The organism is Sorangium sp. So ce1504 (assembly GCF_051521635.1).
Lineage (GTDB): Bacteria > Myxococcota_A > Polyangia > Polyangiales > Polyangiaceae > Sorangium > Sorangium cellulosum_B.
Genome location: NZ_CP150365.1, coordinates 5,020,755 through 5,136,097, shown reverse-complemented (window position 1 = coordinate 5,136,097; position 115,343 = coordinate 5,020,755). Strand labels below are relative to the sequence as shown.

Here is a 115,343-nt window from a genome sequence, read left to right as displayed (position 1 = left end):
AATAGCGACCGGGCGTCAGCTGCCGCGAGCGTTGCTTGCGGCTCTCGCGCGCCGCCGTGGCCAGCAGCGCCCCGAGATCGTCTTCCACCATCGCCTCGTCGACCCGCACGAGCGTGCTGACCACGTCGCGCGCGATCTCCTCGAACGCCTCGGGAGCGAGCGCGTAAGTCGACGACGTGACCACGATGACCACCGGCCGACGCTCTTCCGCGAGCGCGGCGGCCATCGATACCGGGCACGCCTTGACGATGATCCCCACATCCATCGCCGCCGTCTGGCAGCGCTGGAGCAACGCCTGATCGCCGCCGATGAGAAGGGCCGTCGGGATCTGGGCGCGAAGCGTGGCGTCAGAGATTCGCGGCATCGGTCCCAGGATCCTAACCCCGCTACTGCACGCAGAGGTCAGGAAAATCCTGTCATCGGACATTCCACGTCATGTCTGGACAACGAGCTCAGCCGATGTGGGGTATTGCGCGCCGCCGGATCACATCACGGATGCGTAGGTGCCGTGGGCAACTCGGTGAGATGGCAGGCGGCCCAGTGCCCAGGGCGACGCTCCTCCAGCGGAGGGGCCTCGGCGCTGCACCGGTCCATCGTATAGGGACAGCGTGTGTGAAAATGGCACCCTGACGGCGGGTTCAGCGGACTCGGCACTTCGCCGACGAGGGGCAGGCGGCGGCGCGTGCGCTCGACATCGGGATCCGGGATCGGGATCGCCGACAGCAGGGTCTGCGTGTACGGATGTTGCGGTGAACGGAAGAGCTCGTCCGGGCGAGCGCGCTCCACGATCCGGCCGAGGTACATCACCGCGATCTCGCTTGACAGGTGGCGGACCACGGCGAGGTCGTGCGCGACGAACACGTACGTGAGCGAGAGCTCGCGCTGGAGCGACGCGAGCAGGTTGACGATCTGGGCCTGGATGCTCACGTCGAGCGCGCTGACCGGCTCGTCCGCGATCACGAGCTTCGGCTTCAGGGCGAGCGCGCGGGCGATGCCGATCCTCTGCCGCTGGCCGCCGGAGAACTCGTGCGGATAGCGCCGCATGTACGAGGGCGAGAGCCCGACGAGCTCCATGAGGCGCGCCACCTCGCGCAGCGCCTCGTCGCGCGACGAGACGAGGCCGTGGGTGGAGAGCGGCTCGGCGATGAGGTCGTGGACCGTCATGCGCGGGTTCAGGCTCGCGTACGGGTCCTGGAAGATCATCTGCATCTCGCGGCGCGCCTTCCGCAGCGCGCGCGGCTCGAGCGTCAGGATCTCCCGGCCGTCGATCTTCACGCTCCCCGACGTGGGCGGGACGAGGCGGAGGATGCCCCGGCCCGTCGTCGACTTGCCGCATCCGGACTCGCCGACGAGACCCAGCGTCGCGCCGCGGTCGACGTCGAACGAGACGCCGTCGACCGCGCGCACCGTGCCGACCTGCCGCTGAAGCAGGCCGCGACGCACCGGGAAGTGGACCTTGAGATCGCGTACCGAGAGCAGCGGCGGAGGGGTTGCGGCGGTGGTCATGGCGCTCGTCCTGCGACGTCCTCGACGTGGCACCGCACGACGTGCAGCGCCTTCCTGTTGCCCTCGCCCGAGACGACGCGCGGCGGCGGCGCCTCCTCCCGGCACGCCGCGATCGCGTGCGCGCAGCGCGGGTGGAACGGGCAGCCCGGCGGCAGGCGCGCGAGCGAGGGCGGCATCCCGGGGATGGGCACCAGGTCCCCGCCGCGCGCGTCGTCGAGCCGCGGGATCGAGCGCGACAGGCCGATGGTGTACGGGTGCCGGGCGGCGTGGAAGATGGCGCCGACGGGGCCCTCCTCGACGATGCGCCCGGCGTACATGACCGCGACGCGATCGGCCATCTTCGCCACGACGCCGAGGTCGTGCGTGATGAGGAGGACGGCCGCGCCGAGCGCCTCCTTCCGCTCCCCGATCAGGTCCAGGATCTGCGCCTGGATCGTGACGTCGAGCGCCGTCGTCGGCTCGTCGGCGATCAGCAGATCGGGGTCGCACAGGAGCGCCATCGCGATCATCACCCGTTGCCGCATCCCGCCCGAGAGCTGGTGCGGGTAGTCGTCGATCCGCGACGCCGCCGCGGGGATCCCGACCGCCTGCAGCATCTCGACGCTGCGCCGGCGCGCCTCGGCGCGGCCCATCCGGCGGTGGAGCTCCAGCACCTCGATGAGCTGCTCGCTCACCCGGAGGTAAGGGTTCAGCGACGTCATCGGGTCCTGGAAGATCATCGCGATCCGGTCGCCGCGGACGCGCTCCATCCGCGCCTCGCTCGCCTCCACGAGGTCCTCGACGACGCCGCCCTCGGACTCGAGCAGGATCTGGCCGCCGACGATCCTGCCCGGCGGGTCGGGGATCAGCCGCAGGAGGGAGAGGCTCGTCACGCTCTTGCCCGAGCCGGACTCGCCGACGATGCCGAGGACCTCGCCGCGATCGAGGCTGAAGGAGATGCCATCGACCGCGCGGACCACCCCCTCCTCTGTGAAGAAGTGGGTCTTCAGGTTCTTGACCTCGAGCAGCATGGTCCGTGCGGGCGCGCGCGTCCCGGAGATGGAGCGCGGCGCCCTTCAGTCCTTTCGGATGCGAGGATCCAGGGCGTCGCGGAGCCCGTCGCCGAGGAAGTTGAAGCAGATCAGCGTGAGCGCGAGCATCAGCGCCGGGAAGACGAGCTGCCAGGGGAAGAGGTCCATCGCGTCGGCGCCGGTGGACGCGAGCAGGCCCCAGCTCGACAGCGGCTCCTGCGTGCCGAGGCCGAGGAAGCTCAGGAACGCCTCGGTCATCATCACCTCGGGGATGGTGAGCGTCGTGTAGACGATGATCGGGCCCACCGCGTTCGGCACGAGGTGCCGGAAGATCAGCGCGGCGTGCCCGACGCCGATCGAGCGCGCCGACTCGATGAACGGCTGGCCGCGCAGCGCGATGACCTGGCCGCGGACGATGCGGGCCATGGTGAGCCAGGAGATGCCGCCGAGGGCCGCGAAGACGACGACGATCTGGAAGATGGGGAAGTAGCTCGGGTCCGACGGCTCCTTGACGAAGAGGCCGAGCGCGACCTTCCAGGCGCGGTAGAGGACCGTCTGGTCGTTCGCGAAGAAGACCATCAGCAGGATGACGAGGATGAGGAACGGGAACGTGTAGAGCACGTCCACGATGCGCATCATGATCGCGTCGACCTTGCCGCCGAAGTAGCCGGCTACCCCGCCCCAGCTCACGCCGATGACGAAGCTCACGAGCGTCGCGACGATGCCGACGGCGAACGAGATGCGCCCGCCGAAGAAGACGCGGGCCATCAGATCGCGGCCGAAGTAGTCGGTGCCCATCCAGTGGGCGAGCGACGGGGGCTGCGCGCCGAGCTTGAGATCCGCCTTGTCGTACCGGTAGCTCGACAGCTCCGGGACGAGGATGCAGGCGAGGATCATCGCGATGAGCACGACGCCGCAGGCGACCGCGGCGCGGTTCTTTCGGAGCCGCCGCCACGCGTCGCGGCCGAGGCTCGATCCCTGCTCCAGCGCGTCGAGCCGCAGCGGGCCGGCCGGGCTTGGTGCCGCGCCGCCCGCGCCGCCAGGGGCGGCGGGCGGATCGCCGGGGGCGGCGGGCTGCGGGAGGGCGGCGTGGAGCATGGTCAGCGCAGCTCCACCCGCGGGTCGATGAAGGCGTACGCCACGTCGACGATCGCGTTGAAGAGCATGAGCAGGAAGCCGTAGACGAGCATGACCCCCATCACGAGGTTGTAGTCGCGGTTCGTGGCCGCCTCGACGAAGTAACGGCCCATGCCGGGGATGTTGAAGATCTTCTCGACGACGAGGGAGCCGACGAGCAGGCCGCTGAAGCCGGGGCCGAGGAAGCTCACGACCGGGAGCAGCCCGCCCCGGAGCGCGTGCTTCAGGACGACCTTGCGCTCCGAGAGCCCCTTGGCGCGGGCGGTGCGGATGAAATCCGAGCGGATCACCTCGAGCATCCCGCCGCGCGTCAGCCGGGCGATGTAGGCCGCGACAGGGAGCCCGGCGCAGATGACCGGCAGCACCATGTGCCGCCACGTCTCCCAGCGCGCCACCGGGAACCAGTAGAGCTTGAGCGAGAAGACGAGCATGAGCAGCGGGGCGAGCACGTACCGCGGCACGCTGAGGCCGACCATGGCGACCCCCATGGCCGCCGTGTCCTTCCAGGTGTTCTGGCGGATCGCGCCGATGATGCCGAGCGGGATGCCCGTCGCGAGGGCGAAGAGCATCGCCCAGCACCCGAGCTGCATCGACACGGGCAGGCTGAGCGCGATGATCTCGTTGACGGTGCGGTTCGGGTACTTGAACGTCGGGCCCAGGTCGCCTCGGGTGACGAGCGCAAGGAGCCAGTCGCCATACTGCTTCAGCACCGGATCGTTCAGGTGGTACTTGGCGTCGAGCTGCCGCTGGACCTCGACGGGCACCGCCCGCTCCTGGTCGAACGGGCCGCCCGGCACGATGCGCACCAGGACGAACACCAGGGTGGCGACGAGGAAGAGCGTGGGGATGATGGAGAGCAGCCGCTTGATGGCGTAGGAGCTCACGGCGCGCCGCCTCCCGGCCGCCGGGCCGCGCCGCTCGCCCCGTCATCCCGCCGCCTTCCGTGGATCCCGAGCGATGTCACGAGGTGCCTCCGTGCTGCCGTCTTCAGCGCGGCGACCGCCGCGAGGGCGCGCCGCGACCTCCCGCATATCACGGAACCGCCGGTCGACCGCGGCGTTTCGCGCGGCACGTCGCGCCGCGCGAAGCGCCGCGGCCGAGGCGGCCTGCGCGCTGTGCCCGGCGTTCATGCGCGCATGTTCACGGCTAGCCCTTGAGCTTGCCCTGATCGCGGAGCTTCACGAGCTCCGCGTAGCCGCCTTCGAGGACCCCGCCGACGAACACCATCGGGAACGTCGGAAAGCCGGCCCAGAGCTTGATGGCGAGCCGCTCCTTCCACCTGGAGAGGTAACTCCCGTACTCCAGGTAGGTATATTTCACGCCCTCTCCGTCGAGCAGCTGGCGCGCCTTCTTCACGAAGGGATTCTGGGCCATCCCGACGAGGACCACCCGATCGCGGCTCACCGCCGCCGCGACCTCGTCGACGATGGACCGATGAAATCCGGCGATCTGCGACTTCACCGTGTCCGAGATCTTCTCGGGAGCAAGCGTGGGACGTTCGGCCATGGAATGAGCACCTCCGCGCCGGGAGCGTACCGGCCCGAAGACGACACGGTCAACGGCCGGATTGGCCGGAGGCTGCTCGCGTACAGCGCACGTCTGCACGCCTGAGAGAACCAGAGAGACAAGGAGCTCCCGCAGCAGGGCCGAACTCCCCAGATCCTCCGCGCCTCGAATCGCGCCTCCGCGCGACGATTCCGTCCGTTACGGGATGAGCAGCACCTTCCCCGTCGTCGCCCGCCCGGCGAGCGCGCGGTGCGCCTCCGCCGCCTCGGCGAGGGGGTACGTGGCGCCGATCGAGATCGTGAGCTCGCCGCGCGCGATCGCGCCGAGCACGTCGGCGGCGCGCTCGAGCAGCTCCTCGCGCGTCGCGGTGTAGTGGCCGAGGCTCGGCCGCGTGAGGTAGAGCGACCCCTTCTGGTTCAGGATCTGCGGGTCGAACGACGGCACCGGCCCGCTCGACTGGCCGAAGAGCACCATCGTGCCGCGCAGGCGGAGCGCGCCCAGGCCCTTCACGAACGTGTCGCTCCCGACGCCGTCGTAGACGACGTGGACGCCGGCGCCGCCCGTGAGCCGGCGCGCCTCGGCCTCGAAATCGGCCTTCGTGTACAGGATCACCTCGTCGGCGCCGGCGCCTCGCGCGAGGCCCGCCTTCTCCTCGGTCGAGACGGTGCCGATCACGCGCGCGCCGAGCCGCTTCGCCATCTGGCACAGGAGCAGGCCGACCCCGCCCGCGGCCGCGTGGATGAGGCACGTGTGGCCGGGGCCGAGCGGGAACGTGGAGCGCACGAGGTACTGCGCCGTGATGCCCTGGAGCATCGCGGCCGCGGCGCGCTTCGCGCCGACGCCCGCGGGCACGGGGACGAGCTTCGCGGCCGGGATCCGGACGTGCGTCGCGTACGAGCCGGGGCCGCCGGTCCACGCGACCTCGTCCCCTTCCCTCACCTCGGTGACGGACGGCCCCACCGCCTCGACGCGCCCCGCGCCCTCGAGGCCGAGCGGGATGGGCGGCTCGAGCTTGTACTGGCCGCTCCGCTGGTAGATGTCGATGAAGTTCACGCCGGCGGCCTCGACGCGGACCACGGCTTCCCCCGGGCCCGGCGCGGGCGTGGGGAGCTCCTCCAGCGTCATCACCTCGGGGCCGCCTGCGGCTTTCGGTCGGATCGCGAGCATGCCGCCCATGTTGTCGAGCCGCGCTGGGCCGTCAAGCGACCGGCGCGATCATCGACCCGCGTCGACCCGCATCGACGCGCATCGAACCCATTGCTGTCCCGCGCACGCCGTGGATGATGCCTCCATGGCTCTCCATCCTTCCGAGTCGCTCTCCGCGAGCAACGCCTCTCCCTCCTCCGCGCCCCCGCCTGTGACCGCCGCCTCGGCCGGCGCAGGCCGAGCAAACGCGACGGCCGCGCCGTTTCCCGCGGACTTCCTGTGGGGCACGGCCACCGCGGCCTACCAGATCGAGGGCGCCGCCAGCGAGGATGGCCGGACGCCCTCCGTGTGGGACGTCTTCTCGAAGACCCCTGGGAAGGTCTTCGAAGGGCACACCGGAGACGTCGCCTGCGACCACTACCACCGTTACAAGGAAGATGTCGGGCTGCTCGCCGAGCTCGGGGTCAAGAGCTACCGCTTCAGCGTCTCGTGGACGCGGGTCCTCCCGGACGGCACGGGCAAGGTCAACCCGAAGGGGCTCGACTTCTACGATCGCCTCGTCGACGAGCTCCTCCGCGCCGGCATCGTGCCCATGTGCACGCTCTTCCACTGGGACTTCCCCCAGGCGCTCCAGGATCGCGGCGGGTTCCTCCAGCGCGACGTCGCCGACTGGTTCGCGGACTACACGACCGTCGTCGCCCGGCGGCTCGGCGATCGCGTGCCCTGGTGGGTGACGCAGAACGAGCCGCAGGCGTTCATCGGCAACGCGCTCCTCAACGGGGTCTTCGCCCCCGGGCTCAAGCTCCCCTACCGGGAGTACCTGACCGCCGCCCACAACCAGATGCGGGCGCACGGCAAGCAGGTGGACGCCCTGCGCGCCGCGGCCACGGCGGCGAAGATCGGCTACGTGCTCGCCACCCAGGTGCAGCGCCCGGCGACCGAGGATCCGGCGGACATCGAGGCGGCGCGCGAGGCGATCTTCTCGGTCTATGACAAGAACCCCTGGAACAACGCCTGGTGGATCTGTCCGGTGCTCGAGGGGCGGTATCCGGAGAGCGGCCTCCGGCTCTTCGGCGACGACATGCCCGAGTTCCCCGCCAGCGACTTCGACCAGATAAAGCGGCCGATCGACTACCTCGGGCTCAACATGTACTCGGCGGGCACGTGGCGGCAGGGCAAGGACGGCAGGCCGGAGCGCGTCGTCTCCCCGCCGGGCTACCCGCGCGGGACGCTCGACTGGCTGCAGATCGTCCCCAGCACGCTCTACTGGGGATCGAGGTACTTCTGGGAGCGGTACAGGCTGCCCATCGGGATCACCGAGCACGGCCTGGCGACGCGGGACCAGGTCTTCCTCGACGGCAAGGTGCACGACCCGAAGCGCATCGACGTCATGCACCGGTACCTGCTCGGCCTGGCGCGGGCGGTCCAGGAGGGCGTCCCGGTCGTCGGGTACTGGGCCTGGTCGCTCCTCGACAACTTCGAGTGGGCCGAGGGCTACAAGGATCGCTTCGGGCTGGTCTACGTCGATTACGCGACGCAGCGACGGATCCCGAAGGACTCGTTCTCCTGGTACCGAGAGGTCATCGCGACCGGCGGGCGCTCGCTCCTCGGGCCGACCGCCGTCGCGTGGGACAACGTGACCGGCTGATCCCGGCGGCCCGCGGCCCGGGCCGCGCTGCATTCCATGGTCAGCGGGGTTTACGGCCGATCGCGATGTTCGCCGTCACCGGGACACGCACGGCCCCGCCTGGCTCGGCGAAGGACTCGATGGCGGCGCGCAGCGGTCCGCGTAGCCGAGCGCGCCCGTCGCCGTCCAGCGCGGCGTAGAGGTGCATGACGGGCAGGATCTCGTCGAGATCCGTCATGACGCGGTCCACCGAAGATCCGCCCCATGCGCCGTCGACCGCGTGCACGGCGACCTCGCCGCACCCGGCCCCGAGCATCTCGGCCTTCAGGCCCTCCAGCGAGCACAGCGCCGTCATGCCCTGGGGCGGCGGATGGATCGGCGCCTCCGGGAAGGTGCGGCGATAGGCCTGCAGGAAGAGCGGCCCCGGGCCTGCCCCCTCCGGGCTCGACCAGGTCGCCACGATGACCCGGCCCCCGGGCCGGGTCGCGCGGACGAGCTCGGCCATGCCGCGGCGCCAGTCGGGGAACATCATGACGCCGAACACGGAGCAGCTCACATCGAAGGTCGCGTCCTCCACGTCCAGCGCCTGCCCGTCCATCACCCGCGCCTCGCTCCCGGCGAAGGGCTGCAGTCGCTCGCGCAGGCGCGCCGCCATGCCGCGCGAGATGTCGGTCGCGAGCACGCGCGCGCCTGCCTCGGCCGCGGCCAGCGCCAGGGCGCCCGTCCCTGCGGCGACGTCGAGCAGGCGCTCGCCCTGCCTGAGCCCGCCCGCCAGCGACAGCGCCGCGCGCGCGAAGCCCGCCGTCAACGGCTCGGCCCAGCGCTCGTAGCTGGCCGCCACGGCGGTCCAGTGCGCTTCGTCGCTGAAGTTGAGTGGTTCAGCGCTGTTCGTCATCGGTCAATCCTCTTGTCATCGATCATGGGAGAGGAGCCTGGCACCGCCCGAGGAGCGCGTCATTGGCCGGGCTTTCGGTGGCTCTGGCCTCCTTTTCGATCGCCGCACATCTCCCGCGGCCACGGCGAGGGCGGCGCGCTCCGCGGGATTGTCGCTGGAGCCCTTTCGTGCTCCCCTGGTGATCGCGGAGGAGCCCCGTGGCATCGGTCGCTCCCTCGCCGGTGCGACGCGCAGCTCGGGGTCCTCCCCTACGCTCCGCCGACCGCCGGCCCCTCAACGCAGTCGTGTGGAGGCTCCCATGTCGATCGCCGGTCCCCTCTTAGGAATCGTGATCACCCTCGTCGTGCTGGGCGTCATGGCCGTGGTGTTCGTCACCGTCTTTCTGCCCATGATGAAGAACGCGAACAAGATGCTCGCGGGCGCGAACGAGATGATCCAGGCCCAGACGGCGGCGGCCAACCTCCGCATGACGGGCCTGCCCGCGCAGGCCCGCGTGCTCGTCGTCCAGCCCACCGGCACGATGATCAACTACCAGCCGCAGTGCCGGGTCGACCTCGAGGTGTATCGCCCGAACGCGCCGCCCTACCGCGCGGCCATCCTCGCGGTCATCCATCAGATGGCGATCCCCCGCGTGCAGCCGGGCCTCGTCGTGCCGGTCAAGATCGACGCCGCCAACCCCAACAACATCGCTCTCGACGTGTGACGGCGATCCTCGACGCCCGCACGCTCTCGGGGATGTCCGGCGGTTGGGGATGCCGGGCTCAGGCCTGCGAGAGGGCGCGGCGCGAGCCCGGGGGCGTCACAGCGGGATGTCGACGGGCACGAAGCAGGAGATGTTGGTCTCGATGCGGAAGTTCGACCCGTCGGTGTGGCGCTCCGCGTGGAAGATGTCCATCGAGTAGCTGTTGCCCGGCGAGATGCCGAGGTCCCGGGCCTGGGCATCGAAGTCGATGACGCTCTCCGCGGGCCCGTGCATGCTGCCCAGGTCGAGCGCGAGCTTGCCGTTGATGAAGATCCAGATGTCGTCGTCGCCCCGGAAGGTGAACTTCTGACGGGCGACGTAGCCGAACATCAGGTGGATCTCGGTGGTGAAGAGGAAGTTCTGTCTCTTGCCGTTGTTGGGCGGGGTGACCCCGAACCCCTCCTCCGGCGCCAGCGGGAAGAAATCCGCGCTGTCGAACACGTACTGCCCCGATCCGGGCGGCGACTCGTCGAGCGCGAGCTCCTTGGTGAAGGTCATGTTCACGCCCGGCACGTCCCGGTACCACTGGTTGAAGCTTTCCTCGCTCGTGATGGTCTTCTGGTTGCCGACCCCGTCCCTGCAGCCGAGCGGGGCCGGCAGCTGCGCGAAGCAGCCGATGGAATCGAGGAACACCGGCTTCCGATCGCCGTCGAGCGTCGGCTCGATGAGCTGGCGACGGGGTTCGTCGCCCCTGAAGCTGGCCATCTCGAAGTCGGGGTGCGTCTCCTTGAAGTCGCGATAGGTGACATCGAGGACGCTCTTGCAATCGCTGCCGCCTGCGCCGCCTGCGCCGGCGCTCGCGTTGCCCCCCGTGATGGTCCCGAAATCGTCGCCGGTCGAGCTGCTAACGCCGCTCGTCGGCGTCCCGCTGCTGCTCGCGGGCGTCCCGCTGCTGCCGCCGGACCCGGAGGTCGGGCCGCTGCTCTCGTCGGGCGTCGAAGAGCACGCCAGGGCTACCGCTGCGAAGGTCAGAAGAAAGAAAGAACGAGGGTACATGGTGCACTCCTAGAGAGCAGTAGCACAACCATACTTCGCGGCTTTTGTCAACCGCGTCTCATGGCGATCGCGCGGTGAAGTGTTGTGGCAAGCGTTGCGGCAAGCTCGGGGAACATGCCTTGTTCGATGGGCCAGGCGGCGGCTGCGGCGCGCCTCCCTCGCTTCCCGCGGTTTTCTTGCTTCCCTCGCTTGCCGTCCCTGGTTTCGCGTTCCGCACCTATCGAATCCGGCCACCTCCCTGGGCGGGCTCAGGCTCTCAGACGAGGCGGTGTCCCCCGTCGACGCGCAGCACCTCGCCCGTGGTGAACCCGTTCCCCATGAGGAAGAGCGCGGCGTGGGCGATGTCCGCGGGCGCGCCGACGCGCCCGACCGGGAGGCGGCGCGCGTGCTGCGCGAAGCGCTCCTGCTTGGCGCCGCCCGCGAGCGAGTCCCAGACCGGCGTGTCGACCCAGCCCGGCGACAGCGCGTTCACGCGCACCGGCGCGAGCTCCACGGCCAGGGCGCGCGCGAGCGCCATGAGCGCCCCGTTCACCGCGGCCACGACCGCCCCGCTGGGCCCCGGCCGCTCCGCCGCGATCCCCGCCGTGAACGTGAGCGAGCCGCCCGGCTCGATCCGCGCGTGCTTGGCGACGTGGAGGGCCGCCACGAGCTTCGAGTCGATCACGCGCCGCGCCGCGGCGATGTCCAGCGCGCGAATCGGCTGGTAATGGCCCTCCACCGCCGTCACCACCACATGCCGCGCCGGCGGATGCTCGTTGAACAGACTCCGCACCTCGGCCTCCTGCGTCGCGTCGGCCGCGAAGGTGCGCACCCGGCGCGGCTCCCCGAGCTCGGCCGCGGCGCGCGCGAGGCGCTCGCGCGAGCGGCTCACGACGGTCAGAGACGCGCCGCGCTCGAGGCAGGCCCTGGCCACGCCGAGGCCGATGCCCGACGAGCCGCCGATGACGACGACATGCTGATCTTCAAGGTGCATGAGCGAGGCGTAGCGCGCGCGCCTCGGGCAAACCATGGGATGCTGTGGCATGCTCCGTCCCATGAGCGGGATGATCTCCCTCGAGGACGTGCGGCTCTTCGCGGCCGTCGCTCACCACCTGAGCTTCGTGGAGGCGGCGCGGCGCACGGGGGTGCCCACGAGCACCGTGAGCCGCCGGGTGGCGCAGCTGGAGGAGGCGCTGGGGGTGCGGCTGCTCCAGCGCACCTCACGCCGCGTCGGCCTCACCGGCGAGGGCGCGCGGCTGATCGAGCGCGCCGGGCCGCTGCTCGACGAGCTCGGCTCGGTCCTCGACCGGGCCGCGGATCGGGAGGACGAGCCCGCGGGCAGGCTCCGGGTGACGGCGCCCGTAATGACGGGCGCGCAGCGGATCGCGCCGGCGCTGTTCTCCTTCGCCGCCCGGCACCCGCGCCTGTCGCTGGAGCTCACGCTCACGAACGCGGTCGTCCCCCTGGTCGAGGAGGGCGTCGATCTCGCCTTCCGCGCTGGGCCCGTTCAGGACGCCGACCTCGTGGCGCGGCGGATGTGGTCGCTCCCGTACGCGCTGGCCGCGTCGCCGCGCCTCGTGCAGGACGCGCTCGAGGGCCGCTCGCGGCTCGCGCGCGCGTCGCTCGGGTCCGTGCCCGCGGTCCTGAGCCACCCGGGCGCCGCATGGCGCCTTCGCCGGCGGGACGGCTCCATCGAGGAGGTCCGGCCGCGCGCGCAGTTTTGCGTGAACGACCCGCGGGTGGCGATCGCCGCCGCCGCGCAGGGGCTCGGCGTGGTCTGCGCTCCCCGCGAGGTGATCGAGCAGCAGGGCGAGGCGCTCGTCGAGCTCACGATCACGGGGCGCACGGTCGAGCCCCGCCAGCTCTTCGCGGTGTACCCGTCACGGCGGCTGCTCTCCACGCGGGTGCGGCTGGCGATCGACTGGGTGACGAAGCACCGCTGATCGGGGTCCTGGCGGCAGCCGTGTAGGTAGCCGAAGCCGTCACGGAAGCTCGGTCGGCTCGGAGCGCGGCTGGCCGTTCATCTCGTGCCGCAGCTTCGACACCGCTTCGTAGGCCGCCCGCCGGGCGCGGTTCATCGAGCCGAGCGGCCGGTGCTCCGGCAGCGCATGCCAGGGCGTGAACGACAGAAGTTCGGCGAGCGCGAGGTCCTTGAAGTCCGCCGGGTTCTGCTTCGGGATCCGCAGGATGGCGACGCGCCGGAACGACGAGAGCTCCTCGCTCCAGATAATCGTCGAGTTTTCGATGGGCATCTTCACCGGGTCCGTCTGCTGCTGCACCATGAAGTCGAAATAGACGTCCTCGCGCTTGAGCTGCTCGAGCAGCACCTCGCGCAGGAAATCCGGTCCCGGATTCTCGGGCCTCGGATCGCCTGTTCGCGAGACCGGCTTGGCCGAAAACTTGATCGCGCCCGGTCCGAGCTTGTAGGGGACCTCGCTCCAGTACTGCGACTGAAGCGGATTGTTGAGGACCTGGGATGCCATGAGCGCACTCAGCCTGTCGATCTCCGGGTGCGCTCGCATGTACGCGGCGCGCGCTTCAGGGCCCTCCGCGACGGCCCGGAACAGCTCCAGGTAGTCCTTGAGGTTGCTCACGGCGAATCCCGGGAAGTTGATCATGATGAAGTCCTGGGTCTTCTCGTGCTTCTCCGCGGGAAGGAGCTTCTCCCCTTCGACCCCCAGGAGTTTGATGGCCATGCCCCGCGGCTCCGGCTCCGTGTCCGGCTTCACCTTGGTTCCTCCCGCGGAAAAGCGAACGAGCGCATCGAACTTGCGGGGCGCCTTGAAAACGCCGTACCGGAGCTCCTTCGGCAGGTCGTCGAGCACGATGAGCTCCGCCTTCACGACGGCGAACGTCTTCGGGTGGGCGTCCCGGCGGACCGGGCGCACGCCCGGCGGATACTGCTTGCGGATGATCCGGAGCGTCTCTTCCTTGATCGCCTCGATCAGCGCAGCCTCGTTCGGCTCGAGCGTCTCCTCCGCGATCCCGAGCGACGGAATGCTGGCCGTGCGGGTGACGCGCCCCGGACAGGAGAGAAACAACCCGATCGCCACGGCGCTCCTCCAGAACGACGTCTTCATTCGGTACCTGCCGGCCCTGCCTGGTAACCCCCAGGGTGTTTGACGTGGTAAAAAGTCGGATCCTTCCAGGCGGCGATCGGGTCTTTCGGTCCGCCGAAAGGCGTGATCTGGCGTGGCTCCTCGGGGAGGATCTTCAGGTACTCGATGATCGCCCAGCGTTCCTCGTCCGAGAGCCGCCTTCCGATGACTCCGTCGCCGATGGGGCCGTCCTCGAACGAGTGGCCGGCGTTCGAGTTGCCGACCAGCGTCGTGTCGAAGAGAAACTTGCCGGAGGCTCCCGACGTGTCCACGCCCACCTTGACGGGATCGAACTCGCGCCCGAGGTAGAAGCGCTTCGAGCGGTCCTTCGCGGGGATGAGGAGCTCATAGAGGTTGGGGACCGAGCCGTTGTGCAGGTAGGGAGCGATTGCCCACATCCCTTCGCTGGGCGCCGCCTTGTACAGGCCGTTCGGCGGCATCGGCTCGGTCTCGTTCCGGTAGCCGGTCACGTTCTCGGTCTGCTCAGCGCTCAGGCCGAGCTTCGCGAGGGCTTTTTCGGTCACGCCCGAGACCGCGGTCACGAGAACGACGAGCGCGGGCGCGATGCTCTGCCCTTTGTGGGGAGGGGGAAGAAACGGAGCGAGGGCGCCCGAGAAAACGGTCGGGTTCAGGCCGTAGGTGAGATTCTGCACCTGGGTCGGGTCGGTGCCGATGGTCTTCGCCGGAATCAATGCGTTCTCGATGAAGCGCATGCCCTTCCGCTTCGGCTCGCCCCACCGATGGGGCCACTGCGAATGGCACTGGGCGCATTCCTGCCGGAAGAGCGCCTTTCCGGCCGCCGCTTTCACGCGGTCTATCTTTCCCAGGACCTCTTCGGGCCAGCGTGGCGGCGCGAGACGCCGCAGGAGACCCTCCATCGCGATCTGGCCGTTCATGTCGGCGGTCGTGTCGAACAGGCCTTCCTCGGGAGTCTTCGCCGTCAGGTTGGCTTTCACCCACAGCCCCATCGACTCGCCGATGTTGCGGGACAGGGGGAATTGCTGGGTGCCACGCCAGCCGATCCACGCCGACTGCGGCGCATTCCAGAGAAAGGGCCACTTCACCGGAGCGTTCAACGCCATCCAGTTCTCGGGATACCCTAGAGAGTTCGCCACCACCTGATTGTGGACGAGATTGAGCGCGTCCATCCGGCCCGGCCCGACCCGGGTCGAGGTGCGGAGGTACCGGCTGCGGATCGCGTGGACCTCGGCGGCGTTGGCCGCCAGGCGCTCGCGCAGGTTGCTCGCGGGGATGCGCCGCTGGAGACGGGCGAACTTCCCCGCGTCCTTGTTCGCCGCTTGTAAGGCGTCGTCGAGCCCTTCGAGAAAGGCGAAGAGATCGAGCGTGTGGTTGAAGCCGCCGTCGATCCGGATGCTCGTTCCGCGGTACTCGAGCTGGCCGTTGTGGCAGGCCGCGCAGGAGATCCCCGCCCAGTCGCCTTTCCACCGGCCTTCCTTGACCACCGTTCTCGTCCATCCGATCGGAAGTCCGTCCGGGTTGCGCCGACGATCGGCCGGCTGAGGAACGAGGCCGTACCTCGCCATGTTCTGGTCGGCACGGAATGATCGCTCGCTTCCGGCTTCCTCGAGGTGCAGGAAGATGTCGTACGACATCAGCGCCGAGCCCTGCGAAGTCCGGTAGTAGGTCTGCCGCTCGTCCTCGGTCCAGCCCTGATCGAGCAGCACGACGTTGGCAGCGGCGAGTGTCGGTGTCGCCAGGACGACGAAAGCCGAAGTGGCGAGGTGCCTCAGTCCCATCATTTCATCTCCCGTTCAGGCGCAGCAGGCGATGCAATCGGCGGACCGGCCGCGCGCGGGCACGGGCATGCGGCGCGGTGGCACCTCTCTAAACGCAGCAACAGCCGCTACGCTCGCGGGGCTCCCTGCGTGCCGTAGCCTGGAAATAAATGAGGGTCCTCCGGCAAATCTGTGGGTCCAGAAGCGGACCCGAGGGCCGTGGACTTGTGGCGCCAGGCCCCTGGATCGCGTGGAGAAGGGGGCATTCGCAGGCCTGGCCCCACAGGGTCCACAGCCCCGACGACGACGTTGAAGGCGGGGATTTGTCGGAAGGCGGCGACGATTTATCATTGATCTACAAGGGGAGCGAGGAGTCGTCCGTGAAGAAGTCTTTTTATTACCACCTTCACCAGTTCACGCCGGGAGCGTAGGAAACGGTAGGCCCTGTGCTCGGGTCAAGCTCGGATAAAATAGACTATCTAACCCGTCGAGCGACTCGTCGAGCTGCCATGCTCGGTGCGGGGTGCAGAGAGCGCTTGCCCAAGGCACACCTCTGCAGCCACGGCCGCTGCGAGCGCTGGTGATGCAGGCACTGCAACAGCAGCGTGCTTACGGCGCCGCCGCGATCAGGACACCTTGAGCTCGATCCGCCGCCAGTCGGCCGCGACCTCGATCTCGACGCCCCCGTCGATCGCGCGGTGCGACCTGGCCCCGACCACGGAGCGCGGCGCCGGCACGCCGTGGACGCGGATCGTCTCCACCTCGCGCGCGAGCGGCAGATCGCCCGTCGCGCTGCGCTCGAGCGAGAACGTGGCGCTGTCGAGGCCGCCCTCGATCCGGGTGGCGCGCGACGCGCCGTGGCCGTCGCCCTCGTCCTCGACCAGGCGGCCGCTCACGCGCTCCGCCGCGTGGACGTGCCACGTGATCTCCTCCCAGCTCGCGCTCGTCGTGTGCATCCGAGGCGCGGTGAGCGCCACCGCGCCTCCGGCGCGCAGCCACACGGGGACCACCCCGAGCGGCGCATCGGCGATCACGTGGCGCCCGCCCTGATCCACGCTCCCCGCGCGCTCCAGGTTCGCGAAGTCCATCCATGCGCCGGCGGGCAGGTACACCAGCCGCTTCGACTGCCCTGGCCGCACCACCGGCGCCACGAGCAGATCGCCGCCGAACAGGAGCTGATCGAAGGCGTGGAGCGCCTCGGGGTCGTCCGGCGCCGCGAAGGACAGCGGCCGCAGGACGGGTATCCCCGTCTCCGCCGCCTCGTGCATGAGCGTGTACAGGGTCGGCAGGAGCCGGTAGCGCCGCTCGAGCGCCGCGCGCGCGAGGCCGAGGTACGGCTCGCCGAAGCGCCAGGGCTCCTGCGCCGGCCTGCCCCTCGCCGCGTGGTTGCGCATCAGCGGATAGAACAGCCCCGCCTGCATCCAGCGCACGAGCAGCTCGCCGTTCGCGCGCCCCGTGAAGCCCGGGATGTCCGCGCCCACGAACGGCACGCCCGAGAGGCCGAGGCCGATCAGCATCGGGATGGACGCCTCCAGGTGCGTGAAATTGCTGGCGAAGTCGCCCGTCCACACCGCGGCGTAGCGCTGGATGCCGGCGAAGGCGGCGCGCGTCAGCACGAAGGGGCGCCGCTCCGGCGCGTGGCGCGCGAGGCCCTCGTGGGCGGCCCGCGACATGCCGAGTCCATAGACGTTGTGGACCTCGAGGTGGCGCCGGGCGCCGTGGCGCGCGTCGTCGGGGAGCGTGCTGCCCTCGATGGCACCGAGGCCCGCGGCGCGCCCGCCGCTCGGCGCCGGCAGGCCCCTGTCGGGGCGGACGGAGAAGCACGCCGGCTCGTTCATGTCGTTCCAGATGCCGGCGATGCCCGCGTCGATGAAGGGCTTTTGCAGATCACCCCACCAGCGCTGCACCTCCTCGCGCGTGAGATCCGGGAAGACCGCCGGGTCGGGCCAGACCTCTCCCACCAGGGGGCCGCCGCGAGGCAGCCGGACGAGGTAGTCTCGCTCTCTCGCCTCCTCGTAGACGGCATATCCCTCGTCGGCCTTGATCCCCGGGTCGACGATCGTCACCAGCTTGACGCCCTCGGCCGCGAGCTCGCGCGCGAGCCGCGCCGGGTCGGGGAAGCGCGAGCGGTCCCATGTCCAGACCCGATAAGCATCCATGTAATCGATATCGAGGTGGACCACGTCGAGGGGGAGGCCGCGCGATCGGTAGCCGCGGACGACGCCGCGCACGTCGTCCTCGGTCTCGTAGCCCCAGCGCGACTGGTGCGCCCCGAGGCTCCAGAGGGGCGGCATGGCCGGGCGCCCGGTGAGCGCGGCGTAGCGCCGGAGGACGTCGGCCGGGTGCGGGCCGGCCAGGAGGTAGACGTCGAGCTCGGGGCCCCGCGACTCCCATTCGATCCGGGTCGGGTCGTTGAGGGCGATATCGACCTCCGAGCGCCACGGCTCGTCGAGGAAGAGGCCCCAGGCCACCCCGCCGCGGAGGGCGATGAAGAAAGGAATCGAGGCGTAGAGCGGGTCGGACTCCACGTGCGGCGGGAAAGCGTCGGTGTTCCAGAACGTGAATCGCAGGCCGCGCTTGTCGAGCGGGCCGACCTTCTCGCCGAACCCGAGGTAGGCCTCGCCCGGCGGCGCCGCGAGCGAGAGCCTGGAGCGGAGCTCGTCCACGGGGAACGCCGGCCGGACCTGCCCCGAGACGGCCTCGCTGCGCGCGAGGGCGCGGCCCGCGGCGTCGCTGAAGATCCATGTGCCCGAGGCGAGCGAGACCTCGAGAGAGGCGCCCTCGGCGCTCACGTGGAGCGCGTCGCCCTCGCGGCGCGCGGAGAGCGGCAGCGCGCCGTCTGCCACCACGGCGAAGGAGTGTTTGGGCGGCAGCTCGGGGTGCGTGAAGCTGGTCACCGCGGACGAGGGGGCGTGCCGCACGCGCAGCACGCCGGGGCCTGGACAGCGGATCTCGACCGCGGCGCGGGCGCCCCAGAGGAGCACGTGCGTCGCGCCGATCGAGGCGTCGGTGAGGAGGCTGCGCGCGCCCGTCATGGCCCCCCGAGCCGCCCCGGCGGCGGCAGCTCCAGCACGGGCGGCGGCTCCCCGGCCGGCCGCTTCTGCCAGTCCGGGTCGATCCAGAGCCATTTGATGAGCTGCGTGTTCCGCGCGTTGGGGATGAACCCCCTCACCCACGGCTTCACCAGGGTCGGCTTCTCCTCGAAGTAGAGCGGTATCCTGCACATCCCGTCGAGCGCCCGCCGCTCGGCCGCCCGGAAGCGCCGGATGCTGTCCCTGGGATCGGCCGTCGCGGCCGCCTCGCCGACCGCCTTGTCGAACTCCGCGTCTGCCCAGCCGGTCCGGTTCTGGGGGCTCTGCGACAGGAACGTCCCGAGCCACGTCTGCGGATGGTTGTAGTCGGCCAGCCAGCCGAGCCGGATCACCTGGAAGTTGCCGTCGCGGAGGTCCTTGAGCATCACCCGCCACTCCTCGCTCCGCAGCGTCGCGGAGACCCCGAGGTGGCGCTTCCACATGTCCTGGATGGCCACGGCGACCTGCGCGTGCCCCTCCCCCGTGTTGTAGAGGATCTCGAGCGGCGGAAACCCCTTCGCCCGCAGCTCGTCTCCCGCGCGGGCGACCTCGTACCCGGCCTCGGCGAGCAGCGCGCGGGCGCGCGCCGGGTCGTGGCCGACCTCGGGGCTCGAGAACGGATCCACGCCGCGCGCCCTGTCCTCCGCCGCCTGCTCGGCATAGCCGGATCCGGTGATGTCGGGCACGTAGTGGGTCGCCGGCTTCCCGAGCCGCGTGATCTTCTCGACGAGCTCCCGCTTGTCGATCGCGAGGTTCAGCGCCCACCGGACGCGCGGATCGTCGACCGGCGGCTTCCTCGTGTTGAGCTCGTAATACACCGTGGAGAGGAACTCGCTGCGCCGGAGATCCTTCTTCCCGGACAGCCAGCTGCGGTGGTCGTACGGGAGCTCGCAGTTGTCTCCCAGGTAATCGATGTCCCCCGCCTTGTAGAGCTGCAGGGTGGCGTTGTACTGGGCGATCTCCATCCAGACGATCCGGTGGATCCTGAGCGCGTCGTGGCCCCAGTACGCCGGGTTCCGGTTCATCGTGATCTCGTACCGGAACTTCCACTCGTCGAGCCGATACGGCCCGTTGACCACCATGTTCTCGGGGCGAAACCAGAGCTCCGGCTCGCCGCGCGCCTCGAACGGCTCGACGACGTCGCGGCGCACCGGGAACAGGGTGACGAAGCTCGTGAGATCGGTGAAGTACGGCGTCGGCTGCTCGAGCTCGACGTCGAGGGTCAGGTCGTCGCGGGCCCGCACGCCCACGGCGGCGTCGTCCTCCGCGAGCGAAGACGTGGCGACGAACCCGGTCGCCCCTCCGGAGCCGGAAGGCGGCGCGGCGCGAGCGCCTGTGGCCGCGGCGGGGTCGTACGTCGGGAGGCTCGCGTGAGGCGCGACCAGCGCGTACGCGGCGGCCTCGATGGGCGCGAGCAGGCAGCCGGGGAGGAAGCCGCGGCCCGCTGGCCCCTCGATCTCGAACCAGCGATCGGCCGCGCCATTGCAGGCGACCGGCGGTCCGGCCGCGAGGAGCGCGACCTCGGCGCCCCGCCACCCGCCGCCCGGGGTGGCGTCGCGCGGCGCGGGCGGCGGGGTCGCGCCGGCCGCGCCGAACGAGAGCCGCTCGCCGGCGCCGGTCGCCTCGTCAGGCTCGCCGTACGTCACCGAGGTCACCCCGGTGGGCGGCGCCGGCAGGGGCGCCACCGCCGACGTCACCCGGGCGGGCGACTGGCCGAGCACGACCACGAACGCCCCCTTGGGCAGCTCGAGCGCGGGCGGCGCGTCGGGACGAGGCGCGCGGCGCAGCGTCGCGCCCTCGCGCAGCGCCTTGAGCTTGCCCAGGTTGAAGAGCTCGCCGTTCTTGAGGACGTGCAGGTTCGTCGCGGCGAGCGAGGCCGTCGACGGGCGCAGCACGCGCTTCCACGCGTACTCGAAGTCGTGCGCCGTCACCGGCTTGCCGTCCGACCAGCGCGCCTCCGGCCGCAGGTGGAACCGGAAGAACCGGTTGTCGTCGCTCCGGTCCCAGCGCGCCGCGACCCCCTGCGCCGCGTGGAGATCGCCGGGCGCGTAGCTGGTCAGCCCCTCGAACATCTGGTGGAGCAGCGTGATGCTCACGGAGTCCACGGCCTTGCCGGGATCGAGGTACTCCGGCTCGTCGCCGTTGTTGACGTAGAAGGTCGTGACGTCCTTGCCGACGCGCGACGTCGTCCCGACGTAACCCTCGGTCTCGCTCGCGCAGGCCGCGAGCGGGCACGAGAGGGCCGCGAGCAGGAGCGCTCTATCGCGCCTCAGATCCGCGGCCCTAATCGGCGAACCCCTTCGGGTTCTGCTCTTGCCAGCGCCAGCTGTCGCGGCACATGGTCTCGAGATCGCGCTCCGCGCGCCAGCCGAGGAGCTCGACCGCGCGCGCGGGATCCGCGTACACCGAGGCGACGTCCCCGGGGCGGCGCGCCACGATCTCGTGGGCGACGCGCCTCCCGCTGACCTTCTCGAACGCGGCCACCATCTCCAGCACCGAGTGTCCCCGCCCGGTGCCGAGGTTGACGGTGAAGCTGTCGCCGACGGTGAAGATGCGGTTCAGCGCGGCGAGGTGCCCGAGCGCGAGGTCGACCACGTGAATGTAGTCGCGCACGCCGGTGCCGTCCGGCGTCGGCCAGTCGCCCCCGAACACCCGGAGCTTGTCGCGCCGCCCCACCAGGACCTGCGTGATGAACGGCGTCAGGTTGTTCGGGATCCCGTTCGGATCCTCCCCGATGAGCCCGCTCTCGTGGGCGCCCACGGGGTTGAAGTAGCGCAGCGACCCGAGCGACCAGCCCCCGGTGGCCGCCACGTCGCGCAGGATCTGCTCCACCATGAACTTGGACTGCCCGTAGGGGTTGGTCGGCCCGAGCCGGCTCCCCTCGTCGAGCGGCACGCGCTCGGGATCGCCGTACACGGTGGCGGACGAGCTGAACACCAGCTTCCGCGCGCCCCGCGCCTCGAGCGCCTTGAGCAGGCACACGGTCCCCGCGACGTTGTTCTCGTAGTACGAGAGCGGCTTCTCGACCGACTCGCCGACGGCCTTCAGCCCCGCGAAGTGGATGGTCGCGTCGATCGGTTGCTCGGCGAGCAGCCGATCCAGGAGCGCCGCGTCGCGGATGTCGCCCTGGATGAACGTCACCTGCTTCCCGGCGATCCGCTCCACCCGCTCCACCGCCGCCTTGCGGCTGTTGCAGAGGTTGTCGAGGATCACCACCCGGTAGCCCGCGTGGAGGAGCTCCACACAGGTGTGCGAGCCGATGTAGCCCGCGCCTCCGGTGACCAGGATCGTCTTGCTCATGTCGTTCTCCCGAGAGGGTCTATGCCGCGCTCTCGTCGATGAGGCCACGGCACAGGCCGGCGCGTCAACGGGGACCTAGCCGGCCCAGCGGCGCCGTCAGGGCGCGTCAGGGCACGCCTAGCCGCCCCGGCGCCGGGAACTCGAGCTCCGGAAACGCGGTCTCGTTCGACGGGTTGTCGCGCCAGCTCGGGTCGTTCCACAGCCACTTCACGAGCTGCACGCCGCGCGAGTTGCCCTTGAACCCCTTGACCCACGGCTTCACCAGCGTCGACTTCGTGTAGAAGTAGAGCGGCAGCTTGGGCATGCGGTCGAGGGCCCGCTTCTCCGCCTTGCGGAACGCCCGGATGCTCTCCTTCGGATCGGCCGTCGCCGCGGCGGCGCGCATCAGATCATCGAACTCCTGGTCGGCCCATCCGGTCCGGTTCTGCGGGCTGTACGAGAGCAGCGTGCCGAGCCACGTCGCCGGGTGGTTGTACTCGCCGATCCAGCCGAACCGCACGACCTGGTAGTGACCGTCGCGCACGTTCTTGAGCATCACCTTCCACTCCTCGTTCCGCAGCGTGACCGAGACGCCGAGGTGGCGCTTCCACATGTCCTGGACCGCGACCGCGATCTGCTTGTGGCCCTCGCTCGTGTTGTAGAGGAGCTCGAGCGCCGGGAAGTTCTTCGCCCGGTACCCGTCGCCCTCCCGGACGACCTCGTACCCTGCCTCGGCGAGCATCGCGCGGGCGCGCTCCGGGTTGAACGCGACCTCCGGCGACGAGAACGGATCGACCCCGAGCTTCCTGTCCTCGGCGACCGCCTCGTCGTAGCCCGATCCGGTGTAGTCCGGGACGTAGTGCGTGGCCGGCGTCTGCCCCGCCCGCGTGACCTTCTCGACGATCTGCCGCTTGTCGACCGCGAGGTTGAGCGCCCAGCGGACGCGGGCGTCGTCGACCGGCGGCTTCTTCGTGTTGAACTCGAACCAGTAGATGGAGAGGTACGGGTACCGCTGGAAATCCCGCTTGGTCGACAGCCAGTCCATGTGCTCGGCGGGGAGCGAGGTGTTGTCGCCCAGGTAGTCGAGATCCCCCGCCTTGTAGATGTTCATCGTGGCATTGTAGAGCTCGACCTCCAGCCACACGACGCGGTGGATCTTCAGCTTGTCGTGGTTCCAGTACATCGGATTCCGCTTCATCGTGATCTCGTAACGGAACTTCCACTCATCAAGCGTGTAAGGGCCGTTGACCACGATGTTCTCGGGGCGGAACCAGAGCTCGGGCTCGCCGCGCTTCTCGAACGCCTCGATCACGTCCTTGCGCACGGGGAAGAGCGTCACGTAGCTCGTGAGATCGGTGAAGTAGGGCGTGGGCTGTTCCAGCTGCACGTCGAGCGTATGGTCGTCCCTTGCCCGGACGCCGACAGCGCCGTCGTCCTCCACGAGGAGCGCGTCGGGCACGAAGCCCACGGGGGGCTCGCCCTGCGCGGCGCTGCCGGAGGGCGGCGCCGCGGCGTCGTACGTGGGGAGGCTCGTGTGCGGCGTGACGACGGCGTACGCCTCCGACCGGGGCGCGGCGCCCGCGCTCTCCTTGCCCGGGTTGCCGGCGTTGCCCGCGGGGGGGACGAGCGCGCAGCCCGGGAGGAAGCCGCGCGCGCCGCCCCGCTCGATCTCGAACCACCGGTCGGCGGCGCCGTTGCATTTGCACGGCGGGCCCACGCGGACGATGTCGACGACGGCGCCCTGCCAGCCGCCGCCGGGCGCCGAGCCGAGCGGCGCCGCGCCGCCAGCGGCCGCGTCGCCCCCTGCCGCGCCGCCTCCTGCCGCGCCGCCTCCTGCCGCGCCGAACGAGAGCCGATCGCTTGCGCCGCCCTTCCCGTCGCCCTTCGCGAACGTCACGGCGGCGGATCCCTCCGGCAGCGCCGCGAGGGGCGCGATCGCCGTGTCCACCTGGATCGGCGAGCGCGCCAGCACCACGACGAACGCCCCCTTCGGCAGATCGAGCGCGGATGGCGCGTCGGGCCGGGGGGCCGCGCGGAGCGGCGCGGCCTCGCGCAGCGCCTTGAGCTTGCCGAGGCTGAACAGCTCGCCGTTCTTGAGGACGTAGAGGTTCGTCGCGGCGAGCGAGGCCGTGGAGGGGCGCAGCACCCGCTTCCACGCGTACTCGAAGTCGTGCGCCGTGACCGGCTTGCCGTCGGACCAGCGCGCCTCCGGCCGCAGGTGAAACCGGAAGAGCCGGTTGTCGTCGCTCTGCTCCCAGTGGGTCGCGACCCCCTGCACCGGGCGGAGGTCGCCGGCGCCGTAGGTCGTCAGCCCCTCGAACATCTGCTGCACCAGCGTGGAGCTCGCCGAGTCGTTGGACTTTCCTGGATCCAGGTACTCGGGCTCGCTGCCGTTGTTGATGTAGATCGTCTCTGTGTCCTTGCCGACGCGCGCGGTCGTCCCGGCATACCCGCCTTCGCCCTCGCTGCACGCCGAGAGCGCGAGGATCGCGAGCCCGAGCGCCGCGGAGGCGCCGCGCGCCCCGCAACCGGCGCTCCCGCCGCCCCCCGCGCCGCCGGCACCTCGTCGCTCCGAAGCCCGTCGCATAGCGCGCGCGTAGCACGGCGCTCCGGAGGCAGGAAGACAGGGGCTACCCGGTCCGGACGCCGCACCGGACGTAAGGCTCCGCGGCACCTGTCCCCGACGGCACGATCGATCGACGACAGCGAGGAGAATCGACGACCGCTGCGCGATCACCGGCGCCAGAGCGCCTGCAAATCGAACGAGAGCTGGCGATGGTGCTTGATGGCCAGCAGATGGATCCGCTCACCGCTGAGCGCGTAGAGCAACAGGTACTCACCAGCGATGTACTCCCGCAGCGACGCGTCGGAGCCGAGGCGGCGCTTCAGCGCCAGGATCCGCGCCTCGACCTCTGTGGAGTGTGGCGCTCGCGCAAGGAAGTCGAATCCGATCAGGGGGCGAGACTTCCAGGCTCGGGATCACGTCGTCGAAGACGAGATCCAGAAGATCGCCGAAAGCGGAAGAGAGCCCCGTCTCCTCGAGAAACCGCCGGATCTCGTCCAGGTTCCGCTCGAAGTTCTCGGTGACCCGAACGGTGGCGCGGCGACTCATCGGCCGTGCTTGGCGCGGAGCTCCTCCACGCTCATCGTCCGCCCGGCCTCCATATCGTCGAGTCCCCGATCCGCCTCCTCCAGGAGCGTGAGGTGAATGTGCTCGCGTTCGAGGCGGTGATAGTGGTCTAGCCTGCGCGCGTCGACGAGGGCGATGTAACCCTCCCCGTTCCGCGTGAGGATCTTCTCGTGACCCGCGCGAACCTCGTCTGCGAGCTCCGTGAGCCGGGCCTCCGCCTGGCTCAGCGGAACGATGTCCTCGGGAGAAATCGCCATGCGGTGCCCCTGTCGCGTCGAGGTGCAACGATCTGGTAACGGATCCTCGGGGACATCGCAACCTGGCGGGGTGCGGGGCGGCCGACCTCCTCCGTCCGCGAGACGATCGCGGCCATGCCGCGGTCTTCGTGTAAGGTCGCGCGCGCGCCATGCTGCACGATCGCGTGTCCTCCTCGCCGCGCGCTCTCCCGCTCTGCTCCGCGCTGCTCCTCGCGCTGCTCGCCGCAGGCTGCGGCGGCGCGGCCTCCCCGGGCGCCACGCCCCCGAAGGCCGCCCAGTGCGATCCTGCGCACCTCGACGCGTGCGAGCGCGCCCTCGCCGCGGCGCTCGCGGAGGGCCGGCCGCCGCGCGAGCTCGCCCTCGGCTACGTCGCGGCCCGCGCCGCCCGGGACGCCGACGACCCGTGGGCGCTCGTGCTCCGCGACCTCGACCGGCGCGGCGGGACCGGGCCGCGGGCCGCGGTCGTCGTCGAGGCCGGCGCGGAGGCCACGGCCGCGGCGCGAGCGCCTGCGGCCGCGGCGGAGGCGAGATGGATCCGCGCCGCGCCGCTGCCGCCCCCTGGGGCCCTCGCCGCCGACGCGCTGCTCCTCGCGCTCGGCGAGGCCCTCGGGTACGAGCACCTCGTCCACGCGCGCGCCCGCCACGGCGTCGTCCAGCTCTTTCCGGCCGATCCGCTCGCGCCGTTCATGGCCGGCCTCGCGCCGATCGCGCGCGGCGACGCGTCGCTCTCGCGGGTCGCGGACGACATCGCGCTCGCCGCGCTCGTCCGCCGCGCCTTCGGCGCCGCCGGCCGCTTCCGCTACGTCGAGGCCGCGGCCGCGGCCGACGCCCTCGCGGCCGCGGTGAAGGGGCGCGACCCGAACGACGAGCCGGTCCTGCGCGGCCGCTACGCGCTGCAGCTGCTCGCGACCGCCGGGGTCGCGCTCGAGGAGGCCGAGGACGACGCTCCCTTCGCGCCCTCGGCCCCCCGGCTGGACCCGCCGCCCGCGCCGGGCGACACGCCTTACGGCGACCTCCTCCGCGTGCGCACGGCCCGGGACGGCCGCGCCGTGTGGCGCGCCCGCGGCGCGGCCCTGCTGCGGGCCGTCCCCGCGGACCGGCGCGCCGCGCTCGACGACCTGCTCGGCAAGGCCCCCGGCTGCGGCCGGGACGTCGCGCCCCCCATGGAAGGCCCGCGCGACCTCGTGTTCGCCGCGGCGCTCGCCGGCGCCCTCGCCCCGGGCGACCCTTCCGCCGCGCCCGCGAGCACCGCGGCGGCGCCGGGACGGCGCCTCCCGCTCGACGCGTGGCTGCCGCGCTACGAGGCGCTCGTCCGCGCCGTCGAGCAAACGAGCACCGCGTGGGCCCACGCGCCCGCCCTGCTCCACGAGCGCAGCCCCACGCCCGCCGCGAGCCAGGCAGGCAGCGCGGGCAGCGCCGTCCACCGCCGCGCCACCGAGCTCGGCCTCGCGCACCTCGCCGCGCTGCGCGCCCTCGCGGAGGCCGAGCCGCGCCGCTACCGCGCGCTCGCGCTGATCCCCCTCGCCTACAGCCCCGGGGTGCTCGCCGACGAGCCCCTCCGCGACGCCATCGTCGACCTCACGCAGATCGCCGTGCAGCGCCGCATGGCCGAGGCGCACGACCCGGAGGCCGTCCTCGGCGCGGCGCTCGCCGGCGTCTTCGCGGGCATGGCGTACCCGCCCGAGGTGCAGCCCCCGCACTTCCTCGCCCTGCAGGGCGCGCTCACCGCCAAGCTCCGCGGCGAGCTCACCGAGCAGGCTGGATGGGGCGTCGCCGGCCTCTACGCCGCCGACGCGCTGTACCGGCTCGCCTCCGGTCAGGCGCCGGATCTCGCGTTCTCGTCCGCGCAGATCGAGCGCGCGCTCGCGCCCGCCTCGGCGCTGCCCTACCCCGGCCTCGCGGCGCTCGCCGCGAGCCTCTCCCGCTACGCCGCGCTCGGCGCCGCCGGCGCGCTGGATCCGCAGGCGACCGGCGCAGCCAGGCTCCCCCCGGAGCGCCGGCAGGCGCGCGACGCGCTCCGGCGCGCCGTCGCGGGGCTCGCGGCGCGCGATGCCGAGGCCGGCGCCGGCGCGGCCAACGCCGCGGAGGCGCCCCCTCCCGAGCTCGTCGAGGACGTCACCGCGCTGGCCGACGGCGTCCTCGCCGTGCTGCTCACCGAGCGCTCGCGCAAGCCGCCGCCGGCCGGGGCCGCCTGCGCCGCCGGGCGCGGGCCGAGCCCCGAGGCCCGCCGCGCCCTCGCGCGGCTCGGCGACGTCCGCCGGCGGATCCTGCTCGCGCCGCGGTACAGGCAGGGCGACGGCCCGTGGGCGCGCCGGGCGCGGCTCCTCGTGACGCTCCTCTCCGACGCCATCGATCTCCTCTCGGCGCCGCCGCGCGCCGCCGGCGCGCCGGCGCGCGCCGCTCCGCCACGCTTCACCCTGCCGGCCGCGGACGCCGAGGCCGCCGTCGCCGCGGGCCTCTCCGGCTGGGTCGACCATGACCTCGCCGACGCGCTCACCGGCGGCCACGCGCTCGCCCGCGCGCTCCTCGAGTCGTCCACCGCGGAGCGCTTCGCCGAGCGGAGCGGCGCCCCGCTCGGCCGGGTGCTCCGCGGGCTCTCCGCGGCGTTCCGCGACGATCCGGCGCGGAGTGGCGGCGTCGGACGAGGCCCCGCCGGCGGCGCACTGCTCGACGCGCTCGCGTCGCTCCCCGCCGCGCGCGACGGCGGCGGCGATCTGCGGGGCCTGTTCGTCGGCTACGCCCGCGCGTTCTCGGCCCTCGGGCTGCGCGACCAGGCCGACCTCGCGCTGCTCGCCTCGCTCCTCGGCGCCGCCGTGCTGGGCGGGCCGCCGTCGCCCGACGCCATCGCGCTCGCGAACGACAGCGGCAGCCGGGTCGCCTGGGCGCTCTCGTACCTCGGCGAGATCGCGAAGGCCCGGGCCGGCATTGCCCCGGATCCGTCGGCGTACGCTGCCGCCATGAGCAAGGCGTCGGACGACGCCTGCCAGGCGGCCGACACCGGCGACGTGCTCGCCCTCGTCGGCGCCGTGCGCGACTTCGCCGGCGGCCGGCGCGCCGAGGCGCGCGACGCCCTCGACCGCGTCCTCGCCGCCGCCGACGCCCGCGGCCTGCGCGTGCCGCGCATGACCTACCGCTACGAGGAGAAGACCGCGACCCGCGTCTTCTCGCTCAGCTTCGACGTCTCGTACGGCGCCGGGCTCCTCGAAGGGGCGAACGGCTTCCAGCTCGGCCTCGGCCTCCGCACCCGCGGCGAGCCCGAGGGCTCCCTCGCCGCGGCGCTCGCGCCCGAGGGCTCGCCGCGGAGCGACGAGGACGCGGCGCGCGCGTACGTCAGCGCCGCGGCGCTCGCGGCCGCCTACCACTTCCTCGAGGGCGACGCCGAGCGCGGCACCGCCGCGGCGCGCCGGGCCATCGCCGCGCTCTCGTTCGGCCTCCGGCTCGGGCGGCGGGCGCTGCGCCCGGACCAGCCGCTCGCCTGGGGCCGGGACGCCCGCGCGCTGCTGGCGATCGACGCCCAGCTCGCGGCCGAGGCCGGTCACCCCTTCCTCGCCGGCGACCTCTGGACGCTCGTCCGCGGCCTCCTGCCGCCGGACGCAGACGACGCCGCGGTCGCGGCGCTCCTCGATCCGCTCCCGGCCGGCCTCGCCGCGGTCCAGGGGCTCGACCCGCTCGTCGCGAGGACCGCGCGCTCGCTCGCCGCGGTCGCCAGGCCGCTCGCGTGCACCGAGGCCAGGGTCGAGCTCGGCGGCTACGAGGAGCCCGCCTGCGACGCCTACCCGCTCGCGCTCTCGCTGCGCATCGCCGACGTCCTCGGCAAGCTGCCGCACCTCCAACGACGGGCGCGCGCGGGCAGCGCGGCCGCGTGCCCTGCCCTGCGCAGCCTCGACGGCTTCCTCACGGCGGCGGAGCGGGGGACGTACGATCCCGACGCGTTCACGGCCGCCGTGGAGGCGCTGCGGCAGAGCGGCCGGCTCTACGACGCCGGCGTGATGCTGGCGCGGCAGCGCCGCGAGGGGCACTGCGGCCCGGTCGTGCTCGCCGCCGCGCGCGCGCTCGGCCGAGCTCCCTCGCTCGGCCCAGCCCTGCGCGCGGATCTGCTCAGCGTCGCGGTGCGCTGCGCGGCCGCGGCGCTCGACGCGAGCGTCGTCGACGACCTGATGGCGCTCGACGGCGAGACGCGCTCCCTCCCCGACCTCGGCCGCAACCTGAAGGTCGTGCTCTTCGCGACGGAGCTCGCCGTGCGCGAGCAGCGCTGGGACGTCCTCTCGCGGCTCTCGAAGCAGCCCGACTTCGTGGGTCGATTCCGGGGCGAGGACGAAGGCGCGGCGGCGACCGCGCGCCTCATCGAGGCCGCTGCGGCCGTGCTCGCCGGCGAGCCTGCGCCGCGCGACGCCCCCGGAGACGGCGCGCGCGACGCGCCGTGCGGCGCGCCTCTCGCCGGCGATCGCGCCGCGCTGTGCGCCGAGATCCAGCGCCTGCGCCCGGGCGTGCTGCCCGAGCCGCAGCGCCGGCAGGCCGCGCGCGAGGCGCTCGCGAGCCTGCTCGCGGCCGCGCGCGGACAGGCTCGCTAGCCTGCCCGCTCGCGCGGCGACGAGCGCCTACTTCACGCTGGCGGGCTTCGTCTCGGCCGGCTTCGTGTCCGCGGGCTTCGCCGCGGCCGGCTTCGTGTCCGCGGGCTTCGCCGCGGCGGGCGCGGCGGGGGCAGGCGCGGCGGCGGCGGGCTGCGCTGCAGCCGGCGGCGCGGCGGCGGGCGCCGGTGCGGCAGGCGCAGCGGCGGGCTTCGCGTCCGCGGGCTTGGCGGCGGCCTTCGGGTCCACCGGCTTCGCGTCGGAGGCCTTCGCGGCGCCCTTCGGCGCGGTCGCGGGCACGCCGGCCGGCTTGAGGCCCTTGGTGGCGACCGCGGCGCAGGCGAGCTCGACGCCGGTGTCCTTGCCGTCGAGCCGCATGATCTTGATCTCGACGCGGCGGTTCTTCTCCTTCGCCTCCTCGGTCTCGCCCGGATCGGTCGCGCAGTGCGCCCCGTAGCCGGCGGCCCGCACGCGGTTCTTCTCGACCCCGAGCGCGGTGAGCGCCTTCACCACCGCCTCGGCGCGCTTCTTCGTGAGCGTCACGGTGGCGGCGTCGTTGGCGAGCTTCTCGGAGTAGGCCGCGACCTCGACGAACTGGATCTCCGGATGGTCCTTGAGGACCTGCGCGATGTTCGCGAGGAGCTCCTGCGACGCGGGCTCGATATCGGGCTTGCCGGCGGCAAAGGCGATCTTCTCGTTGAGCTTCACCTCGTTGCCGAGCAGCGCGACCCGCGGGACGTCCGGACAACCGTCGTCGTCCTTGTAGTTGTTCTTGACCTCGGCCTCGGTCGGGCACTTGTCGGCATCGGCCACGAGGCCGTCTCCGTCCGGGTCGGTCGACTTGCAGCCGTCCTTGGCGTCGGGCGGCAGGCCGTCCTCTTTCTCGGCGACGCACTTGTCAGCGCCGTCGTCGAGCACCCCGTCCGCGTCCGCGTCAGGGGGCGGCGCAGGCGGCGCAGGCGGCGGCGGCGCGGGCGGCGGTGCCGGCGCCTTCGCGGTCTGCTGCTGGGGCTCAACCGCGCAGCCGGCGCTCGCCGCGAGCAGGGACACTGCGAATGCCATTCCAAGCCATCTCGTCGTTCGCATCTCCTGGGCTCCTCTCCTTGGCGTCGTTGATGGCGCCGAGCGCCAGCGTGTTTAGACGACTACGCCGGAAACTGCGAGATGGATTCGTACGGCGGCGCGCGCCGCTCCCCCTCGGCATCGCGTCGGCCCCCCGCTCCGGAGGCGACGGCGAGCCGTCGAGTTCGGCTCGATCTCGGCGCGTCGTTCGCCCCTTGGCGCGAGCAGCTAGAGTTTCCCCGACGGGAAATCCATCTCGTCGGCCTTCGATTTCGGCGCTGCTTTCCTCGACTTGAGCATCTGTTCCTTGAGCATCTGCTCCGCTGGCACCGACGAGGTGGGCTTCTGTGCGGGCGGCGGCGCCACCTTCGGGCGAGGCTTCGGCGCGGGGCGAGAGTTGCTCTCGTCCTTCTTGTCGAGCTTCTCGTTGACGGGCGCCGGGGTCTTCTCCGTCGGCGCGCGGAGCGCCTCGAGCGCGCGCTCGCGCGCCGCGGCGACCTCGGGCGCGTCGCGGCCCGCCGGGTCGAGCCGATCCGCCTCGTCGAGCTGGTCCAGGCACCGGCGGAAGGCCGCCTCGTCGCAGGCGCGCAGCGCCTCGGCCCGCAGCGACCGCGCGCGCTCCAGCGCGTCGAGCGGCGAGGGCGGCGCGATGGGCGGCGAAGGCCCGTCGGGCGGCGCGCTCGGCTGCGGCTCGGGCAGGGGCGCGATCAACGGCGCGTCGCTCGTCGACCGCAGGAGCCGGGCGACGATGATCGCGAGGATGGCCAGCGCCGCGACCGCGGCGAGCTCGGCCATCCAGCGCTCCCGCATCCATCGCCGCATCCGCGACACGCGCTGCCGCACCCGGGCGGCGGGCACCTGCTCCTCGGCGGCGATGCTCTCGAGCTTCTCGCCTTCCCCTTCCCTGGCCATCCACGACAGCGTCTGCCGGGCGTCGCGGCTCGCGGAGGCCTGCTCTTCCGCCCAGCGCGCCAGCTCGCGCGCCTCGACGGGCGGCGGTCCGACCGGCAGGTCGGGCAGCTCCGTCGCGGCCTCCCGCGCCGAGCGCCGGTGGTGGTCGGCCACCTTGTGGCGCGCGATCCCGAGGAGCCAGCGCCGGAGCTCCGTCGGGTCGGCCGGGCGCCCCGGCGACGCGAGCGCGTCGCAGAGGACCGTCTGCACCACGTCGTCGACCTCGCCGCTCGGGACGCGCCGCCGCACGAAATCCTCGAGGGCTCGGCGGAGCCCCGGCTCTGCCAGGGGGTTCGTCGCGGGGCTGCGGTCCTCGGTGGTCATCGGCGTGCTCATCGACCCTGCATCGCGCCGCGGCCGCGGAGTGTGACGCGCCCGATCGAGAATACTGCAGGCCTCGACCGGGCGTCACACTCTCCAGCCCGGCGCCGACGGTCGGGCATGCTCCTCAGGCCCCCTCTTGTCCTCGCCGCGGCGTTGCTCGCCGCTTCCCTCACCCACACGGTCCCCTCCCTGACCGCCGCCCAGGGCGGTGCCCCGCCGGTCACCGAGATCCGGATCGACAAGAGCGAGCACACGCTCGATCTCGTCGCGGGCGGCAAGATCGTCCGGTCCTACCGGGTCGCCCTCGGGCCGGGCGGGCCGGGGCCGAAGCGCTACGAGGGCGACAGGCGCACCCCCGTCGGCACGTACCGCGTCGCGGGCCGCATCAACGGCCTGTTCCATCGGTTCCTGATCGTCAGCTACCCGAACGAGGAAGATCGCGCGCGCTTCGCCGAGCTCAAGCGGCGCGGCGAGGTCCCGCCGGGCCGCGGCGTCGGGCACAGCATCGGCATCCACGGCGTAGGGAGCGGCGGTGGGCGACAGCTCGCGGGCGTGCACAAGGAGAGCGACTGGACGCTCGGCTGCATCGCCCTCGACGACGACGAGATTGACGAGATCGCGCGGCGAACGCCGGACGGCGCCAAGATCGTGATCACCGACTGAACGGGCGGTGCTAGGGTAGCCGGTCAAATCGACGGGCTGTCCGTCGAGGATGAGAGCGCGACGGCGAGGCCGGCGCCGCCCTCGCGCCTGCCCTGGAGATCGTGCATGTCTCGCCGTTACTGGCTGATGAAGAGCGAGCCGCAGAAATATTCGTTCGCGCAGCTCGTGCGCGACGGCCAGACGATGTGGGACGGCGTCCGGAACTTCGAGGCCCGCAACAACATGCGGGCCATGAAGCAGGGGGATCTCGTGCTCTTCTATCACTCGAGCGAGGGCAAGGCGGTCGCGGGCGTCGCGCGCGTCAAGCGCGAAGCGTACCCGGATCCGACGGCCGACGCCGACGAGGACTGGAGCGTGGTGGACATCGAGCCGGTCGCGCCGCTCAAGGTGCAGGTGAGCCTCGACACGATCCGCGGCGACGAGTCGCTGGCCGAGATCTCGCTCTTGAAGCGGTCGCGGCTCAGCGTGGTGCCCGTCTCGAAGGAGCACTTCGATCGGGTGCTGAAGCTGGGCAAGACCAAGATCGCTTGACGCGCGGACCCGGGGAAACGACTAATCCCGTCGTGAACCTCCGCCCCGGAGCCCGACCCCTCGCCGTCTTCTTCCTCGGCAGCTTCCTCGCCAGCGCCGCGTGCGGCGGCCCGCCCGTGCCGTCCCCGATCGACGGGGAGCCGATCTGCCCCGATTTCGAGATCGGCGCGACGCGCGCGCACATGCGCGGTAGCCTTCGCTTCCCGGTCACGCTGACGGTGCGCGAGGGCAAGGAGCCGATCACCCGGACGACGCTCACCGGGCGCCGGTCCAAGGACGATCCGCCGAGCCGGATCCTCCTCTCCGACGAGGACGCCGAGTACGAGATCGAGTGGGCCCAGTGCGAGAACCAGCGCGCGCCCCGGACGCGCGTGGTGGCGCGCGAGTCGAAGGACGCCGCGGAGTACGCGTGCGGCAACGCGACCGTGTACAAGACCGACAAGCTCGTCACCCGGAAGGGCGACGCCGCGTCGCGCGCGGTCCACTTCGCGGCGCCCCCGAAGCCGGAGTGCTGGGAGAGCGAGCTCCCGCCCGCGCCCCCGCCGCCCGCGCCCCCCGCGGCACCCGACCAGCCGCCGCCGGACGCGGGCGCCGAGGCCGACGCGGGCGCCGCGCCGGTGGACGCGGGCGCGCCCCGAGACGCGGGCGCCGCGCCGGTGGACGCGGGCGCGCCCCGAGACGCGGGCTCAGGCGGCGCTGCGAAGCCTCGCCGCGCGGGGGCCGCGGACGCCGGCACGACCCCGCCGGGCCCCTAGTTCCGCCCGCCAGAGGTCCGGCCCGGGATCCGGAGAGAGTTTTCAACGCAAAGACGCAAAAAAACGATTTTTGTATTTTCGCGTCTTTGCGCTCTTCGCGTCTTTGCGTCGAATCTCTCTTCGTTTGCGAGGCAGATCCCTGGCGGGATTTGTGGCACGCGGAACCAGGGCCTGTTCGTATACCTCATGAGGTGATCGATCGGCGGGCCTGGCCGCCGGCGACACCCTAGCTGCCTTGGCCCTTGCGCGACGCGAGCAAGGCTTCACAGGCCCCCTCCGATCGCGCGAGGCCCGCGGGAGAGGCGTCGTAGGGGAGCGGACTCGACACGGGAGGCACGCCGGGCGCCCATCCCTGGAGGCAATGACGTCGAGAGCCGGCCACGAGCTCCCTGTAGTGCCGCTTTTTCGCCCCGCGAGGCGGGCGATCTCGTGACCGATCAGGCGGCGCACGAGATCGTCGTTGCGCATCCCGAACACCGCATCATGGTCAGCGGGGCCGTGGGAGCGCCCCCGGGCCCGGCGCGCCTCCGCGGCCACCTGGACCTCGGCGGCGCGCCGTCGCCGCGCCGCACACGACCGCTGTTCTCCGGGGCGCCCGTTCCCTAGAACGTGGTCCACCGGCGCTTTCACCCCGGCGCTTCCACCGTCCTTCCAACGTCCCTTTCCGCCCCGGAACCACACACCGTCTCATGTCCGCTCCGCCCATGCCACCGCCTCCGGCGCCCCGCCCGTTTCCTTCCCCTGATTCCCCTGATTCACACGAAAGCTCCGGTGAAGCTCCCCGCGAGCCCTCTCCCCGCCTCGCGCCGCCCTCGTCGCGCGGCGGCGGGCTCGCGTCGCGCCTCGCCGAGCTCCAGGTGAAGCGGCCGGCGCTGCCGCTGCTCGCGACCGGGATCCTCACCGTCATCGCCCTCTTCCTGGCGACGCGGCTCCATGTGCTGACCGGGTTCGAGTCGCTGCTGCCGGCGTCGCGGCCCAGCGTGCAGGAGCTCGACCGGGTCGCGGCCAAGACGGCCGGCGTCTCCACGCTCTTCGTCGTGCTCCAGGGCGGCGAGGGCACGCCCACCGCCGCGCTCCAGCGGGCCGCGGACGCGCTCGTCCCGGAGATCGAGAAGATCGGCCCCCCGTGGGTCGGCAGCGTCGAGGACGGGGTGCACGAGGCCTACCGCTTCCTCTCGCCGCGCGCCGGGCTCTACGTCGACCGCGACAGGCTCACCAAGCTCAGGGACGACATCGAGGCGCGTTACGCCTACGAGGTCAACAAGGCGACGGGCGCGCTGCTCGACGACGACGAGCCGCCCCCCGAGGTGAGCGCCAGCTCGATCGAGCAGAGCCTCGGCCTCCAGGGGGTCGACACGGGGCGCTACCCCGACGGCTACTACCAGTCGAAGGACGGCAAGACCGTCGTCGTCGCCATCCGCTCGAAGGTGATCGCCAGCGATTTCGCCGCCGGCTCCGAGGCGATCCGGCGCGTGAGCGAGGTCGTCGAGCGCGTGCGCCCCGCCTCGTTCGAGCCCGGGATCACCTACGGCCTCTCCGGCGATCTTCAGACCGGCATCTCCGAGTACGCGGCGATCAACGAGGACCTGACCGACGTCGGCGTCGCGGGCGCGGTGCTCATCGCCGCTGTCGTGTTCCTCTACTACCTGCGCCTGCGCACGCTCGTCGCCATGCTGATCACGATCGGCATCGGCGTCGCCTGGACGTTCGGCGCCACCCAGCTCGCGCTCGGCCACCTCAACATGGCGACCGGGTTCCTCTTCTCGATCGTCGCCGGCAACGGGATCAACTTCGGGATCATCTACATGGCGCGCTACCTCGAGGCGCGCCGCGGCGGCGCGAGCCTGCTCGAGGGCGTGCGCGTCGCCCAGCGCGAGACCTGGCTGCCCACGCTCACGGCCGGCTGCGCGGCCGCGGCCGCCTACGGCTCGCTGGTCGTCACCGAGTTCCGCGGGTTTCACGACTTCGGCCTCATCGGCAGCGCCGGCATGGTGCTCTGCTGGATCGCCACGTTCGTCGCGCTGCCGAGCATCCTCGCGGTGATGGACCGGATCGTCCCCCTCGAGCAGGAGTCGCCGGGCCTGCTCGGCAGGCTGCGCCGGCGCGCCCAGGGCGGCGTCGCGTTCGGCGCGCCGTTCGCGCGGCTCGCGTCGCGGAGCCCCGTCACGCTCACGCTCGCGGGCCTCGCCCTGGCCGCGGCCGGCCTCGTCGCCGCGGTGAGCTACGTGCGCGCCGATCCGATGGAGTACAACCTCCAGAACCTCCGCAACGACGAGGGGGCCCGCGCGGCGCAGATCCGCCTGAGCTCGCTCGCGGAGGAGATCACCGGCTACGTCGGCACCGACGGCATGGCGATCCTCGTGGACCGGCCCGAGCAGGTCGAGCCGCTCCGCGCCGCGCTCTACGCGAGGCGCGACGCGGCGCCCGAGGGCGAGAAGCCGTTCAAGGAGATCTACGCGCTCCAGGATCTGGTCCCGCGGGATCAGGCGGAGAAGCTCCCGCTGCTCCAGGAGATCAAGGATCGCGTCCTCAGGGCGCGGAAGCGCGGCCTCGTGAGCGACGAGGACTGGCGCCGCATCCAGGCGGTCATCCCGCCGGACGATCTCGCGCCGTTCGGGATCGACGATCTGCCGGCGGGCGTGGCGCGCGCCTTCACCGAGACCGACGGGACGCGCGGGCGCATCGTGTACATCAGCCCGATCACGCCCGAGAGCGTGCACGACGCGCACTACCTCTTCCGGTGGGCGGACGCGTACCGCGAGACGCGGCTCCCCGACGGCAGCGTCGTCCGCGGCTCGGGGCGCGCGGTCATCTACGCGGACATGTGGGCGGCGGTCATCGACGACGTGCCGCCGGCGGTGCTCTTCTCGCTGGCCGCGACGGTCCTCGTCGTGCTCGTCGCCTTCCGCGGCGGCCGCCCGGCGTTCGCGGTGCTCGGCGCGCTGCTCGTCGGCGTCTCGTGGATGGCGGGGTTGCTCGTGCTGATGGACGTGAAGCTCAACTTCCTGAACTTCATCGCCTTGCCGCTGACGTTTGGCATCGGCGTCGACTACGCCGTGAACATCGTGCAGCGGTACGCGCGGGAGGGCGCCGGCGGCGCGCTGACCGCGGTGCGCGAGACGGGCGGCGCCGTGATCCTCTGCAGCCTCACGACGACGCTGGGCTACCTCGCCCTGGTCCGCTCGCAGAACTACGCGGTGCGGAGCCTGGGCGTCGCCGCGGTCATCGGCGAGCTCGCGTGCCTCTTCGCGGCCGTGCTGGTCTTGCCCGCGGCGCTCGTCTGGCGCGACCGGCGGCGCCCGAAGGGCGAGGAGGCCTTCCTCGCGGTCGGCCGCCCCACGACCTGAGCGCGCCCGGCGTGCAGTGCGCTCGGGCGGCCGCCGTGCCGCGATGTTCGTGGCGCGGCGGCAGGATCACGCAGCGCGGCGGCGCTTCGCGAAGTACGCCTTGATCGCCGCGACCTCCTTCGCGGTGAGCGCGGCGATGGTCGGGACGACCTGCGCGGGATCGTGACCTGCCGCGACCCCGAACTCCCGTGGAAACTCGAGGAAGGTCTTACCCGGCTCGGTCGTGATGCGCCGGAGCCGGTAGGTCCCGGTGTATCGTTCGATGCCGAAGAGTTGACCGTAGAGCCGGTACGTGACGGTGTGCTCGGTCTCGGAGCGCGCGACCACCTCTTCCAGCGAGCTCTCCCCCGAGACGAGCGTGAACGCGAACCGAGACGGCACCTTCTCCGCGGAGCCGCCCTCCACGTAGCCGTACTCCTTGACGTTGTCCCCGAAGACGACGGGGATGAGCTTCGTGATATCGCGGACCTCTTGCCAGACCTCCTCGATGGGGGCGTCCAGCACCGCCGAGTCGTAGACGTGATAGCGCGCTTCGATCATGGCTCCCTCCTCCCGATGCCGCGAGCGCGACAACGCCATGTGCGGCGGAGCGATGCTATCAGGGGAGGTCGCAGCCTCTCGAGCGCGCCCTCGTCACAGGGGCGTGCGCACGGGAAGGCGAAGCGCGCCGCGTGGACGGACGGCCCGGGTTGTCGCGCGGCAGCAGGCCCGAGCCCTGGCCGCCCCCAGCGGAGTCGATCCGTTGCAGACCCCCGGCGGCAGGCCCCTCGCGCGCACTCGATCCGTTACAGACCCCCGGCGGCAGGCCCCCCCAACGGTTGCGATCCGTTGCGGCCCCCCGGCGCCGCCCCATCCCAACGGATCGGATCCGTCGCGACCCCTCGGCTCCAGCCCCGCCCCACGGTTGCGATCCGTCACGCTCCCCCGACGCCAGCACTTCCCGACGGACGCGATCCGACGCCGGCCCCTGCTGCCATCCCTCGCCGAACCGTGGGTGCTCCACCCAGGCCCCGCTTGCTCGACCGGGGCTGCCGCGCATCACACGGAGCGGCGGCGCTGCGCGAAGTGCTCCTTGATGGCGACGATCTCCTTCGCGGTGAGGGCCGCGATCCCTGGGACGACCGTCGCCGGATCGTGGCCCGCGGCCACGCCGAACTCGCGGGGCCACTCGAGGAACGTCTTGCCCGGCTCGGTCGTGATGCGGCGGAGCCGGTACGTCGCGATGTACCCCTCGATGCCCAGAACCTGCCCGAGCAGCCGGTACGTGACAGAGTGCTCGGTCTCGGATCGCGCGACCACCTCCTCCACGGCCTTGTCTCCCGACGGGTGGAGCGTGAACTCGAAGCGCGACGGGATCGTCTCCGCCGAGCCGCCGTCCACGTAACGGTAGTCCTTGACGCCGTCACCGAAGACGATCGGCAGGAGCGTGACGATATCGCGGAGCTCTCTCCAGGCCTCCTCGATGGGCGCGTCGAGCACCGCTGAATCGTAGACGTGATATCGGGCTGCGAGCATCGATGGTCCTCCCCGCGGTGTCGCACGAGCGCGACGTCCTTCCGCGCAGCGGTCGATGCTACCAGATCGTCCCGCTCCGCCGCGACCGCGCGCCCGTCACCGCGCCGCGCGCACATCCGCGCAGCAGCGCCGCGCTTGGCCTCACGACGACACTGGGCCGCCTTCCCCTGGTCCACGCAGGGCCGTGCCGTGCGGAGCCTCGCTGGCTCCAGTGCCCCGGCGGCGCAATTGAACGGCTCGTTCCCCCGCGGCACCGCGCGGTCGGACGAAGCCATGCAGGAGCGCCTTTTCTTGCCTTTTCCCGCGCGACCCAGCAGATCACGCGTTGCCATGGTTACGACGCAGCCGATGGAGCTCCTCTGCAAGAAGGTCTGGCACGTCTTCCGCGCTCATCCGCTCGCGACCCCCATCGGCCACGGCCCGAACGAACCACGGGCGACCGAGAGGGGCCGCGATGCTTGAGAAGCTGGAGCTGCACGACACCGGACCGGCGCCCGCGATGGCGTTCGAGCTCGCGCCGCGGCTCAACCTCTTCGCGGGCGACAACGGACTCGGCAAGACCTTCGTGCTGGATGTCAGCTGGTTCGCGCTGACCGGCACGTGGCCCGGCTATCCCGCGGCGCCGCGACGCGGCCCAGCGGTCAAGCCAGAGATCGTCAGGGAGACGCGTGACGGGGAGGTCGTGCATCGGGTCTCATCGTCGTTCGACTTCGAGGAGCAAAACTGGCACACCGTCTATCCACCCGGGGCCTCCAGGCGCTCCGGCCTCGTCTTCTACGCCCGGGTCGACGGCAGCTTCTCCGTGTGGGACCCGCTTCGACCAGCGGGGCACCTGCAGTTCCCGCTCGGCGTGAAATCGATGGGACCCGTGCCGGGGTTTCACTTCACGCCCGGCCAGATCTGGAACGGGCTCACCGCGGACGACTACGACGGCTCGGTGCTCTGCAACGGCCTGATCCGCGACTGGGCCACATGGCAGCTCCAGCGTGGCAGCACGCTGGAGCTGCTGACGCGTGTGCTGGAGGTCCTGTCGCCGAATCCTGGGGAGACCCTCCGCCCCGGAGCAAGCACGACCCGCGTCTCGCTGCATGACGTCCGCGACATCCCGACCCTTGACATGCCCTATGGCAGTGTCCCGGTGTTGCTCGCATCCGCCGGGATGAAGCGGATCCTCTCGTTCGCCTACCTCCTGGTCTGGATGTGGCGCGAGCACGTCGAGGCGGCGAGGCTCCGGAACACCGCGCCGGAGCGGAGCTTGGTCGTGCTCGTCGACGAGGTGGAGGCTCACCTGCACCCGCAGTGGCAGCGCGTGATCCTGCCCGCGCTGCTCCGGGTGTCCCGTGAGCTCGAGGCGTCCATCGAGACCCAGCTCTTCATCACGACGCACGCGCCGCTGGTCCTCGCGTCCGCCGAGCCGCACTTTGATGAGGCGCGCGACGCGCTCTTCCTGTTCGATCTTGACGGGGCTGAGGTCACCGTGTCGAAGCCCGCATGGAAGGCGCGCGGGGACGCCTCCGCATGGCTCACGTCCGACGTGTTCGATCTGGCGCAGGCGCGCTCCGTCGAGGCAGAGAAGGCGATCCTCGACGCCATGGCCGCGATGCGGCGGCCGAATCTGCCGATTGAGGACGTGAAGCGAATCCACGAAGAGCTGCACGACGTGCTCAAGGACACCGATCCCTTCTGGGCGCGTTGGCTCGTCAGGGCGCGTCAGGCCGGGCTCACGCCGTGATCCACGTACCTCTCCAGCCGGAGCCTGCGCGCTTCGACGCGCTCGTCCGGCAGCCCGGCCTGCGCGCCCTCGCCGCGAACGCGGAGCACCTACCCCCAACCTGGCGGGAGTGCCTGGACGACCTCCGCGATAGCTACCGCAGCATCTGCGCCTATCTGTGCGTGCTCGTTCCGCGAGGCACCGGCGCGCGCTCGGTCGATCACGTCGCGCCGAAGTCGAAGCGCCGCGAGCTCGCGTACGAGTGGAGCAACTTCCGCTTCGTGTGCTCGCTCATGAACGCGCGCAAACGCGATTTCGACGACGCCCTCGATCCGACCGAGATCCCCGACGGATGGTTCGTCCTGGAGCTCTCGTTCCTCCAGGTGCTCCCAGCGGAATGCCTCCACGATGAGGTGCGCGAGCGTGTCCAGGCAACCATCGAGCGACTGAAGCTCAACGACAGGGAGTGCATCGCCGCACGGGAGCTGTACTACACGCCGTACCTGGAGGGACGGCTGCCGCTGGAGCTGCTCCAGGAATGGAGCCCGTTCGTTGCCAGGGAGGTCGTCCGGCAGGGACTGGCCGGGCGGGAGTAAAGCGCGAGGCGCCACGGGCTCTGCGCCTCCCGTCTCACCGGCACCAGCGCCCCTCCGGCTTGCCGGACAGTGGCATCGTCGCCGCCCGTCCGGCAGCCCCCGGCAGCGCGCGCCGTCACAACGGCGCGCGCAGATCCGAGCAGCAGCGGACGCCGGTCGAGTAGTCGAAATACGTGAAGTCGTGCGACGCGACGCGCGCCATGCACCCCTCGCGTGTCGCGCGCGCATAGAACCCGCCGACGAACGTCCCCTCCGGATCGTCGATCCACTCGTCCAGATTGCCCACCATGTCGGCGACCGCATCGTCCTCCCATGCGCTCGCGCACGTCGCGGTCTCGCCCGTCCGCCGCAAGAGCGGCGCCCCGGCGACGCGCACCAGGTTGAGCCGAGGATCGCTGTGCCCGAGCGTCACGTCGCGGTGGAGCACGCCGGCCGGGTGGTGCTCGCGGAACACGTTGCACCGCCCGTCCGCGTAGGTCGGCCCGTACGGGAACTGCTCGTCTCGCTCGCCGCGGCACGCCGTCCGCCACTCGTCGAGCGAGCAGAGCCGCTTGCCCGCGTTCCGGCACGCGAGATCCGCCTGCGCGCCGGTCGTGTAGCCCTGCGGGAGCACGCCCTTGCGCGACACCGCGCGTGGCTCGAACTCGCGCTGCTTCTGCCAGCCGGGCAGGAGCGGCAGCTCCATGCGGCGCGCCTCGTCGTCCCCGAGCTGCAGCCGCATCTTCGACCACACGCGCTCGACGGACGCGGCCGCCTGGCGCGACGGAGGATAGAACGCCGAGATCTCGAGCCCCGTCTCCTTGTCGAGCAGCACCGCCTCGTAGCGATCGACGCAGAACCGGCGCGCGATCCGCACCATCTCCGGCGGACAGCGCGGCTCCGCCGGCGGCGCGAGCGCCCTCGGCCCCGGAGGCGCCCCCACGAGCGGCGGCGCCACGTCCGCCGCGCCAATTCCCGTGTCCGCCGCGCCAGGCCCCGCGTCCGCCGCGCCGCGCTCTGGCTCCGAGCGGCAGCCCGCGAGCCCCGTCCACGCGAGCGCCGCGGCGCTGACGTAGGCGAAAGCCGCGGCCGCGAGGCGGCGGCAGGCGCGGGGCCGCGTGGAGCGCTCGGCGGATCGCGCCGGCGTCGGGTCAGCGGATCGCGCCGGCATACGGGTCGATGGACGCGGGCTCGCGGCAGAAGAAGCGGCGGAGCACGAGGTAGTGATGGATCGGCAGCAGCCGCGTCTCCTCCTTCATCGACAGCCCCATCCGGCTGATCTCGGCGCCCGGGAACGGCGTCTTCGGATAGCAGCGGACGATCCCGGAGAGCGCCTCGTACTCGTCGAGCAGCCCGAGCACGTGCCCCACCTCGTGGGCGAGCACGGGCAGCGACCAGCCGGCCCGCATCGCGCTGAAGTACGGCGTCCTGCCGCACGTCGGCGAGAGCGGCACCGCAAGGTCGACCCGGAGCGCCCGCGCGCGCGCCTCGTCCGCCAGCACGAAGTCGAAGTCGTAGCGCACCGGCAGCCCGAAGGCGCGCGCGTCGCGGTTCCAGTACCCCTCGGCCTCGTCCGACCAGCGCGCGAGCAGCGCGCGGATCGCGGCCGGCGTCGCCCTCGCCGTGAACACGCCGGAGCCCGGGCAGGCGTCCGTCGATCCCGAGCGCGCATAAGGCGTCCCGCGGCACGCGATCGCGCCCCCGAGCCGGGCGGAGAGCGCGCAGTCGGGCAGCTCGAGCCAGCCCGCGCCCTCCGGCGGGTCGACCGCGATCCGCACGTCGACCTCCCAGGCGCCGCCGCGCCGCCGCACGAGGTAGCTCATCGGGCCGAAGAAGAGGCCGTAGTGCGGCATCACCCCGGCGATCCGCCGCTCCCCCTCCGGCACGTCGCCGCGCGCCCCGGAGAAGACGCGGCGCGGAGCCGGCCGGCACAGGTACGCGTCCTTCGCGATCGCGTCGGCCAGGATGTCCCGGAACGTCGCTTCCCGCCCTTCGAGGATCGCCCCGCTCATCGCCTCGAGCTCGGCGGCGATCGCCTCGACCGGGAGCTCGCGCCCGGAGGCCGCATCACCCGCCGCGCCGGCCCCCGCGCGCGGAGCCCCCCCGCAGCCGGACGCCCCCAGCGAGAGCGCCGCGAGCACGGGGAGCGCCCCGCGACGCGGGTGGACGAGGACGCGCCACGGCGCCGGCGCGCCGCGCTGGACGCTTTGTCTTGCGCCTGCCGTCCGGAGGGAGTTACGTCGTGCATGGAACGCTGCACGCTGGCCGCGCGCCCCAGCCGCACAGGCTACGCCGCCGGACGCCGTGCACGCAGGGGGGGCTCGCGTGGGCGTGGAGGTCAACCCCGCTCACTTACGGGGAGTTGAATGAAGAATCAACGCGTCCGAAGTGAAACCGTGGAACCAGCCGGGCGTAGTGACGCGTAGCCGATGGGCTCAGCGCGGTCGAGAGGCCGGCGAGCCCCGACGGGCTCCAGCGCGCGGGCGCGCCATGCTGGCGAGGCGCGCGGTGGGCTCGGTGATCGCGACGAAGACGAGCGTGGAGGATCAGATGACGATCGACATGGGCAAGACGTTGGCGTTGACGGCGGTGTCGGGCATGGTGGCGGGCCTCGCGGGCTGCGCCTCGTCGCCTCCGCCCGCGCCCGAGACGGGCGCCGCCCCCGCGGCCGATGCGCCTCCGGCCGCGGCGCCGGAGAACGCCGCGAAGGCGTGCTGTGCCGGCAAGAACGAGTGCAAGGGCAAGGGCGGCTGCAAGAGCGAGAGCCACGCGTGCGCCGGCCAGAACGAGTGCAAGGGCAAGGGCGGCTGCAAGCCGGCCGACTGCTCGTCGTAGGTTCGGCGCGCCCGGCCCGGCGGAATCCGGCGGATCCGCCGGATCCGCTGGGCCGTCGGGCCATGCCACGCGGATCCGCCGGATCCGCTGGGCCGTGAGGCGCCGCGGCGCATCCCTCCACCCCTGAGCAAGGCTCGCGGTGAACCATGGTGAACCCCGAACGGATGCGGCTGGGACTCCCCGACCTCGGCGTCGGCGTCGGGCTGCGCATCCCGCACTACCGGCACATCTTCGAGCACCGGCCCCGGGTCGACTGGTTCGAGATCATCAGCGAGAACTTCATGGTGGACGGCGGCATGCCGATCGCCAACCTCGAGCGCGTCCTCTCGAGCTACCGCCTCGTCCAGCACGGCGTCTCGCTGTCGATCGGCAGCACGGATCCGCTCGATTTCGACTACCTGCGCCGGCTGAAGGCGCTGCTCGCCAGGGTGGGCTCGCCCTGGGTGAGCGATCACCTGTGCTGGACGGGCGCGCACGGGATCAACCTGCACGACCTGCTCCCCTTGCCGTACACCGACGAGGCCGTGCGGCACGTCGCGGCGCGGGCGCGGGTGGTGCAGGACTTCCTCGAGGTCCGGCTCGCGCTCGAGAACGTGTCGAGCTACCTGACCTTCACGGCCAGCCGGATGAGCGAGTGGGAGTTCCTCTCGGCGGTCGCGGAGGAGGCCGACTGCGGCATCCTGCTCGACGTCAACAACGTCTACGTCTCCTCGTACAACCACGGCTTCGATCCGGAGGCCTACATCGACGGCGTGCCGCACCACCGGATCGTGCAGTTCCACCTCGCCGGCCACACGCACCAGGGCGCGTACATCCTCGACACCCACAGCGATCACGTGGTCGACGCCGTGTGGGCGCTCTACCGGCGCGCGGTCGCCCGCGCCGGCGACGTCTCGACGCTGATCGAGTGGGACGACGACATCCCCTCGTTCGAGGTCCTCGCCGCCGAGGCGGAGAAGGCGCGGGCGATCCGGCAGGAGGTGGCGCGTGCGCGCGCCGCCTGACCCCGCGCCCCCGGCCGGCCTCGCCGCCCTGATGGGCCAGCTCACCCGCATGTTCACGGCCGGCGCGCCGCTCCCGGACGACGCCGAGCTCGCCGGCCTGTGCCGCGAGCACGTCGCCGGGAGCGAGCGGCTCGCGCCCGCCGAGCAGGCCGACATCTACCGGCGGCAGTTCTGGCTGCGGCACAGGGACGCGCTCCGCGAGGACTACCCCGCGCTGGCGCACGTCCTCGGCGACGACGGCTTCGACGCGTTCGCGAGGGCCTACCTCGCGGCGCACCCGCCCGCGAGCTTCACGCTGCGCGACCTCGGGCGATACGTCGCCGATTTCGCGGGCGCCCACGAGGGGTTCCCCCCTGCCCTGCGGGATCTCGCGCGCGACGTGGCGCGGTACGAGCACGCCCTCGTCGATCTGTTCGACGGCGCCTCGCCCCCTCCGCTCGATCCGGCGAAGGTGACGGGCATGCCGGCGGACGGCTGGTCCACCGCCAGGATCGTCCTTCACCCGCTGCTCGCGCTGGTGCGGCTCGGCCACCCGGCGCACGTCCTCCGGAGCGAGCTCAAGCAGGGCCGGTCGCCCGCGCTGCCCGCGCCCCGCCCCGTCCGCCTCGCCGTGTTCCGCGGCGCCGATCTCACGATCCGCTTCGAGGAGCTCGAGCCGCCGGCGTTCGCCCTCCTCGAGGCGCTCGGGCGGGGCGTACCGCTCGTCCCGGCGTGTGAGGAGGTGGCGGCCGGAGCCCACGGAGCGGAGGCCTGCGGCGACGAGACGACGGGCGGCGGAGAGGGGGCGGGCGGGGCGCTGGCCGAGCGCGTCGGCGTGTGGTTCCAGCGATGGACGAGCTGGGGGCTCATCGTCGACGTCGTGCCGGGCGCCCGCGCGGAAGGCGGCTAAGATGGCGCGGTGACCACCATCGTCCAGCGCACGCTCGAGATCCGCACGAACGGCCGGGGTTTCGTCGACATCACGCGCGAGGTCGCGGGCGTCGTCGCCGGCGCGGGCGTCGACGTCGGGCTCTGCGCCGTGTTCCTGCAGCACACGTCCGCGAGCCTCATCCTCCAGGAAAACGCCGATCCGGCCGTCCTCCGCGACCTGGAGCGCTGGATGTCCCGCCTCGCCCCGGAAAGCCGCGAGTACGAGCACGACGACGAGGGCCCCGACGACATGCCGGGCCACCTCAGGAGCGCCATCACCCGCTCGAGCGAGGTGATCCCGATCTCCGGCGGCCGCCTCGCGCTCGGGACCTGGCAAGCCCTGTATGTCTGGGAGCACCGTAGTTCTCCCCACGCGCGCCGTGTGGTAGTGACCGTGACCGGCACCACAGCCGGGGGTTGAGTGGTATACTTTGCGGCGTTCGCGTACGGACGAGCAGTGGACGAGTGCTGGATGAGCCCTGGATGAGCTCGGCGCCCCTCGGGGCCCGCTTGCCCGCCGCGTACGGCAGGGCCTGCTCGGTCGTCAGCGCGCCACGCGATCCCCTCACCTTTCAGCGGAACCAGCGGGAAGAGAGCGATGAGCCTTCAGACGACGTTCATGGGAATCTTCGACACTGCCCGGATCTGCTTTCCGACCGTGGTGGACGCGATGATCGGGCGTGTGACCCTCGAGCGCTGCGATGAGCGGCTGGACTGGTGGGCGCGCAAGGTGCTCGAGGACGCGGACGTGGATCTGGTGGTGCGCGGGCGCGAGCACGCCTCGGGCGCGCGGCCGTTCGTCGTGATGTCGAACCACCAGAGCCTCTTCGACATCCCGGTGGTGTTCCGCGCGATCCCCGGGCGGCTCCGGATGATCGCCAAGAAGGAGCTGTTCAACGTGCCGATCTTCGGCCAGGCGATGAAGGCGGCGGGGTTCATCCGGATCAACCGGAGCGATCACGTCCAGGCCAGCGCGAGCCTGCAGGTGGGCGCGTCCATGCTGCAGGACGGGACCCGGGTCTGGATCGCGCCGGAGGGGACGCGGAGCAAGACCGGCGCGCTCCTCCCGTTCAAGAGCGGCGGCTTCCGGATGGCGATCGAGACCAACACGCCCATCCTCCCGGTGGCGATCGACGGCACACGGCACGTGCTCCGGGCCAAGGATTTCGTGGTGCAGGAGCACCACCGGGTGGTGGTCACGATCATGCCGCCGATCGATCCGGCGCCCTACGGCGCCGGGGGCCGCAACCGGCTGATGCGGGACGTGAGGGCGGCGATCGCAGGGGCGCTCGGCCACGATCCTGGGCTGGTCCACCGCGGCGCGGGCGTCGCGACGTCGGCGGCGTAGGGCACCGGCCGGTCAGCTCACGATCACTCCGCCCGCCGCTCCGACACCTGAGCGCCCGGCTGGGCCGCGCTCTCCGGGGCCTCCGCCCGGGAGCGGTGCTCCTCCGGCGGAGACGGCCGGAGCGCCCAGGGGCTGCGCGCCGGCGCCGCCTCGCCGGCCGGGAGGTGCTCCGCCGTGAGCCAGCTCCAGAAGGCCTCGGCCCAGCGCGCGCCCCCGACCTCGTTCGGGTGGATCTTGTCCTTCTGGCGCGGGAGGGGGCCCGGCACCAGCGCGTCGGAGTCGAAGAAGCGGCACGGCGCCGAGTTCGTCCGGATCACGTCGATGATGCCGGTGTCCTTGCGCCAGAGCGGCGGCGACACCCACACGCACGGGCGACCGCCGATCGCCTTGACGATGCGGCGGATCGCGCCGGCGTGGGCCGGCGGGTTGACGTTCTCCACCTCGTTGGCGCCCAGGCTGATGATCACGAGGTCCGGCTGGTAGTTCGCGACAAGGAGCTCCATCCTGGAGGCCCACGTCACCGTGTACGAGCTGGTCTCCGCCTTCACCGCGTAGCGCACGCGGTGCGCCCGCATCCTCGGGCGGAGCGCCTGCGCGAAGCCCGCCACCGCGAACGAGTCGCCGACGTGGAGGACCGCCGTGTTGGGCGGAACCTCGAACTCGGGGGGAACGGCGGCCGTCGGCGCGGCAGCGGCCTCGGCCGGCGCCGAGGCCCCAGGCGGGCGGGCGGCGGCCGGCGCGGAGGCCTCGGGCGGCGCCGCGGGCGCCGGCGCGGCCCCGGGGGACGGCGCGGGCGCCGGTGCGGCGCCGCACGCCATGCCCGCCGCGGCGACCCCGGCGAGCGCCCATCTCCTGACCCGGATCTCCCTGCCCATGCTCGCTCCCGGCGCCGCGTCCGCGCGGCCGCGTGCGCGGCGCGCACTCTACGGCCGGCCGCGTCCGCACGGCAATCATTGAGCGAACGGCCCGCACGGCTTATTACATGCGCATGGGCTTCCGTCTGTTTGGAGTCTCGGTCGACGTCCAGCTCGGGTTCTGGCTCTCCGCCGCCCTGCTCGGGTACGGGTTCCTGGCCGGGCAGCAGTACCAGCTGTTCCTCGTCTGGATCCTCGTGGTCTTCCTGTCGGTCCTGATGCACGAGTTCGGCCACGCGCTCGCCATCAAGCGGTACCGGATCGAGCCGGAGATCACGCTCCACTTCATGGGCGGGACCACGACCTGGCGCTCGCTCCTGCCCCTCGGGCGGCTCCAGCACGTGCTGATCAGCCTGGCAGGCCCCTTCGCCGGCTTCGCCGTCGCCGGGCTCCTTCACCTCGTGCTCAGCTACGGCCCGGCGCTCTATGCCCTCCCGGACATGGCGCTGAGCGGGGTGGAGCTGCTCATCAAGGTCAACCTGGTGTGGGGCGTCCTCAACCTGATCCCCGTGCTCCCGTTCGACGGCGGCCACGTGCTCGAGCACGCGCTCGGCCCGAAGCGGGCCCGGCTGACGGCGGCCATCTCGGGTGTCGCCGCCGTGCTCCTCGCCATCCTCTTCCTGAGGGCGGGGTTCTTCTTCTTCTCGTTCATCCTCGTCATGTCCGCGTTCCAGAGCCTGCAGCGGTTCCGCAGCGAGCCGGCGGCGCCGTCGCCCTCCATGAACCGCCGGCGAGCGGAGTTCCAGGAGGAGCCGATGCCGCCCGAGACGGCCGTCCTGCTCCAGCGGGCGCGCCGGGCCGTGGAGGACGAGCGGACGGGCGAGGCGATGGCGCTCTCGGCGGAGGTGCTCGCGCAGTCGCCGGCGCCGCCGAAGCGCGCGCTGCGGGAGGCGCACGAGCTCATCGGCTGGTCGCACCTGCTCCTCGGCGACGAGAAGCGCGCTGGGGAAGCGCTCGCGCAGGCGCGCAAGCAGGGTGAGCCGGACCCGGCGCTGGTCGGGGCGGTGCACCTCGCGCTCGGGGAGCTGAAGCAGGCGCGGAAGGCGCTCGAGGCGGCCCGGGAGGCCGGCGACGACCGGAAGGAGGTCGCGGGCCCGCTGATCCGGGTGCTCGTGGAGCAGGGCGAGGTGGCGCGGGCCGCGGCCGTGGCGCTGGACATCGTGGAGCAGCTCTCGGAGGACGACGCGCGGCGGATGGCGGAGATCGCGTTCGAGCGCGGCGCGTTCGACTGGTCGGCGCGGCTCTATGAGGCGATCTTCCGCCGCGTGGGCCTCGGCCAGGACGCGTACGACGCGGCGCGCGCGAGCGCCAAGGACGGGAACCTCGACGGGGCGCTCGATCTGCTCCGGCGCGCGGTGGAGGCCGGGTTCTCGGATCGGGCGCGGGCGTGGTCGGACTCGGCGCTCGAGGCGCTCCGGGGCTCGGCGCTCGAGGCGCTGCTGCCGCGCCCGTGACCGGCTAGGCTCCGCCGCGTGCGCATCCAGGTGCCTTTCCTCCGCGTGGGGCCGATCGAGGTCCCTCCCCCCGCCTACCAGTCCGAGGGAGCCGTCGGGCTCGATCTCTGCGCGGCCATCGAGGCGCCGGTGACGCTCGCGCCCGGGGAGCGGAAGCTCGTGCCCACGGGCTACGCGGTCGCCCTCCCCGACGGTCACGAGGGGCAGGTGCGGCCGCGCTCGGGGCTCGCGCTGCACCACGGCGTCACCGTGCTGAACAGCCCCGGGACGATCGATCCGGACTACCGCGGGGAGATCAAGGTCGTCCTGATCAACCTCGGCGCAGCGCCGTTCACGGTGCACCGCGGCGATCGGATCGCCCAGCTCGTGATCTGCCCGGTCGCCCTCGCGGACGTGGTCCTGGTCCCCGCGCTCGCGCCGACGGCGCGCGGCGCGGGCGGCTACGGATCGACGGGCGTGCAGCGCGAGGAGTGACAGAGCTCACAGCGACCTGAGCTCGTCGATCAGGAAGCTCCACACCGCAGCGACGCGGGGGACGTCGCGCAGGGCGCGGTGGCCGACGAGCCAGAGATCGTCCGTGGGCCACTCCGCCGCGCTCGGCTCGAGCGCGCTCGCGAACCTCAGCGGCGCGAGGGCATGCACCTCCAGGTACGGCTCGGGGACCAGCAGGGCGCCGAGCCCGATCTCCGCGGCGGTGAGCTGCGAGACGAAGAAGCTCGTGCGCAGGGCGATCTCCGCCCCGGGGGCGTGGCGCGCGAGCCAGCGCGCCGCCGGGAAGCTGGTGAGGTCGCGATCCCAGGCGATCCACGGCACGGCGTCCCACGCCTCGACGGGGCCGGCGTGCTCCACGAGCTGCTCCGAGGCGGCGGCGACCCAGCGGGCCGACGCGAGCTTCGTCACGACGAGGTCGGCGCCCTCCGGCCGGATCGAGCGGAGGGCGAGGTCCGCCTCGTGCCGGGTGAGATCGAGCACGCGGACGGACGCGTCGAGCTCGACGCGGATCTTGGGGTGGAGGGCGCGGAGGCGCGGGAGCCTTCGGACCACGAACGAGTCGGCGAAGCCCGGCGCGACGCTGAGGCGCACGACGCCCTCGGCGTCGGCCTCGGCGCCCGAGGCGTCGCGCGCGAGGCGCCGGTGCGCGGCCTCCATCGCCTCGGCGGCGGGCAGGACGAGCTCGGCGACGCGCGTGGGGACGAGGCCGTCGCGGGTGCGGTCGAAGAGGCGCGCGCCGAGCGACGCCTCGAGCGCCGTCAAGCGGCGGCTGACGGTGGACGTGTCGAGGCCGAGGCGCGCGCCCGCCTGGCCCAGGCTCCCGTGCCGATGGACGGCGAGGAAGACGCGGACGTCGTCCCATCGCGTGTCGCCCAGGTCCTGCGGCTTCGCGGGCATGGGCTGCGCTAGCGGTCCGACGAGAACAGCCGGAACACCGCGATCCCGATGCCCAGGACCACGAGGCCCACCGCGACGTGGAAGAGCCCGATCGGGCCCACGCCGCCGATGGGGCCCACGCCGATGCGCTGGCCGCCGAAGAGCAGCGAGGCGGCCGCGAGATCGAGGAGGGTGATGACGAAGCCCGCGCCGGCGAGCCGCACGGGCAACGCGAACATCGCCATGAGCTCCCCGGTGCTCAGGCTGGGGCGCGCGGGCGCGCGCTCCATCATCGGGGGCGGCATCCTCGACGGCGCATAGGACGGCCGCGCGAAGGGCGCGGGCGCGGGAGGAGACCAGTCGAGCGCGAGCGGCACGACCGGCTCGGTGGGGAGGCTGTGCGGCTGCAAACGGCCGCCGCCGCGCTCCGGCAGGTGGAGCTCCCGGGCCGTCGCCTCCGCGAACGCCGCCGGCGCCGCGAGGGCGGTGCCCTGGAGGAGATCCTGCGACCGCGTCGATCCCGGCGGCGAGGGCGATGCGGGCAACACCGAGGAGCGGACGCGGGCGGCGGCCGGCGCGTGGCTCCGGCTGGGCACCGCGATCGGCGGAGCGCTCCTCGGCAACCCGAGCGCCTGCTCGACGTCGTCCCAGAACGCCCCGATGTCCCGGAAGCGCTCGCGCGGATCCACGGCCAGCGCCCGCCGGAAGGCGGCCTCCAGCGCGTCGGGCACGAGGATGCCCTCGCTCCTCGGCGTGGGGCGGCGCTTCTCGTCGAGCACCGTGCCCATCATCGCCACGTGATCCCCGCCGATGATCTCGCGGCCGGCGAGCGCCTCGACGACGGTCACGGCGAGCCCCCAGACGTCGGTCCAGGGGCCCGTCTTGCCGAAGCGCTTCGGCGCCCACTGCTCGGGCGCCCCGTAGGCGGGCGTGAACGCCGTCGAGAGGCCGCCCGACGTGGTGGTGGTCTGGCCGGCCATGACCGTCGCGGCGTCGCGGGCGCGGGCGATGCCGAAGTCGAGGATCTTGACGACCTCCGCGCCATGGATCTGGGCGAGGAAGATGTTCGCCGGCTTGAGATCGCGGTGGACCACGCACGTGGGGCCGCTCGGCCCGGGGAAATGGTGCGCCGCCTCGAGCGCGCGCGCGACCGGCGCGAGCAGCCGGATCACCTCCCCCGGCGCGAGCTGCGGCGCTCCCATCGCCGCGCGGGAGGCGATGTGGCTCGCGAGCGTGCGGCCCTCGAGCCACTCCAGCGCGATGAACGGCACGAAGGCGCCGGTCGCGGCCGAGATCACGTCGTGGTGCAGCGGCCTGACGACGGCGGGGATCGCGGCCGACAGGCGGAACAGAAGTTCCGCTTCCTCACGAAATTTTTCAAGAAATTGCACGCGCAGCTGCTCGGGCAGTGTCGCCGGGACCTTGAGGCACTTCAGCGCGACCGGCGCTCGAAACGCCTCGTGGTACGCCCGATAGACGACGCCGAACCCACCTTCGGCGACGACCCGCTCTACCTTGAACGCCCCCTGGGTCGTGCCGACGATCCCGAACACGTCATCGGCCATCCGCCCGAGGGTACACGAGCTCGACGAGGCTTCGAAAGGGCGCGGATGAACGGGCGATGCACGGACCGTGCTCGCACCACCGCCCACCCGCCCAGGTCCCGGCGCGCGCCACCCGCCCAGGCCCCGAGGCGCGCCACCTGCCCCGGCGCCGCCACACCCCCGGCGCCACCGACCGTCCGCCCAGGCCACACTCGGTGGTCCGTTTTACGCCGCATCGCGCTACGCTGGCCGCCATGCCGCCGCGCCGCCGTGAGGTCGATCGACCTCTTCGCAAAGAAGTTCGCCTGCTTGGACGCCTGCTCGGGGAAGTGTTGATCGAGCAGGAGGGAGAAGAGCTCTTCGCCATCGAAGAGCGCATCCGCACGCTCGCCATCCGCCGGCGCCGCGGCCCCAGCGACGGGCGCGCGCACGCGGCCGCGGAGCTCAGCAAGCTGCTCGCGGAGCTGCCCCACGATCGCCTCGAGCCCGTCATCCGCGCGTTCACCGTCTACTTCCGGCTCGTCAACCTCGCGGAGCAGCACCACCGCATCCGCCGCGCGCGCGCGTACGCGACGGATCCCGGAGCGCGGCCGCAGCGCGGCTCGCTCGAGGCCGCGATGCACACGCTCAAGAAGGCCGGCGTCCCCGCGGAGCGCGTGCGCGCCGCGCTCAGGACGCTCGACGTCACGCTCACCTTCACCGCGCACCCGACCGAGGCGGCGCGGCGCACCGTCCTCGAGAAGCTCTACCGCATCGCGAGGAACCTCGAGGAGCGCGATCGCTGCAAGCTGACGCCCGACGAGTCGGCGAGTAAGCTCGCCCAGATCCGCGAGGAGATCACCGCGCTCTGGCAGACCGACGAGGTGCGCCGCGATCGCCCCACCGTCGGCGATGAGGTGAAGAACGTCGCCTGGTACATTGAGGAGATCCTCTGGGATCTGCTCCCCGACCTGCCCGCGGCGATCGGGCGCGCGTTCGAGGCCGCGTACGGCGAGCCGCTGGACGCCGAGATCGTGCCGCTCCGGATCCACTCGTGGGTCGGCGCCGACATGGATGGCAACCCGTTCGTCGTGCCCGCCGTGCTCGAGGACGCGCTGTTCGCCTACCGGACCCGCGGGCTGCGCCGGCTCATCCGGGCGGCGCGCGACCTCGGCGGCGCGCTGTCGCAGTCGGTCCGGCACGTCACGCCGCCGCCCTGGCTGCTCGCCTCGATCGAGGAGGACGCCGCCGCGATGCCCGAGGTGGCCGCGCACTTCGGCCCGCGCACCGAGGGCGAGCCGTGGCGCCGCAAGCTGCACTTCATCGAGGCGCGCCTCACCGCCACGCTCGAGCACGCGGAGCACGGCCGCGCCGAGGCGCGCGCGCGCTCCGGGCAGGGCCCCACGCGCGAGGGGCGCGCCTTCGTGCGCCCGGAGGAGCCGACGCTGGCGGTCCCCTACCGCGAGCCCGCGGAGCTCGAGCGCGACCTCGCGGTCGTCGCGGACAGCCTGCGCGCCGCGCGCTGCGCGAGCTCGGGCGAGCGGCGCGCTCGGGCGCTGCTCTCGCAGGTGCGCGCGCTCGGCTTCGCGCTCGCGGAGCTCGAGATGCGCGCGCCGGCCGAGGACGCGCGCGCCGCGGCGCAGAGCCTCGCGGAGGGCCGCGTCGAGCCGGCGCAGATGACGCCCGAGGGGCGCCGCGTGTTCGAGGCGCTCCAGCGCATCGCCGCGGCGCAGCGCGACGGCGGAGAGTCGTCCTGCCGCACGCTCATCCTGTCGATGACCCAGAGCGAGCACGACGTGCTCGCCGCGCTCGCGAGCGCGAAGGCCGCAGGGCTGTGGGACGAGGCGCGCTCGTGCGCGCGGATCGACGTCGTCCCGCTGTTCGAGTCGCTCGGCGCGCTGAACGACAGCGCGAGGATCCTGCGCGCGCTGCTCGCGCACCCGGAGTACCGGCCGCACGTCCTCGCCCGCGGCGTGCAGGAGGTGATGATCGGCTACAGCGACTCCGGCAAGGAGGTCGGCCTGCTCGCGGCGAGCGCGGCGCTCCGGCGCGTGCAGGAGACGCTGCCGAAGATCGCCGCGGAGGCGGAGCTGCCGCTCCGCGTCTTCCACGGCCGCGGCGAGTCGGTGGCGCGCGGCGGCGGACCGGCGCACCAGGCGCTGCTCGCCCTGCCGGCCGGCAGCGTCGGCGGCCGCTACAAGGCGACCGAGCAGGGAGAGGCGCTCGACCACAAGTACGCGCGCCCCGAGCTCGCGATGCGCACGCTGGAGATCATGCTGAGCGGGGTGCTCCTGCACACGCTGGGCGCGCAGCCGCGGCCGCCCACCGCGTCCGAGCTGCGCTACGCCGCTGCGTTCGACGAGCTCGCCGAGACGGGCCGGCGCGCCTACCGCGCGCTCGTCTGGGAGGAGCCCAAGTTCGTGGAGTTCTTCACGGCCGTGACCCCGATCGACGAGATCGCGCGCCTGCCGCTCGGCTCACGCCCGAGCAAGCGGCGCGCGGGCGGCCTGGAGTCGCTGCGCGCGATCCCGTGGGTCTTCGCGTGGACGCAGAACCGGGCCATCCTCCCGGGGTGGTACGGCGTCGGCAGCGGCCTGGAGGCGATGGGCCAGCGCCCCGAGGGCGCGGAGCTGCTGAAGGAGATGATGGCGTCGTGGCCGTTCTTCCGGGCGGTCATCGACAACGTCGAGATGGTGCTCGCGAAGGCCGACATGACGATCTTCGCGGGCTACGCGGAGCTCGCGCCGGCCGCCGCGCGCAAGGCGGTCGCGCCGCGGATCATCGCGGAATACAAGCGGACGCGGTCGTGGCTCAAGCGGCTCACGGGCAACCGGCGGCTGCTCGAGGGCAACCCGACGCTCCAGCGGTCCATCTCGCTGCGCAATCCTTACGTCGACCCCCTTTCATTCCTGCAAGTCGAGCTCCTGCGGGCGAGCCGCGGCGGCGACTCGGGGCGCGATCGCTCGCTCCTGCTCACGCTGAACGGCATCGCCGCCGGCATGCGCAACACGGGGTGAACGGCGCGCCCTCGACGCCACGCGCTCGCTCGACGCCGCGCGGAGCGCCACGCGGCGCGGCGCGCTCGCTCGACGCCGCGCGGCGCTGTCGTCCAACGCCGGGCGTCGTCAAACAACGAGTGCGAACGTGTGACAATCGCTCAGCCAACCTCGTCGTCGCGTGGTAGAAGGCCGGCGCCATGACCAGCATCGTCGAGTTCGGACGTCCCGACACCCTCCCGGCATCGGACAAGCGCCTGCTGCTCGTCTTCGACGGCGGCAACGCCCCTGGCTACTCCTCGGTCGCCGTCGCGCTGACCGAGGAGGCGGCGCGGCGAGGCTACGAGGTGTGGGCCGCGACCGAGGGCTTCCGCTCCCTGACCGCGGACGCGCGCGCCCAGCCCCAGTTCGAGCGCCTCATCATGAGCCGCCGCCAGCGCTACGATCTGCTCGCGCAGGGCATCCCTGCGCGCTCGATGGGGCGGCGTGTGCTCGACGCGGGCAGCGATTTCCGCAGCGAGCGCTACTCCGGCTTCCTCGATCGCGAGAAGCGCAAGCAGGCCGCCGCGACCTTCAAGGCGCAGGGGTTCACGCACCTCATCTGCGTCGGCGGCAACGGCACGTTCGAGGGCATCAAGGCGTGGCTCGACGAGTTCGAGGTGCGCCCGCAGGCCGGCTTCGTGAACGTCTCCATCGACAACGATCTGGAGGGCGATCGCGCGATCGGCTTCCTGTCCGGCGTGGAGACGGGCGCGACCATCGCGCGCGGGCTCTACGAGGACGCTTATACACACAAGCGCATCTACATCCTCGAGATGATGGGCAATCGCAGCGGGCGGCACGCGCTGCACTGCGCGGTGGCTGCCCGGGCGCACCTCATCGTGCTCCCCTTCTTCCGCTTCCCGCAGGACGTGCTGAGCGAGCTCGCCGACGGCCTCAAGCGCGCCGACTACGCGCTCGTGATCGTCGCCGAGGGCTACGAGGCCGAGCGCCGCCGCAAGGAGCACCCCGGCATGTCGGCGAGCGACTACCTGAAGATGCAGCTCGAGGGCGCGGGGCTCCGCGACTCGCCGGACAAGCGCGTGATCGCGGAGCCGTTCAGCCGGTACATCCGCGGGATCCGCCCCGCCTTCCTCGACGTCTCGGCCGCCTTCCTCAAGGGGTCGCTGCTGCTCGCGGCCTTCGACGAGGGGCGCACCGAGGTGATGCCGTACGTGCTCGCCGCGAACGACGTCGGCGTGCTCGACTTCGCCTCCGTGCGCCGCGAGGACGGCGTGGAGCGGGCGTTCCTGCCGCTGCTCGACCGGCTCGACCTGAGCCGCTTCAAGACCTGGATCCTCGACCACTTCATCAGCCTCGGGGCGGCCCGACCGAGCCGCGCTCCGTAGCACGTCGGATGAGCTCCGCGCGCGGGCCGGGTGGACCACGCGCCGGATCGACGCGGCGCCCTCGCAGGCTCACGCGACCGCTCGGGTCAGCGTGCCCGCGAGGTGCTCGCGCGCCCAGTCCTCGAAGCGCCGCCACCCGACCTCCGGGTAGGCGGCGTGGAGCGCCCCGAGGTCCACGCCGTGACCGCCGCGCGTGAGCCAGCGGAACATGGCCGCGAGGTCCTCGCTGCGCGCGCGCACCTCGGCGAGCGGCACCTCGGCGTAGCGGATCTCGCGGCCGGCCACGCGGGACAGCGCCGAGACGGCCTCGGCGCCGGTGAGCTCGTCGGACGCGAGCTCGATCCGGTGCCCGAGGAAGTCGCGCCGGCGCTCGAGCACGAGCGCCGCGAAGCGCCCCACGTCGTCGGCCGCGATCTGCTGTAGCGGGCAGCCCGCCGGGAGCGGGGCGGCGTACACGCCGCGCCGGAGGCCGAGGAGCGCCGCGGGCGTGAGCAGGTTCTCCATCAGGCACACCGGGGCGAGGATCGTGCAAGGGACGCCGAGCGCGGTGATGTGCCGCTCGACGGTCGCCTTGCTCTCGAAATGGGGGACGCCCGTGCCCCGGTCGGCGCTCGCGACCGAGGTGTAGACGAGGTGCGCGCCGCCCGCGGCGCTCGCGCCCTCGGCGGCGGCGAGGCCGAGCCGCAGCTCCGCCTCGACGGCCGCGGGCCCGCCCTCGATCGGCGAGCCCATGGCGAAGACCGCGTCGACGCCGGCCGCCGCGCGCGCGATCGAGCGGGGCTCGTCGGCGCTACCCTGGACGACCTCGACGCCGAGCTCGATGAGCCGCGCCGCGGTCGGATCGCCAGGCCTGGCGGAGAACGCCCGCACGCGGTGCCCGCGGGCGAGCAAGGCCCGCGCGACCGCCCCTCCCGGCGCCACCGTCGCCCCCGTCACGAGCGCCCGCATGGTCGCGCTATGGAGATCGGCGGCGCGCTTCGTAAGTCCCAGGGCGGGCCGCGCGAGCGCCGCCGCCTGGCGCGCGAGCGCCGCCGCCTGGCGCGCGAGCGCCGCCGCCTGGCGCGCGAGCGAGGCGCTTGCTCGCCTGCATGGCGTCACGCCGCGTTCGCCTGCGCCGTCAGGGCTGGCCGCTGATGACGCTCGCGATGGTGTAGGCGACCGCGGCGAGGGCGGCCGAGGCGGGGATCGTGAAGATCCAGGCCCAGACGATGCGCCCGGCGACGCCCCAGCGGACCGCGGAGAGGCGCCCGCTCGTGGCGCCGACGCCGACGATCGCGCCCGTGATCGTGTGGGTCGTGCTCACGGGGATGCCGAGCGCCGTGGCGCTGAACAGCGTCGCCGCGCCGGCCGTCTCGGCCGCGAAGCCGCCCACCGGCTTCAGCTTCGTGATCTTCATCCCCATGGTCTTCACGATGCGCCAGCCGCCGGAGAGCGTGCCGAGGCCCATCGCCGCGTGGCAGACGAGCACGACCCAGAGCATCGGCTTCGGGTCCTTGCCGCCCTCCTGGAGGCCCGCGGAGATGAGGAGGGCCGTGATGATGCCCATCGTCTTCTGGGCGTCGTTGCCGCCGTGCCCGAGCGAGTAGGCGGCGGCGGAGAGCAGCTGCAGCCGCCGGAACCGGGAGCTCACCTTCCCGGGCGTCCAGCCCCGCGCGAGCCGCCGGATGGCGTGCATGAGCGAGAACCCGATGACCGCGCCGAGCAAGGGCGACACAAGGATGAACGCCGCCGTCTTGCCGAAGACCGTCGCGTCGAGCACCGACAGCCGCCCCGCGCTCTTCACCGCGGCCCCGGCGAACGCGCCCATGAGCGCGTGCGACGACGACGACGGCAGCCCCCACCACCACGTGAGCAGGTTCCAGATGATCGCGCCGAGCAGGCCGCCCAGGATGACGTTCGGCGTGATGAACCCCGGCTCGACGCCCTTCGCGATGTTCCGCGCCACCGTGGGCTCGAACAGCGCGAACGCGATGAAGTTGAAGGCGGCTGCCCAGAGCACCGCGGTGCGCGGCGACAGGACGCGCGTCGAGACGACCGTGGCGATCGAGTTCGCGGCGTCGTGAAAGCCGTTGATGTAATCAAACGCCAGCGCGATGATGAGGATGGCGAGGATGTAGGTCGTCATGCGTGCTCGAGCACGATGCCCTCGATGATGTTCGCGACGTCCTCGCAGCGGTCGGTCGCGTGCTCCAGGAGGTCATAGATATCGCGCCACTTCATCACGAGGAGCGGGTCGTTCCCCTTCTTGAAGAGCGCCGCCAACCCGTTGCGGTAGTGCGCGTCCGCCGCGTTCTCGATCTTGTTGATCTCGACGCAGAGCTCGAGGAGGTGCGGCTGTTTCTTCAGGTCCCTGAGCGACTGGATGGCGGAGCTCATGACGGTGCACGCGTCGACGACATCCTGCGCGAGCAGCCGCGCGTCCGGCAGGATGCTGCTGATCTCGAAGAGCACGATCCTCACGCTCGCCGCTTCGATGCAGTCGAGCACGTCGTCGAGGCGGGTGATGAGCGCGTGGATCTCCTCGCGATCGAGCGGCGTGATCCACGTCTGGTGGAGGGCGGCCAGGCACTCGTGGGTGATCTTGTCGGCCTCGTCCTCGAGGTCGGAGATCCGCTGCACCAGGGCCGGGGCTTCGTCGAGCCGGTCGAGCATCTCCAGGAGGAGCTCGCTCGCTGCGACGCTCTGCCGCGCATGGTTGGCCAGCGCGTCGAAGAAGACTGCGTCACGGGTCAATCCCATGGGGCCGGGCGTTTACCCGTCTCCCCGCATCACGTCAACGAGTCGTCATGGAACGGACAAAACCAGGTAACATGAGGATCTTCGCCCACGTCGCGCGCGGCGTGAGCCGGGCACGCTGGTGACATGGGTATACGAAGCAAGCTCATCGCGTTCGCGGTGGGGATCGCGATCCTCGCGGCCCTGGTGTTCGACGGCTATGTCCTGAAGACGCTCGGGACAGAGCTCTCGGCGCACACGGAGGACGACCTGGCGACGCGGACGGCGCTCGTCACCGAGGTCGCCGCGAGATCAGGAGACCTCGCGGCCGAGGCGCCCGCCCTCGCGACGGCGCTGTCGAAGGTCGCAGGAGCGCGCGTCACGTTCATCGATCCGCAGGGCGCGGTGCGGGGCGACTCGTCGGTCGCGCCGGAGGGGCTCGGCCAGCTCGACACGCACGCGACGCGCGACGAGGTCGCCGACGCGCGGCACCAGGGCACGGGGCGCAGCGAGCGCGTGAGCAAGACGACGCGGATGCGGATGCTCTACGCCGCGCAGCGGCTCGATCGCCCGGACGGGCCGTGGGTGGTGCGGGTCGCGTTCGAGCCGGTCGCGATCGACCGCAGCCTGTCCGCCGCCCGCACGCGCGTGGTGGAGGGCACCCTCCTGGCCCTCGCGCTCGCCGTCGCCGCGGCGCTCGCCGGGGCGCGCGCCCTCTCCGGGCGGCTCGTCTACCTGACGGGCGTCGCGCGGGAGATGCGGGCCGACCTGGGCCGGCGCGCGCGCATGCAGGGGCACGACGAGATCGCCACGCTGGGCGGCGCGCTGGACGACCTCGCCGAGAGCCTGGAGGTGTCGCGGCGCGAGCTCGGGGGCGAGGGAGAGCGCTTCGGCGCGGTGCTCGAGTCGATGCGCGAGGGCGTGCTCGTCACGGACGAGAAGGGCGACATCACGCTGGTCAACCCGGCGCTCTCGCAGCTGCTCGGCATCCGCAGGGACCCGGTCGGCCGCCCGCCGCTCGAGGTGCTGCGCTCGTCGAGCCTGCACGAGCTGCTCGAGGAGGTCGCGCTCGCGCGCGCGGCGGCGACGCGCGAGATCGAGATCTCGCCCGCGGCGCCAGGCGTGGCCGGGCCTCCGGGGCGCAGGATCCTGCTCGTGAACGCCGCGCCGCTCGCGCTGCCGGCGCAGAGCCGCGGGGCGGCGGGGGTCGTCGCCGTCTTCTTCGACGTGACCGAGCTGCGGCGCATCGAGGGCCTGCAGCGCAACTTCATCGCCAACGCGTCGCACGAGCTGCGCACGCCGGTCGCGTCGATCCGCGCGAGCAGCGAGACGCTGCTCGGCGGCGCGCTCGACGACCCGGAGGCGGCGCGCGATTTCGTCGAGGTGATCGAGCGGAACGCGACCCGGCTGCACCGGCTCGTGGACGATCTGCTCGATCTGTCGCGCATCGAGGGCGGCGAGCGGCCGCTCTCGCCGGGCACGCTCGACCTCTCGGTGCAGGCCGAGGCGGCGGTGGCGCTCCTGCGCGGGCGCGCCATGGAGAGGGACACCGACGTGAAGATCGACGTGGCGCCGGGCACGCTCGTCGCGGCGGATCCGCGCGCGCTGGACCAGATCTTGACCAACCTCGTCGACAACGCGATCCATCACACGCCGAACGGCTCGCACGTGGTGGTGCGCGCGCGGGCCGCGAACGGGCGCGTCGTCCTGGAGGTCGAGGACGACGGTCCGGGCATCCCTGCGGCGCACCAGGCCCGCGTCTTCGATCGGTTCTACCGGGTGGATCCGGGCCGCTCTCGCGCGTCGGGCGGCACCGGGCTCGGCCTGTCCATCGCGAAGCACCTCGTCGAGGCGATGAGCGGCGACATCACGGTGACGACCGGCGCGGCCGGCGGCGCGCTCTTCCGGATCACGCTGCCGACCGGCGCCCAGAAGAAGTAGGCTCGGTGGCGCTGGAGCCGGCCTCGCCGAGGGGGGCGGGAGCTACGGCGCGCAGGCGGTGCGGCAGGAGTCGAACGAGCCCTGGCACGCCGCCGGATCGGCGAGCGCGGGCAGGCCGCCGTCCGCGGGGAACTTCGGCGTCAGGCAGGTCTGGAGGATCGTCTGGCACTTCGCGGCGCACGCCGCGAGCTTGGTCGAGAGCGCCCCCGCGTCGGCCGTGGTGGCTGTGCCGCCGTCCTTCGGCGCGCCGGCGTCCGCCGGCGCGCCCGCGTCCGGCTTCGGGGTCGCCGGGGCGGCTGGGGTCGGGGCGGCGGTCGTGGTCGCTGGAGGCGCGGCCGGGGTCGGCGTCGCCGCCGGCACCGTCCCGGTCGCCGCGGGCGGCGGCGCCGTCGCGGTCGGCGCCGTGACGGCGCCTGGCGCCGGGGCGACCTCCTCCGGCTCGTCGCTGGATTTGCACGCCGCGATCAGCAGCGCTGGCGAGGCGATCATCACGGCGAAGGCGGCGAGGAGCTTGTGAGCGCGCATGGGTGCTTCATGCTGCGCCTCCGCCGAGAACGCAACCCTTGCGCGCGCGGCCCGCGAGGCGCCGTGATGTGGCCTGCGAGGAGAGGCCGCGCGCGGGCAGGCAGAGAGGTCTCCGGCGGGAGGCTCGCTCTCGGCAGGAGGGCTATTCCGTCCTGAAGATCACGTGGAAGCCATAGCGGGTCTCCACGACGTCGCTGAGCTGCTGGATATCGAGCTCGAACGCCGCATCGGCGAAGGGCGGCAGGACGTCGGCGCGCTCCACGGTGCCGAGCGAGCCGCCGCGCGACGCCGCGCCGGCCTCCTCGCTGTACTGCGCCACCGCCTCGCCGAAGTCGGCACCGCCGCGGATCTTGTCGCGCGCCTCCATCGCGCGCAGGCACGCCTCCTCGCGTGTGCGCGTCGTGCCCTCGGCGCGATCGGCGCCGGCATAGCGGACGAGGATGTGCTTCACGCCGATCCGCGGCGGCTCGTCGGGGCGAGCCTGCCGCGGTGCGCTGGCGGCCGCGAGGCACGCTGCGGCGCTCGAGGCGCTCTCCTCGGCAGGGGCGGCGCTGTGCGAAGGGGCGTGCGGCGCCGCCTGAGGCGCGCTGCACGCGGCGGCGAGCGCCGCGCCGAGGAAGGTGAGGAAGCCGAGAGGAGCGGATCGCTCGATCGGGCGCATCGGCCGCGAAGCATATCCAGGCGTTCACGAGATCGGAACACTGGATGGGACGGTGGATGGGGTGGTGGCAGCGGGTGTGGCGGCCCGGTGACGGGCACGGCATAAGGAGCCGATCCACCCGCAAGCAACCTGCGAGAGGCGGCGTGCCGCCGGGTCGGCTGGCGTCCCTGGTGCACGTCGGCTGCGTCCATGATGCACGGGGTTTGCATCGCGCGTCGCATCGCTGGTAAGAAGGCAGCATGCAGCGCCTCCTCCTCTCGGCGGCCCTGGGTGCCGCGCTGATCGCCGGTTGCAGCACTCAGTTCCGAGACAAACGCACGCCTTCCGGCGAGTTCTGCAGCGACATGCACGTCATTCCGGCGGGCCAGCTGCCCGATCGCGAGTACCATCGCCTTCAGCCGATCGCGAGCGATCCGACGGCTCGCACGGAGGCGGAGCGCCTCGAGTCGCTCCGCAAGGCCGCGTGCGGCGTCGGCGGCGACGCCGTCATCGAGGCGGTCAACGAGGAGATCCGCACCGAGGACGGCCGCTATGCCAGCGTCGCGAGCGGCACGGCGGTGATCTGGGTCCGCCGCACCGAGGGAGAGGCGAAGCCGTTGACGTTGCACCCGGCGACGCCGCCCGCCGACTCGGCGGCGCCTGCCGAGCCGGAGGCGCCGCCGGCGGACCAGCCTGCTGCTCCTCCGGCTGCAGCCGACGAGCCGTACGAGGACTCGCCCGCTCCTGCGACCTCGGCCAAGCCAGGCAAGCCGGGGGCGAAGCCCGCGTCGCCCACCCCGCTGTCGTCGGCCAAGCCGGCTTCCTCTGCCCCGCCGTCGCCGCTCCCCCCGTCGTCGTCGGCCAAGCCCGCCACGACATCGGCGCCCGTGAAGCCCGCGCCGAAGAAGTAAGCGCAACAGAAGACGTCAGCGTCGCGCGGCTCCTGCCGCTGGGACGCTGACGTCCGTTTGACCTCTCCTCCCCTGAGGCGCTCGGAGCTCGACAGTCTCGAGTTACGCCTGCTCTTCTCGCAACGCGCGCTCGACCGCCATCGCGCCTCTTCCATCCATCTCCGTAGGCCCGAGGATCGACGCCCTCCTAGCGAGTCCCCCCGCCTCCGGGAGCAGGCGGCTGGCTCGACGAGGACGGCGCCGGCGGCGCGGGCGCGGGGGTACCGGATCGCGGCAGCACGCCCGTGTTGCTCGGGAGACCGCCCGCGTTGCGGCGGTTCGGCAGGGGTGCCGCGCCGCCGGGCGCCCCGCCCGCAGGCGGGAGAGAGGATCCGCCGCTCGGCAGCACGTTCGACTTGAGGACCCCCTGCCCCGGCAGCGTGCCCTGGCTGGGCAGCGTGCCCTGGGTCTTCTGCGGCAGCACGCCGCCGGACGGCAGGAGCTGCTCGCCCCCCTCGGGCGCGCCGGTGAGCGGCTTCGCCCCCGCGGCGCCGTAGCGCAGGATGCGGAAGACGACGCGCCGGTTCTTCGACGTCATGAACTGGCAATCGGGCGACAGCTGGTCGTCGTGCCCCTGGCAGCCGGTGTCGTCGTAGATCGGCTGCGTGTGCCCGTAGCCGACCGCCTGGAGCCGCGCGGCATCGACGCCCTTCGCGATCAGGTACGCCATGACGCTCGCCACGCGGCGCTGGGACAGCGCCATGTTGTACAGGTCGGTCGCGCGCACGTCGGTGTGGCCCTCGATCCGCACCTCGCGGATGTCGGGGTTGTCGATCAGCACCTGCGCGACCGCTTCGAGCGTCGAGTTCGAGTCCTCGAGGATGATGTCCTTGTCGGTCGCGAAGTGGACCTGCTCGGTGATCACGATCTCGTCGCCCCGGATGAAGGCGAGCGGACAGCCGTCCTTCCCGTGCGGACCGGCGGGCTTGTCGGGGCACTTGTCGTCGCGATCGAAGATGCCGTCGCCGTCGGTGTCGAGGTCCGGACAGCCGAAGTTCTCGGGGCTCCCGGGCACGTCGGGGCAGCGGTCCGCGGCGCCGATGAGGCCGTCGCGATCCGGATCGTCGTTGTCGCGCTGCTGCAGGCGGTTGATCTCCTCCTGCTCCTGGGAGGTCTTCGGCTGCCACGTGATGACGTTGAAGAAGCGGATCGAGGGCGAGCCGAAGCCGCACGCCGCGCCGAAGCTCCCGCCGAAGGTGATCGTGATGCCGTGCTTGGTCTGCCAGCGCAGCCCGAGGAGCGCCTCCGCGGGGATCTGCCCCGGGTCGTCGGGGTAGCTCGTGAGCGAGGGATAGCCGTACACCTCGCCGATGACCGACAGGCCCCAGCTCTGAACGACGTACTGCTCGGCCGCCACGCCGAACTGCGCCATGTCGCCGACGCGCACGCCCGCGAACTGGTTGTCGGGCCGCAGCCAGATACCAGCGTTCGCGGCGAGGAGCAGCCCGAAGTTGAACCGGTAGTCGCCGATGAGCGTCGCGCCGCCGCTCAGCGCCCCGTCGCTGGTGAACGCGTTCTGGTCGCCCGTGGGGAAGTTGAGGTTGCCCGAGATGGCCATCCCGAACCCCTCCTTGACCTGCTCCTTCCGGTTCAGGTACGGGAGCGAGATCTTCGTGGACAGGCGGAGATCGCCGACGGAGGAGCTCTTGACCGACCCCTCGGTGCCAAAGCGGCGGAGGTTGCCGCCCTCCTGGAAGAGGACGAGCGGCATGGCCATCGTGACGTCGAACACGTCGAAGAAGCCGATGCCCGCGAGCAAGGCGAGCTCGAGCCGCCCGGAGATGGCGTCGACGGCCTGCCTCGTGTCGTCGCCCGCGACGAGCAGCACGAGCGGGTCGGCCGCGATGTCGCTGTAGAGGCCGACGGTCGGCGAGAGGTTGCCGATGACCTCGGACTTCTGGACCATCACGAGATCGCGCGGCGCCGCTGCCGGGCGGAAGACCTGGGCATCGAAGCGCCCCTCCTCGGCGAGCGCGGGGCGCCCGGCGAGGAGCGCGGACAGCGCGAGGAGCGGGGCGAGGAGTGGACGCGTTCTCACGAGGCACCTCCGCTGCGCCGGCGGCGCTTTCGCTCGATCAGGGCCAGCGCCGCGAGGGCGACGAGCCCGGCGGCCCGCGGATCGGCGCCCTTCTGGCCGACGACCGAGACGCTGCAGATCTCGGCGAGGGTGCCGCCGCACGCGACGTTGTCGGGCATCGGGCCGAGCGCGCACTCCTTGGCGTCCGCCTCGTCGGTCCAGCGGCAGTGCTCGTTGCCGAGGCAGTCGAGGTTCGTCTTGCAGGAGATGTCGCAGGTGTTCGTCGCGAGGTCGCACGTGTTGCCGCACGGACACTGCGTGTCGGCGTAGCACTCGACGCACTTCTCGCCGTCGCAGTACGGGGTGTCCTCGCCGCAGGTCGCCATGCACCCCGGCGGGTCGCACTCGTGGGTCTCGCGGTTGCAGGTCGTGCCGGCGCACTGCTCGTCCGACGTGCAGCGCACGCACGCCGCGAGCTCGGAGAACTGGCCGAGGCAGAACGGCGTGTCGCCGCCGCAGCTGTCGCAGCGCGGCCCGCAGCGCCTATCCTTGACGCACTCCTTGCACTCACCGCTCAGGCAGTACTGCCCCTCGGCGCAATCCATGTCGTTGCGGCACGCGGCGCACGCCGTCCCGACGGGCCCGGGGAGGCAGAACGGCACCGGGGGCGACTGCGGGTCGCTCGGGTCCTCGGGGTGCATGCAGTCGACGCAGCCCTCACCGCAGCAGTTGGGCAGCGCGTTCGTCGGGAGCGGCCTGTCCATGCAGTGGCCCGTGGGCACGTGGCACACCTTGCCGTCGGGGCACTGCTCGTCGGTGAGGCACTCGACGCACATCTCGATCCCCCCCGGCTCGACGGCCGCGCAGTCCATCTGCGTGCCGTTGATGCCGTTGGGACAGCAGTTGCACGAGTTGCCGGCGCAGCGGTCGGCCGTGTCGCATACGACGCACGTGTTTTCGACGCAGATCTTGCCGCGCGGGCAGTCCGGGTCGATCTCGCACTCGTTCTCCTCCTCGCACTCGTGCGTCTCGGGGTCGCAGCTGAAGCCGTCACGGCAGTCGGCGCTGGTGCGGCACTCGGCGCATTGAGACCTGCCCTCCAGGTTGATGCAGAACAGCGTGTCGCCCGTGCAGGCCGAGCAGGATTCGCCGCAGAATTGTGCGGTGTCACACGGAGCGCACAGGGCCGCCTCATTGCAATAGTAGCTTCCAGGACAGCCGTTGGTCCCGGCCTGGCCGGCGAACTGGCGATTGCACTGCTGGCACTGGTCGAGATCGGGGAACGACGGCGACCCGCTCAGCGTCTGGAAGAACTGCGCGGGTTGGAAGAGGGAATAGCTAGCCGCCTTGAGGCTCGCGCTGCCCTCTACCCGCGCGCCGAGCTCGAAGTCCTCGAACTCGCCCACGAAGTAGGACATCTCGAGCGCCGCGTGCTCGGCGATTTCGACGTAGAGGATCTCGAGCGGGTACAGGCCTGGCATCTCGAAGATGACGGTGTTCGTGAGGCGCCATGTCGGAAGGCCGAGCCGCGCCGGACGGACCATGACGGGCTTCACGCCGTTGAGCTTGTCCCAGAAGGTGAGGCTTATCGCATCGTCGGCATAGAAACCGATATGAACGGGTCGACCCACGATCTCCTCGGGGACGAGCAAGAACCCGCGGAGCCTGGAGCCGAACGGCTGGCTGGTGCCGTGGCTGTTCCAGGGGAAGTCGCACCCGCCCTCCTGGCACGTCGGCGACATCAGTCCGGTGAAGTCGCCGTAGCTCAGCGGGCCTTCTTCGATCGGGTCTTGGTCATCATCAAGGTCGCTGTTGTTGTTGCTGAGATCCAGGACGGTCCGAACGACGTATTCGTGATACTCTGCCTCCGCGCCCTGGCCACGCGTGCGCTCGATGAACGCATTGACCTTGTCGTTATAAGCCAGACGCTCGCCAGGGTTGTCGGTGGCGAGGGGCACATAGAAATCGATATCCACGTTCTCGGACAGGGCCGATGCGGCGCAGAGGCCGGTCCCCTCGACCTCCGGCAGCGTGTCGATGGTGGGCTCATAGAGGGTGACCGGGCCGAATGGCTGCGATTGTGCGCGCGCCGGCGCCGGCAGCAGCCCGAGCAGGGCCGTGGCGACTAGAGCAGCTCGTCGAATGCGCATGGCTCGCTCGCGGGTCCTTTGCATCGCTCGCGGGTCCTCAGCACCCGAGCTCCGGAAGTACGAGCTCCAGGCTAGCCGCTCCGCGCCGTGATCTGCAAGAGGAAGGCTGCGAAAGCCCGCTCCGCATGTAGGCGACGGTCCTCTACCACCCCTACCGCCCCATGGTCCGATGCTGTCATGCGCGCGGGACGGCTGGCAAACTGCACGGGCGATCGGCCGCACACGCCTGGAGCGGATGGTCGGGTGACGGGAACGGCACGAGGTCGACACCTGCGCGCGACCTTCGGCTCCCCAGAGCCGATGACGCGCCCGAGGCCCTCGCGCGATCTTGCTGCGTTGCGGCAAGATCGCGCGGAAAGATGGCTGACAGGGGCCCCCGCAGATCAGGGGCACGGCCCGCTCGCGATCCTGGACGAAGCAGCATAAAAGGCTCGCTCCATGACCACGACCTCGGGCCTCGGTATCGTCACAGGCGCCTCGTCCGGCATCGGCGCGGAGATCGCGCGGCAGCTCGCGGCGCGCGGGCAGCCGGTGCTCGCCATCGGCAGGCGGGCGCACCGTCTGGAGGAGCTCTCCGCAAGGGCGAGCGCCGCTGGGCACGCGCCCATCCACCCTCTGGAGCTCGATATCACCAGCGAGGGCGCTGCCCTCCGCGTGCGGGATCGGGCGCGCGAGCTGGGCGGCGCGGCCTGGCTCGTCAACAACGCGGGAACGACGCGGTTCGGGCCCTTTCTGGACGGCGATCCCGCGGCGCAGGCGATGCTGGTGCGGCTCAACTGCGAGAGCGTCGTCGCGCTCTGCGCGGCGGTCGTCCCCGACCTGGTGGCTCGCGGCGGAGGGCGCGTGCTCAACGTCGCGTCGCTCGCCGCGTTCCAGCCGACCCCGGGACATGCGGTGTACGGAGCCACCAAGGCGTTCGTGCTCTCGCTGTCCGAAAGCCTGGCCGTCGAGCTCGACGGGACCGGCGTCATGGTGACCGCCCTGTGCCCGGGGCCGGTGACCACCGAGATCTTCGACGCTGGCGCGCCCGGCGTGCCGCGCAAGAAGATGCCGTTCGAGCTCACCGCCGAGGACTGCGCGGCCTACGGCATCGCGGCAGCGGATCGGGGCGACGTGGTCGCCGTCCCGACCGCGCTGAGCAAGGCGACGGCCCAGCTCTCCCGCTTCCTCCCTCGCGCGGCGATTCGCCGGCTCTCATCGCGGATCGGGCTCTCGGTCCTCGGCTACGGCGCCCCGACGCGAGGCGTCCGAGGCTAGCGAGAGAGCGCGCGCCGCGCCCCGTGGCGCTCGATCCGGTGACGGGGCGCCGGCGGCTCTGTCGCTGTGATAGCCTCCGCTCTGGCGCCCGCGTGGCCGCTCCCGCGGTCGGTAGATGGCGAGTGCGCAGAACATCCCATGCGAACACGATCGTACGTCTTTAATTGTGTCGTCGCACTGCCCTTGTGCGCCGGTGGGTGCGCGGCACTGCTCGGCCTCGACGAGTTTGCCGATCAGTCGCCGGGCGGCACGGGCGCTGGCGGAGCTGGGGACGCCGGCGGGGTTGGGGGTGCGGGAGGTGAAGGTGAGCCCACCCCATGCACGTCTTCCACGTCGGAAGCGTGCTACGGTGGCCCGCAGGTCACCAGGAACGAGGGGATGTGCCGGGAAGGGAGGCGCACCTGCAACGTCGACGGGACCTGGGGCGTATGCGAGGGAGAGATCCTGCCGGCGGTGGAGCGCTGCGACGCGGCGGACGATGAGAACTGTGACGGCCTGGAGTGCGTCGTGTGGACGACGGCGTACAAACAGACGGGAGACGTCCACCTCATGGCCATCGCGGGTGATGCCGACGGCAACGTGTTCGTCAGCGGCGCGTTCTTGGGCACCATCACGATCGGCGACGATACACTCTCGTCTGCCAGCACCACCGATATACTGCTCCTCAAGCTGAGCCCTACTGGAGAGCCCCTGTGGTCCAAGAAGTTTGGTGATTTTTACCCGGACGAGCCATGGACTCTCACCGTCGACATCAAGGGCAACCCGATCCTGAGCGGTACCAGCGATAGCAGCATCGACTTCGGCGATGGGCCGCTTCCGGCGGGGCGATTCATCGTGAAGCTCGATGCATCGGGCAAGCTCGCCTGGAGAAAGGGCCTGGAGAGCGGCGGGATCAGCGCCATCGCGATCGATGCCAACGATGATGTGATCGTGGCGGGAAGTTTCAGCGGCCCGATCGACTTCGGCGGCGGGCCCATCGAGCCCGACGGTGACTCGGACATCTTCGTGGCGAAGCTCGACGGTGCCACAGGCCTCGCGACCGCGCCGGGCTGTTGGGCCCGCCGCCTCGGCAGATCAGGGGCGTCAGTATACGCTGCGGCCATTGCGACCGATCGTTCGAACAATATCTTCATGGCCGGTTCGACGCTTGGAGCCGCCGAGCTCGATAGGTTCACGCTCGATCGAGGCAGCTTCGTCGTGAAGCTGACGCCGGCCGGGGTACCGGACTGGATCAGGACGATGCGCGCGATCGGGCCGAGCCCGGCAAGCGTCGACGTGATAGGTATTGCCGTAGATTCCTCGGGAAGGCCTGTGTTGGCCGGAGATCACCGCGGCGAACTGCAGATAGGTTCACACACGATGACGTCGGTCAACATGGACGTCTTCGTGGTGCAGCTCGAGGCAAACGGCGCAGCGGGATGGGTGCGCACGCTTGGCGGGACGAATGATCAGACGGCCAGCGGCGTCGCGCTGGATCCCTTCGACAACGTCGTCGTCGTCGGAAACGCGAGCAAGCAGATCGACTTCGGCAACGGCCCGCTCGCGCTGGAGGAACGCTCCGGCTTCGTCGCCAAGCTCAGCCCCGACGCGGAGCTCGTTTGGAACCGCCTCCTGGGAAAGGACGCCGTCGCATACGACGTCGCCGTCTCGCCGGACAGCGAGACGCTCGTTACTGGCTGGACGAGAACACCAGGCGCTGATTGGGGAGCGGGGCCGCTCCCCGGCGTCGGAGACGACGGCCACCAGCACCTCGTCATCGCCAAGCTCGGTCGATAGGGCCGCCGTCGCCCCGGCTGCCTGGCCTCAGCGTAGCGCCGGCGGCCCCGAGCCTCCAGCGTAGCGAAACGCCCCACTGTGACGCGGGCGCTGTCGTCCCCCCAACGCCGAGCGAGCGAGGTCCTCGCCCTCCAGCCCGAGAATCCGCCCCCTCAAGGTGGCACCTACGTTGCTTTGCTCACCGAGCACCCCGACACGGGGCCGGAGGTCATTCGATGAGCAAGATTCTGCGTGGGATCGCGGCGGGCTACGGCGCGAAGAAGCTCGGCGGCGGGTGCTTCAGCACCCTCCTCATCTTCGTCCTGCTCTGGTGGGCGCTCGGCCACTTCGGCATCTTCCGCTGAGCGCCGCCCGCGCGCCGCTCAGCGCGATCGGCCCTTCTTCCGCTGCGTCTTGCGGGCGAAGAACGCCCTCCGCGCGTCCGACGACTTCGCGCTCTGCCGCTTCTTCACCTTCGGCGGGAGCTTCGCGAGCGGGACGTCGCTCACGACGTCGCTCGTGCCGCGCGGCCCGCCGAGGAGGCCGCGCGAGGTGAGCGACGCGCGCTGGTACGTGATGAGCTCGCCAGCCTTCTCGAACGAGTCCTCGCGCACGCAGACGAGGCCCGCCCGCACGAGCCCGCCGAGGAGGTGCTCGAAGTCGCGCCGCTCTAGCGAGCCGTCGGCGAACGCCTCGCGGTAGAGCCGGCCGGTCGGCTGCTCGCTCTCGCGGAGCGCCGCCAGGATCTTCGCGATCGCCTGCGCCTCGTCGCGGCTCGGCGCCCGGAACTCCCGCGCGGCGCAGGCGGCCGGCGCGCAGACGTCGCAGAGGCCGCAGGGCTCGCCCGTGTCCTCCTGGTCGCCGAAATGGCGGACCAGGTGGAGCATGCGACAGCCGTGGCCCTCGGTGAACCGCGCCATCTGCACGAGCTCGGCGAGCTTGTGGCGCCGCTGCGCCTCGTAGGGCCCGCGCCACCCCGGCTCGCCCAGGGCGATACCCCCGTCCGGATCCACGCGCGCGCCGCCGTGGATCCAGAGCTTCTCGAGGGCCTTGTCCGCCACATCGGGATCGATGCCGAGATCGCCCAGGATCGCCTCCTTCGGGCGGGGCTCTTCCGACAGGACCTCTTCGATCCGCTGGAGCATCGCCGAATCAGGGTAGTCGCGCTCGTGGAAGAACTCGTGCATTCGCCGGTCGACATACGAGTGCATCAGCACGGCCCGCGAGGGGTGCCCGTCGCGGCCAGCCCGGCCGATCTCCTGGTAATACCCCTCGACGCTCCCGGGCAGCCCGGCGTGGACGACCGTGCGGACATCGGGCTTGTCGATGCCCATACCGAAGGCGATCGTGGCGACGATGATCTCGGTGCTGCCGTCCAGAAAGGCCGCCTGGATCCGGTCGCGCACCGGGGGGGCGAGGCCCGCGTGGTACGCCTCGGCCGGGAGATCCTCCGAGAGGCCGGCGGCGAGCGCCTCGGCGTCCTTCCGCGTCCCGGCGTAGACGATGGCCGGCGTCCGGCCCTCCTGTCCGAGCAGCGCGCGCACCCGGGCTAGGCGCTCTCCCGGGCTGACCTCGAGGATCTCGATACCCAGGTTGCTCCGCCGGAAGCCGTGAATGAACCGCGCCGCGGACGCGAGGCCGAGCTGCTCGACGATATCGTCCTGCACGACCGGCGTGGCGGTGGCGGTCAGCGCGATGACCGGCGCGGGCCGGAGCGCCGGGAGGCGCTGACCGAGCATCCGGTAATCAGGTCGGAAGTCGTGGCCCCATTTCGAGATGCAATGGGCCTCGTCGACGGCGACGAGCACGGGCTTCCGGCGGGCGAGCAGCTCGGGGAACCCGGGCACGCGGAGCCGCTCGGGGGCGATGAAGAGGAAGTCGAGCGCGCCTTCGAGGTAATCGATGCAGGCCTTCCGCGACTCGGCGCGGCTCCGGCCGGAGTGGATCCGCTCGGCGGCGAAGCCGCACGCCCGGAGCTTCGAGGCCTGATCCTCCATGAGCGCGATGAGCGGGCTCACGACGAGCGTCGTGCCGCCTCGGGCGATGCCGGGGAGCTGGTAACAGAGCGATTTACCGGCGCCGGTCGGCATGACGAGCAGCACGTCGCTCCCCGCGGCCGCCGTCCGGCAGACGGCCTCCTGGTAGGGGCGGAAGGCGCTGAAGCCGAAGCATTGGTGGAGCAGCTCGACGAGATCCTCCGGCCGGCGCGCTGGAGACGAGGCGACCGCCGGCGAGGACGCCGTGCCCGCCCCACGCGCCGGGAAGGACCCGATGGCCGCCGCACGCGCGGGCGACGGCGCTACGGCCGCCGGTCGCGCCGGCGGCGACGTCGCTGCCGCAGGTCGCGCGGGCGCCGGCGCTACGGCCACACGTCGCGCCGTCGCCGCCGCGGGTCGCGCTGGCGACGGCGCCGCCGCCGCACGCGACCGCGCCTGCGCCCGAGCCGGCGGCGATGCTGCAGCCGCCGCGACCGCCTGCAGCGTGCCAGCCGATGCCTCGCCCGGCACGACCCCTGCGCTGCTGCCCGGAGCGCGGCGAGGCGTCGCCTCGCGGCCTCGACCGGTCCCCGGCGCGGCGGCCGCGGCGCGGCCCCCCTTCGCGCGCGACCGCGCCTCGCCGCGCTCCTGAAACGGCGACGCCCCGGCCTCCGGGGAAAGCGCACCGTCCCCGGCCGCGCGCCGCCCCGCGCTCACCTCCGCCACCACCTGGCGCACGTACGACTCGATGCCCGCCATGAACGACGGCAGATCGCCCCCGCCCCGGGCCATGCGGGCGAGCTTCGCCTCCCAGGCGCCCGTCATCGCGGGGCTCTTCACGTCCGCGTGGACGACCTCGATCAGCCCGACGCCCTTGTCGGTCGCGTGCAGCAGCTTGCCCTTGCGCACGATGTACTCGCGCCGGAGGAGCGTCTCGATGATCGCGGCCCGCGTGGCCGGCGTGCCGAGGCCCGAGTCCTTCATCGCCTCGGAGAGCTCCTTCTCTTCGAGGCTGCGGCCCGCGGTCTCCATGGCGGTGAGCAGCGTGGCCTCGGTGAAGCGCGGCGGCGGACGCGTCTTCTTCGCCTGCGCCTCCGCGTCGAGCACGAGCTGCACCTGCCCCCTCGCGAGGCCCGGCGGGAGCCGCTGATCCGCGGTCTCGCGCTCGCCCTCCCCGCCCTCCCCGTCGCGCGCGTCGCGTCCATCGCCGTCCGATTCGCCCTTCTTACGCGGCTTCGCCGGCGGCTTGCCGAAGCCGATGTCGAGCACCTTCCACCCGACCTTCTCCACGACGCTGCCCGCGCTGTGGTAGCGGTCCACGATCGGCTCGCCGCCGCGCGCGCCCGCGCCGCCGCGCGTGGTGATCGCGGTGATGACGGTGGTGATCGACGTGACGTGATCCTCGTGCCACGCCGAGAGGAGGCGCCGGCAGATGAGATCGAAGATCTTCTGCTCGTCGGTCGAGAGCTCCGCGCGCGAGGACCGAGCCCCCGTGGGAATGATGGCGTGGTGATCCCCGACCTTGCCGTCGTCGACGAAGCGCTTGCCGAGCGGCCGAGCCCCCGTCCCCGGGGCGAGCATCCCCCGATACGAGCCCTCGATCGCCTGCACCACCGCGCCGAGCGTGGCCGCGACGTCCGTCGAGAGGTGCCGGCTGTCGGTGCGCGGATAGCTGATGAGCTTCCTGCGCTCGTACAGCGCCTGGGCCACCTCCAGCGTCTTCTGCGCAGAGAAGCCGTAAAGGCGGTTGGCGTGCCGCTGGAGCTCGGTCAGGTCGTAGAGCAGCGGCGGCGGGAGGCGGCGAGACTCCGACCGGACCGCCTCGATGCGCGCCTCGCCGCGCCGGGCCCGCTCGACGATGCGCCGCGCCTCCTCGCCGTCCGGGGGCAGGCGCCTCCGCGACGGCGCGGTCTCGGGTCGCTCGCCGGCATTCGGCCGCTCGCCGGCATTCGCCCCCTCGCCGGCGCCCGGCGGCTGGCCCGGGAGCGGTTTGTCGTTGAAATACGTGCCCTTGTAGGACTCGTCGGCCGCGCCCGAGCCGTCCTCCCGGAGCGGGCAGAAGGTCGCGACGACCTCGAGGTACGGCTCGGGGACGAACCGCCGGATCGCGAGCTCGCGCTCGACGACCATGGACAGCGTCGGCGTCTGCACGCGGCCGACCGAGAGATCCTGGTCGAAGACCAGGCTGTAGGCGCGCGAGAGGTTCATGCCGACGAGCCAGTCCGCCCGGCTGCGCCCGCGCGCCGCGTCGGCGAGGCCGTCGTAGCCGCGCGCGTCCCGCAGCCGACGGAGCCCGTCGCGGATGGCGTCGGGCGTGAGGGACGAGATCCAGAGCCGCTCGACCGGCTTCTTGCATCCGGCCGCCTCGTAGAGGTACCGGAAGATGAGCTCGCCCTCGCGGCCGGCGTCCGTGGCGCAGACGACGCGCTCGACGTCGCGCCGGCCCAGGACCTTCCGGACGATCTCGAACTGGGCCCGCGTCCCGGGGAGGACGACGAGCGGAAACTGCCCGGGCAGCATCGGGAGGAGGTCGAGGCGCCAGCGCTTCCAGGCGGGGTCGATCTGGTGCGGCTCGGCGATGGCGACGAGGTGCCCGATCGCCCACGTGACGACGTAGCCGCCGCCCTCGAGGAAGCCCTCGGCGCGCTTCGATGCCCCGAGCACCGCGGCGATGTCACGGGCGACGGCGGGCTTCTCTGCGACCACGGCGATCATGCGGCGACCATGCGAAACATGCGAAACGCGCGAAGCGCGCTAAAACCGAGGGCGGCGAACGTCGCCCGCGCCTCACGCAGGTGCGTTGATAGCGCGAGCCGCGGGCGGGCGGTATGGGGAAGCGAGCGGGCAGCGAGGCCCGCGCCCGACCGGCGCCTTGACACGCTGGCGCCGAGCGGGTTCACGTAGTGCCTGGACGCTTGCCGCCGCGCGAGGGCGCGCGACGGCTCAGGGAGAGGGGCATCGAGATGCGAGACCTGAAGGGGATCGTCGAGGTGGAGCTGCTCGTCGAGGAGGGCGGCGCGCTCACGCCGACGCGGGAGTACGTCCATCGAGAGTCGACCTATGTCGAGGGACGATCAGGCCAGCGCTATGCGCTGCGCGTGCGGAACCTGACGGGCGCGCGCGTCGAGGTGGTGCCCACCGTCGATGGCCTCGACGTGCAGAGCGGCAAGGACGCGTCGTACGACGCCCGCGGCATGGTGATCAGGGCGCACGAGTCGTTCGATTTCACCGGGTTCCGCATCAGCCACACCGAGGTCGCGACGTTCCGGTTCGGGAGCATCGAGCAGTCGTACGCCGCGCAGATCGGCAAGCCCCGCAACGTGGGTGTCATCGGCCTGGCGGTGTTCGAGGAGCTCGCGCCCCCGCCGCCGCCACCACTGCCTCCCTTCACGCCACCTCCGCCGGCGTTCGGCGGGCCGCAGGGCGGCGGGCTGCCGCCACCGGCTCCGGGGTTTGGGCCGCCCGCGCCCGCTGGTCCGCTGCGCGCCCCCGTGCCGGGCGCCGCTCCGGCCCCCGCGGCGCCAAAGGGGCTGGGCACGAGCTTCGGCGAGCGGCGCGAGTCGCGCATCACGTCGACGCAGTTCACCCGGGCGACCCCCAAGCCCGCCGCCGTGCTGGTGATCCGCTACGAGCAACGCGACGGGCTGAGGGCGCTCGGCATCGACGTGGAGGGGCTGCACCAGCGCGAGACCGCCAGCCCCTTCCCCGCCGAGACCGGCTTCGCCAAGCCGCCGCCCGGCTGGAAAGGCTGAGCGCCGGAGCCCCCGCGCTGGCGGTCGCCCCCGCGCCCCCAGCGCCGCCCGGCCGCGGCGCGGCGCATGACGTGCGGTTGACACGGGAGTCCTGACCGATCCCTCATCTTGCTGGCATTCGAGCGGAAAATTGAACAAGGAAGCGGGGGAGATTGGTGGGATTTTACTCCCCGTCTCCCCGCCTCCCTGTGAATCTTCCCGAAAAATTCGAGGGGATACGTCAGACGGGAGTCGTCATTGCCGTCAAGCACGTCAACCCGTGGTTGACGTCGCGGCGCTACGACGCGCCGCCATGAGGACGCCCACGCCACGAGCGCTGCGCGGGCTCCCGGGCACACCGTGAACCCGCGGTAGGCGGTTCCAGGCAAGTGGCATTGTCGTTGCCTATGTCGCGGCGGAGGCGCAGCGCCGGCCCAGTTCGGCGGCCGCCACCGCCGGGCCGCGGGTCGCCCATCATGATTCCAGAACGAGAGGTAGCGACATGAGATTAGGAATGAAGTCGGCTTTCACTTTGCTGCTCGTGATCGGCGCCGCCGGAGCCATCCAGCTCGGCTGTTCAGACGACGCGGCGACCCCGGACGACGGCCAGGGAGGCAGCAGCTCGAGCAGCAGCACGGCCGCGACCGGCGGGAGCACCAGCGGTACGGGAGGCGCCGGCGGCGGCAGCACCGCCGCGAGCACCACGAGCAGCTCCAGCACCACGAGCAGCTCCAGCACCACGAGCAGCTCCAGCAGCACGGCCGCGAGCACCACGAGCAGCTCCAGCAGCACGGCCGCGAGCACCACGAGCAGCGGCACGGGTGGAGAGGAGCCGCTCGGCGATGAGCTCCCGATGGAGATCCCGACGCCCACGAACGGCAACGGCGAGATCAGGACCCAGACGACGGTGCTCAAGAACGCCGCCCACGGCGGGCAGGACGTCTACGACTTCAACAACCAGAAGATCGGCGTGAACAACACGGAGGACTGCGACGACGGCGAGGGCCAGAAGACCGTGTTCGAGGTCGAGGACGGCGTCACCGTGAAGAACCTCATCATCGCCGGCGGCCTCCCCGGCGGCAACGGCATCGTCTGCAAGGGCGACTGCACGCTCGATCACGTCTACTGGGAGGACGTCTGCGAGGACGCGGCGACCAACAGCGCCGACGGGGCGACGATGCACATCAACAGCTCCATCGCCCTGCACTCGGCCGACAAGATCTTCCAGCACAACGCCAAGGGCGGCTCCACGACCATCGTCACGAACTCGTACATCGCCGACTTCGGGAAGCTCTGGCGCTCGTGCGGCGACTGCACCGCGAACGGCGGCCCGCGGCACCTGATCATCGACAACGTCAGGGTGGACCGGGTGAAGACGACGATCGCCGGCGCGAACCAGAACTACGGCGACACGGTCACGATCACGAACCTCTACGTCAAGGGGGGCTACGACGCGGACGACGACAAGCCGAAGATCTGCCAGGAGTACAGGGCCGTCACCGATCACATGGGCGAGTCCGAGAAGCTCCACGGGGGCGCGAGCCAGTGGGACACCGCCACGTGCCGCGTGAGCAAGAGCGACGTGAAGAGCTGGTGATCGCGCGAGGGGCAGCGCGCGCCAGCGTCGCTGCCCCCCTGCACCCAGGCGCGACCCGACGGCGCGGGCCGCCGCGCCCGTGACGACCGCGCCGTCCACCGACGACCCCCGTCCACCGACGACCCCCGCGCAGCGCCGCTACGCGCCCGCGTCGAGCTTCCGGCGCAGGTTGTCGCGCGCGCTCGCCTCGAGGCGGGCGTGGAAGTACGGCGAGAGGAAGATCCGCTCGGTCGCGAGCAGCTTCTCGAAGAAGCGCCGCCGGCCTGCGGCGTAGAGCTCGGGCGGCACGGCGCTGTACTCCGCGGCGATCGCCCGGTCGTACGCGTCGAACGCCGCCGCGTCGCTGCCCAGGATGGCCATGTCGCAATCGAGGAAGAGGGCCTCCTCCTCGCCGACGTCCGCCGGCCCGAGGGCCCCGTGGCGCGCCGTGAGCAGGATGAGCCGCTCGATGAGGCCCTCGTCGAACCCCTCGCCGGGCAGCCAGCGCGCCACCGCCTCGCGCGCGAGCTCCGCGCTGCGCGCCTCGTTGTCGTGGCGGCCGGGCACGTACACGGCGTCGTGGAAGAGCGCGGCCAGGAACACCTCCCGCGGCCTCCGCCAGCCGACGTCGCGGGCGACCTCGCCCACCCGGCGGAGCACCTCGCGCACGTGCGCCAGGTCGTGGTACGCGCGCCCGGGCTCGCCGTAGGCCGCGCGCACCGCGCCCCACAGCGGCTCGGGCAGGACCAGGCCGTCCGGGGCCTCCGGCGGCGCGTCGCCGTCGGCGCGCGCCTCGCCCGCCGCGATCCAGCCGTCCGGCCTCACGCGAGCACCAGATCCTCGGGGCGGAACAGCTCCCCGTCGTACGTGGCGACGCTGCCCTTCTCCGTGGCCTTCGCGTGGTTCTTCGCGAGGTTGGCGCGCCCCTGGATCTCGCGATCCGTCAGGAAGCAGTCGACGTCGGCGACGCACAGCCCGGCCGAGATCGTGGGCGATCGCTCGACGCGGCGGTAGCGGCGGCGGGCGAGCCGCTCCTGGAGCGCGCGCAGGAAGTCCACCGCCCACGCGCGCGTCGCGTTGGGCAGCGTGATCATGTACTCGTCGCCGCCGAACCGGTACGCGTGCCCGTGCGCGAAGACGTGCGCCTCGATGCTCTCCATGAGCGGCGGGAGCACGTGGAGATCGACCGCGGTCTCGGTGTGCTGGACGTTGAACGCCTTGAAGTCGTCGATGTCGACGAACGCCACGGCGATGGAGGCGCCGCGCAGCGCGCAGCGCGCCCGGTAGTGCGCCAGATCGGGCAGGAAGAGCCCGGGCGCCTCGAGGATGTGGAACTTCTCGTCGTACTCGCGCGGGCGGAGCGGCGGCGCCTCCGGCATCACGGCCTCGGCGTGCCGGATCGACATGTAGTCGGTGAGCTGCGGCACCTTGAGCGCGCGCGTGGCCGCGAACCAGGGCGCGGCCATCAGCTGCTCCAGCCCGTGGACCTCGCGCCGGAGGTGCCGGATCGTCTCGGCGTTCACGGCCTTCTGGAGCGGCTCCTCGATCGCCGTGGCGCTGTCGCGCCGGAGGTCGATCAGGATGCGCTTGAGCAGCGGGCCCTGCGTGTCGTGGATCTGCGCGTGCGGCGGGCGCAGCTCGAGCTGCCGCCCGAGGAGGCTCAGCTGTCCGATCAGCTCCGTCACCTCCGGCGGCTCGTAGCCGCGGAACTCGTGCCGGATCACGTCCGCCACGTCGCGGCGGAACGCATCCGTGAACCGGGTGACGCACTGGGACAGGATCTTGGCCTCGGACTGCGTGAACTCGAGCACCTCACGAGGATACCCCGGCGGCGGTGCGACCAGCGCCCGGGACGCACCGCGCGCTGGAAATCTGCCGGAAATTCGGAGATGCTGCCCCGTCCCCCTCCCGCGCGATCAATGCACGACCCCACCCGGACGATCACGACCCTCCGAAGCGACGCGGTCGAGCTCCCGGACCTGCGCATCCTCGTCACCCCGCAGAAGAGCCCGCCGATCGAGGCCGCCCTCGGCGTCGCGCCGCTCGTGCTCGGAACGAGCGGCGAGTGCGACGTCATCATCCCCGACTCCCGCGTCTCGCGCCGCCACTGCCAGCTCCGGTTCTCGCCGCGCGGGGTCGTCCTCACCGACCTCGGCAGCAAGAACGGCACGTTCATCAACGATGTCCTGATCGTCGAGGGCTTCCTCACCCCGGGCGCCATCGCCTCCCTGGGCGGCGTGCCCCTCACCGTGCGCGTCGGCGGCGCCCCGGTCGTCGTCCCGCTCTCCACCTCGGCCAGCTTCGGCGAGGCCCTCGGCAGCAGCGTCCCCATGCGCGCGCTCTTCGCCCGCCTCGAGCGCGCCGCGGCCACCTCGGAGACGATCCTCCTGCTCGGCGAGTCCGGCACCGGCAAGGAGGTCCTCGCCCGCGCCATCCACGCGACGAGCCCGCGCAGCGGCGGCCCCTTCGTCGTGTTCGACTGCAGCGCCGTCGCCCCGAACCTCATCGAGGCCGAGCTCTTCGGCTACACGAAGGGCGCGTTCACGGGCGCCCAGGGCGCGCGCGCCGGCCTGCTCGAGGAGGCGAGCGGCGGCACGCTCTTCCTCGACGAGATCGGCGAGCTCCCGCTCGATCTCCAGCCGAAGCTCCTGCGCGCGCTCGAGGCCCGCCAGGTGCGGCGCATCGGCGCCGCCGCGTACACGTCGTTCGACGCCCGCGTGATCGCCGCCACGCACCGCGATCTCCAGGGCCGCGTCGCGTCGGGCGCGTTCCGCGAGGATCTCTACTACCGGCTCGCCGTCGTCGAGACCGTCGTGCCCCCGCTGCGCGAGCGCAAGGAGGACATCCCGCTGCTCGTCGAGCGCTTCCTCGCGGCGCAGGTGCCTCCGCGCTCGCTCGCCGACCTGCCGCCGAACGCGCTGGAGCTGCTCCGCGGGCACCACTGGCCCGGCAACGTGCGCGAGCTCCGCAACACCGTCGCGCGGCTCATGCTGTTTCCGCACCTCGCCGAGGAGGCGATCGTCAAGGTGGCGCCGCGGCCCGCCGACATGGGCGTCGGCCAGTTCGTCGCGCTGCCGCTCCGCGAGGCGCGCGACATGGTCGTCGAGCAGTTCGAGCGCACGTACATCGCGATGAAGCTCCGGGAGAGCGGCGGCAACGTGGCGCGGGCCGCCGCGTCGATGGGCGTCTCCCGGCAGCTCGTCCACCGGCTGATGGAGCGCTACGGCATCCGCAGCAAGGGCTGATGGAGCGCTACGGCGCGGCGCTCAGAACGCGCCGCGGAGCGAGAGCCCGGGGCCGCCCGGCGAGAGCGAGAAGCTCGCGACCGGCGCGGCGGGCGCGACGGGATCGAGCTGGAAGTAGAGCACCGCGCCCAGGCCGGCCGCGAGGAACCCCACGCCCGCGGAGATCGCGCCGGCCTTCCACGTGAGATCGATCGCCTCGACGTCCTCCGCCGGGCACCCGGGCGCGCACCGCGTGCGGAGCTCGCTCCGATCGAGGTGCCCCTTGACGCCGAGGAACGCGCCCACGCCGAGCCCCGCCGCGCCGACGCCGACGAGCACGAGCGGCCAGCGCTGCCGCACCGGCGGCGCGTCGGCGACGGCCGCGGGGCGCGACGGCGCCGGCGTCGGGAAGCGCACAGCGATCGGCAGCGCCTTGTCGCCCGGCGGCAGCGTGACAACGGCGGCGACCCGCGTCCCCGCCGCGTCCTCGAAGGTCAGCGTATGGCGCCCGGGATCGAGCTCGATCGGGTCCTCCGGGAGCGCGTCGAGCAGCGGCGCGCCGTCGAGGAGCACCCGGACCCGGCCCGGCGCGCGGCCGTCCGCGGACGTGGCCGACAGCGCGACGCTCGGCATGTCGCGCTCGACCTGCTCGCTCCAGCTCTGGCAGTCGCGGGCGAGCGTCGCCGGGCACGAGCTCACGCAGACGCGGAGCTCGGCGCGGGCGCGCAGCAGCGCCCTGTCGCGGAGGAGCTGCTGCGCCTGCTCGTACGAGGCCGCGCACGTCTCTCCCACGCCCTGAGCGCGGGCGCGTGGGCCCGCAAGGAGCGTGGCAGCCGCGGCGAAGGCGGCGAGGAGGCGCCCTTTCATCGCAGCGCAGGCTACACGCTTCCGTCGTTCACAGGCACTCTCGCTTGATCCGCCGGATGCCGTTGGCGTCCAGATAGTACGGAGGCACGCAGCGCGATCGCGGCCGCGCGCTGCGCGCGGGGGAAGCGGCGCGCACGCCCGCGGCGCGATCCGGCGCGGCCGCGCGCGCGGTCGGCGCCGACGCCACGACGGCGCTCGCGGAGGCCCCCGGCGCGGCCGGCACCGGCGAGGCCGCCGATGCCTCAGGCGCCGCCGCGGACGCCGCCGACAAGGCCGCAGGCGCCTCCGCAGGCACCTCCGGCGCCCCCACGCTCGCGGCAGGCGGCGCGAGCGCTGACGGCGGCGCGACGGACCGCGAGGACTCGCCGGCGCCAGCGCGCTCGTCCTGCGGCGCATCGGGCTCTGGACGCACGCTACAGCTCCTGCCGAGGGCCACGGCGAGCACCAGCGCGCTGGCCCCGAGCGCGAGCGTGGAGGCGCGGACGAGCTGCGCGCTCGCCAGCCGCGGCGGCGCCGCCGCGGCGACCGGCGTCGCGAGCGCCGACACCACGGGCCGCGCCATGTCCTCGACCGTCCTCGTCATCGTCGGAACGGTCACCGAGGTCCTCAGCGCGCGCCCGCGGCCGCCAGACGGCTGCGCGAGGCGCGCCTCGACGTCCCGCGGCGACGCGTCGTCCACGGCGGCGGGCCTCGGCGGCGGCGGCGCTGGGGCCGCGATCCGCTGCGACGTCTCGATCGCGGCGAGGCTCTTCGCCCGCGCCTCGAGGAGCGTCCCCGCCGTCGCCTCGACCCACGCTCCCACCGCGCGCGGGCTCGCCGGCGGCAGCGCCTCCTCCAGCGCAGCCGCCATCTCCAGCGCGGTCGCGTAACGCCGAGCAGGATCCCTGTCGAGGCCGCGGAGCACCACCTCGTCGAGCGCCTTCGGCACGTCGCCGTACACGCTCGGCGGCTGGACGACGCCCTCGAGGATCCGCCCGAAGATCTCCGCGTCGCACTCCCCCGTGAACAGCCGCCGCCCGGTGAGCACCTCCCACAGGACCACAGAAGCAGCGTAGATGTCGGCGCGGCGGGTCAGGGGGGCTCCGCGCAGCTGCTCCGGCGCCATGTAGCTGAGCTTGCCCTTGAGCTGCCCGACGCGGCTCACCTGGCTCCGCACCGCCGCCCGCGCGATGCCGAAATCGAGCACGCGCGCGATGCCGTCCTCGCCGACGAGGAGGTTCTGCGGCGACACGTCGCGGTGGACGATCTGGAGCGCGGCGCCCTCCTCGTCGGTCGCCTCGTGCGCCGCGTGCAGGCCCGCGAGGGCGCCGGCGATGATGGCCGAGCCGACGGGCTGCGGCACCCGGGCCCCTCGCCTGCCCGCCTCGCGCAGCAGGCTCGAGAGCGATTCCCCGGCGATGTACTCCATGACCACGAAGAGCTCGTCGTCGGCCTGGACGCTGTCGAGCGTCGTGACGACGTTCGGGTGGCGGATGCGCACCGCGAGCCGCGCCTCGTCGAGGAGCATCGACGAGAACTCGGGGTCCCTGGCGAACTGCGGGTGCAGGCGCTTGATCGCGACAGTGCGGGCAAAGCCATGGGCGCCCACGAGCCGCCCGAAATGGACGGAGGCCATCCCCCCGGAGGCGATCACGCCATGGAGCGTGTATCGATCGAGGGTCCGCCGCTCGCGCTCCTGAGCAGGTGCCATGGTGGCTCTGTTCTACAACATCTCGGCAGCGTTGCTGGACGGTAACCTGCGCGCCGCGCTCGCGTCAGGCGGCCATTGACGCCGGGCAGCGGCGAGGGCGCTCGACGCGGCAGATGGGTGTCTGACCGCCCCTGCCGAGGTGGACCGGTGGAGAAGCAACTGGGTGTGTCCACAGTGTCAACTCACCGTTGACATGGGTCGGGCTGGCGGCGCGCGCGCGCCGGTAGGCGAGGCCGAGCGCCCCGCAGGCGCGGCGCGGCAGAGGCGCGGCGGCCTGCGGCTACAGGGGAACCTCGATCACGCTCTCGCAGGTGAAATCGACGCTCAGCTTCGCCACCATGTCCGCCTGGACCGTGGTGCACGCGTCGGCACACAGCACGATCTGCGTCGGACTCGCGGGCTCGTCGTAGCGCCAGGCGCCCTCGATCGCGCAGCTCTGGTCGTACACGAGCTCCGTGGTCGCGCTCGATCCGCTCGTGTAGAGCACGCGGACCTTCTCCTTGTCGAACGCGCTCCCGTTCGGCGGGAGCGGGATCGCCATCGTGCACGAGACCGAGGCGCCGCGGATCCGGTCGACCGCCGCCTTGAAAGCGGCCGTGGTCTGCGACGGATCGCCGGTGTCGATGAGCACGGCGCCCTCGGTGCCGCCGGCTGCGGCGATCTCGTGCAGGTCGTCGAGGGTGTCCGGTGCGCCCTCGATCGGCGGGTTCTCGACCCCGATGACGTAGGTCGGGACCCCCTCCGCCAGCGCCGCCTGGGCGTCGGCCACGACGGCGTCGATCGTGTCGGAGGCCTCGTCGCAGCCCTGCGGGTAGCCGTCCGTCACGAGCACGATCGCGTATTTCCCGGGGTTCTGCTGCCGCTGCGCCTCGATGAACCCGCTCGTGCCCCGCATCACCCACGCGGTCGGCGTGCCGCCGCGCCAGTCGTCCGAGCTCGCCGGCTCGATCGCGGCGATCGCCTCGGCGAAGGCGTCCGAGGGGAGCGGCGTGAGCGGCACGTCCGGCGTCGCGTAGATCTCGACAGAACACTTGTCGTCGTCGGCGGGAAAGAACGAGAGCGAGGCCGTCAGCCCTTCGGACCCGGGATCCGAGAAGAACTGCTTGGTCGCCGCGACCACAGGATCCCACTTGAGCGACTTGTCGTGCCAGTCCTTGTCGCCCTTGCCCATGCTGCCCGACACGTCGAACGCGAACGCCAGGTACACCGGCTGAAGCGACGCCGCCGCCGTCTGGGTGGCGCACGCTCCGCCTCCGCCCGTGGGACTGGCGCCGCCCGCGCCGCTCGATCCGGGCCCGATCCCGCCGCCGATGTCCAGCGAGCCTCCCTCGCCGGAGCCGGAGCCGAAGCTGCCGCCGGAGCTCGCCCCTTCACCTTCTTCTCCCCCGTCGCTCGGGCTGCTGCCGCACCCGAGCCCGACCGCAGCCACGCTCAGCATCGCCAAGGCAATTGGAAGCAATTTCATAAGTCGTCGGCTCCTTCCACCGCCGCGTCCCGGCCTCGCGCCGCTGGCATCGAGTCATCGGGATGGCGCGTGGTCATGGGCCTCCGAAGCACGCGCGGTGCCAGGGCGCGGGGCTCTGCGTCGTCGATGAGGTGTGCTGTTCGCAGGCGCCGCTATCTCGGACCAGCGCACCGTGTCACGACGTCCTTCAGCGAGGCGTCGGCCGTGCCCAGAGCGACGGTGTAAGGCGGGGCGAACGCGCTCCCCTGCCCCGCGTCCTTCCGGGTGGTGTCCGACATGCCGATATAGGCGTTCCCGCTCGCCACGATCTGCGCGGTCGGCTCGCCGTCGTAGAAGACGTGCGGGTCCTTCACCCCGTCGAAGTAGTTGTTCTCGATCCGGAGCCTGGCCTGGAGGCCGCCCCCGATGGCGTAGTTGTTGCCGGCCGCCGAGTAGTAGTTGTTGAAGACGTGGACCTCGCCGAAGCGGACGCGGGGCATGCGCTCGATCACGCCGTCGGCCCACCAGTTGTGATGGAACGTGACGCGGAGCCTCCCTGTGTCCTCGTCGCTGTTGTTGTTGCTGTGGCCGACCAGGTTCGAGAAGCGGTGCGCGGGATCCGGCGCGTTGCTCGTGTAGTGGAACTTGCACCACGAGACGGTCACGAGGTCCGAGCCGTGGACGACGTCGAGGTTGCCGTCCAGCCCGTCCCAGATCTCCACGTGATCCACCCAGACGTGGTGGGCGAAGTGGATCTGGATCCCGTCGTCCGTGGTCGAGCTGGCGTCGATCTTGAGGTTCTGGATGATGACGTTCTGGATCGGGGTGTCGATCGACTTCCCCCGGATCTGGAGGCGGCCCCGGAGGGTCGCGTCGGGGCTCGCGCCGATCAGCGTCTTGTTCGACGCCACGTCGACGTCCACGCCGCTGATGTCGATGTCGCCGGAGATCTGGATGATCAGCGGCTCGGGGCTCTCGGCGTACTCGACGAGCTGCGCGGTCGTGGTCGCCGTGACCGTCATCCCGCCGAGGCCGCCCGTCGTGGTGGCCACGCCGTGGCCGCTCTCGCCCGCCCACCCGATCGGCGCGCTGGCGGGACAACCGTCGACGGTGCCCGAGCCGCCCGCACCCTGGCCGCCGCCCCCGCCCGCACCCCCGCCGCCCGTGCCGCTGGTCGCGCCTCCCCCGGTGCCCGTGGTCCCGCTGCTGCTCGTCGTGCCGCCGCCGGTCGTGCCGCCGCTGCTCGTTGCGCCGCCGCTCGTCGACGACGGCCCGCTCGTCCCGGCCCCGGACGACGACGCGCCGCCCGCGCCGGTTGCATCGCCGTCGTCCCCCGACGCCGCGCAGCCTCCCGCGCCGCAGAGCGCGACGAGGGCCGCTGCAAAGGGGGTGAAACGATTCGACCTCTCATACCGCATGATTGCCTCCTGAAAGCGTGAAGAAAGACCATTGCGCAGTCGCCCCCGCCCGGGCCGCCTCTGGGCTCACTCGACCTCGAAGGCGCCGAGGTCGGGCGCAGCGCCGGCGAAGGGCAGCGCGAGGCCCTCGGCCGACCCCGCGTCGACGAACTGGCTCCCCGGGGCGAGCCGCAGGAAATCGGTCGCGGGGAGGCTGCCGTCCGGGTTGCGTGGGGCCTTGGCCAGCGCGCGATCGAGGCTGAGGAAGTCGGCGTCGGTGGCGCCCTCGAACGCGTTCGAGACCGCGTTGCCGACCGGCTCGTCGCTGGATTTCCTCGCGTGCGAGATGTTGTTGATGAACGTGTGGAACCCGCCCTCGCCGAACGCGAAGTTCATGGATCCGTTCAGCCATCCGGTGCAGTTCTTCACCGTGATGTTGCCGACATTGTTGTTCTCGTCGAAGCCGCGGACCTTGTTGCCGAACGCGACGGAGCGGGTGATCACGTGGTCGGACGCAAGACCGTTGCTCCCGCCCATCTTGAAGCCGTTGCCGTTGCCCATGTACGGGACCGGCGGCGGCGTGCTCATGTACCCGCCTTCCTCGTAGCCGTTGTCGAAGGCCCGACGGCCACTCCTCCTCCGGGGTATCCAGCTCGCCCAGCCGGCCGCCGAGCTGGAGGCCCGAGTCCCGGTTGTGGTGGAAGACACAGCGCTCGATGACGTTGTGGTGCCCCGAGATGAAGAGGCCGTTGTCGCCGGCGTTGGCGATCTCGATCCTCTGGATGTGCCAGTAGCTGCCGTGCAGCTCGACGCCGCGCGGGCTGGCCGGGTCGCCCTTCTTGTAGTGCTGGTCCTTGAACTCGAGCACAGGCTTCTCGCCGGGATAGGCGAACAGGCGCTTCCGCTGCTCGGGCGTCCCGTCGTTCCCGTAGGCGATCTCCACCGTCGGGACGTAGAGGTACTCGCCCCCGCGCAGGTAGATGGTCTGCCCCGGCTGCACCAGGGTGATCGCCTTGTGCAGCGTCGTGGGCGCGTCGATGGTTCCGGGGTTGTCCTCCGCGCCGTCGGGGGCGACGTAGAGGTCGTCGCCCGAGGGCGGCTGATCCATGCCGCCGACGCCCGTCGAGGAGCTGGCGCCGGAGGAGACGGCCGGCGATCCGCCCGTTCCTGCGGAGGTGGCCGCCCCGCCCCCCTGTCCTGCGGTGGTCGCCCCCTGGCCGCCGCCTCCCGTGACCGCGGCGGAGCCCGCGCCGCCGGTCCCGCCGGAGCTCGCTCCTTCATCTTCAGCGCCGTCGCTCGCGCTGCTACCGCACCCGAGCCCGGCCACAGCCACGCTCAGCACCGACAAGACGATCGTAAGCAATTTCATAAGTCGACTCCTTGCACGACCGCGCGCCGGCGCTGACCGTCCGGCATCGCGACACCGGGATCGCGCGTGGTCCCGGGCTTCCAAGCACGCGGGATGCCACGGCGCGCGCCCAGGACCGCGCGTCCTCGCTGCTCGACGCGACGGCATCATCGGTCGGCATCGGCACCTGGCCCGGCCGTGAGGCGCTAAGGGGAAAAATGCCCCCGCCCCGCGGCACCTCATGATCGGCGCCGCCGCCGGGCTGCACCTTTCGGGCGCCATCGACATTGCCGGCTTGAGCATTGAGACGGTCAGGGGACCCGTGAGGAATGCGGCGTGGCGGTCCGTGCAAGACCTCGCTGTCACGCCGCTGTTCGTTCCGGTGCAGGGCGGCGCGATCCTGGGTCTTGCCGGCTCCCTGTGACGATCGCGCTCTCTGTGCGCGAGAGATGCGGAGCGTGCTTGGACACGGCTGTCTGACACCGGCCAGCTGTGCCCAAGTCGAGGCTACTTCACGGGCGCGACATGGGCGATGAGGACGCCCATGTTCTTGATGAAGCCCTCCACCGAGATGCCCGTCGGCGACTCCTCGGCCGGGTAGGTCGCCGGCGCCTTGGTCGGGTCGTAAGGCGAGGTATCGTTGCGATCGCCGACGTGCGTGGTGGCGTACGCGTCCTCGAGATAAGGCTCATCCGTGCCAGGGCCGACGTAGGGGTTCGTGATCATGGTGATCTTTGTCGGCCAGTATCCCTCCGCGTTGAGCTCTCCGACGAGCTTCAGCGCCTCCTCCTCGGTCACCGGCGCGGTCGTCATCGTGGCGCCCGCGTACAGGTCGTCGAGCTTCACCTCGCGCAGCGAGAAGTACCGCGGGAGCTCCACCGGCCCCGCGATCTTGAGGGGCGAGCCCGCCGCCAGCTCCTCGGGCGACATCGCCGCGAGCTCCTCGTAGCGGGCGCGCATGGCGTCCACGTCGAGCTTGCGCGCCTGCCCGTAGTGGCCGATGGGCTTCGCGGGGTCCTTGTCGAAGTAATACTCGCCGTTGACGACGTTCGAGCCGCGCCGGTGGACGTAGAGCGGCACGTCGGTCCCGATCTCGATGTACGTGGGGTGTGTTCGGTCGGGGAAGATCTCCACGAGCTCCGGCGGCAGCTTGACCTTGTCCAGCCAGTCCAGCGCCTCGGGCACGCGGGCGATGTACTTCTCGTCCCCGGTCAGGTTGTAGAAATTGAGCAGCTGCTGGATGTTGTTGGCCGTCGTGTGGGTGGTCAGCGCCTCCGGCTCGTAGGTCCGCGCCCCGGCCGGCTTGCCGTCCTGCGTGAACTGAAGGCCCCACGCGGGCTGCGGCGCGGGCTGCTGCAACGCGACGAAGTTGTCCATGGCGCGCTCGATGTTCCCGAGCAGCTGCGACTCGCCCAGCGCGAGGTGGCACATGATCAGGAACTTGATGTTCTCTCCGGCCACGTCGTCGTTGAAGGTGATGTGGCTCGTGTAGTCGGGCTGGCCGCCCTTGCCCATCAGCGGGAAGCGCTGCGGCCAGCCGCCTCCCTCGTACTGGCTCTCGGTGACGAAGCGGATCGCCTTGTAGAGGGGCTCGCGGAGCCGCTCGTCCTTCTTCTCGAGGTACATGCGCAGGAGGAGCTGCGAGGCCACGGCGGTGCCCGCGTCGTCGAACGTCGCGTTGCCGTAGTAATGCTGGAACTCCTCGAGCCGCCAGCCGTTCTTGCCGATGGTGTCGTACCAGTCCTTGAGCGACTCCTCGCCCGCGAAGTCATAGATGTAGTTCCAGCCGCCGGCCTCGTGCTGGGCCTCGATCAGGGCGAGCGTGACCTGCTCGGCAGCCTTGTAATAGAGCTCGTCGCCGGTGGCGTGGTAAGCGTCCAGGTAGAGGTGCCCCATCGACGGCGTGCCGGGCGGCTGCACCCACAGCATCGTGCGCTTCGCCTCCATCTCGCCCCAGCTCCGCGAGAGATCCGGAAGGTAGCTCCACACGTAACCGCCCTTGTACGCGACCTCCTCGCTCATGAAGGTGGCCGCGCGCTTCATCGCGTCGACGTACGGGACCATCTCGGGCGGCACTTCCGGGCCGGGACCAGGGCCCGGCTCGCTGTCCCCGCCGCAGGCGGCCAGCGCGAGGGGCAAGAGGATCGACATCGCGAACGTTCTGCGTTTCATAGGCTCCTCGATCGCACAGGGCCGCTGCGTCGGTCGCAGGGCCCGTCGAAAAGACAGGATGATCTTGGTGAACTGAAAGGCTGACCGGATTCCCGCGCTCAGGGCATGTACTCTTCGCGCGCGGGAGTGAACACGTCGAGCACGACGGACGGCTCGAACGCCCAGGCCTGGTGCTCGACGCCCCCGCGGACCACGAAGCTGTCCCCGGACCGCGCCTCGAACTCCTCGTCTCCGCAGGAGAACTTGAGGTGTCCTGAGATGACGTAGACCAGCTGATCGTGGGGGTGGCTGTGGCGCGCCCCGGCCCAGCCGATCTCCATGTGGTGCTCGACGAGCATCAGGTTGGGGTTGTGGGCCAGCACCCGGCGCTTCAGCCCCGGCTCGGGCGTGAAGAACTCCACCGCATCGCCCGACACGCGGGCCAGGCTCGGGACATCGCTTTTCTTCAGAACACTCATGCTTCCTCCAGCGCCTCGCGGCGGCCCCGCTCAGGCGCTCTTCTCGAGCCCGGCCCGCGCGGACCGGACGACGGACAGGAACTCACGCGCGCGCTCCGTGATGACCTCGTCGCGGCCGGCCTCGAGCGTCGCGGCGTCGACGAGCTCGCCGCCGACGCCGAGCGCCACGGCGCCGGCCTCGATGAACTCGCGCGCGGTCGCGAGGTTGACCCCGCCGGTCGGCAGCAGCTTCACGTGCGGGAGCGGCCCCCGCAGCGCGCGCAGGTACTTGGCGCCGCCCATCGCGGAGCACGGGAACACCTTCACCGCGTCGGCGCCGGCGCTCCACGCGGCGATCACCTCGGTCGGGGTGAGCGCCCCGGGGAAGACTGCCTTCCCGAGCTCGCGCGCCGCGCGGATGACCTCGAGGTTGAGCCCCGGGCTCACGATGAACTGCGCGCCGGCCTCGATGCACCCGCGGGCTGCGTCCGCGGTGAGCACCGTACCCGCGCCGACGAGGACGTTACTCCCCATCCGTGAGGTGATCTCATGCATCACGGCGAGGGCGTCCGGGATTGTCATCGTGATCTCGAGGACCTCGATCCCTCCCGCGCACAGCGCGCGACCGGCGCGCACGGCGAGCGCGCCGCTCGACGCGCGCACCACGGGGACGACGCCGATCTCCTCGATGCGGCGGACGACGTGCTCTCGGTCCATCGCGTGATTCATCGCTTGCTTCATCGATCGATCCTCGCGCTGGCCCCGCTCATCGCCCTCCGCACCTCGGCGAGCGACGCCATCGACGTGTCTCCCGGCGTCGACATCGCGAGCGCCCCGTGCGCGACGCCGCACTGGAGCGCCCACTCCGGGCTCTGCTCCGAGAGGAGCCCGTAGATGATCCCCGAGGCGAACGAGTCGCCCCCTCCGACGCGATCGAGGATCTCGATGTCTCGCTGGGCGACCTCGTAGAACTCGCCCTTGCAGTACAGGATGCCGCCCCAGCCGTTGACGCTCGCGCTCCTGGCCGTCCTGAGGCTCGTGGCCACGACCGAGATGTTGGGGTACGTCGCGACGACCTCCGAGATCATCCGGCGGAACCCCGTCGTGTCGAGCTGGCGATAGCCCTCATCGACGCCGGGCACCTCGAAGCCGAGCGCCGCGACGAAGTCCTCCTCGTTGCCGAAGAGGCAGTCGACGTACGGCATGAGGGCGCGGTTGACCTCGCGCGCCCTCGCCTGGCCGCCGAAGTTCTTCCAGAGCGAGGGCCGGTAGTTGAGATCGTAGGAGATCCGCACGTCGTGCTCGCGCGCGGCCTCCATGGCCTCGCGCGCCACGCCGGCCGTGCTCTCCGAGAGCGCGCAGAAGATGCCGCCCGTGTGGAACCAGCGGGCGCCGCGCTCCCCGAAGACGGCCTTCCACGGGAGATCGCCGGCCTCCAGCCTGGAGGCCGCGCTGTGGCCGCGATCCGAGCACCCCACGGCGGCGCGCGGCCCGAAGCCGCGCTCGGTGAAGTTGAGGCCATTGCGCGCCTCGCGGCCCACACCGTCGTAATCGACCCAGCGCACGTGGGAGGTGTCGACCCCGCCCTGGAGCATCAGGTCCTCGATCAGCCGCCCGACCGGGTTGTCCGCGAGCGCCGTGACGATGGCTGTCCGGAGCCCGAAGCAGCGCCGGAGCCCCCGCGCCACGTTGTACTCCCCCCCGCCCTCGCCGATGTCGAACGCCCGCGCGGTGTGGATCCGCCGCTCTCCCGGGTCGAGGCGCAGCATCACCTCCCCGAGGCTCACCTGGTCCCACGCACAGCTCTTTGCATTTCGGATCTTCATCTTCACGCTCCTCAACGGCTCATCCACCCGCCGTCGACGACCAGCACGTGGCCGTGGACGTACCTGCTCGCCTCCGAGCACAGGAACAGCGCAGCTCCCGCGATGTCGCTCGGCTCCCCCCAGCGCCCCGCCGGGATGCGATCGAGGATCTGCCGGCTGCGCGCCTCGTCGGCCCTGAGCGCCGCCGTGTTGTCCGTCGTGATGTATCCCGGGGCGACCGCGTTCACGTTGATGCCCCTCCCGGCCCACTCGTTCGCGAGCGCCTTCGTCAGCTGCGCGATCCCACCCTTGGACGCCGCGTAGGCCGGCACCAGGATCCCGCCCTGGAACGAGAGCAGCGACGCGATGTTCACGATCCTGCCCGACCCCTGCTCGAGCATCTGCTTCCCGGCGAGCTGCGACAGGCGGAACGCGGACGTCAGGTTGACCTCGATCAGGAGATCCCAGTCCTCCTCGGCGTACTCGACGGCCGGCGACCGCCGGATGAGACCTGCGTTGTTCACGAGGATGTCGATGCGCCCGAGCTCGGCCTTCGCTCTCCGGACGAGCTCGGCGTGTGAGGCGCGATCCGCGAGATCCGCGGCCATGCCGGTGGCGCGACGCCCGAGCTTCCGCACCGCCGCCATGGTGGCCTCGCCCGGCTCGTCCTTGCCGTGACACGCGATGTCCGCGCCGGCCGCCGCGAGCGCCGTCGCGATCGCGGCGCCGATCCCCGTGGCCGAGCCCGTCACGAGCGCGACCTTGCCGTCCAAACGAAACGGATCATTCGTCATTGTCTTATCCCTGCTTCAGCTGCGCGGCCTCGAGCCGCGGCACGAGCGCGTGAATGATGGCGAGCGCGAGCACGTAGGCAGACGCCGCCATGATGAACAGCGTCGAGTAGCTCCCCGTGAGCTGGAGGACGCGGCCCGCGATCTGCGCGATGAGCATCCCGCCGATGGCCCCGGCCATGCCGCCGAACCCGACGGCCGACCCCACGGCCTGCGACGGGAACATGTCCGTGGTGAGCGTGAACAGGTTCGCCGAGAAGCCCTGGTGCGCTGCGGTCGCGAGGCCCAGGAGCAGCACGGCGACCCACAGCGAGTCGGTGCGCGTCGCGAGGAAGACGGGCGCAACGCCGAGCGCGCAGGCGAGCATCGCGGTCTTGCGCGCCGCGTTCGCCGTCCAGCCGCGGCGCATGAGCATCGAGGAGAACCAGCCGCCGGCGATGCTGCCCACGTCGGAGAGCAGGTAGATCGTGACGAGCGGCGGGCCGATCTGGAGGAGGTTCAATCCATGCTTGCGGTTCAGGAAGTCGGGGACCCAGAACAGGTAAAGCCACCAGAACGGATCGGTCATGAACTTGCCGATCGCGAACGCCCACGTCTGGCGGTGCGGGATCAGGCTGAGCCAGCCCACCTTGCCGGGCGCCGGCGACGGCTCGCTCGTGATGTAGGCGCGCTCCTCCGGCGTGACGCGCGGGTTGTCCGCGAGGGGGCGATACAGGATCATCCAGGCGATGATCCACAGCGCCCCGATCGCGCCGGTCAGCGCGAAGGCCGCGCGCCACCCCCAGGCCACCGCGATCCACGGGACCACGAGGGGGCACACGATCGCGCCGATGTTCGTGCCGGAGTTGAACAGGCCGGTCGCGAGCGCGCGCTCCTTCTTCGGGAACCACTCCGCGATCGTCTTGAGGGCGCCCGGGAACATGCCGGCCTCGCCGATGCCGAGGGCGAACCGCGCCGCGGAGAGCCCCCCGGCGCTGCCGACGAGCGCGTGCGCCGCCGCCGCGAGGCTCCAGAACCCGACGGCGAACGAGAACCCGCGCCGCGTCCCGATGCGATCCATGAGGCGGCCCATCGTCAGCATCCCGATGGCGTAAGCGGCCTGGAACGACGTGACGATGTTGCCGTAATCGATGTCGTTGTAGCCGAGCTCCTTCTGCAGCGTCGTCTTGAGGACGCCGAGGACCTGCCGGTCGACGTAGTTGATCGTCGCGGCCGTGAACAAGAGGGCGCAGATCACCCACCGATAACGCCCGATGCCGGCCGAAACCGGCGCGGCGTCGGCGCTGCGCGGCACCCCCGCGGGCGCGTCGGCGATGGCCGTCGTGGACTCCGAATTCATCACCATGAAGCTATCCTCCCAAGCTCGACCCGCCTGACGCTGGCCCGCTCCCCTGCCGGCTACTTGAGGCTCGCCTCGAGCCCGGAGCCGCGCTGGGCGAACTCCGGCTGCACGTTGACCACGCCGAACACCCGATCTTCGCGCTCGCGGTGCGCGGCCATGAGCCAGACGAAGTTGATGGAGTGCCCCGGCGCGGCGACGTTCGGGTGATACCCCGCCGGCATCAGCACGGCGTCGCCGTCCCGCACCACGGTGACCACCTCGGGCGCCTCCGGGGCCGTGTAGACGAATTGCACGCCGAACGCCGGCGGCGGCATATCGAAATAGACGTACATCTCCTCGAGCAGGTCGGTGTGCTCGTGCGGGGGCCAGCTGGTCCAGTGCCCCGGCGCCGAGCGCGTGAAGCCCGCGACGATCCGGCCGGCCTGCACGTTCTTGCCGAGCAGGATGCTGAGCTCGCGCGTGGTGGCGTCGCCGCCCGCCTTGAACTTGAGCGACGGGCTCTGCTCGACGTCCTTGTAGCGGACGACCTGGAGGGGATAGTCCCCCTCCACCTCGGCGCCGCACTCGACGAGATCGACCGCCGAGCTCGTGCGCACCTCGACGGTCGATCCGCGAGGCACGTAGATGGCGTCGTACCGGCCGAGCCCGATCGTGTCCTCGCCGTTCACCTGCACGGCGCACTGGCCGTCCATGCAGAGGAGCCCGACCTCGCGGCCGGAGGTCTCGAAGAGGGCCCTCGGCGCGCTCTGATCGAGCAGGATCCGGCCGTAATGCAGGCGCTTCATGGGGCTGTTGTCCGGCGTCACGAAGAGCTTCCGCCCCCTGTGCGACGCCGTCCCGCGGACCACGACCTGACCAGGGTTCACTGGCTTCATGGACAAAACCCTTCCCTTGCTTCGTTAACGGAATTTACGAATGGACGCGGTGAATCCCCGGAGCCCCGCGGCTGCGTCAGAACGCCGGGCTGGCCTTGATGTTCCACTCGACGTTCAGGCCGATGAAATGCTCCCACGTGCGCTGGCTGAACACGTCGTCCTGCGGATAGAGCGCCTTCGCGCCCTCATCGCGCCGGGTCACGAGCCAGATGAAGCGGAACTGAGGGCGCTTGAAGTCCCCCTTGCCCGCCGCGTTCAGGAACGGCACGAGCCCGAAGCGCACGAGGCTCGCGCTGTGGTGGCTGGCCGCGGCGTGCGCGCCCGGCGCCGCGGGCTCGGCCGGGGGCGGGACCCTCCCGCGCCGCTGCGCCTGGTAAGATGCCTCGACGGCGATGCCTCCCCAGTCGCGCAGATAGAAGTGCGGCCGAACGACGAAGATGCCTTCGTCCAGATCCGCGAAGTCGAACGGCTCGCTGGCGTTGCGGAACGAGCGGATGTACCCGGAGGCCATCAGGCCGAGCATCCCCGTCTCGTAGTTGCCGCTCATGGTGAACATGAGCTCGTGCGCTCCGCTCGCGGTGCCGTCCGGCGCGGGCTGCGTGGGGGTGCCGAACTCGCCGTGCGCCGCGAGGTCGCCCGCATAGCGGAGGAACAGGTGCAGGTGGCCGTTGTTCACGCCGGTGAACGGGCTGACCTGCGCGCCGATGACGTACCCGGAGTCCCGAGGCAACCGCTCGTACACGCCGGCCTCCGCCGTCTCGCGCGTGCCCGACGGCAGCTGGTGCACTTCGCCGTACAGGACGCCCTTGACGCCGCCTTTCTCCCCGACCGGAACGGTGTGGCTCGCCTTGAAGCTCGAGATGAGCCGCTGGCGATCGAGGAGGTTGACGTTCGCCGTGCCAGGCTGGTTGAGCGCCGGCGAGCGCTCCACCGTCTGGAGGTAATACGGCGTGAGCGGCCGGTTGATGCCGGCGTGCGCCGCGAAGTACGTGCGCTTCGAGGGTAGGTCGTAGCGGACGCCTCCGCCCAGCGTGTTCAGCCAGTCGAGCGGCCAGAAATCGAGCAGCTCCGAGTTGTCACCGCGGTAGAGGCGCGAGCCTATCCACACGGACAGCCCCTTGACGCCGAGGTCTCGCTCCTCGACGAAGGCGTTGCGGAGCGACGTGTTGATGTTCCACGGCCTCGCGTTGTTGTAGTGGAGGGTCGGGGCGTCTATGGCCAGGCGGACGGCGACGCGCGTGGTGGCGCCGGTGGACTCCCAGTAATCCTGCCGCTCCAGGTCCAGCTGGACGAACGTGGACTCGTCGAGGCGCGAGCCTCTCAAGACGATGTCGGCATCACGCCCAGGCCCGCCGTCTCCATCCATGGCCGCGACGGCGCGGCCGACGCCGCCGAAGAAGAACCCGCTCTCCGGCGGCGCCGGTGGTGTCGTGGGCTCTTCTTTCTGCTGCGGCTGCTGGGAGGGCGCGATGGCCGCGGCGGCGGGCTCGGCGCCTCCGGCGTCGGGGGCCGGAGCCGCGCCCTCGGCGGGCTCCGCCGCGGCCGGCGTCTCCGGAGGCGGAGCCGTCGCGTCGGCGGGAGCCGCGCCCGGCGAGGGCGTCGGCGTCGTGGGAGCAGGCAGCGGCTGCCCGTGGACGACCGCTGGAGACGCGCAGAGGGCCGCGCCGAGCAGGGCACAGACCAGGTTGCGCGCGCTCGCCCATCGTCTCCGGCGCGCGAGGCGGGTAGACGACACGGACGCGTCTCCGTCTGTCGAGAACGAGCCGCGCTCCGGATCGCGCTGAATATCATGCCCAGGGTGGCAACAGGGACTGGCGATGGAATTCAAGGGGGCGCCGATCTCGTGGAGGGTTGGGGCTGCACCAGCGCGAACAGCGGGGCTGTCGTCGAGGCGAGCGAGGCCCGACAGCACGTCCTGTGGCTCGCTCAGCGCGTGGTGCGCTGGCAGCGTCCACGCTTGATGCACGCAGTAGCAAGCGACGAGCCAAGGGCACCCAGGGCCGCCGCGACGCCATGGCGCGCACGACTTGCCGAGGAGGAATTCCAACCCAAGCTCGTCCGCAGCCGGGATTGCGCCGGATCCGACCCGAGCGCATGACGTGCCCTGAGGCGACCCGACGACGACGTGGCGTGCTGACCGTGGACGAAGGGCAGTTTCCCCTCGGAACGCCGTAAACCCCGGGTTGACATGAGCGACAGCCGTGGTTGACGCGCGCATGGACCGTCGCTGTCGCGCGCGGACGCCTGCGGGAGCGGCGAGCTCTCGATCCGCTTGTGAGTTGAGGGGGCTTTGACGGGGCGCCGGAGCGGGGCTCCTCCGGCGGTACGCGGCGGGCGGTGCCGACGTCGAGAGCGGCCTTCCTGCCCAGCCGGCGTGTCGCAGGCGCGGGGGCGCGCCTCAGAGGTTGAACTGTGCCGGAAGCCAGAGCGAGAGCTGGGGCACGTAGCTGATGAGCATGAGGGCGACGATCATGGCGGCGAACATCGGGAGCATCGGCCGGACCACCCTGGCGATCGTGGTCTTGCCGACGCCGCACCCCACGAACAGGCAAGTGCCCACCGGCGGGGTGCACAGGCCGATGCACAGGTTCGTGACCATCAGGACGCCGAAGTGCACCGGGTTCATGCCCATCCCCGTGACGACCGGGAGGAAGATGGGCGTGAAGATCAGGACCGCAGGCGTCATGTCCATGAAGGTGCCGACGACGAGCAGGAGCACGTTGATGATGAGCAGCGTCGCGAACGGGCTCTGGGAGATCCCGAGCATCGCCTGGCTGACGCTCTGGGGCACCTGCTCGAAGGCGAGCACCCAGCTCATGGCCTGGCTGGCCCCCACCAGGATCATGACCACCGCGGTGGTCTTGGCGGATTTGAGCAGGATACGCGGCATGTCCCTGAGCTTGACCTCACGATAGAACAGCGCCCCCAGCAGGAACGCGTAAGCCACGGACACCGCGCTGGCCTCGGTCGCCGAGAACACCCCGGTGAGGATCCCGCCCATGACGATCAGGATCATGAGCAAGCTGGGGATCGCCTGGGCAAAGCTCCGCATGATCGCGCCGAGCGGGACCTTCTCGCTCACGCCCACCGCCTGCTTGCGGTTGGCCAGGAACGCGACGACCATGATGCACACGCCCACCAGGAAGCCCGGGATGACGCCGGCCAGAAACAGCGCGGCCACCGAGACGTTCCCGGCCACCACGGCGTAGACGATCATGATGTTGCTCGGGGGGATCAGGAGCCCGGTCGTCGCCGACGTCGTGGTCAGCGCCACGCTGAAGTCCCTGCCGTAGTTCTTTCGCTCCATCTCCGGGATCATGAAGCCTCCCACGGAGGAGACGGCGGCCGCCGCCGAGCCCGAGACGGCCCCGAAGAGCATGCAGGTCAGCGTGTTGACGTAGGCAAGGCCGCCGTGAAAGCGGCCGACGACGGCGCTGGCGAAATCCATGAGCCTGCGCGCCATGCCGCCCTCGCCCATGAGCACGCCGGAGAGGACGAAGAAGGGAATGGCGAGCAGCGGGAAGCTGGCGATGCCGGTCGACATGCGCTGAGCCACGATGTAGGCCGTGGGCACGTCGCCGAGCGAGCCGATCGTCAGCACCGTGGAGAGGCCGATGCAGACGGCGACCGGGACGTTGAGGAGGAGCAGCGCGAAGAAGCTGAACACCAGGATGAGGACTTGGATTTCCATGGCGGGCCCGGGCTGAAGGGTTACGCGTCGGTGACAGGCGCGCCCTTCCGGGGCGACGCCTGCCCGGTGAACAGCTCCACCAGGTTTTCGATGCAGAACGTGAGGAAGAAGACCCCGCTGATGGGCACGGCCAGATAGGCGTACCCCACCTGGAGGCCGAGCGCGGGCGACACCTGCTTGGCCTCGAGCGTCTTCGAGACGAGCGTGAAGCCGCCGTAGACCAGCGCGAAGCCGGCGAAGGACGCCACCAGGAGCTCGATGGCGATCGCCGCGACGCGCTGGGCCGCCGGATCCATCTTCCCGACGAAGTAGTCGACGCCGAGGTGCGCCTTTTCGCCGTAGGCGAGCCCGGCGCCGAGGAGCGAGATCCAGACCAGCAGATAGACGGCGAGCTCCTCGGTCCAGCGGCTCTGGTTGCCGAGCACGTAGCGGGAGAACACGCCCCAGAGGGTGTCCAGCGTGAGCGCCGCGAACGCGGCGACCAGCACGACTTCCAGCGTCTTGATCATACCCGCGTGCAGCCTGTGGAGCGGCCCGATAACGCCCGGCGCTCGCTTTCCCGCGTTCGCCGGACGGGCTGGCCCGTCCGGAACCACCTCCGGCGCTCGCGCCGGCGGCGGAGGCTCCTGAGAGGCGCTCGTCTCCCCGTCGACGAAAAGCTCTACCCGACGCTCCTGAGCGCCCATCACTTGACCTCCTGGATCCGCTTGACGAGCTTGCCGATCTCCGTGCCCTCGAGGCGGTCGTACATGGGCTGGACCCGCCTGCGGAACGGCTCCTTGTCCGGCTCGTGGATGGTCACCCCTGCCTTCTTCAGCGCATCCAGGGCGTCCTGGGTGCTCTTCTTCCACGCCTCGCGCTGGAACGCGGCCGACTCGTCGGCCGCCTCCTCGATCCACCGCTGCACCTCCGGGCTCAGCGACTCCCAGATCTTCTGGCTGAACAGGATGATGTCGGGGACGCGCGTATGCTCGTCGAGCGAGTAGTGCTTGGTGACCTCGAAGTGACGGCTCGTGAAGAGGCTGGGCGGGTTGTTCTCGGCCCCGTCGACCATCCCCTGCTGCAGCGCAGAATACAGCTCACCGAACGCGATCGGCGTCGGCGCGCCGCCCATCTGCGAGATCATGTCCATCGCGGTCTTGCTCTGCATGACGCGGATCTTCTTGCCCTTGAGATCGTCAGGGCTCATGACGGGCGCGCCGCTCGTGTAGAAGCTGCGGCTCCCGGAGTCGTAGTAACAGAGGCCCCTCACGCCCACCTTCGTCCCGGCCGAGGCGAGATCCCTGCCCACGTCGCCGAGGAGAACCTTCCAGTAGTGGTCCTGGTCCCGGAAGAGGTAAGGCAGCCCGAAGATCGCCATCTCCGGGATGAAGCCTTCGAGCGGCGCGGTGGAGGTCTTGACCATCGCCAGCGCCCCTCGCTGCACCTGCTCGATGCTCTCGGTCTCGCTGCCCAGCTGGCCGTTGGGGAAGATCTGCAGTTGCACGGCGCCGCCCGATCGCTTGTCGAGCTGCCTCGCCATGTACTCCATGGCGAGGTGCACCGGGTGCGACTGATCGAGCGCGTGCGATAGCTTCAGGATCACCTTCTTCGTGCCGGCGCTCGTCGCGTCGGACGCTTGCCCTGCGCTCGCGCCCTCGGCGGACGCGGGGCGGGCCAGCATGGAGAAGGCGCCGGAGGTGATGATGATCCCCAGCAGGCAACCGAGCACGACGAAGGAGACGGCTTTCTTGTCCATATCGATGCACGCCAGAATCGGGGTTGTCGGTGAGGGTTGAACGGCACGGCGCAGCGGTGTCCCGGAGGGCCGAGGGCAGCCCGCGGCAAGCAGGCCTCGAGGGCGGCCGCGCGCGGAGCTCAGCGGCGCTCCACACGTGGACCACGGGTTTGCAATCGCTGCGCCAGGCAGTGAGCTGCGCCGTCCCGCTCTCGCCTGGCGCGTCCCGGGCCGTCTCGCTCCGGCCGCCTGGCCTGGCTCGATGCGCACCTCCAGAGTCGGCGGCGGCGTGGCGCGGCGTCATCGCTCGTCGCCGGCGCCGGCGCCGGCGCGAGGGCGGCACGGCGGAGATCCCCAGACACGCTGTGCCGGCGCTGCCGGAGCGCTGGCAACCTGGAGTTGACTGAGTGGACATCGGTTGTTGCGCGCTGCGCGCGGCGCGGCGCGGCGGCGCGCGGATCTGGCTGGCTCCTCGGCGCAGGCGGCCTGCCCCTCGTGACCAGGCGCGCTCCGTCGCCGCCGCCCGCGACCCGGACGTCCTGCACGCGCTGGACCAGCGCCGTAGGTCACGTCTTGCCTTGCCATGGCCTTCGCGGTAAGGGGGGCGGCAATGAGTGGTCCCGAACTCGGCCGCCTCATCGACGAGGTCGATCGCACGGTGGACGTCCAGTTCGCCGCTGCCGGCGATCTCGATGAGCTGAACCGCCTGTATGCCAGCCTGCTCGGGCGCCGCGGGTCGCTCAATGCGCTGATGAAGCAGCTGCCCGGCGCGGCGCCCGAGGAGCGCAAGGCGCTCGGCCAGCGCCTCAACGCCGTCAAGGGCCGCGTGGAGCGCGCCCGCGAGGAGGCGACGGCGAGGATCAAGCGCGCTGCGCGCGATCGCGAGCTCTCCGCGCCGCCCCTCGATATCACCCTGCCCGGCCGCTGGCGCGCGCCCGGGCGGCCGCACCCGATCATGCGGACCCTCGACGAGATCGTCGATATCTTCGTCGGGCTCGGGTTCGACGTGGCCGAAGGGCCGCAGATCGAGCTCGCGCGCTACAACTTCGATCTCCTCGGGTTCCCGGCGGATCACCCGGCCATGGACATGCACGACACGTTCTACATGGCCGGCGATCCTGGCCAGAACGTGCTCCTCCGGACGCACACGAGCCCGGTCCAGGTGCGCGAGATGCTCTCCCACCCTCCGCCGGTGATGATCGTCGCGCCCGGGGTCGTGTATCGCCGCGACGACGACGCGAGCCACAGCCCCATGTTCGTGCAGATCGAGGGGCTCGTGGTCGACCGCGACGTGTCGCTCGCCGATCTGAAGGGCCTGCTCGAGGTCTACAGCCGCCGGATGTTCGGCGAGGCCACGAGGACGCGCTTCCGGCCGAGCTACTTCCCCTTCACCGAGCCCAGCGCGGAGCTCGACGTGTCTTGCCTCGTCTGCTTCGGCGAGAACCGCGCCTGCCCGCAGTGCAAGGGGACGGGCTGGCTGGAGGTGCTCGGGTGCGGCATGGTCCACCCGACGGTGCTCCGGAACGTCGGGATCGACCCGGAGGAGTACACGGGGCTGGCGTTCGGCATCGGCGTGGATCGCACGGCCAACATGAAGTTCGCCGTCGACGATATCCGCGCCTTCTACGAGAACGACGTCCGCTTCCTCGGAAGCCTCTAGGCCACTGCCCCTCGCCCGCAGCCCCGATTCCCCATGTTGATATCCTACAAGTGGCTTCAAGAGATCCTCGGCGCCGATCCCGGCGTCGACGCGGTGACCTCGGCGCTCGGCCGCGGCGGGATCGAGGTCGACCGCGTGACGCACGTCGGCGCCGCGCTGCGCTCCGTGGTCCTCGCGAGCGTGGTCGCGACGCGGCCGCACCCGGCGGGCAAGAAGGGCCTGACGGTGGTCCGCGTGGACGCGGGCGGAGGCGGAGAAGGCGTCGAGGTCGCGTGCGGCGCGCCGGTCATCCCGGCGGCTCCGGCGCTCGTCTGTTATGCGCCCGTGGGGGCGCAGGTGCTCGACCGCACCGGCGCGCTCGTGACGTTGACCGAGAAGGCGGTCGCCGGCTTCACGTCGCCCGGCATGCTCTGCGCCGAGGACGAGCTCGGGCTCGGGTCGAGCCACGAGGGTCTCCTGACCGTGGAGGGCGGGCGTCCGGGGCAATCGCTGCTCGACTGGGAGCCTCGCCTCGAGGACTGGATCATCGAGCTGAGCGTCACCCCGAACCGGCCCGACGCGCTGGGGCACCTGGGCGTGGCGCGGGACGTGGCCGCGGTGCTCGGCCTACCGTTCCGTCCGCCCGCCGTCCCCGCGGCGCGAGCGAACGGCGCGAACGGCGCCGGAGCGCCCGCGGCCGAGCAGACACGCGCCGCCGTGGAGGTGCGCGACGGGGACCGCTGCCCCCGGTATGACGGGCAGGTGATCGAGGGCGTCGGCGTCGGCCCCTCGCCGCTCTGGGCGCGGGTGCGGCTCGGCCGCCTCGGCGTCCGGCCGATCACCAACATCGTCGACGCGACCAACCTGGTGATGCTCGAGCGGGGGCAGCCGCTCCACGCCTTCGATCTCGACACGCTGCGGCTTCCGATCGAGATCCGGAGGGCCAAGCCCGGCGAGGCGTTCGTCGCGCTCGATGGGCAGAAGCTGTCCCTGGACGAGGACGACCTGGTCATCGCCGACGCGGACCGCGTGGTGGCCCTGGCGGGCGTCATCGGCGGCGCGGACAGCGGCGTCACCGCGACGACGCGGCGGGTGTTCCTCGAGTCGGCGTACTTCGAGCCGCGCGGGATCCGCAGGTCGGCGCGCCGGTACGGCTTCCACACCGAGGCGTCGCACCGCTTCGAGCGGGAGGTGGACCTCTCGGGGGTCCCCCTGTCGCGCGACCGCGGGAGCGCGCTCATCTGCGAGCTCGCGGGCGGCGAGGCGGCGGGCGAGCCTATCGACGTGTACGTGGCGCCGCGCGCGCCGCGCCGACTGACGCTGCGGCTCCCGCGGTACCAGCGGATCATCGGGGCCGAGGCCCCGGCGCGGGCGCGGGAGATCCTGGAGACGCTGGGGCTCTCGGTGCTGGAGCAGAAGGCGGACCGGCTCCTCGTCGAGGTGCCGGAGCACCGGCCCGACATCGCGGAGGAGATCGACCTCATCGAGGAGGTCGCGCGCATCGCTGGCTACGACCAGATCCCGAGCCGGCTGCCGCGCGTCGGGGCCGCGCCGGCGGGCGCCCGCGGCGATTACCGGCTGCGGCGCAGGGTGCGGCAGATCTGCACGGGGATCGGCCTGCACGAGGCGGTGACGTACTCGTTCCTGTCGCCCCAGGAGCTGAAGGCCGCGCGCTACGACGACGGGTCGCTCCTGCGGCTGCTCAACCCGCTCTCCGAGGAGAAGTCGGTGATGCGGCCGTCGCTGGTCCCTGGGCTGCTCACGGTGGTGCAGCGCTCGCAGCGGTACAACGTGCCGCGGGTGCGGCTGTTCGAGGTGAGCCAGGTGTTCCTGCCGTGGCAGGGCGAGGCGGGCGGCGCGAGCCAGCTGGCGCGGGTCGAGCGGCCGCCGGTGAACGAGCCGACGCGGCTCACGATCTTCCTCGCGGGGCCGCGCGACAGCTACCTGACGCGGCCCGAGGACGTCGATTTCTACGACGGCAAGGGCGCGGTCGAGGCGGTGCTTGCGGAGCTCGCGGGCAGCGTGACGCCGGCGTTCGACCTCGCGGGCGAGGCGCCGCCGTGGGCGCACCCGAAGAAGGGGGCCCGCGTCCTGCTCGACGGCCGCGAGGTCGGGTACGTGGCGGAGCTGCACCCGGACGTGCGCGAGGCGCTGGAGATCACGAGCGGGGCCGTCGTGGCGGAGCTGGATCTCGCGGCGGTGGCTGCGGCGTACAAGGCGCCGGTGGCCGCGAAGCCGAGCCGGTTCCCGGCGATGCGGCACGACGTGGCGCTGCTCTTGCCGCTCGACGTGCCGGCGGGAGAGGTGCTCGAGGTGCTGCGGACGACCGCGGGGGAGCGCTGCGAGAAGGTCGAGATGTTCGACCGGTACCGCGGCGGAGAGCTGCCGGCGGGGACGCACTCGCTGGGGTTCGCGCTGTGGTTCCGGTCGGCCGAGCGGACGTTGACGGACGACGAGGTCGACAAGTGGACGAAGGCCGCGGTGGACGCGGCGAAGGCGCGGTTCGGGGCGCAGCAGCGCTGAGGGCCGGCGGCGCGCCCGCTACTTCAGCGTCGGCTTGATCTTCCCCGCCGTGCGCTCGATCAGCTGCTCCTGCTCGCGCTTGCTCCGCAGCGCCTCCTCGCTCGCCAGCGCCTTCTTGAGCGTGTCCTCCGTTCTCCGGATCTCCTCGAGCTGCTCGGTGATCACCGTGTTCTGGCGCGTCAGCTTCACGATCCCCGCCCCCGCCGCGACCACCCCTCGACGGCCTCGCGCCCGCGGTCGAGCGTGAGGCTCGCCTCGTCCTCGCGCAGCTTGGCGATGCCGAAATCGACCACCTTGATCGCCCCCGACGCCTCCAGCATGATGTTCTCGGGCTTCAGGTCACGGTGGATGATGCCGGACGCGTGCGCTCGCGAGAGGGCGCGCACGACGGGGACCATCATAATGCGCGATGTGGCGTGTCGGGCGAGCCGGAGGAGAGCGATTGGCTTTCATGACGACGACCCGCAAACGACCCGTCCCGTCGCCCTTTCGCTTGCGAAGCTCCTCCTGCCGATCGCCCTCATTGCCCTAGCGCCGATACCGTCGTCACCAGGCAACGGTGGGACGCCAGCGTCAACGAGAGCTGGCTGGCCGCCGGCACCCTCTTCGCCGGCGGAGCGACGGTGATCACGGCGACGGTCATGATCTTCTTCATGAACATGCCGCAGTCCTACCGCACGGAGGACGGAGGGGGTGTGAGGGTAGAGATCCGCCCCGCCGCGTCGCCCGCCGCAGCGATGGTATCGGCCCGGTTCGTGTTCTGATCCGGTGGCGATCGGGGTGACCGGTGTCGCAGCGGCTCATCGCCGCTCGCGGCACGGCTACGAGGGCTGCGCGAGCGCGACGCGCCGCTCGATCCCGAGGAACAGCAGCGGCAGCGCCACCGTGAACACGATCGACAGCCCCGCGACGACCGGCATGCCATCGAGACGGTGGTCCGGCAGCTCGTGGAGCATCCTGGCCGCCGCGAACGCCGCGATCGCGGACGACATGTGCTGCACGGCCGACTGCATCGAGGTGAAGCGCGCCCGCTCGGCGGGGCGCGGCACCTTCGACGTCAGCGTGTTGTACGAGACGTTGCGGAACGTCATGCCCAGCATGAAGACGATGAAGATCGCGAGCACCGGCAGCCCCGGCGTATACGAGACGAACCCGGCGTAGAGGACGCCCGCGAGCACCGCCGCCCCCACCGAGCCCGTCTGAAACGCGCCGAAGCGGTCCACCAAGGGTCCCACGGCCCGCATCGCGGCGAAGCTCACCAGGCCTCCCACGAAGTAGAGCAGCCCGAGCCGCTCGCGCGGATACCCGAGGTTGTACTGCACGTAAGCCGAGATGTTGGGGATCACCAGGAACGACGCCACCGTCAGGATCGCCGTCGTCGCGTACGAGAGCAGCACGATCGGCCGGCCGAGGAGCGCACCGAGCTCGCCGAGCGCGCTGCCCGACGGCGGCGCGCCGGTCAGGTGATCCCGCATCGACGGCAGGAGGAAGATCGCGAGCCCGGCGACGAGCAGCCCGAGCGCCGCGACCGCGAAGAACGGCAGCGGAAAGCCGCCGCGGCGCGCGAGCTCCAGCCCGGCGGGGACGCCGAGCACCGAGGCGACCGAGAACGAGCCCATCACGACGCCCATCGCCTTGCCGCGCCGCTCGGGCGGGATCACGTCGGCGACGATCGAGAACGCGACCGAGGTCGCGGGCCCGCCGAACGCCCCGGCGAGCACGCGCGCCGCCATGAGGCTCGGGAGCCCCGTGGCGAAGCCCCCGGCCGCCGTGCCGGCGACGAGGCCGAGCATCGCCACGGCGAGCGCGCTGCGCCGGTCGAAGCGGTCGAGGAAGAACGCGCCCGCGAGGCCCGAGACCGCGGCCGCCGCCGTGTAGCTGCCGCCGATGAAGCCGATGCTGGACATCGGGATGCCCAGCGCGACCGCGAAGTCGGGCCCGAGCGGCATCACCATCACGAAGTCGAGGATGTTGATGAACTGGACCGCAGCGACAAGGAAGATGATGCTCGATTCGGAGCGCCGTTTGGACACGAGGCTCGACTCTAGTCGACTCCAGGCGCGCCCGCCCCGCCTCCGCACGAAAATGCGCCGCGCTCACGCCCAGACGCGCCCCTCACCGCTCCCCTGCTCTACCCAGCCCGCGCGGCGGCTCGCGCGTCGCGCGCGTTGCTGCCGGCGCAACGCCACGTTGCGCGCTCGCACCGTTGTCCCTCCATGAGGTCCACCTTACGATGAGACGATGAGCCCCATGGATCGCCGCACAGCCCTCGGCGCCCTCGCCGCAACGCCCGTCGTCGCCGCGTGCGACCCCTCCGCGCCCTCGCCCGGTCGTGGCGACGAGGCCGCGCTCGCCGCGGAGGACGTCGTCCGCGACGTCGCGCCGCTCGGGTTCCCCTGGGAGACGCTCGATCCCTTCCTGTTCTGCGTCCACCACGACGACGCGTACCCGGCCGGCGACGAGCGGATGGGGCCGGCCGCCTCGCTCGCGGGCCGCGCCATCGGGCGCGACTTCGCGGGCAAGGACGGCTGGCGCATGTACCACGGCGACGTGGTCCCCGGCTTCCCGCAGCACCCGCACCGCGGCTTCGAGACCGTGACCGTCGTGCGGCGCGGGCTCGTCGATCACGCGGACTCGCTCGGGGCGGCCGCGCGCTACGGCCGCGGCGACGTCCAGTGGCTCACGGCGGGGAGCGGCATCGTCCACGCGGAGATGTTCCCGCTCGTCGAGAAGGACGGGCCCAACCCGCTCGAGCTCTTCCAGATCTGGCTCAACCTGCCGCGCGCCGACAAGCTCGCCGAACCGCGCTTCGTGATGATGTGGGGCGACACGATCCCCAGGCAGATCGCGCGCGACGCCGCGGGCAGGACGACCGAGATCACGATCGTCGCCGGCCGCCTCGGCGAGCTCCGCCCGCCGGCCCCACCGCCGAGATCGTGGGCGGCGCGCGCCGCGTCCGACGTGGCGATCTGGACGCTCAGGATGGCCCCGGGCGCGCGGTTCACGCTGCCGGCCGCCTCCCCCGGCACGAACCGCGCGCTCTACTTCTTCCGCGGCGCCGAGCTGCGCGTCGGCGCCCGCCGCGTCCCCGCGGCCCACAGGATCACGCTCCGCGACGGCGCCGCAGCGCTGCTCGAGAACGGCCCCGACGAGGGCGAGATCCTTCTCCTCCAGGGCAAGCCGATCGGCGAGCCCGTCGCGCAGCAAGGCCCCTTCGTGATGACCTCGATGGCGGAGGTCCAGCAGGCCTTCCTCGACTACCGGCGGACGGGCTTCGGCGGATGGCCGTGGCCGAGCGACGGCCCGGTCCACGGGCGCGCGGAAGGCCGCTTCGCGCGCTACCCCGACGGCCGCATCGACGAGGCGGGCTGAGCCCCTCACCTCGCGTCGAGCTCGGGCTCCTCGCTCCAGCAGTCGTTCGCGCTCGCCCGGTGCCGCGCGCGGTACTCCGAGGGGCTGACGCCCTCGGAGCGCCGGAATTGCTCGGCGAAGCGCGACGCCGAGTCGTAGCCGCAGGCCGTCGCGACCTCCAGCACGCCGTGGCGCCCCGAGCGCAGGAGCCCCTTGGCGAGATCGAGGCGCTCCTTCCACAGGAGGGCCCTGAACGAGACCCCCTTCGCGCCGAGCCGGCGGCGCAGCGTCGCGTCGCTCACCCCGAGCGCGCGCGCGACCTCCGGGGCCGCCCACGGGCGCGCCGGATCGCGGCGCACAAGCGCCCGCACCGCGAGCGTCGGATCGAGCGCCAGCGTCGAGGAGGCGGCGCGCGCCTCGTCGAGCTGCTCCCGGTGCTGCAGGAGCAAGGTCAGGATGAGATCCTCCAGCCGGTGCTCGATGAGCAGCGCGTGCGCGCCGGGCAAGAGGAGCGTGTTCACGAGGTGGATCAGCGCCTGGATCGACGGCATCGCGGAGCGCAGGAGGTGCGGCCGATCCGCCTCGAAGCCGCCGAGCCCCCGCTGGACGCAGAGCGTGGGATACCGGCGCTGGAGCCGCTCGTCGACCTCGCTCAAGAGCTCGATCGTGAACGAGCGGTAGGCGCCGCGCTCGGGATCGGGCTCGTTCACGAGCTCGAGGGGGATGCCCTGCGGCACGAGCAGGATCTGCCCCTCCCGGGCGACGAGGCGCGTGTTGCCGTCCGGGCCGTCGAGGAAGATCCGCTTCGCGCCGTCGAGGATGAGCACGACGAGCGGCCGGGAGAGCCGCTGTATCGTTATCCGTTCGCGCGTGCGGGTGAAGACGCCGACCCACCGGGCCAGGCCGGCGCCGCTCGCCGAGGACGTGCGCTCCAGGCGGGAGATGGCCTCTCTGAGCGCGCCCCAGGCCTGGGCTTGATCGGTGGGCTCGAGCAGTCGGGTGAGCTGGGTCTTCATCGTCGCTCCTGATGGAAAAGGGCGCGTCTCTCGCCGCGGAGACGCAGCGCGGGGCCGGCCGGGGCGGCGCAGCGTAACCGCGCCGCCCCCGGGCCCAAAGCGCTGTTCCGCCGGCTCACTTCACGTCGAGCAGGACGATCTCGCCGTCGTTGAAGAGCGGGACGAGCAGGCGATTCCTGGCGCGGTCCCAGCCGAGATCGGCGGGGCTCGGGAGATCCTCCGCGAGCGTGGAGACGCGCGGCGCCGCGTCCCCGGCGGGGTCGATCTCGAAGACGGCGCCCGCGTCCCAGCTCGACACGAGGAGCCGGCCGTCGTCGAGGCGCACGAGGCCGTCCAGCGTGCCAGCCGGCAGGGAGATCTCGCGCCGCGGCTGCACGGAGACGTCGAGCGCGTCGAGCGCGTCGACCCGCGCCGCGCCGAGGTAAGCCACCCAGATCTCGCCCTCCGCGCACGCCACGCCGTTCGGGTGCGGCAGCGCGGGATCCGCGATCAGCCGGGAGACCTCCCCGCCCGGATCGACTGCGACGAGCGCGTCGGTGCCGATCGGGGTGAACCCGCCCTCCCCGATGGCCACGCCGGAGTCCGAGACCACGATCGACCCGTCGGGCATGGCCGCGACGTCATTGAGCAGGCCGGCGCCGGCGACCTCGATGTCCTCGATGGGCGCGCCGTCGCTCGCGTCGAAGACGCGGATCACGTCGATATCGGCCACATAGAGCCTGCCGCCCGCGATGGCCATGCCCTTCGGGGCGCTCAGCGTCACGCCCTCCGACGCGCCGTCGATCCATGTCAGGTCGAGGATCTCGCCGTCCGGCGAGACGCGCGAGATGAACGCGCGGTCATCCTTCTCGACGGGTGAGCCGACGATGTTCGAGACGAGGTAAACGTCGCGCTCCTCGTCGTGGAGCACCGACTCGGGTGTGCTGAAGCCGGCGACGCGGCGGAGCTCCGGCGCGGCCGGGGCCTCGCTCTCGGCGCACGCCGGGAGGACGGCAGCGAGGCAGGCGAGGACCGCGGCGAGGCGTTTCGGTTGCGTTTTCATTGTGCGCTCTCTCGTGTGAACGGGCCGGCGACGCGCCGGCTGGTGCGCCTACCCTGCGCCCGCTCGCCGCGCGGCGCGCGCCCGCGGCGCTCATTGGTACGCCCGAAACGCTCACGCGCCGCGCTTTGCGCCGCACCCGGCCAAGACACAAGGCCTCGCGCAGGCGGCGGGGCCACCCCCGGCCATGGCGCGTATCGACCAGGGAAGAGCCGATCGTTCAAGGCGCCTCCGTGGTCCCACTCGACCGGGAATCGAGAACCGCGAGACAACGAATCTCACGTCCACGCCGCTTCATCGGCCACGCGCAACGCACAATCATCGTCCGCGTTGTACGAGGTAGATTCCCGCCCTCCGCAGATCCTGTCCTGACAAATGAGCACGGGTCCAGCTTGAACGGCGCGTCAACGACGGGTAAACGGCGCGTAAACGGCGCGTAACGGCGCGCGCTCGCCCTCCGCACGGGCGAGGAACGTCTTGGTCGACATCCACGGGACCTGCCGGCCCACACCGGCGACACGCGGTGAGTCGACAACGGACATCGAGCGCTTGACAAGTGTTGCGCCCCCGACAATCATGCGGTCGCCGTGGCCCGGCCGACGCGTGGTACCCTTTAATGCAGTGTCTTTCAGACCCAGATAGCGAGACGTCGCTGCACGAGCAGGTCGCGGCGCTCCGCAGGCGCGTCGCGGAGCTCGAACAGGCGCTGGCCGAGGCGCAGCGACCGAGCTCGGTCGTACGCGAGGCGCGGCCCGCCGCACGGGAGCACGAGCTCCTGGCCAGCTTCTTCGCGGCGGAGGCCTCGGGGTACGCCGCGATGCTCGACGCGATCCCGGCGATGGTGTTCTTCAAGGCTCGGGACCACCGGTACCTCGCCGTCAACAAGGCTTATGCGGAGCACTATCGCCTCTCGAGCGACAGGATCGTCGGGAAGCGCGACGAGGAGATATTCGTCGACGAAGTCGCGCGCAGCTACCGCGAGAACGACGAGATCATCATGTCCGAGGGGATCCCGCGGATCAACGTGGAGCTCCGGTGGAAGCTCGAGGACGGGAGCGACGGCTGGACGCTGGAGAACAACGTCCCGTTCCGCGACGCGAGCGGGCGTGTGATCGGGATGGTCGGGGTCGTGGTCGACATGACCGCACGAAAGAGGACGGAAGAGGCGCTGCGGAGCACCGAGGCCGATCTCCTCGCCATCCAGTCGCGCCTCCTCGAGACGATAGCCGCGCTCTCGACGCCGGTCCTGCCCATCGACCACGGGGTCATCATCGTGCCGCTCATCGGCCATCTCGACACGATGCGGGGCACCCAGCTCATGGCGGCGCTCCTGCAAGGCGTGGAGCGCCACGACGCCGAGTTCGTGATCGTCGATCTCACCGGCGTCCCGATGATCGACAGCGCCGTCGCGCTCCACCTCCTGCGCGCGGTGCAGGCCGTGGGCCTGCTCGGCGCCGAGAGCGTCCTCGTGGGGATGTCGGCCAGCACCGCCGCGGCGCTCGCGAGCCTCGGCGAGACGCTGGAGGGGATCGTCCTCCTGAGAGATCTCCGGGCCGGCGTGCGTTACGCGATGGCGCGGCGGAAGAAGTTGACCGGCGCGCAGCCGATGGCGACGCGGTAGACGTCAGGCGACGCCGAACGGCGCCGAGAGACCTCTGCCCCTCCCCCTCGCACCTTGTTCCACACAGCGGGCGACCTCACGCCCTCTCGAAGTGCTCACGCACCCAGGTCTCGCTTGACCCTCCGGCGAGGCACCCGCTAAGTTCCGTTCAGCCTTTTAGCGCTGCATTCCCGGCTGATGTAGAGACGGTCGGTTCACCACTTCACCACACCTCAGCGAGCTCGACGTGCCCGGTGTCCCCTGCGCGTCGAACGTCCAGGCCAGCGATGACGCCGCGTATCCGCCCGTTGCCCCTCGACCAGGTCCGCCCCGCCACCACCGCCCTCCTCGTCATCGACATGCAGCGGGACTTCGTCGAGGAGGGCGCGCCCTGCGAGGCGCGCGGGGCGCTCGATATCGTGCGGAGCGTCAACGCGCTCGCCGCGTGGGCGAGAGGGCACGGCCTGCCGGTCGTCTTCACCCAGGAGATGCACAGGGCCGATGGGTGCGACTTCGGCATCGAGCTGGAGTTCGAGCCGCTGCACTGCCTCGAGGGATCCCGCGGCGCCGAGATGGTCGATGGGCTGCGGATCGAGCCGCAGGATCACCGGATCTTCACCAAGCGGCGCTACGACTGTTTTCTGGGCACCGACCTCGACCTGCTGCTCCGGTGCAAGGGGGTGGAGAACCTCATCTGCTGCGGCGTGTGCACCAACATCTGCGTGCTCAGCACCGTGCTCACCGCGAGGAACCTGGATTACCGTGTGCTGCTCCCGGTCGACGCCGTGGCCGGGACCTCACGGGAGCTCCACGACGCCGCGATCCTCTGCATGAGCAACGCGTTCGCCTACGTCACCGAGAGCGCCGCGGTGATGCAGCTCTTCGGCTGACGGATGCCCGGCGACCGAGCGCCGCGAGCCCCGTCGCGACAGTGCGAGCGACCACCGCCGCGCTGGCTCGCGCTCGGCCGCCCCGTTCCCGCCCGGGTCCGTCTCGCGCTCGGCGCGGCGAGCTTCCTCGCCACCCTCGCGGCGTACGCCGGGCTCGCGGGCCGCGACGGGGTGAACACCGCCCTCGCTCCCACGCTCGCGAGCATCGGGCAGGCGACGGTCGACGCGCTCGGCTCGGCGGAGCTCTGGCTCGACGTCCGCTACAGCTTCCTTCGGGTCACGGCCGGGTTCGTGGCCGCCGCGCTCCTCGCGGTCCCGCTCGGCGTGCTCGCCGGCGCGTTCCGCTCGATCGCCGCGCTGATCGAGCCGCCGACCGAGTTCCTCCGCTATGTCCCCGTGCCGGCGCTGATCCCGCTCGTCATGATCGTTGCGGGCATCGGCGAGGGCGCGAAGGTCCTCCTCGTCTTCCTGGGGACCTTCTTCCAGCTGCTGCTCATGACCGCGGACGAGGTACGGCGGGTCCCGGCGCCGCTGCTCCAGGTCAGCCAGAGCCTGGGGGCCACCCGGCGGGAGATCGTCTGGCGCGTGCTGGCCCCGGCCGCCCTCCCCGGCATCTGGAGCGCGCTGCGCATGTGCAACGGGTGGGCGTGGAGCTACGTCGTCGTCGCGGAGCTCGTGGCCGCCACCGAGGGCCTCGGCTTCCGCGTCCTCAGGTTCTATCGCTTCATCCAGACGCCGAGCATCTACGCGTACCTGGCGGTGCTGGGCGCGATCGGCCTGGGGCTCGACTGGGCGTTCGGCGCAGCGCACCGCCGGCTCTTCCGCTGGGCCAGGGGGCGCGAGGCGTGACGCTCTCCGTGCGCGGCGTCAGCAAGGCGTACGCCGGCCGCCGCGGCGAGACCAGCGCGCTCTGCCCGCTCGACCTCGATGTCGGCGAGGGCGAGTTCGTGAGCCTCGTGGGCCCCTCCGGGTGCGGGAAATCGACGCTGCTGCACATCGTCGCGGGGCTCGAGCCGGCGACCACCGGGGCCGTCACGCTCGGCGGCGAACGCGTCCTCGGCCCCGGCGCCGAGCTCGGCGTCGTGTTCCAGCAACAGACACTCTTCCCGTGGCTCAGCGTGCGGGAGAACGTCCGCTTCCCGCTGACGCTGGCCCGCCACCGCGGCCGGGCGCGGCAGGCCGGCTCCGAGCGCGAGGCGGACCGCGTAGAGCGCCTGCTGCGCCTCGTCGATCTGTGGGACTTCCGCGACGGCGCGCCCGCGGAGCTGAGCGGCGGCATGCAGCAGCGCGCCGCGCTGGCGCGGGCGCTCGCCGCGCAGCCGGAGGTGCTGCTGATGGATGAGCCGTTCGGCGCCCTCGACGCCCAGACACGTGAGGAGATGCAGGGGCTCCTGCTCCATGTGATCCGACATCACCGGATCACGACGCTCTTCGTCACCCACGACGTGGATGAGGCCCTGATCCTGTCCGATCGCGTGGTGGTCTTCTCCGAGCGCCCCGGCCGCGTCGTGGCCACCATCGACGTGCCGGTACCCCGGGCGGATCGCTCGCCCGACCTCAAGCTCGACGAGGCGTTGCTGCGCCTCAAACGGGATATTCTCTCGCTCCTGCGGGGGAAGGCCCGCCCCGAGGAGCAGCGCCGCCGCTTGCTCCTCGGGCTCACGCATACGCCGAGGGGAGAGGATCCATGAACCGAAGGACCGTCGTGCTAGAGCTCGGGGCAGCGCTCGCCTGCCTCCTCCTGTCGCCAGGCTGCTCGAAGAAGGACGAGCCAGCGCGCGAGATGCCCGCCGCCGCCGCGCCGGGCGAGAAGCCCGGGGCCGCGGCGAACGCGCCGGTGAAGCTGACCGTGGGACACGACCTGTGGATCGGCTATGCGGGCGTGTTCATCGCGAACGAGCTCGGGCTGTTCAAGCAGGCTGGCCTCGACGTCGAGCTCAAGCCGTTCTCGAACCCCGGGGACACGCTGCCGGCGCTGGCCGCGGGGAAGCTCGATATCGGCCTGACGACCCTGCAGAACCTGGCCGTGCTGAGCGGCAACGGCGACACGGACGTCGTGGCCATCGCGCTCATCGACAGCTCGAACGGCGCGGACGCGGTGGTGGCGAAGGAGGGGGTCGCGTCCATGGCCGATCTCAAGGGCAAGACGGTCGCGCTCACCCTCGGCGAGGTCAATCACATGCTGTTCCTCGCCGGCCTGAAGAAGTCCGGGCTCTCCACGGACGACGTGAAGGTCACGAGCATGAGCGCAGACGATGCCGGGGCCGCGTTCGTGGCGGGGAAGGTCGACGCCGCGGTCACCTGGGAGCCGTGGATCACCAAGGCGACCAAGGGCGGCGGTCGCGTGATCTTCTCGAGCGCCAGCGTCCCCGACACCATCATGGACGCGGTGGCCG

93 protein-coding genes and 2 pseudogenes (2 of these 95 cut by a window edge) are annotated in these 115,343 nt (G+C 71.8%); 36 read left to right on the top strand and 59 right to left on the bottom strand.

The features are described 5' to 3' along the window. The 7 genes from WMF39_RS19320 to WMF39_RS19290 all read right to left on the bottom strand — a co-directional run. Positions 1–364, bottom strand: partial view of a hypothetical protein gene (locus WMF39_RS19320; protein ID WP_437746960.1) — the beginning only. The gene continues 983 nt to the left of window position 1, outside the view; only the first 364 of its 1,347 coding nucleotides appear in the window; its start codon is at positions 362–364; the stop codon falls past the left edge of the window. A 125-nt stretch (positions 365–489) separates the two neighbouring features. Further along, positions 490–1,506 carry an ABC transporter ATP-binding protein gene (locus WMF39_RS19315; RefSeq protein ID WP_437746959.1) on the bottom strand — a complete coding sequence of 339 codons (1,017 nt, stop codon included), beginning with the start codon at positions 1,504–1,506 and terminating at the stop codon, positions 490–492. Beyond that, positions 1,503–2,516 carry an ABC transporter ATP-binding protein gene (locus WMF39_RS19310; protein ID WP_437746958.1) on the bottom strand — a complete coding sequence of 338 codons (1,014 nt, stop codon included), beginning with the start codon at positions 2,514–2,516 and terminating at the stop codon, positions 1,503–1,505. Before WMF39_RS19310 ends, WMF39_RS19315 begins: the two co-directional genes overlap by 4 nt. Before the next feature lie 45 nt (positions 2,517–2,561). Continuing rightward, positions 2,562–3,614, bottom strand: coding sequence for an ABC transporter permease (locus WMF39_RS19305; protein WP_437553674.1), 1,053 nt, complete (start codon positions 3,612–3,614; stop codon positions 2,562–2,564). Positions 3,615–3,616: 2 nt separating this feature from the next. Then, positions 3,617–4,537: an ABC transporter permease gene (locus WMF39_RS19300; protein ID WP_012236088.1), complete on the bottom strand. Its 921-nt coding sequence runs from the start codon at positions 4,535–4,537 to the stop codon at positions 3,617–3,619. A 262-nt stretch (positions 4,538–4,799) separates the two neighbouring features. Further along, a complete protein-coding gene (locus WMF39_RS19295) occupies positions 4,800–5,159 on the bottom strand; it encodes a glutaredoxin (RefSeq protein WP_437746957.1) in 360 nt (119 codons plus the stop codon). Positions 5,160–5,357: 198 nt separating this feature from the next. Continuing rightward, positions 5,358–6,326 (bottom strand): quinone oxidoreductase family protein, encoded by a 969-nt coding sequence (locus tag WMF39_RS19290; RefSeq protein ID WP_437746956.1) that lies wholly within the window; start codon positions 6,324–6,326, stop codon positions 5,358–5,360. Positions 6,327–6,450: 124 nt separating this feature from the next. On the opposite strand from WMF39_RS19290, the gene WMF39_RS19285 reads away from it, so the two are divergent. Next, complete coding sequence (locus tag WMF39_RS19285; RefSeq protein WP_437746955.1) at positions 6,451–7,953, top strand: GH1 family beta-glucosidase; 1,503 nt, start codon at positions 6,451–6,453, stop codon at positions 7,951–7,953. Between the two features lie 40 nt (positions 7,954–7,993). Here the strand turns inward: WMF39_RS19285 and WMF39_RS19280 are convergent, their stop codons facing one another. Then, entirely contained in the window at positions 7,994–8,827 is an 834-nt protein-coding gene (locus WMF39_RS19280; RefSeq protein WP_437746954.1) for a class I SAM-dependent methyltransferase, read from the bottom strand. 298 nt (positions 8,828–9,125) lie between these two features. Here WMF39_RS19280 and WMF39_RS19275 point away from each other — a divergent pair, with 298 nt between their 5' ends. Continuing rightward, the gene (locus WMF39_RS19275) at positions 9,126–9,530 is read left to right on the top strand and encodes a hypothetical protein (protein ID WP_437553661.1); all 405 of its coding nucleotides are present in this window, start codon (positions 9,126–9,128) and stop codon (positions 9,528–9,530) included. 96 nt (positions 9,531–9,626) lie between these two features. Here WMF39_RS19275 and WMF39_RS19270 read toward each other — a convergent pair whose 3' ends face one another. After that, on the bottom strand, positions 9,627–10,565 hold the full coding sequence (locus WMF39_RS19270) for a fibro-slime domain-containing protein (RefSeq protein WP_437746953.1): 939 nt from the start codon (positions 10,563–10,565) through the stop codon (positions 9,627–9,629). 256 nt (positions 10,566–10,821) lie between these two features. Next, positions 10,822–11,538 (bottom strand): SDR family oxidoreductase, encoded by a 717-nt coding sequence (locus tag WMF39_RS19265; RefSeq protein WP_437746952.1) that lies wholly within the window; start codon positions 11,536–11,538, stop codon positions 10,822–10,824. Positions 11,539–11,599: 61 nt separating this feature from the next. Here WMF39_RS19265 and WMF39_RS19260 point away from each other — a divergent pair, with 61 nt between their 5' ends. After that, positions 11,600–12,487, top strand: a complete 888-nt coding sequence (locus WMF39_RS19260) for a LysR family transcriptional regulator (protein ID WP_437746951.1) — start codon at positions 11,600–11,602, stop codon at positions 12,485–12,487. 39 nt (positions 12,488–12,526) lie between these two features. Here WMF39_RS19260 and WMF39_RS19255 read toward each other — a convergent pair whose 3' ends face one another. The 7 genes from WMF39_RS19255 to WMF39_RS19225 form a co-directional block, all read right to left on the bottom strand. Continuing rightward, complete coding sequence (locus WMF39_RS19255) at positions 12,527–13,624, bottom strand: catalase family protein (protein WP_437746950.1); 1,098 nt, start codon at positions 13,622–13,624, stop codon at positions 12,527–12,529. Then, on the bottom strand, positions 13,621–15,402 hold the full coding sequence (locus WMF39_RS19250; protein ID WP_437746949.1) for a di-heme-cytochrome C peroxidase: 1,782 nt from the start codon (positions 15,400–15,402) through the stop codon (positions 13,621–13,623). The genes WMF39_RS19255 and WMF39_RS19250 overlap by 4 nt, the downstream gene beginning before the upstream one ends. Before the next feature lie 602 nt (positions 15,403–16,004). Beyond that, complete coding sequence (locus tag WMF39_RS19245) at positions 16,005–18,413, bottom strand: glycoside hydrolase family 31 protein (RefSeq protein WP_437746948.1); 2,409 nt, start codon at positions 18,411–18,413, stop codon at positions 16,005–16,007. After that, entirely contained in the window at positions 18,410–20,554 is a 2,145-nt protein-coding gene (locus WMF39_RS19240) for a peptide ABC transporter substrate-binding protein (RefSeq protein WP_437746947.1), read from the bottom strand. The genes WMF39_RS19245 and WMF39_RS19240 overlap by 4 nt, the downstream gene beginning before the upstream one ends. A gap of 178 nt (positions 20,555–20,732) precedes the next feature. Next, the gene (gene galE / locus WMF39_RS19235; protein WP_437746946.1) at positions 20,733–21,749 is read right to left on the bottom strand and encodes a UDP-glucose 4-epimerase GalE; all 1,017 of its coding nucleotides are present in this window, start codon (positions 21,747–21,749) and stop codon (positions 20,733–20,735) included. A gap of 106 nt (positions 21,750–21,855) precedes the next feature. Next, positions 21,856–24,315, bottom strand: coding sequence for an ABC transporter substrate-binding protein (locus WMF39_RS19230; RefSeq protein WP_437746945.1), 2,460 nt, complete (start codon positions 24,313–24,315; stop codon positions 21,856–21,858). A gap of 521 nt (positions 24,316–24,836) precedes the next feature. Then, entirely contained in the window at positions 24,837–25,115 is a 279-nt protein-coding gene (locus WMF39_RS19225; protein ID WP_437746944.1) for a type II toxin-antitoxin system Phd/YefM family antitoxin, read from the bottom strand. 149 nt (positions 25,116–25,264) lie between these two features. Here WMF39_RS19225 and WMF39_RS19220 point away from each other — a divergent pair, with 149 nt between their 5' ends. Then, a complete protein-coding gene (locus WMF39_RS19220) occupies positions 25,265–29,686 on the top strand; it encodes a hypothetical protein (protein WP_437746943.1) in 4,422 nt (1,473 codons plus the stop codon). Positions 29,687–29,713: 27 nt separating this feature from the next. Here WMF39_RS19220 and WMF39_RS19215 read toward each other — a convergent pair whose 3' ends face one another. Beyond that, positions 29,714–30,745 carry an OmpA family protein gene (locus WMF39_RS19215; protein ID WP_437746942.1) on the bottom strand — a complete coding sequence of 344 codons (1,032 nt, stop codon included), beginning with the start codon at positions 30,743–30,745 and terminating at the stop codon, positions 29,714–29,716. Between the two features lie 228 nt (positions 30,746–30,973). After that, complete coding sequence (locus WMF39_RS19210; protein ID WP_437746941.1) at positions 30,974–32,020, bottom strand: RNA polymerase sigma factor; 1,047 nt, start codon at positions 32,018–32,020, stop codon at positions 30,974–30,976. Between the two features lie 117 nt (positions 32,021–32,137). On the opposite strand from WMF39_RS19210, the gene WMF39_RS19205 reads away from it, so the two are divergent. From WMF39_RS19205 to WMF39_RS19190, 4 genes are all read left to right on the top strand, one after another. Beyond that, positions 32,138–32,683 carry a L,D-transpeptidase family protein gene (locus tag WMF39_RS19205; protein WP_437746940.1) on the top strand — a complete coding sequence of 182 codons (546 nt, stop codon included), beginning with the start codon at positions 32,138–32,140 and terminating at the stop codon, positions 32,681–32,683. A gap of 105 nt (positions 32,684–32,788) precedes the next feature. Beyond that, on the top strand, positions 32,789–33,214 hold the full coding sequence (locus WMF39_RS19200; protein WP_437746939.1) for an EVE domain-containing protein: 426 nt from the start codon (positions 32,789–32,791) through the stop codon (positions 33,212–33,214). Positions 33,215–33,246: 32 nt separating this feature from the next. Further along, entirely contained in the window at positions 33,247–33,969 is a 723-nt protein-coding gene (locus tag WMF39_RS19195; protein ID WP_437746938.1) for a hypothetical protein, read from the top strand. A gap of 857 nt (positions 33,970–34,826) precedes the next feature. Continuing rightward, the gene (locus WMF39_RS19190) at positions 34,827–37,316 is read left to right on the top strand and encodes an efflux RND transporter permease subunit (protein ID WP_437746937.1); all 2,490 of its coding nucleotides are present in this window, start codon (positions 34,827–34,829) and stop codon (positions 37,314–37,316) included. A gap of 66 nt (positions 37,317–37,382) precedes the next feature. Here WMF39_RS19190 and WMF39_RS19185 read toward each other — a convergent pair whose 3' ends face one another. Together WMF39_RS19185 and WMF39_RS19180 are read right to left on the bottom strand one after the other, a co-directional pair. After that, a complete protein-coding gene (locus tag WMF39_RS19185; RefSeq protein WP_437746936.1) occupies positions 37,383–37,856 on the bottom strand; it encodes an SRPBCC family protein in 474 nt (157 codons plus the stop codon). 498 nt (positions 37,857–38,354) lie between these two features. Further along, positions 38,355–38,831, bottom strand: coding sequence for an SRPBCC family protein (locus WMF39_RS19180; RefSeq protein WP_437746935.1), 477 nt, complete (start codon positions 38,829–38,831; stop codon positions 38,355–38,357). A 454-nt stretch (positions 38,832–39,285) separates the two neighbouring features. Between WMF39_RS19180 and WMF39_RS19175 the strand changes: the two genes are divergently transcribed. After that, entirely contained in the window at positions 39,286–40,563 is a 1,278-nt protein-coding gene (locus tag WMF39_RS19175; protein ID WP_437746934.1) for an AAA family ATPase, read from the top strand. Then, on the top strand, positions 40,560–41,138 hold the full coding sequence (locus WMF39_RS19170; protein WP_437746933.1) for a hypothetical protein: 579 nt from the start codon (positions 40,560–40,562) through the stop codon (positions 41,136–41,138). The genes WMF39_RS19175 and WMF39_RS19170 overlap by 4 nt, the downstream gene beginning before the upstream one ends. Positions 41,139–41,253: 115 nt before the next feature. Here the strand turns inward: WMF39_RS19170 and WMF39_RS19165 are convergent, their stop codons facing one another. After that, positions 41,254–42,288 carry a hypothetical protein gene (locus tag WMF39_RS19165; protein WP_437746932.1) on the bottom strand — a complete coding sequence of 345 codons (1,035 nt, stop codon included), beginning with the start codon at positions 42,286–42,288 and terminating at the stop codon, positions 41,254–41,256. Next, entirely contained in the window at positions 42,269–43,258 is a 990-nt protein-coding gene (locus WMF39_RS19160; RefSeq protein WP_437746931.1) for a hypothetical protein, read from the bottom strand. The genes WMF39_RS19165 and WMF39_RS19160 overlap by 20 nt, the downstream gene beginning before the upstream one ends. A gap of 349 nt (positions 43,259–43,607) precedes the next feature. Between WMF39_RS19160 and WMF39_RS19155 the strand changes: the two genes are divergently transcribed. From WMF39_RS19155 to WMF39_RS19135, 5 genes are all read left to right on the top strand, one after another. Further along, positions 43,608–43,952 (top strand): hypothetical protein, encoded by a 345-nt coding sequence (locus WMF39_RS19155; RefSeq protein WP_437746930.1) that lies wholly within the window; start codon positions 43,608–43,610, stop codon positions 43,950–43,952. Positions 43,953–44,098: 146 nt separating this feature from the next. After that, complete coding sequence (gene bufB, locus WMF39_RS19150) at positions 44,099–44,956, top strand: MNIO family bufferin maturase (RefSeq protein ID WP_437746929.1); 858 nt, start codon at positions 44,099–44,101, stop codon at positions 44,954–44,956. Then, positions 44,940–45,845 (top strand): HvfC/BufC family peptide modification chaperone, encoded by a 906-nt coding sequence (locus WMF39_RS19145; protein WP_437746928.1) that lies wholly within the window; start codon positions 44,940–44,942, stop codon positions 45,843–45,845. The genes bufB and WMF39_RS19145 overlap by 17 nt, the downstream gene beginning before the upstream one ends. Before the next feature lie 9 nt (positions 45,846–45,854). Further along, positions 45,855–46,286, top strand: coding sequence for a secondary thiamine-phosphate synthase enzyme YjbQ (locus WMF39_RS19140; RefSeq protein ID WP_437746927.1), 432 nt, complete (start codon positions 45,855–45,857; stop codon positions 46,284–46,286). A gap of 177 nt (positions 46,287–46,463) precedes the next feature. Beyond that, positions 46,464–47,213: a lysophospholipid acyltransferase family protein gene (locus WMF39_RS19135; protein WP_437746926.1), complete on the top strand. Its 750-nt coding sequence runs from the start codon at positions 46,464–46,466 to the stop codon at positions 47,211–47,213. A gap of 23 nt (positions 47,214–47,236) precedes the next feature. Here WMF39_RS19135 and WMF39_RS19130 read toward each other — a convergent pair whose 3' ends face one another. Continuing rightward, positions 47,237–48,088, bottom strand: a complete 852-nt coding sequence (locus tag WMF39_RS19130) for an SGNH/GDSL hydrolase family protein (protein WP_437746925.1) — start codon at positions 48,086–48,088, stop codon at positions 47,237–47,239. 113 nt (positions 48,089–48,201) lie between these two features. Here WMF39_RS19130 and WMF39_RS19125 point away from each other — a divergent pair, with 113 nt between their 5' ends. Together WMF39_RS19125 and dut are read left to right on the top strand one after the other, a co-directional pair. Next, positions 48,202–49,581, top strand: coding sequence for a M50 family metallopeptidase (locus WMF39_RS19125; RefSeq protein ID WP_437746924.1), 1,380 nt, complete (start codon positions 48,202–48,204; stop codon positions 49,579–49,581). A gap of 18 nt (positions 49,582–49,599) precedes the next feature. Continuing rightward, on the top strand, positions 49,600–50,055 hold the full coding sequence (gene dut, locus WMF39_RS19120) for a dUTP diphosphatase (protein ID WP_437746923.1): 456 nt from the start codon (positions 49,600–49,602) through the stop codon (positions 50,053–50,055). A 6-nt stretch (positions 50,056–50,061) separates the two neighbouring features. On the opposite strand, the gene WMF39_RS19115 is transcribed toward dut, so the two are convergent. Beyond that, positions 50,062–50,970, bottom strand: coding sequence for a LysR family transcriptional regulator (locus WMF39_RS19115; RefSeq protein WP_437746922.1), 909 nt, complete (start codon positions 50,968–50,970; stop codon positions 50,062–50,064). Positions 50,971–51,632: 662 nt separating this feature from the next. Next, positions 51,633–52,514 (bottom strand): annotated as a pseudogene (locus WMF39_RS19110) (serine/threonine-protein kinase); the annotation flags it as partial. A 233-nt stretch (positions 52,515–52,747) separates the two neighbouring features. Here WMF39_RS19110 and WMF39_RS19105 point away from each other — a divergent pair. Together WMF39_RS19105 and WMF39_RS19100 are read left to right on the top strand one after the other, a co-directional pair. After that, positions 52,748–55,489 carry a phosphoenolpyruvate carboxylase gene (locus tag WMF39_RS19105; RefSeq protein WP_437746921.1) on the top strand — a complete coding sequence of 914 codons (2,742 nt, stop codon included), beginning with the start codon at positions 52,748–52,750 and terminating at the stop codon, positions 55,487–55,489. Between the two features lie 179 nt (positions 55,490–55,668). Beyond that, positions 55,669–56,856 (top strand): 6-phosphofructokinase, encoded by a 1,188-nt coding sequence (locus WMF39_RS19100; protein WP_437746920.1) that lies wholly within the window; start codon positions 55,669–55,671, stop codon positions 56,854–56,856. Between the two features lie 69 nt (positions 56,857–56,925). Here WMF39_RS19100 and WMF39_RS19095 read toward each other — a convergent pair whose 3' ends face one another. The 3 genes from WMF39_RS19095 to WMF39_RS19085 all read right to left on the bottom strand — a co-directional run bounded on the left by WMF39_RS19095 (position 56,926) and on the right by WMF39_RS19085 (position 59,595). Next, positions 56,926–57,804, bottom strand: a complete 879-nt coding sequence (locus tag WMF39_RS19095; RefSeq protein ID WP_437748000.1) for an NmrA/HSCARG family protein — start codon at positions 57,802–57,804, stop codon at positions 56,926–56,928. A gap of 169 nt (positions 57,805–57,973) precedes the next feature. Further along, positions 57,974–58,981, bottom strand: a complete 1,008-nt coding sequence (locus WMF39_RS19090; RefSeq protein WP_437746919.1) for an anion permease — start codon at positions 58,979–58,981, stop codon at positions 57,974–57,976. After that, a complete protein-coding gene (locus WMF39_RS19085) occupies positions 58,978–59,595 on the bottom strand; it encodes a DUF47 domain-containing protein (protein WP_437746918.1) in 618 nt (205 codons plus the stop codon). The genes WMF39_RS19090 and WMF39_RS19085 overlap by 4 nt, the downstream gene beginning before the upstream one ends. A gap of 123 nt (positions 59,596–59,718) precedes the next feature. Here WMF39_RS19085 and WMF39_RS19080 point away from each other — a divergent pair, with 123 nt between their 5' ends. Further along, on the top strand, positions 59,719–61,512 hold the full coding sequence (locus WMF39_RS19080) for an ATP-binding protein (RefSeq protein ID WP_437746917.1): 1,794 nt from the start codon (positions 59,719–59,721) through the stop codon (positions 61,510–61,512). Between the two features lie 42 nt (positions 61,513–61,554). Here the strand turns inward: WMF39_RS19080 and WMF39_RS19075 are convergent, their stop codons facing one another. Both WMF39_RS19075 and WMF39_RS19070 read right to left on the bottom strand, forming a co-directional pair. Beyond that, complete coding sequence (locus tag WMF39_RS19075; RefSeq protein WP_437746916.1) at positions 61,555–62,037, bottom strand: hypothetical protein; 483 nt, start codon at positions 62,035–62,037, stop codon at positions 61,555–61,557. A gap of 142 nt (positions 62,038–62,179) precedes the next feature. Then, complete coding sequence (locus tag WMF39_RS19070; RefSeq protein ID WP_437746915.1) at positions 62,180–62,698, bottom strand: peptidylprolyl isomerase; 519 nt, start codon at positions 62,696–62,698, stop codon at positions 62,180–62,182. Between the two features lie 239 nt (positions 62,699–62,937). Here WMF39_RS19070 and WMF39_RS19065 point away from each other — a divergent pair, with 239 nt between their 5' ends. Next, a complete protein-coding gene (locus WMF39_RS19065) occupies positions 62,938–63,588 on the top strand; it encodes a hypothetical protein (protein WP_437746914.1) in 651 nt (216 codons plus the stop codon). Between the two features lie 187 nt (positions 63,589–63,775). Here WMF39_RS19065 and WMF39_RS19060 read toward each other — a convergent pair whose 3' ends face one another. Further along, on the bottom strand, positions 63,776–65,665 hold the full coding sequence (locus tag WMF39_RS19060) for an OmpA family protein (protein WP_437746913.1): 1,890 nt from the start codon (positions 65,663–65,665) through the stop codon (positions 63,776–63,778). Beyond that, positions 65,662–67,794, bottom strand: a complete 2,133-nt coding sequence (gene traA, locus WMF39_RS19055; protein ID WP_437746912.1) for an outer membrane exchange protein TraA family protein — start codon at positions 67,792–67,794, stop codon at positions 65,662–65,664. The genes WMF39_RS19060 and traA overlap by 4 nt, the downstream gene beginning before the upstream one ends. Positions 67,795–68,232: 438 nt before the next feature. Here traA and WMF39_RS19050 point away from each other — a divergent pair, with 438 nt between their 5' ends. The 3 genes from WMF39_RS19050 to WMF39_RS19040 all read left to right on the top strand — a co-directional run bounded on the left by WMF39_RS19050 (position 68,233) and on the right by WMF39_RS19040 (position 71,171). Further along, positions 68,233–69,051 carry an SDR family NAD(P)-dependent oxidoreductase gene (locus WMF39_RS19050; RefSeq protein WP_437746911.1) on the top strand — a complete coding sequence of 273 codons (819 nt, stop codon included), beginning with the start codon at positions 68,233–68,235 and terminating at the stop codon, positions 69,049–69,051. Positions 69,052–69,429: 378 nt separating this feature from the next. Then, positions 69,430–70,827, top strand: coding sequence for an SBBP repeat-containing protein (locus WMF39_RS19045; RefSeq protein ID WP_437746910.1), 1,398 nt, complete (start codon positions 69,430–69,432; stop codon positions 70,825–70,827). Between the two features lie 215 nt (positions 70,828–71,042). Beyond that, positions 71,043–71,171: a hypothetical protein gene (locus tag WMF39_RS19040; protein WP_044965146.1), complete on the top strand. Its 129-nt coding sequence runs from the start codon at positions 71,043–71,045 to the stop codon at positions 71,169–71,171. Between the two features lie 18 nt (positions 71,172–71,189). Here the strand turns inward: WMF39_RS19040 and WMF39_RS19035 are convergent, their stop codons facing one another. Beyond that, complete coding sequence (locus tag WMF39_RS19035) at positions 71,190–75,497, bottom strand: DNA topoisomerase 3 (RefSeq protein ID WP_437746909.1); 4,308 nt, start codon at positions 75,495–75,497, stop codon at positions 71,190–71,192. Between the two features lie 248 nt (positions 75,498–75,745). On the opposite strand from WMF39_RS19035, the gene WMF39_RS19030 reads away from it, so the two are divergent. Further along, on the top strand, positions 75,746–76,534 hold the full coding sequence (locus tag WMF39_RS19030) for a hypothetical protein (protein WP_437746908.1): 789 nt from the start codon (positions 75,746–75,748) through the stop codon (positions 76,532–76,534). A 453-nt stretch (positions 76,535–76,987) separates the two neighbouring features. On the opposite strand, the gene WMF39_RS19025 is transcribed toward WMF39_RS19030, so the two are convergent. Further along, positions 76,988–77,332, bottom strand: a complete 345-nt coding sequence (locus WMF39_RS19025) for a hypothetical protein (protein WP_437746907.1) — start codon at positions 77,330–77,332, stop codon at positions 76,988–76,990. A 34-nt stretch (positions 77,333–77,366) separates the two neighbouring features. On the opposite strand from WMF39_RS19025, the gene WMF39_RS19020 reads away from it, so the two are divergent. Then, the gene (locus WMF39_RS19020) at positions 77,367–78,110 is read left to right on the top strand and encodes a pectate lyase (protein ID WP_437746906.1); all 744 of its coding nucleotides are present in this window, start codon (positions 77,367–77,369) and stop codon (positions 78,108–78,110) included. 138 nt (positions 78,111–78,248) lie between these two features. On the opposite strand, the gene WMF39_RS19015 is transcribed toward WMF39_RS19020, so the two are convergent. Both WMF39_RS19015 and WMF39_RS19010 read right to left on the bottom strand, forming a co-directional pair. Next, the gene (locus WMF39_RS19015) at positions 78,249–78,914 is read right to left on the bottom strand and encodes an HD domain-containing protein (RefSeq protein ID WP_437746905.1); all 666 of its coding nucleotides are present in this window, start codon (positions 78,912–78,914) and stop codon (positions 78,249–78,251) included. Continuing rightward, a complete protein-coding gene (locus WMF39_RS19010) occupies positions 78,911–79,900 on the bottom strand; it encodes a diguanylate cyclase (RefSeq protein WP_437746904.1) in 990 nt (329 codons plus the stop codon). Before WMF39_RS19010 ends, WMF39_RS19015 begins: the two co-directional genes overlap by 4 nt. 108 nt (positions 79,901–80,008) lie before the next feature. On the opposite strand from WMF39_RS19010, the gene WMF39_RS19005 reads away from it, so the two are divergent. Further along, entirely contained in the window at positions 80,009–81,334 is a 1,326-nt protein-coding gene (locus WMF39_RS19005) for a sigma 54-interacting transcriptional regulator (protein ID WP_437746903.1), read from the top strand. A 21-nt stretch (positions 81,335–81,355) separates the two neighbouring features. On the opposite strand, the gene WMF39_RS19000 is transcribed toward WMF39_RS19005, so the two are convergent. From WMF39_RS19000 to WMF39_RS18980, 5 genes are all read right to left on the bottom strand, one after another. Next, entirely contained in the window at positions 81,356–82,180 is an 825-nt protein-coding gene (locus tag WMF39_RS19000; protein ID WP_437746902.1) for a hypothetical protein, read from the bottom strand. A 28-nt stretch (positions 82,181–82,208) separates the two neighbouring features. Then, positions 82,209–83,870, bottom strand: a complete 1,662-nt coding sequence (locus WMF39_RS18995) for a serine/threonine-protein kinase (RefSeq protein WP_437746901.1) — start codon at positions 83,868–83,870, stop codon at positions 82,209–82,211. 280 nt (positions 83,871–84,150) lie between these two features. Next, on the bottom strand, positions 84,151–85,335 hold the full coding sequence (locus WMF39_RS18990; protein WP_437746900.1) for a vWA domain-containing protein: 1,185 nt from the start codon (positions 85,333–85,335) through the stop codon (positions 84,151–84,153). A gap of 152 nt (positions 85,336–85,487) precedes the next feature. After that, on the bottom strand, positions 85,488–86,732 hold the full coding sequence (locus WMF39_RS18985) for a pectate lyase family protein (protein WP_437746899.1): 1,245 nt from the start codon (positions 86,730–86,732) through the stop codon (positions 85,488–85,490). A 66-nt stretch (positions 86,733–86,798) separates the two neighbouring features. After that, positions 86,799–87,299, bottom strand: coding sequence for a hypothetical protein (locus WMF39_RS18980; protein WP_437746898.1), 501 nt, complete (start codon positions 87,297–87,299; stop codon positions 86,799–86,801). A gap of 1,001 nt (positions 87,300–88,300) precedes the next feature. Here WMF39_RS18980 and WMF39_RS18975 point away from each other — a divergent pair. After that, positions 88,301–88,483, top strand: coding sequence for a hypothetical protein (locus WMF39_RS18975; protein ID WP_437746897.1), 183 nt, complete (start codon positions 88,301–88,303; stop codon positions 88,481–88,483). Between the two features lie 83 nt (positions 88,484–88,566). Here the strand turns inward: WMF39_RS18975 and WMF39_RS18970 are convergent, their stop codons facing one another. The 11 genes from WMF39_RS18970 to WMF39_RS18920 form a co-directional block, all read right to left on the bottom strand. Continuing rightward, positions 88,567–90,231, bottom strand: a complete 1,665-nt coding sequence (locus WMF39_RS18970; RefSeq protein WP_437746896.1) for a pectate lyase — start codon at positions 90,229–90,231, stop codon at positions 88,567–88,569. Between the two features lie 98 nt (positions 90,232–90,329). After that, complete coding sequence (locus tag WMF39_RS18965) at positions 90,330–90,689, bottom strand: cupin domain-containing protein (RefSeq protein WP_437746895.1); 360 nt, start codon at positions 90,687–90,689, stop codon at positions 90,330–90,332. Between the two features lie 30 nt (positions 90,690–90,719). Then, positions 90,720–91,385 (bottom strand): bifunctional 4-hydroxy-2-oxoglutarate aldolase/2-dehydro-3-deoxy-phosphogluconate aldolase, encoded by a 666-nt coding sequence (locus WMF39_RS18960; protein ID WP_437747999.1) that lies wholly within the window; start codon positions 91,383–91,385, stop codon positions 90,720–90,722. A gap of 20 nt (positions 91,386–91,405) precedes the next feature. Beyond that, the gene (locus tag WMF39_RS18955; protein ID WP_437746894.1) at positions 91,406–92,494 is read right to left on the bottom strand and encodes a PfkB family carbohydrate kinase; all 1,089 of its coding nucleotides are present in this window, start codon (positions 92,492–92,494) and stop codon (positions 91,406–91,408) included. A gap of 11 nt (positions 92,495–92,505) precedes the next feature. Further along, positions 92,506–93,267, bottom strand: a complete 762-nt coding sequence (kduD, locus tag WMF39_RS18950; protein ID WP_437746893.1) for a 2-dehydro-3-deoxy-D-gluconate 5-dehydrogenase KduD — start codon at positions 93,265–93,267, stop codon at positions 92,506–92,508. 4 nt (positions 93,268–93,271) lie between these two features. Beyond that, entirely contained in the window at positions 93,272–94,579 is a 1,308-nt protein-coding gene (locus tag WMF39_RS18945) for an MFS transporter (protein ID WP_437747998.1), read from the bottom strand. Between the two features lie 83 nt (positions 94,580–94,662). Beyond that, entirely contained in the window at positions 94,663–95,481 is an 819-nt protein-coding gene (locus tag WMF39_RS18940; RefSeq protein WP_437746892.1) for a 5-deoxy-glucuronate isomerase, read from the bottom strand. Positions 95,482–95,557: 76 nt separating this feature from the next. Continuing rightward, positions 95,558–97,216, bottom strand: a complete 1,659-nt coding sequence (locus WMF39_RS18935; protein WP_437746891.1) for a carbohydrate porin — start codon at positions 97,214–97,216, stop codon at positions 95,558–95,560. Between the two features lie 663 nt (positions 97,217–97,879). Then, positions 97,880–99,172, bottom strand: a complete 1,293-nt coding sequence (locus tag WMF39_RS18930) for a TRAP transporter large permease (protein WP_437746890.1) — start codon at positions 99,170–99,172, stop codon at positions 97,880–97,882. Between the two features lie 20 nt (positions 99,173–99,192). Beyond that, positions 99,193–99,681: a TRAP transporter small permease gene (locus WMF39_RS18925; protein ID WP_437746889.1), complete on the bottom strand. Its 489-nt coding sequence runs from the start codon at positions 99,679–99,681 to the stop codon at positions 99,193–99,195. A 176-nt stretch (positions 99,682–99,857) separates the two neighbouring features. Further along, on the bottom strand, positions 99,858–100,910 hold the full coding sequence (locus tag WMF39_RS18920) for a TRAP transporter substrate-binding protein (protein WP_437746888.1): 1,053 nt from the start codon (positions 100,908–100,910) through the stop codon (positions 99,858–99,860). A 589-nt stretch (positions 100,911–101,499) separates the two neighbouring features. Between WMF39_RS18920 and pheS the strand changes: the two genes are divergently transcribed. Next, entirely contained in the window at positions 101,500–102,549 is a 1,050-nt protein-coding gene (gene pheS, locus WMF39_RS18915; protein ID WP_012236022.1) for a phenylalanine--tRNA ligase subunit alpha, read from the top strand. A gap of 33 nt (positions 102,550–102,582) precedes the next feature. Continuing rightward, positions 102,583–105,051 (top strand): phenylalanine--tRNA ligase subunit beta, encoded by a 2,469-nt coding sequence (gene pheT / locus WMF39_RS18910; RefSeq protein WP_437746887.1) that lies wholly within the window; start codon positions 102,583–102,585, stop codon positions 105,049–105,051. A gap of 18 nt (positions 105,052–105,069) precedes the next feature. Here the strand turns inward: pheT and WMF39_RS18905 are convergent, their stop codons facing one another. From WMF39_RS18905 to WMF39_RS18890, 4 genes and pseudogenes are all read right to left on the bottom strand, one after another. Continuing rightward, entirely contained in the window at positions 105,070–105,240 is a 171-nt protein-coding gene (locus tag WMF39_RS18905; RefSeq protein WP_437746886.1) for a hypothetical protein, read from the bottom strand. A 44-nt stretch (positions 105,241–105,284) separates the two neighbouring features. Next, positions 105,285–105,452, bottom strand: a pseudogene (locus WMF39_RS18900) (protein kinase domain-containing protein); the annotation flags it as partial. A 119-nt stretch (positions 105,453–105,571) separates the two neighbouring features. Continuing rightward, positions 105,572–105,712: a hypothetical protein gene (locus WMF39_RS18895; RefSeq protein WP_437746885.1), complete on the bottom strand. Its 141-nt coding sequence runs from the start codon at positions 105,710–105,712 to the stop codon at positions 105,572–105,574. 160 nt (positions 105,713–105,872) lie between these two features. Further along, positions 105,873–107,084: an MFS transporter gene (locus tag WMF39_RS18890; protein WP_437746884.1), complete on the bottom strand. Its 1,212-nt coding sequence runs from the start codon at positions 107,082–107,084 to the stop codon at positions 105,873–105,875. A gap of 208 nt (positions 107,085–107,292) precedes the next feature. On the opposite strand from WMF39_RS18890, the gene WMF39_RS18885 reads away from it, so the two are divergent. Next, a complete protein-coding gene (locus tag WMF39_RS18885) occupies positions 107,293–108,423 on the top strand; it encodes a pirin family protein (protein ID WP_437746883.1) in 1,131 nt (376 codons plus the stop codon). A 5-nt stretch (positions 108,424–108,428) separates the two neighbouring features. Here WMF39_RS18885 and WMF39_RS18880 read toward each other — a convergent pair whose 3' ends face one another. Together WMF39_RS18880 and WMF39_RS18875 are read right to left on the bottom strand one after the other, a co-directional pair. Next, positions 108,429–109,418, bottom strand: a complete 990-nt coding sequence (locus WMF39_RS18880; RefSeq protein WP_437746882.1) for a helix-turn-helix transcriptional regulator — start codon at positions 109,416–109,418, stop codon at positions 108,429–108,431. Positions 109,419–109,533: 115 nt separating this feature from the next. After that, the gene (locus tag WMF39_RS18875; protein ID WP_437746881.1) at positions 109,534–110,460 is read right to left on the bottom strand and encodes an SMP-30/gluconolactonase/LRE family protein; all 927 of its coding nucleotides are present in this window, start codon (positions 110,458–110,460) and stop codon (positions 109,534–109,536) included. Positions 110,461–111,073: 613 nt separating this feature from the next. Between WMF39_RS18875 and WMF39_RS18870 the strand changes: the two genes are divergently transcribed. From WMF39_RS18870 to WMF39_RS18850, 5 genes are all read left to right on the top strand, one after another. Continuing rightward, positions 111,074–112,078, top strand: a complete 1,005-nt coding sequence (locus WMF39_RS18870) for a PAS domain-containing protein (protein ID WP_437746880.1) — start codon at positions 111,074–111,076, stop codon at positions 112,076–112,078. Positions 112,079–112,344: 266 nt separating this feature from the next. Next, positions 112,345–112,947, top strand: coding sequence for a cysteine hydrolase family protein (locus tag WMF39_RS18865; protein ID WP_437746879.1), 603 nt, complete (start codon positions 112,345–112,347; stop codon positions 112,945–112,947). A gap of 3 nt (positions 112,948–112,950) precedes the next feature. Next, positions 112,951–113,796, top strand: coding sequence for an ABC transporter permease (locus tag WMF39_RS18860; protein WP_437746878.1), 846 nt, complete (start codon positions 112,951–112,953; stop codon positions 113,794–113,796). Next, a complete protein-coding gene (locus WMF39_RS18855; RefSeq protein WP_437746877.1) occupies positions 113,793–114,638 on the top strand; it encodes an ABC transporter ATP-binding protein in 846 nt (281 codons plus the stop codon). The genes WMF39_RS18860 and WMF39_RS18855 overlap by 4 nt, the downstream gene beginning before the upstream one ends. After that, positions 114,635–115,343 carry the 5' portion of an aliphatic sulfonate ABC transporter substrate-binding protein gene (locus WMF39_RS18850; RefSeq protein WP_437746876.1) on the top strand. 332 nt of this gene lie beyond the right edge of the window, so only the first 709 of its 1,041 coding nucleotides appear in the window; its start codon is at positions 114,635–114,637; its stop codon lies off the right edge, out of view. Before WMF39_RS18855 ends, WMF39_RS18850 begins: the two co-directional genes overlap by 4 nt.

Bases quoted from the DNA above. Each gene is read 5' to 3' on its own strand.
- WMF39_RS19315 (WP_437746959.1), bottom strand. From the start codon at position 1,506: ATGACCACCGCCGCAACCCCTCCGCCGCTGCTCTCGGTACGCGATCTC.
- WMF39_RS19310 (WP_437746958.1), bottom strand. From the start codon at position 2,516: ATGCTGCTCGAGGTCAAGAACCTGAAGACCCACTTCTTCACAGAGGAG.
- WMF39_RS19305 (WP_437553674.1), bottom strand. From the start codon at position 3,614: ATGCTCCACGCCGCCCTCCCGCAGCCCGCCGCCCCCGGCGATCCGCCC.
- WMF39_RS19295 (WP_437746957.1), bottom strand. From the start codon at position 5,159: ATGGCCGAACGTCCCACGCTTGCTCCCGAGAAGATCTCGGACACGGTG.
- WMF39_RS19290 (WP_437746956.1), bottom strand. From the start codon at position 6,326: ATGCTCGCGATCCGACCGAAAGCCGCAGGCGGCCCCGAGGTGATGACG.
- WMF39_RS19285 (WP_437746955.1), top strand. From the start codon at position 6,451: ATGGCTCTCCATCCTTCCGAGTCGCTCTCCGCGAGCAACGCCTCTCCC.
- WMF39_RS19280 (WP_437746954.1), bottom strand. From the start codon at position 8,827: ATGACGAACAGCGCTGAACCACTCAACTTCAGCGACGAAGCGCACTGG.
- WMF39_RS19275 (WP_437553661.1), top strand. From the start codon at position 9,126: ATGTCGATCGCCGGTCCCCTCTTAGGAATCGTGATCACCCTCGTCGTG.
- WMF39_RS19270 (WP_437746953.1), bottom strand. From the start codon at position 10,565: ATGTACCCTCGTTCTTTCTTTCTTCTGACCTTCGCAGCGGTAGCCCTG.
- WMF39_RS19265 (WP_437746952.1), bottom strand. From the start codon at position 11,538: ATGCACCTTGAAGATCAGCATGTCGTCGTCATCGGCGGCTCGTCGGGC.
- WMF39_RS19260 (WP_437746951.1), top strand. From the start codon at position 11,600: ATGAGCGGGATGATCTCCCTCGAGGACGTGCGGCTCTTCGCGGCCGTC.
- WMF39_RS19255 (WP_437746950.1), bottom strand. From the start codon at position 13,624: ATGAAGACGTCGTTCTGGAGGAGCGCCGTGGCGATCGGGTTGTTTCTC.
- WMF39_RS19250 (WP_437746949.1), bottom strand. From the start codon at position 15,402: ATGATGGGACTGAGGCACCTCGCCACTTCGGCTTTCGTCGTCCTGGCG.
- WMF39_RS19245 (WP_437746948.1), bottom strand. From the start codon at position 18,413: ATGACGGGCGCGCGCAGCCTCCTCACCGACGCCTCGATCGGCGCGACG.
- galE (WP_437746946.1), bottom strand. From the start codon at position 21,749: ATGAGCAAGACGATCCTGGTCACCGGAGGCGCGGGCTACATCGGCTCG.
- WMF39_RS19230 (WP_437746945.1), bottom strand. From the start codon at position 24,315: ATGCGACGGGCTTCGGAGCGACGAGGTGCCGGCGGCGCGGGGGGCGGC.
- WMF39_RS19225 (WP_437746944.1), bottom strand. From the start codon at position 25,115: ATGGCGATTTCTCCCGAGGACATCGTTCCGCTGAGCCAGGCGGAGGCC.
- WMF39_RS19220 (WP_437746943.1), top strand. From the start codon at position 25,265: ATGCTGCACGATCGCGTGTCCTCCTCGCCGCGCGCTCTCCCGCTCTGC.
- WMF39_RS19215 (WP_437746942.1), bottom strand. From the start codon at position 30,745: ATGGCATTCGCAGTGTCCCTGCTCGCGGCGAGCGCCGGCTGCGCGGTT.
- WMF39_RS19210 (WP_437746941.1), bottom strand. From the start codon at position 32,020: ATGACCACCGAGGACCGCAGCCCCGCGACGAACCCCCTGGCAGAGCCG.
- WMF39_RS19205 (WP_437746940.1), top strand. From the start codon at position 32,138: ATGCTCCTCAGGCCCCCTCTTGTCCTCGCCGCGGCGTTGCTCGCCGCT.
- WMF39_RS19200 (WP_437746939.1), top strand. From the start codon at position 32,789: ATGTCTCGCCGTTACTGGCTGATGAAGAGCGAGCCGCAGAAATATTCG.
- WMF39_RS19185 (WP_437746936.1), bottom strand. From the start codon at position 37,856: ATGATCGAAGCGCGCTATCACGTCTACGACTCGGCGGTGCTGGACGCC.
- WMF39_RS19180 (WP_437746935.1), bottom strand. From the start codon at position 38,831: ATGCTCGCAGCCCGATATCACGTCTACGATTCAGCGGTGCTCGACGCG.
- WMF39_RS19175 (WP_437746934.1), top strand. From the start codon at position 39,286: ATGCTTGAGAAGCTGGAGCTGCACGACACCGGACCGGCGCCCGCGATG.
- WMF39_RS19165 (WP_437746932.1), bottom strand. From the start codon at position 42,288: ATGCCGGCGCGATCCGCTGACCCGACGCCGGCGCGATCCGCCGAGCGC.
- WMF39_RS19155 (WP_437746930.1), top strand. From the start codon at position 43,608: ATGCTGGCGAGGCGCGCGGTGGGCTCGGTGATCGCGACGAAGACGAGC.
- bufB (WP_437746929.1), top strand. From the start codon at position 44,099: ATGGTGAACCCCGAACGGATGCGGCTGGGACTCCCCGACCTCGGCGTC.
- WMF39_RS19135 (WP_437746926.1), top strand. From the start codon at position 46,464: ATGAGCCTTCAGACGACGTTCATGGGAATCTTCGACACTGCCCGGATC.
- WMF39_RS19130 (WP_437746925.1), bottom strand. From the start codon at position 48,088: ATGGGCAGGGAGATCCGGGTCAGGAGATGGGCGCTCGCCGGGGTCGCC.
- WMF39_RS19125 (WP_437746924.1), top strand. From the start codon at position 48,202: ATGGGCTTCCGTCTGTTTGGAGTCTCGGTCGACGTCCAGCTCGGGTTC.
- WMF39_RS19115 (WP_437746922.1), bottom strand. From the start codon at position 50,970: ATGCCCGCGAAGCCGCAGGACCTGGGCGACACGCGATGGGACGACGTC.
- WMF39_RS19105 (WP_437746921.1), top strand. From the start codon at position 52,748: ATGCCGCCGCGCCGCCGTGAGGTCGATCGACCTCTTCGCAAAGAAGTT.
- WMF39_RS19100 (WP_437746920.1), top strand. From the start codon at position 55,669: ATGACCAGCATCGTCGAGTTCGGACGTCCCGACACCCTCCCGGCATCG.
- WMF39_RS19095 (WP_437748000.1), bottom strand. From the start codon at position 57,804: ATGCGGGCGCTCGTGACGGGGGCGACGGTGGCGCCGGGAGGGGCGGTC.
- WMF39_RS19090 (WP_437746919.1), bottom strand. From the start codon at position 58,981: ATGACGACCTACATCCTCGCCATCCTCATCATCGCGCTGGCGTTTGAT.
- WMF39_RS19085 (WP_437746918.1), bottom strand. From the start codon at position 59,595: ATGGGATTGACCCGTGACGCAGTCTTCTTCGACGCGCTGGCCAACCAT.
- WMF39_RS19080 (WP_437746917.1), top strand. From the start codon at position 59,719: ATGGGTATACGAAGCAAGCTCATCGCGTTCGCGGTGGGGATCGCGATC.
- WMF39_RS19075 (WP_437746916.1), bottom strand. From the start codon at position 62,037: ATGCGCGCTCACAAGCTCCTCGCCGCCTTCGCCGTGATGATCGCCTCG.
- WMF39_RS19070 (WP_437746915.1), bottom strand. From the start codon at position 62,698: ATGCGCCCGATCGAGCGATCCGCTCCTCTCGGCTTCCTCACCTTCCTC.
- WMF39_RS19065 (WP_437746914.1), top strand. From the start codon at position 62,938: ATGCAGCGCCTCCTCCTCTCGGCGGCCCTGGGTGCCGCGCTGATCGCC.
- traA (WP_437746912.1), bottom strand. From the start codon at position 67,794: ATGCGCATTCGACGAGCTGCTCTAGTCGCCACGGCCCTGCTCGGGCTG.
- WMF39_RS19050 (WP_437746911.1), top strand. From the start codon at position 68,233: ATGACCACGACCTCGGGCCTCGGTATCGTCACAGGCGCCTCGTCCGGC.
- WMF39_RS19045 (WP_437746910.1), top strand. From the start codon at position 69,430: ATGTGCCGGGAAGGGAGGCGCACCTGCAACGTCGACGGGACCTGGGGC.
- WMF39_RS19040 (WP_044965146.1), top strand. From the start codon at position 71,043: ATGAGCAAGATTCTGCGTGGGATCGCGGCGGGCTACGGCGCGAAGAAG.
- WMF39_RS19035 (WP_437746909.1), bottom strand. From the start codon at position 75,497: ATGATCGCCGTGGTCGCAGAGAAGCCCGCCGTCGCCCGTGACATCGCC.
- WMF39_RS19030 (WP_437746908.1), top strand. From the start codon at position 75,746: ATGCGAGACCTGAAGGGGATCGTCGAGGTGGAGCTGCTCGTCGAGGAG.
- WMF39_RS19020 (WP_437746906.1), top strand. From the start codon at position 77,367: ATGGAGATCCCGACGCCCACGAACGGCAACGGCGAGATCAGGACCCAG.
- WMF39_RS19005 (WP_437746903.1), top strand. From the start codon at position 80,009: ATGCACGACCCCACCCGGACGATCACGACCCTCCGAAGCGACGCGGTC.
- WMF39_RS19000 (WP_437746902.1), bottom strand. From the start codon at position 82,180: ATGAAAGGGCGCCTCCTCGCCGCCTTCGCCGCGGCTGCCACGCTCCTT.
- WMF39_RS18995 (WP_437746901.1), bottom strand. From the start codon at position 83,870: ATGGCACCTGCTCAGGAGCGCGAGCGGCGGACCCTCGATCGATACACG.
- WMF39_RS18990 (WP_437746900.1), bottom strand. From the start codon at position 85,335: ATGAAATTGCTTCCAATTGCCTTGGCGATGCTGAGCGTGGCTGCGGTC.
- WMF39_RS18985 (WP_437746899.1), bottom strand. From the start codon at position 86,732: ATGCGGTATGAGAGGTCGAATCGTTTCACCCCCTTTGCAGCGGCCCTC.
- WMF39_RS18980 (WP_437746898.1), bottom strand. From the start codon at position 87,299: ATGAGCACGCCGCCGCCGGTCCCGTACATGGGCAACGGCAACGGCTTC.
- WMF39_RS18975 (WP_437746897.1), top strand. From the start codon at position 88,301: ATGATCGGCGCCGCCGCCGGGCTGCACCTTTCGGGCGCCATCGACATT.
- WMF39_RS18970 (WP_437746896.1), bottom strand. From the start codon at position 90,231: ATGAAACGCAGAACGTTCGCGATGTCGATCCTCTTGCCCCTCGCGCTG.
- WMF39_RS18965 (WP_437746895.1), bottom strand. From the start codon at position 90,689: ATGAGTGTTCTGAAGAAAAGCGATGTCCCGAGCCTGGCCCGCGTGTCG.
- WMF39_RS18960 (WP_437747999.1), bottom strand. From the start codon at position 91,385: ATGGACCGAGAGCACGTCGTCCGCCGCATCGAGGAGATCGGCGTCGTC.
- WMF39_RS18955 (WP_437746894.1), bottom strand. From the start codon at position 92,494: ATGAAGATCCGAAATGCAAAGAGCTGTGCGTGGGACCAGGTGAGCCTC.
- kduD (WP_437746893.1), bottom strand. From the start codon at position 93,267: ATGACGAATGATCCGTTTCGTTTGGACGGCAAGGTCGCGCTCGTGACG.
- WMF39_RS18940 (WP_437746892.1), bottom strand. From the start codon at position 95,481: ATGAAGCCAGTGAACCCTGGTCAGGTCGTGGTCCGCGGGACGGCGTCG.
- WMF39_RS18930 (WP_437746890.1), bottom strand. From the start codon at position 99,172: ATGGAAATCCAAGTCCTCATCCTGGTGTTCAGCTTCTTCGCGCTGCTC.
- WMF39_RS18925 (WP_437746889.1), bottom strand. From the start codon at position 99,681: ATGATCAAGACGCTGGAAGTCGTGCTGGTCGCCGCGTTCGCGGCGCTC.
- WMF39_RS18920 (WP_437746888.1), bottom strand. From the start codon at position 100,910: ATGGACAAGAAAGCCGTCTCCTTCGTCGTGCTCGGTTGCCTGCTGGGG.
- pheS (WP_012236022.1), top strand. From the start codon at position 101,500: ATGAGTGGTCCCGAACTCGGCCGCCTCATCGACGAGGTCGATCGCACG.
- pheT (WP_437746887.1), top strand. From the start codon at position 102,583: ATGTTGATATCCTACAAGTGGCTTCAAGAGATCCTCGGCGCCGATCCC.
- WMF39_RS18895 (WP_437746885.1), bottom strand. From the start codon at position 105,712: ATGTTCATGAAGAAGATCATGACCGTCGCCGTGATCACCGTCGCTCCG.
- WMF39_RS18885 (WP_437746883.1), top strand. From the start codon at position 107,293: ATGAGCCCCATGGATCGCCGCACAGCCCTCGGCGCCCTCGCCGCAACG.
- WMF39_RS18880 (WP_437746882.1), bottom strand. From the start codon at position 109,418: ATGAAGACCCAGCTCACCCGACTGCTCGAGCCCACCGATCAAGCCCAG.
- WMF39_RS18875 (WP_437746881.1), bottom strand. From the start codon at position 110,460: ATGAAAACGCAACCGAAACGCCTCGCCGCGGTCCTCGCCTGCCTCGCT.
- WMF39_RS18870 (WP_437746880.1), top strand. From the start codon at position 111,074: ATGCAGTGTCTTTCAGACCCAGATAGCGAGACGTCGCTGCACGAGCAG.
- WMF39_RS18865 (WP_437746879.1), top strand. From the start codon at position 112,345: ATGACGCCGCGTATCCGCCCGTTGCCCCTCGACCAGGTCCGCCCCGCC.
- WMF39_RS18860 (WP_437746878.1), top strand. From the start codon at position 112,951: ATGCCCGGCGACCGAGCGCCGCGAGCCCCGTCGCGACAGTGCGAGCGA.